Source organism: Actinomycetospora sp. 2LY8.5 (assembly GCF_057180585.1).
Genome location: NZ_JBXUHE010000005.1, coordinates 1 through 113,251, shown reverse-complemented (window position 1 = coordinate 113,251; position 113,251 = coordinate 1). Strand labels below are relative to the sequence as shown.

The 113,251-nt window shown below is 74.0% G+C and carries 115 protein-coding genes and 2 pseudogenes (1 of these 117 cut by a window edge); 38 read left to right on the top strand and 79 right to left on the bottom strand.

All coding sequences use genetic code 11. The features are described 5' to 3' along the window. Positions 1-240: the final stretch of a GNAT family N-acetyltransferase gene (locus AC2A1K_RS08970; protein ID WP_483895973.1), read on the top strand. Its footprint begins 315 nt before the window's first position; 240 of the gene's 555 nt are visible here — the last part of the coding sequence; the start codon falls outside the window, past its left edge; it ends in the stop codon at positions 238-240. 184 nt (positions 241-424) lie between these two features. Here the strand turns inward: AC2A1K_RS08970 and mscL are convergent, their stop codons facing one another. The 5 genes from mscL to AC2A1K_RS08945 form a co-directional block, all read right to left on the bottom strand. Beyond that, positions 425-868 carry a large conductance mechanosensitive channel protein MscL gene (gene mscL, locus AC2A1K_RS08965; RefSeq protein WP_483895972.1) on the bottom strand — a complete coding sequence of 148 codons (444 nt, stop codon included), beginning with the start codon at positions 866-868 and terminating at the stop codon, positions 425-427. A 378-nt stretch (positions 869-1,246) separates the two neighbouring features. Continuing rightward, positions 1,247-1,573, bottom strand: coding sequence for a hypothetical protein (locus AC2A1K_RS08960; RefSeq protein WP_483895971.1), 327 nt, complete (start codon positions 1,571-1,573; stop codon positions 1,247-1,249). A gap of 103 nt (positions 1,574-1,676) precedes the next feature. Next, positions 1,677-2,003: a hypothetical protein gene (locus AC2A1K_RS08955; RefSeq protein ID WP_483895970.1), complete on the bottom strand. Its 327-nt coding sequence runs from the start codon at positions 2,001-2,003 to the stop codon at positions 1,677-1,679. A 305-nt stretch (positions 2,004-2,308) separates the two neighbouring features. Continuing rightward, positions 2,309-2,635 carry a hypothetical protein gene (locus AC2A1K_RS08950; protein WP_483895969.1) on the bottom strand — a complete coding sequence of 109 codons (327 nt, stop codon included), beginning with the start codon at positions 2,633-2,635 and terminating at the stop codon, positions 2,309-2,311. Between the two features lie 120 nt (positions 2,636-2,755). Beyond that, positions 2,756-3,064, bottom strand: coding sequence for a hypothetical protein (locus tag AC2A1K_RS08945; RefSeq protein ID WP_483895968.1), 309 nt, complete (start codon positions 3,062-3,064; stop codon positions 2,756-2,758). A 424-nt stretch (positions 3,065-3,488) separates the two neighbouring features. Here AC2A1K_RS08945 and AC2A1K_RS08940 point away from each other — a divergent pair, with 424 nt between their 5' ends. Beyond that, positions 3,489-4,820 carry an MFS transporter gene (locus tag AC2A1K_RS08940; RefSeq protein WP_483895967.1) on the top strand — a complete coding sequence of 444 codons (1,332 nt, stop codon included), beginning with the start codon at positions 3,489-3,491 and terminating at the stop codon, positions 4,818-4,820. A gap of 4 nt (positions 4,821-4,824) precedes the next feature. Here the strand turns inward: AC2A1K_RS08940 and AC2A1K_RS08935 are convergent, their stop codons facing one another. From AC2A1K_RS08935 to AC2A1K_RS08925, 3 genes are all read right to left on the bottom strand, one after another. Further along, positions 4,825-5,478 carry a hypothetical protein gene (locus AC2A1K_RS08935; protein WP_483895966.1) on the bottom strand — a complete coding sequence of 218 codons (654 nt, stop codon included), beginning with the start codon at positions 5,476-5,478 and terminating at the stop codon, positions 4,825-4,827. Between the two features lie 49 nt (positions 5,479-5,527). After that, positions 5,528-6,097, bottom strand: coding sequence for a DinB family protein (locus AC2A1K_RS08930; protein ID WP_483895965.1), 570 nt, complete (start codon positions 6,095-6,097; stop codon positions 5,528-5,530). A gap of 314 nt (positions 6,098-6,411) precedes the next feature. Continuing rightward, the gene (locus AC2A1K_RS08925; protein WP_483895964.1) at positions 6,412-8,469 is read right to left on the bottom strand and encodes a glycosyltransferase; all 2,058 of its coding nucleotides are present in this window, start codon (positions 8,467-8,469) and stop codon (positions 6,412-6,414) included. A 99-nt stretch (positions 8,470-8,568) separates the two neighbouring features. Between AC2A1K_RS08925 and AC2A1K_RS08920 the strand changes: the two genes are divergently transcribed. Beyond that, the gene (locus AC2A1K_RS08920) at positions 8,569-9,195 is read left to right on the top strand and encodes a mycothiol-dependent nitroreductase Rv2466c family protein (protein ID WP_483895963.1); all 627 of its coding nucleotides are present in this window, start codon (positions 8,569-8,571) and stop codon (positions 9,193-9,195) included. A gap of 117 nt (positions 9,196-9,312) precedes the next feature. Here AC2A1K_RS08920 and glf read toward each other — a convergent pair whose 3' ends face one another. Further along, positions 9,313-10,524 carry a UDP-galactopyranose mutase gene (gene glf / locus AC2A1K_RS08915; RefSeq protein ID WP_483895962.1) on the bottom strand — a complete coding sequence of 404 codons (1,212 nt, stop codon included), beginning with the start codon at positions 10,522-10,524 and terminating at the stop codon, positions 9,313-9,315. A gap of 87 nt (positions 10,525-10,611) precedes the next feature. Between glf and AC2A1K_RS08910 the strand changes: the two genes are divergently transcribed. After that, positions 10,612-11,724: an acyltransferase family protein gene (locus tag AC2A1K_RS08910; RefSeq protein WP_483895961.1), complete on the top strand. Its 1,113-nt coding sequence runs from the start codon at positions 10,612-10,614 to the stop codon at positions 11,722-11,724. On the opposite strand, the gene AC2A1K_RS08905 is transcribed toward AC2A1K_RS08910, so the two are convergent. The 3 genes from AC2A1K_RS08905 to AC2A1K_RS08895 form a co-directional block, all read right to left on the bottom strand. Then, a complete protein-coding gene (locus tag AC2A1K_RS08905; RefSeq protein WP_483895960.1) occupies positions 11,642-11,905 on the bottom strand; it encodes an ATP-binding protein in 264 nt (87 codons plus the stop codon). The genes AC2A1K_RS08910 and AC2A1K_RS08905 overlap by 83 nt on opposite strands. Positions 11,906-11,923: 18 nt before the next feature. Continuing rightward, a complete protein-coding gene (locus AC2A1K_RS08900) occupies positions 11,924-12,496 on the bottom strand; it encodes a hypothetical protein (protein WP_483895959.1) in 573 nt (190 codons plus the stop codon). Positions 12,497-12,741: 245 nt separating this feature from the next. Further along, the gene (locus AC2A1K_RS08895; protein ID WP_483895958.1) at positions 12,742-13,392 is read right to left on the bottom strand and encodes a TetR/AcrR family transcriptional regulator; all 651 of its coding nucleotides are present in this window, start codon (positions 13,390-13,392) and stop codon (positions 12,742-12,744) included. A 76-nt stretch (positions 13,393-13,468) separates the two neighbouring features. On the opposite strand from AC2A1K_RS08895, the gene AC2A1K_RS08890 reads away from it, so the two are divergent. The 4 genes from AC2A1K_RS08890 to AC2A1K_RS08875 all read left to right on the top strand — a co-directional run bounded on the left by AC2A1K_RS08890 (position 13,469) and on the right by AC2A1K_RS08875 (position 16,266). Next, on the top strand, positions 13,469-13,906 hold the full coding sequence (locus AC2A1K_RS08890) for a pyridoxamine 5'-phosphate oxidase family protein (protein ID WP_483895957.1): 438 nt from the start codon (positions 13,469-13,471) through the stop codon (positions 13,904-13,906). Then, on the top strand, positions 13,903-14,694 hold the full coding sequence (locus tag AC2A1K_RS08885) for a DUF3159 domain-containing protein (protein ID WP_483895956.1): 792 nt from the start codon (positions 13,903-13,905) through the stop codon (positions 14,692-14,694). Before AC2A1K_RS08890 ends, AC2A1K_RS08885 begins: the two co-directional genes overlap by 4 nt. Then, a complete protein-coding gene (locus AC2A1K_RS08880) occupies positions 14,672-14,986 on the top strand; it encodes a YciI family protein (protein ID WP_483896162.1) in 315 nt (104 codons plus the stop codon). Before AC2A1K_RS08885 ends, AC2A1K_RS08880 begins: the two co-directional genes overlap by 23 nt. Positions 14,987-15,399: 413 nt before the next feature. Next, positions 15,400-16,266: an alpha/beta fold hydrolase gene (locus tag AC2A1K_RS08875; protein ID WP_483895955.1), complete on the top strand. Its 867-nt coding sequence runs from the start codon at positions 15,400-15,402 to the stop codon at positions 16,264-16,266. A 34-nt stretch (positions 16,267-16,300) separates the two neighbouring features. Here the strand turns inward: AC2A1K_RS08875 and AC2A1K_RS08870 are convergent, their stop codons facing one another. Together AC2A1K_RS08870 and AC2A1K_RS08865 are read right to left on the bottom strand one after the other, a co-directional pair. Further along, positions 16,301-16,687: a hypothetical protein gene (locus tag AC2A1K_RS08870; protein ID WP_483895954.1), complete on the bottom strand. Its 387-nt coding sequence runs from the start codon at positions 16,685-16,687 to the stop codon at positions 16,301-16,303. A gap of 54 nt (positions 16,688-16,741) precedes the next feature. After that, positions 16,742-16,954: a hypothetical protein gene (locus AC2A1K_RS08865; protein ID WP_483895953.1), complete on the bottom strand. Its 213-nt coding sequence runs from the start codon at positions 16,952-16,954 to the stop codon at positions 16,742-16,744. 372 nt (positions 16,955-17,326) lie between these two features. On the opposite strand from AC2A1K_RS08865, the gene AC2A1K_RS08860 reads away from it, so the two are divergent. Further along, the gene (locus AC2A1K_RS08860; RefSeq protein ID WP_483895952.1) at positions 17,327-18,142 is read left to right on the top strand and encodes a methyltransferase domain-containing protein; all 816 of its coding nucleotides are present in this window, start codon (positions 17,327-17,329) and stop codon (positions 18,140-18,142) included. A 237-nt stretch (positions 18,143-18,379) separates the two neighbouring features. Here the strand turns inward: AC2A1K_RS08860 and AC2A1K_RS08855 are convergent, their stop codons facing one another. The 7 genes from AC2A1K_RS08855 to AC2A1K_RS08825 form a co-directional block, all read right to left on the bottom strand. Beyond that, positions 18,380-18,604, bottom strand: coding sequence for a hypothetical protein (locus tag AC2A1K_RS08855; RefSeq protein ID WP_483895951.1), 225 nt, complete (start codon positions 18,602-18,604; stop codon positions 18,380-18,382). Between the two features lie 216 nt (positions 18,605-18,820). Continuing rightward, on the bottom strand, positions 18,821-19,105 hold the full coding sequence (locus tag AC2A1K_RS08850) for a hypothetical protein (protein ID WP_483895950.1): 285 nt from the start codon (positions 19,103-19,105) through the stop codon (positions 18,821-18,823). Then, on the bottom strand, positions 19,102-20,514 hold the full coding sequence (locus tag AC2A1K_RS08845; protein ID WP_483895949.1) for an APC family permease: 1,413 nt from the start codon (positions 20,512-20,514) through the stop codon (positions 19,102-19,104). The genes AC2A1K_RS08850 and AC2A1K_RS08845 overlap by 4 nt, the downstream gene beginning before the upstream one ends. Next, positions 20,511-21,014, bottom strand: coding sequence for a hypothetical protein (locus AC2A1K_RS08840; protein ID WP_483895948.1), 504 nt, complete (start codon positions 21,012-21,014; stop codon positions 20,511-20,513). Before AC2A1K_RS08840 ends, AC2A1K_RS08845 begins: the two co-directional genes overlap by 4 nt. Next, on the bottom strand, positions 21,011-24,457 hold the full coding sequence (gene lysS / locus AC2A1K_RS08835; protein WP_483895947.1) for a lysine--tRNA ligase: 3,447 nt from the start codon (positions 24,455-24,457) through the stop codon (positions 21,011-21,013). The genes AC2A1K_RS08840 and lysS overlap by 4 nt, the downstream gene beginning before the upstream one ends. Position 24,458: 1 nt before the next feature. Further along, positions 24,459-25,223, bottom strand: coding sequence for a hypothetical protein (locus tag AC2A1K_RS08830; protein ID WP_483895946.1), 765 nt, complete (start codon positions 25,221-25,223; stop codon positions 24,459-24,461). Continuing rightward, on the bottom strand, positions 25,220-26,107 hold the full coding sequence (locus AC2A1K_RS08825; RefSeq protein ID WP_483895945.1) for a DMT family transporter: 888 nt from the start codon (positions 26,105-26,107) through the stop codon (positions 25,220-25,222). Before AC2A1K_RS08825 ends, AC2A1K_RS08830 begins: the two co-directional genes overlap by 4 nt. Positions 26,108-26,294: 187 nt before the next feature. On the opposite strand from AC2A1K_RS08825, the gene AC2A1K_RS08820 reads away from it, so the two are divergent. The 4 genes from AC2A1K_RS08820 (at position 26,295) to AC2A1K_RS08805 (ending at position 32,540) form a co-directional block, all read left to right on the top strand. Beyond that, complete coding sequence (locus AC2A1K_RS08820; protein WP_483895944.1) at positions 26,295-26,948, top strand: hypothetical protein; 654 nt, start codon at positions 26,295-26,297, stop codon at positions 26,946-26,948. An 87-nt stretch (positions 26,949-27,035) separates the two neighbouring features. Beyond that, positions 27,036-27,926: a class I SAM-dependent methyltransferase gene (locus tag AC2A1K_RS08815; RefSeq protein WP_483895943.1), complete on the top strand. Its 891-nt coding sequence runs from the start codon at positions 27,036-27,038 to the stop codon at positions 27,924-27,926. Between the two features lie 178 nt (positions 27,927-28,104). After that, the gene (locus AC2A1K_RS08810; protein ID WP_483895942.1) at positions 28,105-29,991 is read left to right on the top strand and encodes a glycosyltransferase; all 1,887 of its coding nucleotides are present in this window, start codon (positions 28,105-28,107) and stop codon (positions 29,989-29,991) included. A 443-nt stretch (positions 29,992-30,434) separates the two neighbouring features. Beyond that, the gene (locus AC2A1K_RS08805) at positions 30,435-32,540 is read left to right on the top strand and encodes an acyltransferase family protein (RefSeq protein WP_483895941.1); all 2,106 of its coding nucleotides are present in this window, start codon (positions 30,435-30,437) and stop codon (positions 32,538-32,540) included. 21 nt (positions 32,541-32,561) lie between these two features. On the opposite strand, the gene AC2A1K_RS08800 is transcribed toward AC2A1K_RS08805, so the two are convergent. Beyond that, entirely contained in the window at positions 32,562-33,302 is a 741-nt protein-coding gene (locus tag AC2A1K_RS08800) for a class I SAM-dependent methyltransferase (protein WP_483895940.1), read from the bottom strand. A gap of 26 nt (positions 33,303-33,328) precedes the next feature. After that, a complete protein-coding gene (locus AC2A1K_RS08795; protein ID WP_483895939.1) occupies positions 33,329-34,567 on the bottom strand; it encodes a glycosyltransferase family 4 protein in 1,239 nt (412 codons plus the stop codon). 155 nt (positions 34,568-34,722) lie between these two features. Here AC2A1K_RS08795 and AC2A1K_RS08790 point away from each other — a divergent pair, with 155 nt between their 5' ends. Together AC2A1K_RS08790 and AC2A1K_RS08785 are read left to right on the top strand one after the other, a co-directional pair. Further along, positions 34,723-36,450: a hypothetical protein gene (locus tag AC2A1K_RS08790; RefSeq protein ID WP_483895938.1), complete on the top strand. Its 1,728-nt coding sequence runs from the start codon at positions 34,723-34,725 to the stop codon at positions 36,448-36,450. A gap of 71 nt (positions 36,451-36,521) precedes the next feature. Beyond that, positions 36,522-39,734: an arabinosyltransferase domain-containing protein gene (locus AC2A1K_RS08785; protein ID WP_483895937.1), complete on the top strand. Its 3,213-nt coding sequence runs from the start codon at positions 36,522-36,524 to the stop codon at positions 39,732-39,734. On the opposite strand, the gene AC2A1K_RS08780 is transcribed toward AC2A1K_RS08785, so the two are convergent. The 3 genes from AC2A1K_RS08780 to AC2A1K_RS08770 form a co-directional block, all read right to left on the bottom strand. Continuing rightward, a complete protein-coding gene (locus tag AC2A1K_RS08780) occupies positions 39,731-40,435 on the bottom strand; it encodes a class I SAM-dependent methyltransferase (protein ID WP_483895936.1) in 705 nt (234 codons plus the stop codon). The two genes, AC2A1K_RS08785 and AC2A1K_RS08780, sit on opposite strands and share 4 nt — an antisense overlap. Continuing rightward, entirely contained in the window at positions 40,432-41,718 is a 1,287-nt protein-coding gene (locus AC2A1K_RS08775; RefSeq protein WP_483895935.1) for a lipopolysaccharide biosynthesis protein, read from the bottom strand. Before AC2A1K_RS08775 ends, AC2A1K_RS08780 begins: the two co-directional genes overlap by 4 nt. 94 nt (positions 41,719-41,812) lie before the next feature. Beyond that, positions 41,813-43,768: an aconitate hydratase gene (locus AC2A1K_RS08770; RefSeq protein ID WP_483895934.1), complete on the bottom strand. Its 1,956-nt coding sequence runs from the start codon at positions 43,766-43,768 to the stop codon at positions 41,813-41,815. Between the two features lie 147 nt (positions 43,769-43,915). Between AC2A1K_RS08770 and AC2A1K_RS08765 the strand changes: the two genes are divergently transcribed. Continuing rightward, a complete protein-coding gene (locus AC2A1K_RS08765; protein WP_483895933.1) occupies positions 43,916-47,245 on the top strand; it encodes an arabinosyltransferase domain-containing protein in 3,330 nt (1,109 codons plus the stop codon). Positions 47,246-47,248: 3 nt separating this feature from the next. Here AC2A1K_RS08765 and AC2A1K_RS08760 read toward each other — a convergent pair whose 3' ends face one another. Next, positions 47,249-47,509, bottom strand: a complete 261-nt coding sequence (locus AC2A1K_RS08760) for a hypothetical protein (protein WP_483895932.1) — start codon at positions 47,507-47,509, stop codon at positions 47,249-47,251. Between the two features lie 74 nt (positions 47,510-47,583). Here AC2A1K_RS08760 and AC2A1K_RS08755 point away from each other — a divergent pair, with 74 nt between their 5' ends. From AC2A1K_RS08755 to AC2A1K_RS08745, 3 genes are all read left to right on the top strand, one after another. After that, a complete protein-coding gene (locus AC2A1K_RS08755; RefSeq protein ID WP_483895931.1) occupies positions 47,584-47,832 on the top strand; it encodes a hypothetical protein in 249 nt (82 codons plus the stop codon). 104 nt (positions 47,833-47,936) lie between these two features. Next, a complete protein-coding gene (locus AC2A1K_RS08750; protein WP_483895930.1) occupies positions 47,937-48,089 on the top strand; it encodes a hypothetical protein in 153 nt (50 codons plus the stop codon). Positions 48,090-48,179: 90 nt separating this feature from the next. Next, a complete protein-coding gene (locus AC2A1K_RS08745; protein ID WP_483895929.1) occupies positions 48,180-48,575 on the top strand; it encodes a DUF2267 domain-containing protein in 396 nt (131 codons plus the stop codon). Here AC2A1K_RS08745 and rfbA read toward each other — a convergent pair. Both rfbA and rfbB read right to left on the bottom strand, forming a co-directional pair. Next, positions 48,572-49,465: a glucose-1-phosphate thymidylyltransferase RfbA gene (gene rfbA, locus AC2A1K_RS08740; RefSeq protein ID WP_483895928.1), complete on the bottom strand. Its 894-nt coding sequence runs from the start codon at positions 49,463-49,465 to the stop codon at positions 48,572-48,574. The two genes, AC2A1K_RS08745 and rfbA, sit on opposite strands and share 4 nt — an antisense overlap. Beyond that, positions 49,462-50,478 carry a dTDP-glucose 4,6-dehydratase gene (gene rfbB / locus AC2A1K_RS08735; RefSeq protein WP_483895927.1) on the bottom strand — a complete coding sequence of 339 codons (1,017 nt, stop codon included), beginning with the start codon at positions 50,476-50,478 and terminating at the stop codon, positions 49,462-49,464. Before rfbB ends, rfbA begins: the two co-directional genes overlap by 4 nt. 60 nt (positions 50,479-50,538) lie before the next feature. Here rfbB and AC2A1K_RS08730 point away from each other — a divergent pair, with 60 nt between their 5' ends. After that, positions 50,539-51,144: a dTDP-4-dehydrorhamnose 3,5-epimerase family protein gene (locus tag AC2A1K_RS08730; protein WP_483895926.1), complete on the top strand. Its 606-nt coding sequence runs from the start codon at positions 50,539-50,541 to the stop codon at positions 51,142-51,144. Between the two features lies 1 nt (position 51,145). On the opposite strand, the gene AC2A1K_RS08725 is transcribed toward AC2A1K_RS08730, so the two are convergent. Next, positions 51,146-51,508, bottom strand: coding sequence for an Asp23/Gls24 family envelope stress response protein (locus AC2A1K_RS08725; protein ID WP_483896161.1), 363 nt, complete (start codon positions 51,506-51,508; stop codon positions 51,146-51,148). Here AC2A1K_RS08725 and AC2A1K_RS08720 point away from each other — a divergent pair. After that, positions 51,432-51,629 carry a hypothetical protein gene (locus AC2A1K_RS08720; RefSeq protein WP_483896173.1) on the top strand — a complete coding sequence of 66 codons (198 nt, stop codon included), beginning with the start codon at positions 51,432-51,434 and terminating at the stop codon, positions 51,627-51,629. The genes AC2A1K_RS08725 and AC2A1K_RS08720 overlap by 77 nt on opposite strands. A gap of 66 nt (positions 51,630-51,695) precedes the next feature. Here the strand turns inward: AC2A1K_RS08720 and AC2A1K_RS08715 are convergent, their stop codons facing one another. The 15 genes and pseudogenes from AC2A1K_RS08715 to AC2A1K_RS08645 all read right to left on the bottom strand — a co-directional run bounded on the left by AC2A1K_RS08715 (position 51,696) and on the right by AC2A1K_RS08645 (position 63,748). Continuing rightward, positions 51,696-51,995 (bottom strand): gas vesicle protein K, encoded by a 300-nt coding sequence (locus tag AC2A1K_RS08715; RefSeq protein ID WP_483895925.1) that lies wholly within the window; start codon positions 51,993-51,995, stop codon positions 51,696-51,698. Continuing rightward, positions 51,988-52,251, bottom strand: a complete 264-nt coding sequence (locus AC2A1K_RS08710; RefSeq protein ID WP_483896160.1) for a gas vesicle protein — start codon at positions 52,249-52,251, stop codon at positions 51,988-51,990. Before AC2A1K_RS08710 ends, AC2A1K_RS08715 begins: the two co-directional genes overlap by 8 nt. Positions 52,252-52,292: 41 nt before the next feature. Then, on the bottom strand, positions 52,293-53,054 hold the full coding sequence (locus tag AC2A1K_RS08705) for a GvpL/GvpF family gas vesicle protein (RefSeq protein ID WP_483895924.1): 762 nt from the start codon (positions 53,052-53,054) through the stop codon (positions 52,293-52,295). Positions 53,055-53,155: 101 nt separating this feature from the next. Further along, positions 53,156-53,569: pseudogene (locus tag AC2A1K_RS08700) on the bottom strand (gas vesicle protein); the annotation flags it as partial. A 67-nt stretch (positions 53,570-53,636) separates the two neighbouring features. Then, complete coding sequence (gene gvpO, locus AC2A1K_RS08695; protein ID WP_483895923.1) at positions 53,637-54,662, bottom strand: gas vesicle protein GvpO; 1,026 nt, start codon at positions 54,660-54,662, stop codon at positions 53,637-53,639. Beyond that, a complete protein-coding gene (locus tag AC2A1K_RS08690; RefSeq protein WP_483895922.1) occupies positions 54,659-54,892 on the bottom strand; it encodes a gas vesicle protein GvpG in 234 nt (77 codons plus the stop codon). The genes gvpO and AC2A1K_RS08690 overlap by 4 nt, the downstream gene beginning before the upstream one ends. A gap of 13 nt (positions 54,893-54,905) precedes the next feature. After that, on the bottom strand, positions 54,906-55,715 hold the full coding sequence (locus AC2A1K_RS08685) for a GvpL/GvpF family gas vesicle protein (protein WP_483895921.1): 810 nt from the start codon (positions 55,713-55,715) through the stop codon (positions 54,906-54,908). A gap of 11 nt (positions 55,716-55,726) precedes the next feature. Next, positions 55,727-56,077 (bottom strand): gas vesicle protein GvpJ, encoded by a 351-nt coding sequence (gvpJ, locus tag AC2A1K_RS08680; protein ID WP_243741651.1) that lies wholly within the window; start codon positions 56,075-56,077, stop codon positions 55,727-55,729. 146 nt (positions 56,078-56,223) lie between these two features. Further along, positions 56,224-57,522 (bottom strand): SRPBCC family protein, encoded by a 1,299-nt coding sequence (locus AC2A1K_RS08675; protein WP_483895920.1) that lies wholly within the window; start codon positions 57,520-57,522, stop codon positions 56,224-56,226. Then, entirely contained in the window at positions 57,515-58,465 is a 951-nt protein-coding gene (locus AC2A1K_RS08670) for a hypothetical protein (RefSeq protein ID WP_483895919.1), read from the bottom strand. Before AC2A1K_RS08670 ends, AC2A1K_RS08675 begins: the two co-directional genes overlap by 8 nt. A 434-nt stretch (positions 58,466-58,899) precedes the next feature. Further along, positions 58,900-59,607 carry a PadR family transcriptional regulator gene (locus tag AC2A1K_RS08665; protein WP_483895918.1) on the bottom strand — a complete coding sequence of 236 codons (708 nt, stop codon included), beginning with the start codon at positions 59,605-59,607 and terminating at the stop codon, positions 58,900-58,902. Beyond that, complete coding sequence (locus tag AC2A1K_RS08660; RefSeq protein WP_483896172.1) at positions 59,604-60,035, bottom strand: hypothetical protein; 432 nt, start codon at positions 60,033-60,035, stop codon at positions 59,604-59,606. The genes AC2A1K_RS08665 and AC2A1K_RS08660 overlap by 4 nt, the downstream gene beginning before the upstream one ends. A gap of 77 nt (positions 60,036-60,112) precedes the next feature. After that, positions 60,113-60,505 (bottom strand): annotated as a pseudogene (locus AC2A1K_RS08655) (ParA family protein); the annotation flags it as partial. Positions 60,506-60,783: 278 nt separating this feature from the next. Next, positions 60,784-62,067 (bottom strand): Na+/H+ antiporter NhaA, encoded by a 1,284-nt coding sequence (gene nhaA, locus AC2A1K_RS08650; protein ID WP_483896159.1) that lies wholly within the window; start codon positions 62,065-62,067, stop codon positions 60,784-60,786. A gap of 169 nt (positions 62,068-62,236) precedes the next feature. Next, positions 62,237-63,748: an alpha/beta hydrolase gene (locus AC2A1K_RS08645; protein WP_483895917.1), complete on the bottom strand. Its 1,512-nt coding sequence runs from the start codon at positions 63,746-63,748 to the stop codon at positions 62,237-62,239. A 179-nt stretch (positions 63,749-63,927) separates the two neighbouring features. On the opposite strand from AC2A1K_RS08645, the gene AC2A1K_RS08640 reads away from it, so the two are divergent. The 4 genes from AC2A1K_RS08640 to AC2A1K_RS08625 all read left to right on the top strand — a co-directional run bounded on the left by AC2A1K_RS08640 (position 63,928) and on the right by AC2A1K_RS08625 (position 67,642). Continuing rightward, positions 63,928-64,389 (top strand): ATP-binding protein, encoded by a 462-nt coding sequence (locus AC2A1K_RS08640; protein ID WP_483895916.1) that lies wholly within the window; start codon positions 63,928-63,930, stop codon positions 64,387-64,389. A gap of 20 nt (positions 64,390-64,409) precedes the next feature. Continuing rightward, complete coding sequence (locus tag AC2A1K_RS08635) at positions 64,410-64,700, top strand: PASTA domain-containing protein (RefSeq protein WP_133826614.1); 291 nt, start codon at positions 64,410-64,412, stop codon at positions 64,698-64,700. 194 nt (positions 64,701-64,894) lie between these two features. Then, positions 64,895-65,881, top strand: a complete 987-nt coding sequence (locus tag AC2A1K_RS08630; protein WP_483895915.1) for a TIGR03557 family F420-dependent LLM class oxidoreductase — start codon at positions 64,895-64,897, stop codon at positions 65,879-65,881. A gap of 114 nt (positions 65,882-65,995) precedes the next feature. Next, positions 65,996-67,642, top strand: a complete 1,647-nt coding sequence (locus AC2A1K_RS08625) for a peptide chain release factor 3 (RefSeq protein WP_483895914.1) — start codon at positions 65,996-65,998, stop codon at positions 67,640-67,642. A gap of 29 nt (positions 67,643-67,671) precedes the next feature. On the opposite strand, the gene AC2A1K_RS08620 is transcribed toward AC2A1K_RS08625, so the two are convergent. After that, on the bottom strand, positions 67,672-68,049 hold the full coding sequence (locus tag AC2A1K_RS08620) for a hypothetical protein (protein WP_483895913.1): 378 nt from the start codon (positions 68,047-68,049) through the stop codon (positions 67,672-67,674). A 96-nt stretch (positions 68,050-68,145) separates the two neighbouring features. After that, complete coding sequence (locus AC2A1K_RS08615; protein ID WP_483895912.1) at positions 68,146-68,583, bottom strand: hypothetical protein; 438 nt, start codon at positions 68,581-68,583, stop codon at positions 68,146-68,148. 315 nt (positions 68,584-68,898) lie between these two features. Between AC2A1K_RS08615 and AC2A1K_RS08610 the strand changes: the two genes are divergently transcribed. The 3 genes from AC2A1K_RS08610 to AC2A1K_RS08600 are packed head-to-tail and all read left to right on the top strand — an operon-like array spanning position 68,899 to position 71,662. Further along, the gene (locus AC2A1K_RS08610; protein ID WP_483895911.1) at positions 68,899-70,011 is read left to right on the top strand and encodes a protein kinase domain-containing protein; all 1,113 of its coding nucleotides are present in this window, start codon (positions 68,899-68,901) and stop codon (positions 70,009-70,011) included. Further along, positions 70,011-71,243 carry a PP2C family protein-serine/threonine phosphatase gene (locus tag AC2A1K_RS08605; protein ID WP_483896158.1) on the top strand — a complete coding sequence of 411 codons (1,233 nt, stop codon included), beginning with the start codon at positions 70,011-70,013 and terminating at the stop codon, positions 71,241-71,243. Before AC2A1K_RS08610 ends, AC2A1K_RS08605 begins: the two co-directional genes overlap by 1 nt. Continuing rightward, a complete protein-coding gene (locus tag AC2A1K_RS08600) occupies positions 71,240-71,662 on the top strand; it encodes an FHA domain-containing protein (RefSeq protein WP_483895910.1) in 423 nt (140 codons plus the stop codon). The genes AC2A1K_RS08605 and AC2A1K_RS08600 overlap by 4 nt, the downstream gene beginning before the upstream one ends. A 3-nt stretch (positions 71,663-71,665) precedes the next feature. Here AC2A1K_RS08600 and AC2A1K_RS08595 read toward each other — a convergent pair whose 3' ends face one another. From AC2A1K_RS08595 to AC2A1K_RS08555, 9 genes are all read right to left on the bottom strand, one after another. Next, positions 71,666-72,118 carry a GtrA family protein gene (locus tag AC2A1K_RS08595; protein WP_483895909.1) on the bottom strand — a complete coding sequence of 151 codons (453 nt, stop codon included), beginning with the start codon at positions 72,116-72,118 and terminating at the stop codon, positions 71,666-71,668. After that, on the bottom strand, positions 72,115-73,149 hold the full coding sequence (locus AC2A1K_RS08590) for a decaprenyl-phosphate phosphoribosyltransferase (RefSeq protein ID WP_483895908.1): 1,035 nt from the start codon (positions 73,147-73,149) through the stop codon (positions 72,115-72,117). Before AC2A1K_RS08590 ends, AC2A1K_RS08595 begins: the two co-directional genes overlap by 4 nt. Further along, positions 73,146-73,727: a phosphatase PAP2 family protein gene (locus AC2A1K_RS08585; protein ID WP_483895907.1), complete on the bottom strand. Its 582-nt coding sequence runs from the start codon at positions 73,725-73,727 to the stop codon at positions 73,146-73,148. Before AC2A1K_RS08585 ends, AC2A1K_RS08590 begins: the two co-directional genes overlap by 4 nt. 117 nt (positions 73,728-73,844) lie before the next feature. Next, positions 73,845-73,985 carry an HAD family hydrolase gene (locus tag AC2A1K_RS08580; protein ID WP_483895906.1) on the bottom strand — a complete coding sequence of 47 codons (141 nt, stop codon included), beginning with the start codon at positions 73,983-73,985 and terminating at the stop codon, positions 73,845-73,847. Between the two features lie 36 nt (positions 73,986-74,021). Continuing rightward, the gene (locus AC2A1K_RS08575) at positions 74,022-77,135 is read right to left on the bottom strand and encodes an arabinosyltransferase domain-containing protein (protein WP_483895905.1); all 3,114 of its coding nucleotides are present in this window, start codon (positions 77,133-77,135) and stop codon (positions 74,022-74,024) included. A gap of 116 nt (positions 77,136-77,251) precedes the next feature. Continuing rightward, the gene (locus AC2A1K_RS08570) at positions 77,252-77,662 is read right to left on the bottom strand and encodes a DUF350 domain-containing protein (RefSeq protein ID WP_337704879.1); all 411 of its coding nucleotides are present in this window, start codon (positions 77,660-77,662) and stop codon (positions 77,252-77,254) included. Positions 77,663-77,740: 78 nt separating this feature from the next. Continuing rightward, positions 77,741-80,851: an arabinosyltransferase domain-containing protein gene (locus AC2A1K_RS08565; RefSeq protein ID WP_483895904.1), complete on the bottom strand. Its 3,111-nt coding sequence runs from the start codon at positions 80,849-80,851 to the stop codon at positions 77,741-77,743. A 61-nt stretch (positions 80,852-80,912) separates the two neighbouring features. Then, entirely contained in the window at positions 80,913-82,073 is a 1,161-nt protein-coding gene (locus AC2A1K_RS08560) for a glutathionylspermidine synthase family protein (protein WP_483895903.1), read from the bottom strand. A 31-nt stretch (positions 82,074-82,104) separates the two neighbouring features. Beyond that, positions 82,105-83,007, bottom strand: a complete 903-nt coding sequence (locus tag AC2A1K_RS08555; protein ID WP_483895902.1) for a hypothetical protein — start codon at positions 83,005-83,007, stop codon at positions 82,105-82,107. A gap of 117 nt (positions 83,008-83,124) precedes the next feature. Here AC2A1K_RS08555 and AC2A1K_RS08550 point away from each other — a divergent pair, with 117 nt between their 5' ends. Next, entirely contained in the window at positions 83,125-84,378 is a 1,254-nt protein-coding gene (locus tag AC2A1K_RS08550; protein WP_483895901.1) for a septum formation family protein, read from the top strand. Positions 84,379-84,389: 11 nt separating this feature from the next. After that, a complete protein-coding gene (locus tag AC2A1K_RS08545) occupies positions 84,390-84,734 on the top strand; it encodes a metallopeptidase family protein (protein WP_483895900.1) in 345 nt (114 codons plus the stop codon). Between the two features lie 55 nt (positions 84,735-84,789). Here AC2A1K_RS08545 and AC2A1K_RS08540 read toward each other — a convergent pair whose 3' ends face one another. From AC2A1K_RS08540 to AC2A1K_RS08530, 3 genes are all read right to left on the bottom strand, one after another. Beyond that, entirely contained in the window at positions 84,790-85,446 is a 657-nt protein-coding gene (locus AC2A1K_RS08540) for a histidine phosphatase family protein (RefSeq protein ID WP_483895899.1), read from the bottom strand. After that, entirely contained in the window at positions 85,443-86,399 is a 957-nt protein-coding gene (pheA, locus tag AC2A1K_RS08535) for a prephenate dehydratase (RefSeq protein WP_483895898.1), read from the bottom strand. Before pheA ends, AC2A1K_RS08540 begins: the two co-directional genes overlap by 4 nt. 157 nt (positions 86,400-86,556) lie before the next feature. Beyond that, positions 86,557-87,459: a hypothetical protein gene (locus AC2A1K_RS08530; RefSeq protein WP_483895897.1), complete on the bottom strand. Its 903-nt coding sequence runs from the start codon at positions 87,457-87,459 to the stop codon at positions 86,557-86,559. A 147-nt stretch (positions 87,460-87,606) separates the two neighbouring features. Between AC2A1K_RS08530 and AC2A1K_RS08525 the strand changes: the two genes are divergently transcribed. After that, positions 87,607-88,455, top strand: a complete 849-nt coding sequence (locus tag AC2A1K_RS08525) for a DUF2470 domain-containing protein (RefSeq protein ID WP_483895896.1) — start codon at positions 87,607-87,609, stop codon at positions 88,453-88,455. Here the strand turns inward: AC2A1K_RS08525 and AC2A1K_RS08520 are convergent. The 4 genes from AC2A1K_RS08520 to AC2A1K_RS08505 form a co-directional block, all read right to left on the bottom strand. After that, positions 88,427-88,765 carry a DUF3817 domain-containing protein gene (locus AC2A1K_RS08520; RefSeq protein WP_483895895.1) on the bottom strand — a complete coding sequence of 113 codons (339 nt, stop codon included), beginning with the start codon at positions 88,763-88,765 and terminating at the stop codon, positions 88,427-88,429. The two genes, AC2A1K_RS08525 and AC2A1K_RS08520, sit on opposite strands and share 29 nt — an antisense overlap. After that, a complete protein-coding gene (locus tag AC2A1K_RS08515; protein WP_483895894.1) occupies positions 88,762-89,193 on the bottom strand; it encodes a hypothetical protein in 432 nt (143 codons plus the stop codon). The genes AC2A1K_RS08520 and AC2A1K_RS08515 overlap by 4 nt, the downstream gene beginning before the upstream one ends. Before the next feature lie 63 nt (positions 89,194-89,256). Beyond that, a complete protein-coding gene (locus AC2A1K_RS08510; RefSeq protein WP_483895893.1) occupies positions 89,257-89,640 on the bottom strand; it encodes a hypothetical protein in 384 nt (127 codons plus the stop codon). Further along, a complete protein-coding gene (locus tag AC2A1K_RS08505) occupies positions 89,580-89,993 on the bottom strand; it encodes a hypothetical protein (protein WP_483895892.1) in 414 nt (137 codons plus the stop codon). Before AC2A1K_RS08505 ends, AC2A1K_RS08510 begins: the two co-directional genes overlap by 61 nt. Before the next feature lie 121 nt (positions 89,994-90,114). On the opposite strand from AC2A1K_RS08505, the gene AC2A1K_RS08500 reads away from it, so the two are divergent. Next, positions 90,115-90,930 (top strand): CPBP family intramembrane glutamic endopeptidase, encoded by an 816-nt coding sequence (locus tag AC2A1K_RS08500; protein WP_483895891.1) that lies wholly within the window; start codon positions 90,115-90,117, stop codon positions 90,928-90,930. 56 nt (positions 90,931-90,986) lie between these two features. Here AC2A1K_RS08500 and AC2A1K_RS08495 read toward each other — a convergent pair whose 3' ends face one another. Next, complete coding sequence (locus AC2A1K_RS08495) at positions 90,987-91,898, bottom strand: SDR family NAD(P)-dependent oxidoreductase (RefSeq protein WP_483895890.1); 912 nt, start codon at positions 91,896-91,898, stop codon at positions 90,987-90,989. Between the two features lie 90 nt (positions 91,899-91,988). On the opposite strand from AC2A1K_RS08495, the gene AC2A1K_RS08490 reads away from it, so the two are divergent. From AC2A1K_RS08490 to AC2A1K_RS08470, 5 genes are all read left to right on the top strand, one after another. Next, positions 91,989-93,176: an arginine deiminase gene (locus tag AC2A1K_RS08490; protein WP_483896157.1), complete on the top strand. Its 1,188-nt coding sequence runs from the start codon at positions 91,989-91,991 to the stop codon at positions 93,174-93,176. Positions 93,177-93,269: 93 nt separating this feature from the next. Further along, the gene (locus AC2A1K_RS08485; protein WP_483895889.1) at positions 93,270-94,280 is read left to right on the top strand and encodes a Rieske (2Fe-2S) protein; all 1,011 of its coding nucleotides are present in this window, start codon (positions 93,270-93,272) and stop codon (positions 94,278-94,280) included. 294 nt (positions 94,281-94,574) lie between these two features. Further along, positions 94,575-95,318 (top strand): class I SAM-dependent methyltransferase, encoded by a 744-nt coding sequence (locus AC2A1K_RS08480; protein ID WP_483896156.1) that lies wholly within the window; start codon positions 94,575-94,577, stop codon positions 95,316-95,318. A gap of 364 nt (positions 95,319-95,682) precedes the next feature. Further along, entirely contained in the window at positions 95,683-97,053 is a 1,371-nt protein-coding gene (locus tag AC2A1K_RS08475; protein WP_483895888.1) for a ferric reductase-like transmembrane domain-containing protein, read from the top strand. A gap of 29 nt (positions 97,054-97,082) precedes the next feature. Further along, positions 97,083-97,637: a ferritin gene (locus AC2A1K_RS08470; RefSeq protein WP_483895887.1), complete on the top strand. Its 555-nt coding sequence runs from the start codon at positions 97,083-97,085 to the stop codon at positions 97,635-97,637. Here AC2A1K_RS08470 and AC2A1K_RS08465 read toward each other — a convergent pair. From AC2A1K_RS08465 to AC2A1K_RS08395, 15 genes are all read right to left on the bottom strand, one after another. Beyond that, on the bottom strand, positions 97,566-98,603 hold the full coding sequence (locus tag AC2A1K_RS08465) for a DUF4328 domain-containing protein (RefSeq protein WP_483895886.1): 1,038 nt from the start codon (positions 98,601-98,603) through the stop codon (positions 97,566-97,568). The two genes, AC2A1K_RS08470 and AC2A1K_RS08465, sit on opposite strands and share 72 nt — an antisense overlap. A 9-nt stretch (positions 98,604-98,612) precedes the next feature. Continuing rightward, a complete protein-coding gene (locus tag AC2A1K_RS08460) occupies positions 98,613-98,951 on the bottom strand; it encodes a rhodanese-like domain-containing protein (protein ID WP_483895885.1) in 339 nt (112 codons plus the stop codon). A gap of 101 nt (positions 98,952-99,052) precedes the next feature. After that, the gene (locus AC2A1K_RS08455; RefSeq protein ID WP_483895884.1) at positions 99,053-100,657 is read right to left on the bottom strand and encodes a solute symporter family protein; all 1,605 of its coding nucleotides are present in this window, start codon (positions 100,655-100,657) and stop codon (positions 99,053-99,055) included. Continuing rightward, a complete protein-coding gene (locus tag AC2A1K_RS08450) occupies positions 100,654-101,010 on the bottom strand; it encodes a DUF485 domain-containing protein (RefSeq protein WP_483895883.1) in 357 nt (118 codons plus the stop codon). Before AC2A1K_RS08450 ends, AC2A1K_RS08455 begins: the two co-directional genes overlap by 4 nt. 226 nt (positions 101,011-101,236) lie before the next feature. Next, positions 101,237-102,976, bottom strand: a complete 1,740-nt coding sequence (locus AC2A1K_RS08445; RefSeq protein ID WP_483895882.1) for a sodium/solute symporter — start codon at positions 102,974-102,976, stop codon at positions 101,237-101,239. A 7-nt stretch (positions 102,977-102,983) separates the two neighbouring features. Further along, positions 102,984-104,270: a hypothetical protein gene (locus AC2A1K_RS08440; protein ID WP_483895881.1), complete on the bottom strand. Its 1,287-nt coding sequence runs from the start codon at positions 104,268-104,270 to the stop codon at positions 102,984-102,986. Beyond that, positions 104,267-105,124 carry a LytR/AlgR family response regulator transcription factor gene (locus AC2A1K_RS08435; protein WP_483896155.1) on the bottom strand — a complete coding sequence of 286 codons (858 nt, stop codon included), beginning with the start codon at positions 105,122-105,124 and terminating at the stop codon, positions 104,267-104,269. The genes AC2A1K_RS08440 and AC2A1K_RS08435 overlap by 4 nt, the downstream gene beginning before the upstream one ends. Positions 105,125-105,332: 208 nt before the next feature. After that, the gene (locus AC2A1K_RS08430; RefSeq protein WP_483895880.1) at positions 105,333-105,686 is read right to left on the bottom strand and encodes a hypothetical protein; all 354 of its coding nucleotides are present in this window, start codon (positions 105,684-105,686) and stop codon (positions 105,333-105,335) included. After that, the gene (locus tag AC2A1K_RS08425; RefSeq protein ID WP_483895879.1) at positions 105,683-106,450 is read right to left on the bottom strand and encodes an ESX secretion-associated protein EspG; all 768 of its coding nucleotides are present in this window, start codon (positions 106,448-106,450) and stop codon (positions 105,683-105,685) included. The genes AC2A1K_RS08430 and AC2A1K_RS08425 overlap by 4 nt, the downstream gene beginning before the upstream one ends. After that, positions 106,447-108,036 carry a hypothetical protein gene (locus AC2A1K_RS08420; protein WP_483895878.1) on the bottom strand — a complete coding sequence of 530 codons (1,590 nt, stop codon included), beginning with the start codon at positions 108,034-108,036 and terminating at the stop codon, positions 106,447-106,449. Before AC2A1K_RS08420 ends, AC2A1K_RS08425 begins: the two co-directional genes overlap by 4 nt. Positions 108,037-108,122: 86 nt before the next feature. Further along, a complete protein-coding gene (locus AC2A1K_RS08415) occupies positions 108,123-109,007 on the bottom strand; it encodes a S49 family peptidase (protein ID WP_483895877.1) in 885 nt (294 codons plus the stop codon). Between the two features lie 80 nt (positions 109,008-109,087). After that, entirely contained in the window at positions 109,088-110,290 is a 1,203-nt protein-coding gene (locus tag AC2A1K_RS08410; protein WP_483895876.1) for a histidine kinase, read from the bottom strand. Between the two features lie 5 nt (positions 110,291-110,295). Then, positions 110,296-111,228, bottom strand: a complete 933-nt coding sequence (locus AC2A1K_RS08405) for an Fpg/Nei family DNA glycosylase (RefSeq protein ID WP_483895875.1) — start codon at positions 111,226-111,228, stop codon at positions 110,296-110,298. 18 nt (positions 111,229-111,246) lie between these two features. Then, complete coding sequence (locus AC2A1K_RS08400) at positions 111,247-111,702, bottom strand: hypothetical protein (RefSeq protein WP_483895874.1); 456 nt, start codon at positions 111,700-111,702, stop codon at positions 111,247-111,249. Positions 111,703-111,711: 9 nt separating this feature from the next. Beyond that, complete coding sequence (locus AC2A1K_RS08395; RefSeq protein ID WP_483896154.1) at positions 111,712-112,482, bottom strand: AMP-binding protein; 771 nt, start codon at positions 112,480-112,482, stop codon at positions 111,712-111,714. Between the two features lie 351 nt (positions 112,483-112,833). Here AC2A1K_RS08395 and AC2A1K_RS08390 point away from each other — a divergent pair. Next, positions 112,834-113,251, top strand: a 418-nt coding sequence (locus AC2A1K_RS08390) for an IS110 family transposase (RefSeq protein WP_483895873.1), incomplete at its 3' end; no start/stop codon positions are given.

The following is a 113,251-nucleotide window of genomic DNA, read 5'->3' as shown; positions in this document are numbered from 1 at the left end:
CGGGTCTGGGTCGACCCCGAGCACCGGCGCCTCGGCGTCGGACGGATGCTCGCCGTCGAGGCGGCGCGCTGGGCGCTCGCCCACGGCTACGACCCGATCTGCCTGCACACCAACGCCTCGGTGCCCGGGGCTCTCGCGTTCTGGACGAGCTTCCCCGGCGCGACACTGATCCACGACGCGCGCCCGGACCCCTGGTCGACGGTGCATTTCGAGATCGACCCGGCGGCCCTCGCCGCCTGAGCGGCTCCGGGGCGATCGCGGTGTTCCAGCCCCACGGTCGTTCCGACGGTGGACGTCGGCGTGATCGCCCGGCCGGCCTCTCCCGCGCGCCGGGCGCGCTCGCGGCGTGTCGCGTCAGCGAGCATGTGGCGATCCTGGCGTCACATGCCAGCGATGCCGCATCGCTCGTGCTCCGACGGGCGCGTCAGCGGTCCTGCTCGGGGATCCGGTCCGTGCCGGCGCCGCCGACACCGCCGGCGTCTCGCGTGCGGCCGGACTGCTCGCGCAGGAGGTCGCGGATCTCGGTGAGGAGCTCGACGTCCGTGGGGTCGGCCGGGCCCTCCTCCTCGCCGCGACGCCGGCGCTCCTCGACGTACTTCAGCGGCATGACCACGATGAAGTAGATGACCGCAGCGGTGAGGATGAACGTGATCAGCGCGTTGATGAAACTCGCATAGTCGAACACGACGTCGTTGACGACGAACGTACCGGCGAACTCGCCGCCGCCCGAGAACAGCTGGATGAGCGGCTTGAGGAATGCGTTGGTGAACGCCGTGACAACCGCGGTGAACGCCGCGCCGACGACGACGGCGACGGCGAGGTCGACGACGTTCCCGCGCAGCAGGAAGTCCTTGAATCCCTTGAGCACGTCCCGGTCCTTCGCTCGCGAACGGTTCTGCGCCGAGGATAAGGGGCGTGGCCGCGGATCCTCGGCGGTACCGGCGACCGAGGACTGTGCAGGGCCCGGTGCGAGGCCCTCCCCCGACGGACGACCTCGCACCGGGGTCCCTGCCCGACCCTCCCGCGCGGGGAGGGCTGCGCTCCGATCGAGATCGACCGGAGGTGGGCGGGGACGCCACGAGCGCCGGCGCAGACCCAGCGTCCTGGGGCCGTGCCCATGTGTCCCGGGCGACCGGACACCCCACCTCGGTCTCGGCGCAGCGCACCACCGAGGCCCGTGTGGGTGTGCCCGGAGAGGAGTGGCGGGCGCGCGCCGCTCCGGGGTCGACGCGCCCGGTCGGGGTGTCTAGTTGTCCGCCTCGACGCCGTTGGCGCAGCTCTTGTTGACCGAGCCTTCCTGGGTGCTGTGGTCCCCGGCGCCGCTGAGCAGCGGGATGTTGCCGGCCACGTCCTGCACCGGGACCTGGACCCCCAGCACGTTGACCGGCACATCGTTGCCGCAGACGTTCAGCGGCACGATCGTCGAGACGTCACTGACGTTGGCCAGGCCGGTCTGCTCGGTGCCGCCGTCGTGGTGGTCGTGGCCGTCTCCGGCGAAGGCCGCACCGGTGGTGCCGGCCAGACCGGCGCCGATCAGCACGGTCGCGGTCAGGGAGCGACGCAGAAGGTTCACAGTAGTTCTCCTCGGTTGAGAGATCGTCGAGATCAGGAGGCGGGACGCCCCGGCGACGGTGAGCACGTCGGTCGACTCACCTCGCGGGGCCGCGGGAGGGACGTCAGCCGTTGTCGGCGTCGACCGCGTTGCCACAGTCCTTGTTGACCGAGCCCTCCTGCGTGCTGCCGTCCTCGGCCGGGCTGAGCAGCGGGATGTTGCCGGCCACGTCCTGCACCGGGACCTGAACCCCCAGCACGTTGACCGGCACGTTGTTGCCGCAGACGTTCGCCGGGACGATGGTCTGGATGTCGTCGACGTTCACGAGCCCGGTCTGCGTGTCACCACGGTGGTCGTCGTGCTCGTGGGCCATCGCCACGCCGGGCACGAGGGCCGTCATGCCCGCGCCGAGCATCGCGGAGGCCAGCACGGTCTTCGCAAATCGTGCCATGTCGCTGCTCCGATCAGAGAGTTTCGACCACATGCCGTAGTCGATCTATTACAGAGGGTTAACTCTGACCCGGACTTCCGAGATACGGACGATCGCCGACAAACGCGCGAACGAGTGATGCCGCGAGGACCAGAGAAGGGGTGCAGGGAATCCTGCGTCGTCGGTGCGGAGCCGCAGCAGCGAGGGATGTGACGGCCGAGCGCCCCGCCTCGGTGCCGGGCGGCGCACTGCCGACGGCCGGAGACGGGGCGCTCGGAGATGGAGCAGGCGCATCGATTCGGGGTCGACGCGCCCGATCGGGGTGTCTAGTTGTCGGCCTCGACGGCGTTGCCGCAGTCCTTGTTGACCGAGCCCTCCTGCGTGCTGCCGTTCCCGGCGGCGCTGAGGATCGGGACGTCGGCGGCCACGTCCTGCACGGGGACCTGGACCCCCAGCACGTTGACCGGCACGTTGTTGCCGCAGGCGTTCAGCGGCACGATCGTCTGGATGTCGCTGACGTTGGCCAGGCCGGTCTGCTCGGTGCCGCCGTCGTGGTGGTCGTGGCCTTCCTGGGCGAAGGCCGCACCGGTGGTGCCGGCCAGACCGGCGCCGATCAGCACGGTCGCGGTCAGGGAGCGACGCAGAAGTTTCACAGCAGGTTCTCCTCGCTAGAGAGATCGTCGATCCCGATCGTCGGGATCGTGGGGAGCGGACAACTCCGGCAGCGGGTGAACAGGTCGATCGACTCGCCTCGCCGGGCCGCGAGAGGGACGTCAGTCGTTGTCGGCGTCGACCGCGTTGCCGCAGTTCTTGGAGACGGCGCCGACCTGCTCGCTACCGTGCTCGGCCGGGCTCAGCACGGGGATGTTGCCGGCCACGTCCTGCACCGGGACCTGGACCCCCAGCACGTTGACCGGCACGTTGTTGTTGCACACGTCGACGGGAACGATCGTCTGAACGTCGTCGGCGTTCGCGAGGCCGGTCTGGGTGTCGCCCTCCTCCGCGAAGGCGGAACCGGTCATGCTGACGAGGCCGGCACCGATCAGCGTGCTCGCCAGCACGGACTTGCGCAGAATTCCCACGGTGTTTCCTTTCGCATGGTCCTCCCCGTCCGGCGACGAGGAGCCTTCACCGGCGACACCGCGATGTCGCATGACGGACCGTAGCGATCGATCACGCACAGTCCGAACCTCTGCGGATCGGCCGTGTCCCCGGGATCGGTCACTCCGACGTGGAGCGCGGGCACGGCCTTCCACGGGTTCTCGCGACGGCTGCGCGAGGATCTTCGGACTGACCGTGAAGAGGCCCCCGGCTCGTCCACGGCCGGGTGGCCCATCGAGGCCACCCGGAGTGACCACCGGGCAAGGGTGCGTCTCATCGGGGGAACGTTGAACGGTGCTTCCGCAGCGGTCGGTGGCACCCGGAGCCGAGCCGTCCCACGCGCGGACCGCCCACCCGCCCGTCCGGAGGCGCGCGCGGAAGCGTCGGTGTCGCTACCGTTCGCGCGTGTCGTCCTCGACTGCGCCGTCCGCGCCGACGGCCCGCATCGGGCGCCCGCTCGCGGCCTGGGCCGCATGGGACTGGGGCTCAGCCGCCTTCAACCACATCGTCACGACGTTCGTCTTCACCGTCTACCTCACCGGCTCGGTCGCGGCCGACGAGGCCTCCGGGTCGTCGGCCCTGGCCACGGCGATCAGCGTGTCCGGGGTGCTCGTCGCCCTGGTCGCACCCGTGTACGGACAGCGCAGCGACGCCGCCGGCGCCGAGACCGGCCGGCAGCGGCGACTGGGCCGGCTCACCGCGGTGATCATCGCGTGCACGGCGCTCATGGCGCTGACCGCGCCCGCGCCGTCGTACCTGTGGTGGGGCCTGCTGCTGCTCGGGGTCGGCACCTTCGCCTACGAGCTCGCGCAGGTCGAGTACAACGCGATGATCTACCGCCTCGCGCCGCCGGGACGGACCGGGCGCGTGTCGGGCATCGGGTGGGCGGCCGGCTACGTCGGGGGCATCGTCCTGTTGCTGATCTGCTTCGTCCTCTTCCTCGCGGACTCACCGGTGATCCCGTTCGAGGGCGAGGGCACGGCGGTGCGCGTCGTCGTCCTCGTCGCGGCGGTGTGGTTCGCGCTGTCGACCATCCCGGTGCTGCGGATGCGCTTCCCGTTCCCCCCGCCGCCCGGCGACACGGAGGCCGCGGTCGGGTGGGCCGCGTCGTACAAGCTGCTGTTCCGCCGGCTCGCGCGCCTCTACCGCGACGACCGGCACCTGCTCGGCTTCCTCGTCTCGAGCGCGATCTACCGCGACGGGCTGACCGCCGTGTTCACGTTCGGTGGCGTGCTCGCCGCCGGGACGTTCGGGCTGAGCGCGGGCGACGTGATCATCTTCGCGATCGTCGCCAACGTCGTCTCCGCGCTCGGGGCCGTCGTCGGAGGCCGGCTCGACGACCGGGTCGGCCCGAAGATCGTCATCCTCGTGTGCCTCGGGGCGCTCGTCGTCACCGCCGGGGTGATGCTGTTCGCCTCCGGGCCCACGGCGTTCTGGATCGGCGGCACGTTCCTGTCGCTGTTCGTCGGCCCCGCGCAGGCCTGCTCGCGCAGCTACCTCGCGCGGATCGTGCCACCGGGGCGCGAGGGAGAGCTGTTCGGCCTCTACGCCACGACCGGCCGCGCGGTCAGCTTCCTGGCGCCGGCGATGTTCGCTCTGTTCATCGCCGTGTTCGGTGCCCAGCGCTGGGGGATCCTCGGGATCGGGCTCGTGCTCCTGCTCGGGTTCGCGACGCTGATCCCGGTCCGGGCCGTGGCCGGCGGCGCGGCCGCCGGGCAGGCGGCGGTCCGCACCTGACCGCTCAGGAGAACCGCGCGCCCAGCCAGCGGACGATCCGCGACCCGAACTCCGCGACGAGCACCCAGAACACCGCCGCGAGGCCGTAGTTGACGACGACCGCGACGGTCGGGTCGGCGGCGAGGAACAGGTCGCGGAACGCCAGCACCGTCGCGTCCGCGACGCCGCCGACCACCTGCGCGACGGCGTTCAGCGGGTTCACCCCGACGATCGTCAGCAGGACGTAGGCCACCAGCACCACGGCGATGACGTAGGCGACGACGCGGATCACCGAGGCCACGACCTTGGCGATCTTCCACACGAGCTCGCCGACGTCCAGCGGTGCGCGCTGCTCGCGACCTCGCGGCGCGGAGGTGTCCGGCGTGCGGTGCTGCGTCGTCGGCGCCTCGCTGGGTGCCGGGTCGTCCGAGGGTCGCCCGCGGGCCTGCGTCGCGGTGGTGGTCGCGGTGGTCGCCTCCGACGCGCCGCTCGAGGTGTCCTCCGACGAGGTCGTGCCCGCATCGGCACTCGAGGAGGACGAGGCGCCCGACTGCTCGGCGTTCCCACTCGACTCCGTCGGCGCGTTCTCGGTCTCGCCGCTGTTCGGGGACGTCGCGTCCGCCGGCTCGCCGCTGTCGGTCCCGCTCTCGGTGCGCCGCGCGCCCGCCTGCTCCGTCACGCCCGGCATCTTGGCACCGGCGTCGTGACGGAGCAGATCGGGTACCGGGTCACATCGACGTGGCGCCGTCGATGTGCTCGCGCAGCATGTCGGCGTGGCCGGCGTGCTGGCTGGTCTCGGCGATGATGTGCAGGAGCACCCGGCGCACCGACCAGCTCGTGCCCGGCTCGTGCCAGGGCGCCTTCGGCAGGTCGTGCCGCACGTTGAGGTCCGGGAGCGATGCGAGCGTCTGCTCGGTGCGGGCCGCGGTCTCGTGGTACGCCGCGATGACGCCCGCGAGCGTCTCGTCGGGCAGCAGCTTGAACTCGTTCTCCCGCTCGACCAGCCAGTCGGGCTTCTCGTCGAGGCTCGCGATCCAGCCCTCGAAGTCGTCCAGCGACACGCCCTCGGGGAGCTCGAAGCCCTCCTCGCCGTTGTCGCCCTCGACCGCGAAGCGCATCCAGCCCTCCTCGACCTTGGTGACGTGCTTGATCAGCCCGCCGAGAGTCAGCTGCGACGCCGTGGGCCGGGACGCGGCCTGCTCGTCGGTGAGGTCGCGGGTGGGGAAGACGAGCCAGTGCCGGGCCTGGGCCAGCTCGCCGAGGAGGTCGGCGCGTTCGTCGGCATCGGTAGCGGTCATCGGGGCCTCCTGCGCGGCGATCGTGGTCATCGGGGTCCTGCCTTCCTCGTCGTCCCTGATGACCTGAACGCTAGAGAGGGAGGCGGACAGCTTCGGTCCTACTTCCCCACTCACCTGCGAAGATCGAGCCGGCGAATCTCCTGCCGTTCACCGCCGGCGCGTGGCCCCCGGCGGCAGCTGCCCGTCGTTGCGTGCCGCCTGTCGCCGCCACGCTGAAACCACACGCCCCGCTCGCCGGCGTGTCGCGCCGGCGAGGATGTGGCGATCCTGGCCTCACATGCCAGCGATGCCGCATCGCTCGTACCGGGGCCCGCTCAGCGGAAGCGGTCGAAGACCTGCTCGCGCCAAGCCTGGCGGCTGACCAGCTCGCCCATGTCGTCCTGGTACCGGCGGCGCAGGGTCGGCCAGGCCTTGGCGATCTCGGCGTGCAGGCGCATCGACTCGCGCAGCATCGCCCAGAACATCTCACGGTCACGCTTGCGGAAGGTCACGCCCGAGCCGTCCGAGGTCGTCACGGCCGCCCCGTCGAGCATGGAGAGCAGGAACCACTGGCTGTGCTCGGCGGGCACGTCGCGCTGCGGGCGCTCCTGGGCGGTCGGGTCGACGGGACGCAGCTGGTGCACGAGGCCCCGGGCCAGCGCCGCGACCTGCGCGACCCTGCCGACCGGCGGCTTGGGCCAGAGCTGGGCCTCGCGCGCGCCGAGGGTCGGGCGCGGGAGGGCGCCGGCGTCCTGGTGGACGGTGCCGTCCGGGAACTCGGCGCGCGTGGCGCGCACGGCACCGAGGGCGGTCGGCAGGGCCCCGAAGAGCGCCTTGGGGCCGGAGAGGAAGTCGCGCATCGCCATGTGGTGCAGCGCGATCGTCGAGTACTCGAGCAGGAAGAGGTGGCGCAGGGTGCGCTTGAGTGAATCGGCGAGCATCGCCCGCGGCTTGTCCGGGCCGTGCAGCGCGCCGACGACCAGGCGGTTGCGGACGTGGAAGTACGCCTGCCAGTCGGAGGTGTCGTCCTTCTCGACGAACGACATGTGCCAGATCGCGACGCCGGGCACGGTCGCGGTCGGGATGCCGTGGCTGCCGGCGCGCAGGCCGTACTCGCAATCGTCCCACTTGATGAACAGCGGCAGCGGCAGCCCGATCCGCTCGGCCACCGAGCGCGGGATCAGGCACATCCACCAGGCGTTGTAGTCGACGTCGGTGCGCCGGTGCATCCACAGCGTCTCGCGCAGCGAGTCGACCGCGAAGTCGTGGTCGTCCTCGGTATGCGGGGCGAGCTGCCAGAAGAACGTCCCGCGGTCGATGACCTCGCCCATCACGTGCAGGTGCGAGCGCGCCTGCAGCGAGAGCATCTGGCCGCCGACCAGCATGTCCTCGCGCGCGAACCGCGAGAACGCGAGCGCGCGCAGGACCGAGTCCGGCTCGAGGACGACGTCGTCGTCCATGAACAGGATCTGTTCGCAGTCGGTGGTCTCCAGCGCCTCGTACATGATCCGCGCGTAGCCGCCGGAGCCGCCGAGGTTGGGCTGGTCGATGATCCGCAGCCGATCGCCGAGCGCCGCAGCCGCCTCGTCGAAGCCGGGCTGGTCGCGCACCTTCGAGCTGCCCTGGTCGGGGATGATCACCGCGGTCAGGGTCTCGCTGACCAGCGGGTCGTCGCCCAGGGCCTTCAGGGTGGCCACGCAGTCGGACGGGCGGTTGAACGTCGGCATCCCGACGGCGATCGCGGCCCGGCCCGGCGCCTCGCGGTCGGCGAACCAGCCGCCGGAGACGAGCTCGAGGGCGTCCCCCGCGCTGGTGAGGTCGAACCACACCCAGCCGCCGTCGGTGAAGGGCGTCAGCGAGACCGGGACGACGACGTCGGCGTCGGCGTCGGCGTCGGGATCGGCATCGGCATCGGTGGAGCTGTCGACGAGCTCGCCCGCGACGTGCACCGGCACGCCCTTCGCCGTCGACCGGTAGACGTCGACGCGGCCCTGTCCGCGCACCCGCAGGCGCAGCGTGACCGCGTCGAGCACCGACCAGCGCCGCCACCAGGCCGCCGGGAAGGCGTTGAAGTAGGCGGCGAACGAGACCTCGCTGCGCTCGGGCAGGCGCACACCGGTGCGGGACACCACCTCGGCCACCGGGCCGCCGGAGCGTCGCACGTGCATGACGTACTCGTCGGCGGTGTCGTCGTAGGTCCCCGGGCGGTGGGCGGTCGGGGACGTGGTCTGCACCGACGTCGCGGTGCCCTCGTCGAGGTACAGCGAGCGCACCGAGGTCGGGTCAGCGGGTCGGGGCAGGATGATGCGCTGGAGCAGCGCGGCGCCCGCACCACCCGCAGCGCCCGCGGGTCGTGCCGTCATCTCCACCGTCCCGCCGACCGTGCTCGTCACACCGACGACGGTAACGGCGCGGCGGTCGCCGGCCCGGGAGCCCCCCGGCGGGTCGCCCCGTGGACCGCCGGAGACGAGATGCGACCTACGGTGCGCGGCGTGGCCGAGCCCCATCACGTGGCGGTGTACGTCGACCCCGTCTGCCCCTTCGCGTGGCTCGCGCTGCGCTGGCTGCGGGAGGTGGCTCGGCAGCGCCCGCTCGGCCTCGAGGTGCGGCGCATGAGCCTGGCGGTCCTGGGCGGCGAGGACCCGGTGGCTCCCGAGCGCGGCGAGGACAGCGCGTGGCGCCCCGTGCGGGTCGGGGCGCGACTCGTCGCGGTGCGCGGTGACGACGCCTGGGCAGGGTTCGTCGAGGCGTTCGGCACCCGCTTCCACGACCGGGGCCTGCGCGGGCGCGACCGGGTGCTGCGGGAGGTGTGCGACGAGCTCGCGGGCACCGACGTCGACGCCGCGGCCCTCTACGCCTCCGCCGACGCCACCGACCTCGACGACGACGTCCGCGCCCGCCACGACGAGGGCATGGCGCCGGTCGGCCTCGACGTCGGCACGCCCACCCTGCACGTCACGACCTCTCGTGGCCCGGTCGCGTTCTTCGGACCGATCCTCGAGCGCGTCCCGCGCGGGCGGGAGGCGCTCGACGCCTTCGACGGCGCCGTGCTGCTGGCCGGCCTCCCCGGGTTCACCGAGCTCAAACGCACCCGCAGCGGAGAGATCGACTTCAGCTAGGGCGTGGGCGTCGAGCAGACCAGACCGGTCGGGCAGTCGGCCGGGTCGTCCTCCGAGGGCCGCGACGTCGGCGCCGTCGTGTGGTGGGTCGGCGAGGGTGGGGAACGGGTGATCGGATCAGGCCTCGGCGAGGTCCGCGCCGTCGAACGACGCACCCACGGTGAACCACGGGGCGATGCGGTTGTCGAACAGGGTCAGGGCCGACCCGATCGCCATGTGCATGTCCAGGTACTTGTACGTCCCGAGACGTCCGCCGAAGAGCACGCGCCGGTTGGTCGCCTCCTTGCGGGCGAGCTCGCGGTAGCGCTCGAGCTTGGCGCGGTCCTCGGGGGTGTTGATCGGGTAGTACGGCTCGTCGCCGGGCTGGGCGAAACGCGAGTACTCGCGGACGATGATCGTCTTGTCCTTGGGGTACGACGTCCGCTCGGGGTGGAAGTGCCGGAACTCGTGGATGCGCGTATACGGCACGTCCCGGTCGGCGTAGTTCATGACCGGCGTGCCCTGGAAGTCGCCGGTGGAGGTGAGGACCTCGGGCTCGAAGTCGAGCGTGCGCCAGCCGAGCTCGCCCTCGCTGTAGTCGAAGTAGCGGTCGAGCGGGCCGGTGTAGACCGTCGGCACGTCCGCGCCGCCGCCCTCCCACCCGAGGCGGTCCCGCAGGTCGAACCAGTCGGTGTCGAGGAGGACCTCGATGTTCGGGTGGTCGGCCATCCGCTCGAGCCACGCGGTGTAGCCGTCGACCGGCAGGCCCTCGTAGGTGTCGGAGAAGTACCGGTTGTCGAAGGTGTAGCGCACCGGCAGGCGCGACACGATCGACGCCGGGAGGTTCTTCGGGTCGGTCTGCCACTGCTTGGCGGTGTAGCCCTCGAAGAACGCCTCGTAGAGCGGCCGGCCGACCAGCGCGACGCCCTTCTCCTCGAAGTTCTGCGCGTCCGCGACGTCGATCTCGGCGGCGTGCTCCGCCACCCAGGCGCGCGCCTCGTCGGGCGACATCGCGCGGCCCGCGTACTCGCAGATCGTCGCGAGGTTGACCGGCATCGGGTAGACGCGGCCCTCGTAGATCGTGAAGACGCGGTGCTGATAGCCGGTGAAGTCGGTGAAGCGGTTGACGTAGTCCCACACCCGCTTGTTCGACGTGTGGAACAGGTGCGCTCCGTAGCGGTGCACCTCGATCCCGGTCTCGGGATCGGGCTCGGAGTAGGCGTTGCCGCCGAGGTGGGAGCGGCGCTCGACCACCAGGACGCGCTTGTCGAGCTCGGTCGCGGCCCGCTCGGCCACGGTCAGACCGAAGAAGCCCGAGCCGACGACGACGAGGTCCGGTTCCGCCACCATGCGCGGAAACGGTAGCCGGGACGGTGGGTGACGGCGGGTCCGGGTCCGGCCGGGGCGTCGTGACCTCGTTGTTATCTTCGGTGGCCGATGCGCCGGTTCAGCTGGGACCTCATCCGCGTCGGCTGCGTCCTGATGGTCGTGCTGTACCACTCGACGCAGGTGGTGCCGGACAACTATCCCGACCTCGTCGACCGGCGGTTCGTCTTCCCGCACCAGATCGGCGCGAGCCTGCTGCTGGTGGTCTCCGCCTACTTCGTGTGCGCCTCCCTGCGCCGGCACGGCGTGACACGCTGGTGGGTCGGCCGGCTCGCGCGGCTGCTGCCCGGCTTCGTCGTGGCCACGCTCCTCGCGTACGTGGCCGCCGACTTCCTGACGCCCGGCGGGCCCGAGCCCACGCTGCGCGATCTCGCGGCGAACCTGCTCATGCTGTGGAACTGGGACCGCACCTGGGGCTACCTGGACGGTTCCTACTGGACGATCCCGCTGCAGCTGCTCGCGTTCTCGGTCGCGGCGCTGCTCTGGCGCCGGCGGTGGGGCGCCGGGCACCGCCTGCGCGTCGTGCTCTGGGCGGCCGTCCTGATCCCGATGGCACAGCTGCCGCTCAAGGCGATGGCGCCGCCGGCCTACGGCGTGCTCGTCGACGGCCTCGGCTTCCACCGGATGCACCTGTTCGTCGCCGGCGTCGCGATCTTTCTCTGCGCCCGGTGGCGGATGGGCGTCCCGCACGCCGCGGCGCTGCTGGGGACGTGCACGGCGGCGCAGCTCGTGCACGGCGGCATCGACGCGTCGGGCGCGCTGATCGGTGACCGCATCGCGGTGGCCGGTGTGGGCGTCGGGATGGCGGCGATGCTGCTCGCGGCCACGGGCCCCGACTGGAAGTGGCTCGTGCCGTCCGCCGTCCGGCCCGCCGTGACCTGGCTGGCCGGGATCTCCTACGGCGTCTTCCTCACCCACCAGACCCTCGGCATGGTCCTCATGCGGCGCCTGCAGGCGCTCGGCGTCGGGCCCACGCTCCAGACGGTCGCGATGCTGCTCCAGGCCGTCCTCGTCGGCTGGCTGCTGACCCGGCTCGTCGAGCGGCCCGCGCACCGGCGGCTCACGGCCGCGTTCGACCGCCTCACGGTCCGGCCCGTCGTCCTGCCGGCACCGGCGCCCGTGGCCCCTCCCGTGCCCGTGGCGGCGGCCGAGCGGAGCGGCTGAACCACCGAGCATCCGGGCGGGCGTGCCCGAGGGCGGTGGCTCGGAACGTCTTGCCGACACCGGCCGGGCCCATGATCAGTGCGTTGTGGGCGTCGCTGAGGAAGCGCAGCGAGCACAGCTCCGACCAGAGCGCGCGGTCGAAGGTGACGGTGGTGGTGTCGTCCCAGGCCTCGAGCATCATCGAGGGGTCCAGCCCGGCCTAGGCCGCGCGCAGGTGCGCGGCTTGGCGGTCGCGGCAGGTGACTTCGTCGGCGAGCAGCATCTCCAGGAAGTCGTGGTGGGCCAGCTGGCTGGTGCGGGCCAGCGCGAGGCGTTCGGGCAGGGTGTCGAGCAGCCGGTCGAGCTTGAGCCGACGCATCAGTTCCTTGAGCTCGCCCGAGGGCTCGATCCGCCCCGGACCTGCGGGCCCGGCGGTCGCGGCGCCGGCGGGGCGGGTGGTCGGGGTGGTGGTCTTGCGGGCCCGTTTGCCGGTGTTGCTGCTGGTCCCGGTCATGACGGCCGCCGGGTGCTGAACTCGTCGGGGTCGCGGGCGAACCGGCCCGTCGCCGGCACGACCGCCAAGCTGGCGCCCGGTGTCGTCGGTGGCGGCGTCTGCGGGCAATGCGGGCTGGGTGCGGGTCATCGTCTCGACGCCTGCCAGTCCGCAGGTGAGCATGCGTTCGATGAGCCCGACGTTGATCACCTCGACCTCGAGGGCGTGGGCGCAGGCGGTGTCGGTCTCGGCGGCGCCGTGGCGGCGGGCGAGCCCGAGCAGGCGATAGACCTGGCGCATCTTGGTCCAGGGCAGCGGGTGCTCGAGGGCGCCGTCGGCCGAACCCGAGCTCGGTAACCGCGTAGCGGTGCAGGGTGCGATACGAGACGACGACCCCGCGGCGCTCGAGCAGGACGTGGCCTTGGTCAGCCTCAGGCCCTGGTCGAGCCCGGGCCGCGACAGACCTCACTCGGCGGGCTGCCGGGAAGGGGAAAGACCACGGCGGCCAAGCCGTCGTGAGATCGGAGCAGAACGCGCTGAGCGCGTCACCCTCGCGGTGCTCGGTGTCGGGCAGCGGCTGCGGCGACCGAGCGACGGGCCCGAGGGGGATCGTCTCCGTAACCCAGGCACAGTCGCTCGGCCATGTCCTCGAGCACAGCCCGGATCTGGTCCGGGGCGATGGTGTCGGCGAGCGCCAGTGTCGCCATGCCGTGTTGCATGGTCCACAGCTGGGCAGCCCACACTGTCACGAGGTCGGGTTCGCCGTGGAAGCGGCCGGCGTCGAGGCAGCGACGGACGTGGCGGGTCAGCAGGGTGAAGACGGGCGCGCCGGGGTCGAGGTCGGTGTCGTGCTCCTTCGGTGGCGGTTGGTCGACGGTCATCGCGCGGTAGAGGTGAGGCTCGGCGAGCGCGAAGTCGAGGTAGGCCATCGTGGCGACGAAGAGGTCGGCCACTGGATCCTCGGTCTCGGGTAGAGCCTCCAGCCGGTCCTCGAGACGGGCGAAACCGTCGGCCCGGACGGCGCGGTGCACATCGAGCAGGCTGCCGAACCGGGTGTAGACCGCCATCGTCGAGGTTCCCGCCTCTGCGGCGAGACGACGCGTCGTCAGCGCAGAGGGGCCTTCGGCGGCCAACAGCCGGGCGGCGGCCCCGAGCATCGCGGACCGCGCGTCGGGATCCGTCGGTCGTGGACTCATCGGCGCCCTCCCCTCGACATCCCTATAACGGCAATATATAACAGCATCATACAACGCCGACACCGGAGCGAGGGATATGGGACGGACGGCGCAGGGACGCTTCTTCGCGCTGCGCACATTCGGTCCGGACGGCTCGGGCCGGGTGACGCCGGTCTGGCTGGCGGCCGGTGGGGGCGGCCGGCACTACCTGCTCACCCCGGAGCGGTCGCACAAGGTGCGGCGACTGCGACGCGACCCTCGGGTCGAGGTCGCGCCGTCAGACTTTCACGGCGAGGCCATCGGGCAGTGGTGCCGAGGACGGGCCGAGATCGTCGACCGGGGCATCGACCGAAGCGTCGACCGGGACGCCGGCCGGGCCGAGCGGTCACGAGGCCTGTCGTTGCTCGGCGCCTGCTACGGGCTGTCCTTCTGGTGGTTCCGGCTGGTGCTGGCGCTCGGGAGGCCGCGCCGGGCGGGGGGACGCCCTGTCGTGGTGCGCCTCGATCTCGACGACGATCTGGAGGACGGTCCGTGACGCGTGGCCGCCTCGAGGAGCTCGTCGCCTCGGCGGTGCCCTCCGCAGTGTTCGCCGCCGTCACTTCGTGGTGGGGCCTGCTTGTCGGCGTCTTGACAGGCTGCACCGTCGCGGTGCTGCTGACGGTCGTCGCGGCGCTCCGGGGCCGGTCGGTGGCGCGAGTGGCCTCGGGGCTCGTCGGGATCGGTGTGGCGGCCACGATCGCGCGGCTCACCGGGTCGAACGCCGGGATCTTCCTGCCCGACATCTGGTGGAGCCTCGCAGCCTCTGCGGCCCTGCTCGGCTCGGTGGCCGTCGGTTTCCCCCTGGTCGGGGTGGCGTGGAGCCTCGCCCGCCGGGAGCCGATGGCCTGGCGCGGCGACGAGCCGTCCCGGCGGGCCCTGGCGGTGGCGACTCTAGCCTGCGCCGCCGTGTTCGGGGCACGGTTCGCGGTGCAGCGCTGGCTCTACACGGCCGACGAGATCGTGTGGCTGGCTGCGGCGAAGGTCGCGATGGGGCTGCCTCTGACGCTGGCCTCCCTCGGTGTGCTGGCCTGGGCGATCCGCCGAGCCGAACACCGCCGAGCCGAACACCGCCGACACGATCAGCAGATGGGCGGGCGGAACGTCCCGAGGACGATCGATTCACCACGGGTCCTGGGTGGCGCGACCGTCATGGCAGCGACCACGACAGACCCCGTACAACCGGATGAAGGTGGACATTCCCATGCCGCAGTACTTCCTGACCATCCCGCACGAATCGACCGACGAGCCGACGATGGAGTCGATGCAGGAATTCGACCCCGATGAACTGCAGGCCATGATGGCAGCCGTCGACAAGTTCAACACCGATCTGAACGAGGCCGGGGCCTTCGTCACCGCGGGCGGGCTGCAGCCCCCCTCGACCGCCGTCACCGTCGATGCGACCGGCGCCGAACCCAAGCGCATCCCTGGGCCGTTCGTCGAGGCGGCCGCGTACGTCGGTGGTTTCTGGATCATCAACTCCTCTGACGAGGAGACGGCGCTGACCTGGGCCGAGCAGGTCTCCGCCGCTCTCGGGTCGCGGATCGAAGTTCGCGCACTCCAGGAGAACCCCGAATGACACCGATGGGGCCCGATCTCCCTAGCTCCGATGCGGGCCTGGTGCTCGCGGAGTCGTACACCTGGCGAGGTGACCACCAGGTTCGGTGGTCGCGGTACGGCTCAGGTCCGTCGGTGGTGTGCTGTCACGGCACTCCGTGGTCGTCGGCGCCCAGCGCCCGCTGGCACCCCGCCGGGAGCCGGCACGGATGGACCCGCCGCGGGTACGGCGGCAACGGGTTCAGGAGCCCGATGGGGCCGAGACCCGCTGCTCGCGCACCGGACCATGCGGACGCGCGCTCGTGACCCGATGATCATCAACGACCACCATCGCAAGTCGGCGACAGCACGCGACGTGACGACCGGGCGCTGCTGGGTGGCCCCGCGCCCTGCAGCCGTGCTCCTGTCCAGGACGACAGAAGGGATGGTGCCCTCGTGAGCACCTTCGCCACCCCCGAGCTGGAGGCCGCGTTCTTGCGGGCCTACGACGCCGTGATGGCGCACTGGCCCGTGCCCTTCGAGACCACCGACCTCGCCGGCCGGTACGGCACGACCCGGGTGACCACGGCCGGGCCCGATGCGGCCCCCTCGCTGGTGCTGCTCCACGGGTACGGCGGCACGTCGGCGTGCTGGTACCCGGCCGTGGGGCCGATGGCCGAGCAGTATCGCGTCCGGGCGGTGGACGTCATCGGCGAGCCGGGCCGCAGCCGCCACGACGGGGCGCCTCTGGACAGCATGGACGATCTCGTGTCCTGGCTGGCCGAGACTCTGGACCTCCTCGAACTGCCTGCTACGGATCTGTGCGGACAATCTCTGGGCGGTCACCTCGCGCTGCGGTTCGCTCTCGCCCATCCCGAGCGGGTGCGGCGGCTGGTCCTGCTCGACCCGCCCCTCACCTTCGCCGGGTTCCGACCCGCGTTCGAGACGTTCGGTCGCAACCGCGACCCGCACCCGAGCTTCGACGACGCCCGCGCGATGTACGCCGGAGGTCCCCCCGGCACCGGACCGGCACACCTGGAGGCCTACTTCGACCTGCTCGCCCACGGAGCCGCGCACTTCCCGTCGTCGCCGATCGTGAATCCCTCTCTCCCGGACCCGCTACCGCACCTACCGGTCCCGACCCTGGTCGTCCTGGCCGGCGAGAGCGAAGTGCACGACCCGGACATCGCTGCGCAGGCCGCTCGGCGCGCCGGTGCGCACGTGATGATCCAGCCCGGTGTGGGACACAGCCTCCTGGCCGACATCGCCCCGGTCCGCGATGCCCTCCTCGATCATCTCCAGAGAGATGACGCACCAACCTGAGGGGCGCCGGCGGACGTCCTGAGGACGAGCGCGGTCAGGGCGAGATGGAGCACGAGCTTGACCGCCACCCACGTCGAGGCGGCGTCGTCCAACGCTGGAAACAGGTCCTCGGCACCCTCGACGAGCGACGCCCCCGGCGGGACCCCGTCGGGCTGATCAACCCCGGCAGCAGCGCCACCACCAACGCCAGGACGCCGCTGATCATCATCGCGGTCAGGACCGTGGCGACGGTCACCGTCCCAGGTCCGCCTGCCGAGGACGCCACGTCATCCCCGCTCAGCAGCACCCCCGCAACCAGCACGAACACGATCACCGGCACCAGAACTCGCTGGCCACGCAGCAGATCGACCAACAGACAGACCATCGTCGAGGCCAGCCGGCGCTCGCTCACCGCGACGCTTCCGTCCTCGGGCCAGCGCACCGAGCGCACTGAGCACCCCACGGCCAGCGCCGCGGCCAAACCACCCGTCCGCCGTCACCGGCTCCGACCAGACACGAGCTTCTCGTCCCTGGCACCCCACGCCGCGGACCGGGGGCAGACCGCCACCAGCTCCTGCGCCGTCGCCGGGCAGCGCACGACGACCGCGACCGTTCCGCGCACGTCACCTGCAGCGACGACGTCGACGGGCCCGGTGACGGCTTCGCCGTCGTCGACCGGCACGAGACGGCCACGGTCGAGGCGTTGCACCACCGCGGAGCCCAACGCACGCCCACGGCCGCGGTGATCGGCAAGCAGCATTCCGGCCTCACGCGAAGCCACCTCCAACCCGACAACGCACCGGCCGCCGCGTCGTCGAGCGCGGCCGAGGGCTCGTCGAGCACCGACAGCCGCGACGACGCCGGGAACTGAGCCGACAGGAACCCGACCACGCTCGACCGGCCGCGCACCAGCCCCCTCGACGGAGCCGAGCACGGCGCCGCGATCCGCGATGCTCCGCGGACGTTCACCGCTGCGCACCGGGACCCGTTGGCCGGGTCTCGCCGGACCACGAGCCCCGGATTCCGGACCGGATGGCGGGCGAGCACACCACGGGTTCCGTGTGCCATCCATGGTCACTGCGTGACGTCGAGCGCGAACACCGAACTGCACGGCTCGTTCTCCACCCCGTCGACGGCGCCGATCGAGGACCGTGTGGAATTCCTGCGCGCCGTGGACCGGCTTCCGGGGCTCGTGCCGGTCCGCGCGGCACTGCGACGTGGTGGATCGCCTCCAGCGGAAGGCACACTGGTCGACGTCGGCTGTGGCCTCGGATTGGAAACCGCCCGCCTCGCCATCGATCACCCCGCCGCCACGGTGATCGGGGTAGATCACGATCCCGCCATGGTGGCCGCCGCTCGTGAGAACGCTCCGGAGCGGCCGAACCTGCGGTGGCGGGACGGTGACGTCGCTACCAATGTCCTGCCTCCGAGTTCGGTGGACGTCGCGCGTACAGAGCGGGTCCTCATGTACGTCGCGTCGCTGGAAGAGGCGGTCACCTCGCTGCGGTCCATCCTGAAGGTGGGGGGCCGATACGTGGGGTTCGAGCTGGATTACGGCGCCACCATCCTGCCGACGGCCGGCCTGGAACCCGCGGACATCAGGCACCTGAGCGCCCGCATGCAGGACGCGCTCCCACAGCCGTGGGCGGGACGGCGGCTACCCGAAGTCCTCGCCGCACGCGGCATGACCGTGACCAATGTCGAACCGTTCTCTTTCGTCGTCGACGCGCCGGTCTGGTCCCGCATCGTCGGCGACACCCTTCGCTGCTCCCATGGGAACTACCCCCCGCTGGGCCCCACCGGCTCCGCGCTCGAGAGCTGGCTCGCGGCGATCGATGCTCACGCTCCGTTCCGCGCCGTGTTCACCGGCCTATGCGTTGCCGCAAGGAAGGCGTGAACGCGGTGCGCCGATAACCGTGGTCGCCCTGGCCAGGCCCAGAGAACGCCGAATGCGGTACATCTACCCCGTCAAGGAGTCCGCGGCGTCGATGACGACCGGAGGCTTGCCGCTCGTCGGCCTTCTCGCCGGCGGACGGCACCGCACTGCGCTCCAGGAGCACCATAGCGGTCCGAGCGGTCTGCACTTCCGACTTCGGCCTCGAGCTGCTGGGGAACCGCAAGCCCGACCACACCTTCAGGAGCTGAGCTCTCCTGTCCGACACGAGAGCCGCTCCAGCAGGCCCGCTTCAGCCAGCTCGGTCGCTAGGGGGCAGCTCGGGACCGCGGGGCCCGCGCCGAGGCGCCCGGCGATCCAGGGCAGGGAGTCGGGGAACGCCTGGGAGAACAGCGCGAACGTGTGCCCGCCGCCGGGGACGACGACCTCGCACGTCGCGATCCCCGCCCGCCGCGCCGCGGGCACGACCGCGGCGAGGGCCGCGGACGGCTCGGGGTCGGCTCGGGGTCGGCGTCGCCCACCTCGAACCAGCCGCCGGGCCGGTCGTACCGGCGCCCGGCGAGCAGCGCCGAGGGCTCGTGGGCGAGGAAGGCCTCCTGCGAACCGCCGAAGAGCTGGGCGACCGTGGAGGCGGTGTCGGCGTTCGTGTCGCCGGCGCGGGGGCCCGCGAGCCCGGCGTCGTCACCGAACGTCGCGAAGAGATCCGGGTGGCGCAGGGCGAGCATGAGCGAGCAGGACCCGCCCGATCGTGGCGTCGACGTCGGGCATGACGAGGATCGGCGCGGTGCCGCCGTGCCCGGCGGCGAACTCGTCGGCGCTCGCCCCGGCCCGGCCGCCGTCCAGCCAGTCCTGCGGTGTGCCCGGCGTGCCGTGCAGGCCGACGACCACGAACAGCGCGATGACCGCGCCGGCGCCGAGGAACGCGTCGGTCGTGATGTCGATCTCGCCGAGGGAGCCGACGGTCACGCCGGCACCGGGGCCTCGTCGTCACGGCGCCGGTGGGCCATCGCCGCGAACACGAACGGCGGGGCGGAGAGCACCACCACCGCGACGGCGAGCAGGCTGACGTACGTGAGCGTGCTGCCCGTGGCGAGCTGGCCCGGCGGCACGAACCCGAGCACGAAGGCGACGAGGCACCCGAGCAGGCCGATCCCGCCGACGAGATAGACGCCCGGCAGCCCGCCGGGGATCTTGTACGGCCGTGGCGCGTCCGGCCGGAGGTGCCGCAGGCGCACCACGGCCGCGAACATCAGCGTGTACATGATGATCACGATCTGGGCGGTGACCGCGGAGAGCATCCAGTACGAGGTGCTGACGCTGGGCACGAGCAGGAACAGCAGCGTGAAGACCGTGCCCGCCGCACCCTGGATGAGCAGCAGCGCGACCGGCACGCCGTGGGCGTTGAGCCGCCCGAGCCGCGGCGGCACCGAGCCCTGCGCGGCCACCGCCGCGACGCCGTTGGCGGGCCCGAGGATCCACGGCGCGAGGTGGGCGATGCCGCCGAAGGCGACGACCAGCGCCAGCGGGGCGACGACCCAGCCGAGGCCGAGGCGGTCGAGCACGCGGGAGAACAGCTCCATCGTCCCGGAGACCAGGCTGATCTCGCTCGCGGGCACGACCATCGCGAGGAAGAGCGAGCCCAGCACCGAGAACACGACGACCACCCCGACGCACAGGGCGATCGCGCGGGGCACGGTGCGCCCCGGGTCGCGGGTGTCGCGGGCGTGGAAGCCCGCCATCTCCATGCCGGTGAACAGCAGGATGATCCCGCCCAGGAAGGCCAGGTTGTTCAGCTCCACGTCGGGCACGAGCGCGCCGGCCGAGAACGGGATCTCGGTCGGGTTGCCCTGCGCCAGGTACGCGGCGGCGAGCACGACGACGCCGATCGCCGGCACGATCGAGCCGGCCACCGTGCCCACCGAGCCGATCCAGGACGACGCGCCGACCCCGCGCAGGCTCACGATCGTCGTCGCCCAGAAGAAGGCGAGCATGACCACGACGAGGAAGACCTTGTCCGTCGCGAGCGAGGGGTCGAGCGCGTACGCGAGGCTCGCCGCCATGAACGACAGCACGGTGGGGAACCAGGCGACGTTCTCGGCGTAGTCGCACCAGACCGCGAGGAAGCCGGCGCGCTCGCCGAAGGCCTCCTTGACCCAGGCGTACACCCCGCCGTCGCGCGGCCACCCGGTGCCGAGCTCGGCGGCGACCATGGCGATGGGCACGAGGAACACGACGATCGAGAGCGCGAACAGCGCCAGCATCGACCAGCCGTTCTCGGCCATGACGGGCAGGTTGCGGACGCTGACGATCGCCGCGATGTTGATCATTGCGAGGGCCAGCACGCCCAGGCCGACCGCACGGGGCTTGACGTTCACGCGGCGCCTTTCGCGAGCAGCATCGCGTCGATCCGGTCGGCGACGACGTCGTCCGCGCCGCCCTGGACGACCACGATCAGGTCGCCGTACGTGCGCACGGTCGACGAGGCCCGCGGGCGCCCGACCCCGGAGAGGCTGCGCGCCGCCGCGTCGCGGTCGGCGTCGTCGGCGAAGGCGTCGGCCTGCACGGTCGCGGTCTCGCCGTCGCGGCACCGCACCGCGACGACCAGCGTGCGGGCGGCGACGGCGTCGGTGGCCCGCGGGTCGGGCAGGTCGGTGCGCGAGCAGACGACCAGCCCCGCGGAGGTGATGTCGCCCTGCAGCGCGTCGAGCGCCCCCGTGCCCCGCGGGCCCTGCGGAGGCTTCTTCCCGCTCGCCTCCGCGAGGACCACGACCGTCACCACGACCGCCAGCGTCATCGCGACGAGCACCACGACGAGGACGACGTCGCCGAACCCGTTGCCCCGCGTCCGCCGGGGGTGGCGCTCGATGACGCTCATGCCGCGGTCGCGGTGGGTGCCTCACCGGACGGGGACGGCGCGCCACCCACGGCGGCCGGCACGAACATCGGCCCGAGCCCCGGCACGGCCAGGAACCCCTCGGCGCCCGCGTAGAGCAGGCCGACGCGCGGTAGGTCGGCGGGGCTGCGGTAGGCGAGCACCCGGGGCAGCCACTGCGGCCCGAACTTCTCGTTGAAGTCGTGCAGCGACCGGACCTGGAAGAACGGGTTCAGCACGCCCACCGCGCGGCGCGCGAGCTTCTGCGTGGCCGTGAACGGCACGTCCTCGGCGAACAGGCGCCCCCACATCGCGAAGTTCATCGACAGCCGCGTGACACCCCGCTCCGCCAGCGCCAGGGCGCTCTTCGCGATGAGGAACTCGGTCATGCCGTTGGGCGCGCCGGGGTCGTGGCGCATGAGGTCGAGCGTGTAGCCGAACGTCGTGTTGGTGGCCGGTCCGCCGTAGGCCGGCACGAGCCGCAGGAAGCCGCCCGGCACGCCGTCGGCGTCGAGCGCGACGCAGAGCAGGAAGTCGCTGTTCGCCGCCGAGCCGGTGATGTCCTGCGACAGCGACATCGTGAACCCGCGCTCCGGGTTCTTCCCGCGCCACTTCTCCGAGATCGCGTTGAGCGCGGCCACCAGCTTCGGCGACGCCGCCGACTCGGCGATCAGCTGGAACCGGTGGGTGCGCTCGACCCGGCGCACCGCGGCGCGCACGCTCTTGCGCTCGCGGCCCTCCAGTGTGAACGACGGGCAGTCGATGATCGCCTCGTCGCCCAGGTAGAACGACCGGAACCCGCGCGAAGCGAGCAGGCCGCCCTCGCGGGTGTCCTCCTCGCGCGCGGCGAGGAACGCCGGGGTCCAGGCGCGCTGGGCGCACATCGCGAGGAACTCGTCGACGACGCCGGGCAGCGAGGCCTCCTCGCCGATCGGGTCGCCCGCCGCGAGCGCGTAGCCGCCGAGATAGGTGTACGCGACCATCGCCCGGCCGTCGGAGCCGAAGAAGAAGCTCTTGTCGTCGCGCAGGGCGAATGCCGCGAGGGTGTCCCAGCCGTAGGTGTGCACCAGCGTCTCGGCGCGGGTCCAGTCGTCGCGGGTGTGCGGGTCGCGCGCCGTGAGCGGCCGGAACAGCAGCACCAGGAACACGACGAGCCCGACGACGCCGAGCGCGAGCAGCGCGGCCGGGAAGGTCTCGGCGAACACCCGGCGGTCGAAGGTGTAGGGCCCGTCGAGCCCGACCAGCCCGGCGACGATCGTCTCGAGGCCACCGGTGAACGTCAGCTCGGGCGTCATCCGCCCGCTCTGCAGGCCCAGCGACACGAACCCGAACGCCAGCACGCAGGCGAGGTAGATCGGCACGAACCGCACCAGCCGCAGCAACGACGGCGGGTCGGCGGGTGCCCGGAACTGCCCGCGGGCGACGACGAGCAGCACCAGCAGCGCGACGCTGATCGCCAGCCCCACCTGGTGCGGGCCCTTGAGCAGGTGGGCGAGCACCGCGAGTGCCGAGAGCACGACCGCGACTCGCCAGGCCGTGCGCTTGCGCTTGGCGAGCTGGTCGGCGAGCAGGACCAGCAGCAGCCCGATCGCGGCCGAGAGCACGTGCCCGGTGACCGCGAACCACGGCGGGACGAGGTCGAGGTTGACCCGGTCGCCGAGGCGCTCGTGGACGATCGGCACGTGCACCAGCAGGTGCAGCAGGCCGGCGAGCGCGGTGAGCCCGGCGATCAGCGTGACCACCCACGGCCGCTTCGGAGGGCCCTGGTCGGGTGCCGCCGAGGCCACCGCGGCCGGGGTCGACGGGGTCGGGGGCGCGAGCGCCGCGGCCGGCATCGGCGTCGGCGGGAGCACCGGGCGGTGGGCGCCGCCGGGGCCGCCCCCGGGCGGCGGGGCGAACTCGGGGCGCAGGGTCGGGAAGAGGATGACCTCGCGGATCGAGTCGACGCTGGCCAGCAGCATCACGAGCCGATCGATGCCGATGCCGAGCCCGCCGGTGGGCGGCAGGCCGTACTCGAGAGCGCGGACGTAGTCGAGGTCGATGTCGCCGGCCTCGGGGTCGCCGTTCCGCTTGGCCTGCGCCTCCTCCTCGAACGCCGCCATCTGCTCGACGGGATCGTTCTGCTCGGAGTAGGCGTTGCACAGCTCGAAGCCGGCGACGATCAGCTCGAAGCGCTCGCTGTACGCCGGGTCCTCGCGGTGGGCACGCGCCAGCGGCGACACCTCGCGCGGGTAGTCGAGGCAGAAGACGGGGCCGACCACGTCGTGCTGGACGCGCTCGTCGTAGACCTCCTTCATCAGGCGGCCCGCGCCCCAGCCCTGCTCCCACGCGATGCCGAGGCCGTCGAGGATCCGGCGGGCCTCGGGCAGCGGCATCTCGGGGTGCATCACCGCACCGGTCTTCTCGGTGATCATGTCGGCGAAGCGCCGGCGCGGCCACGGCGGGCGGAGGTCGATCTCCTGGCCCTGATAGCGCACCGTGAGGTCGCCGGAGAGGGCGGCGTGCGCGGCCGCGACGACCATGCCCTCGGTCAGATCCATCATGTCGTGGTAGTCGGCGAAGGCCTGATAGGCCTCGAGCATCGTGAACTCGGGGTTGTGCCGGGTGTCGACACCCTCGTTGCGGAACACCCGCCCGAGCTCGAAGACACGCTCCATCCCGCCGACGATGAGCCGCTTGAGGTGCAGCTCGAGCGCGATGCGCAGGTACATGTCGAGGTCGAGCGCGTTGTGGTGCGTGACGAACGGCCGCGCCGACGCCCCGCCCTGGATGCTCTGCAGCACCGGGCCCTCGACCTCGGTGAAGCCCTGCTTGGCGAGGTGGTTCCGGATGGCGCGCACCGCGGCGTGACGGATGCGGAAGATCTCACGGGTGCGCTCGTTGACCTGCAGGTCGGCGTAGCGCTGGCGGTAGCGCGTCTCGACGTCGGCGAGGCCGCCGTGTGGACCGTGCCCGCCGGCCGGCGGGCGCCGCGCCTTCGCCAGCAGGGCGCACTCCTCGACGCGGATCGAGAGCTCGCCGCGTTTCGTCGTCATCACCCGGCCCCGCACGCCGACCCAGTCGCCGCGGTCGAGGTCGTCGATCGCGACGTGGGCGTCGTGCCCGACCACCGCGGTGTCGACGAAGAGCTGGATGGCGCCGCTGCGGTCGCGCAGCGTGCCGAAGCTCAGCCCGCCCTGGCGCCGCAGGCCGGTGAGACGCCCGGCGACCCACACCTCCTCGTCGGTGACGGTGTCCGGCGCGAGGTCGGGGTGGGCGGCGCGGATGTCGGCGAGAGCCGTGTTCCTCCCCCTGCCCACCGGCCAGCGGTAGGGCTCGGTCTCCCCCGCCGCGCGTCGGACGGCGAGCTTGGCCGCGCGGATGTCCTGCTGGCCGAGGTGCACGCCGTGGTCGTCGGGCAGATCCGGGGTCTCGGCGTCCGTGTGGGCGTCCGTGTGGGCGTCCATGTCAGCGTGCTCCCTCCTGCTCCCTCGTCTCGACCGCCGGCGGCGACACGTCCGGTCCGTCCGGGTTCGGCCGCCCCGCGACCGCGTCCACCACGGCGTCCCACCGCCGCCGCTCGCGCTCGGGGAAGCGCCTGCGGCTGCGCGCGGCCTTCGTCGATCCCTCGGGGTAGCGCCAGCGCGCCCAGGGCGAGGTCGGGCGGGCCAGCCGCACGGCGCCGACCAACGCGACGACGGGCACGAGCAGCCCGAGCAGGCCGAGCAGCGGGCGGCCCTTGAACAGGGCGATCACGGCGATCAGGCCGTTGACGACGGTGGTCGCGACGAAGGCCACGACGCCGTCGTTCGTGGTCGAGTCGAACGGGTTGGCACCGACGACGAGAAGAGCCATGAGCGCGCCGACGATCAGGACGGCGTCGACCGAGACGCGGCCCTCGCGCGCCCAGTAGACGTCCGAGAGGTGCAGCCAGAGCGCGAACTCGTCGAGGGTCAGCGCGGCGCCCGCCCCGAACGCCGCCGCGAGCACGTAGAGCCACGGAGGGTCGGGCTGATAGGTGAACTCGCCGACCCCGGCCAGCAGCATGAGGAAGATGCCCCACACCAGGTGGTGCAGGTGGACCCCACCCACCGCCTGGTCGCGGAACGGGCCCTTCCCGGCGCGGATGAGGCGCACGATCACGCGCGTGGCGAGGAAGACGACGACGAACGACCCGAGCATCCACGCCGCGGCGGCGCGGGCCTCGATGTCGAGCGACAGCTGGAAGGTCACGGCGTCGCCACCTCGCGATCCGCGGGGTCCGGTGTCGGCGCGGCCGCGGCCGACGAGCGGGAGAGGGCCGCGGTCGCCGCGACCATGAGCACCACGAGCACGCCGATGAGGACCCACTCGAGGCCGTCGGCGCGGACCTGCTCGCCGAGCACGACGACGCCGAGCACCGCGGCGATCACCGGCTCGCCGACGGTGACCGCGGGCAGCGACGCCGCGAGCGGGCCGGCGCCGAAGGCCGCCTGCTGCAGCAGCGTGCCGCCGAGGACGACGACGACCAGCGCCCAGGTCTCCCAGGAGGTGAGCAGCTCGACCACCCCGTCGCCGAGCGCGTCGACGACCGACTTGGTCAGCGCCGCGACCAGGCCGTAGGCGAGCCCGGTGGCCACGGCGAGCAGCGCCGCGCGACGCGGTCCGCGCCGGCGGCCGGCGAGCAGCACGCACCCGGCGAGGGCGACCGCCAGCACCACGAGCGAGGGGAGCCAGGTGTCGAACGGCGCGCGGTCGGCGCCCGCGGTCGGCTCCCCGACGACGACGAACAGGGCCAGCGCCGCGACGAGCACGAGGGCCCACCGCACCTCGCTGCGCCCGATGCGCCGACCGGTCAGGCGCGCCTCGAGCGGGAGCGCGAACAGCACGGTGGTGACGAGCAGCGGCTGGACCAGCAGCAACGCTCCGACGCCGAGCGCCGCGGCCTGGACGACGAACCCCCCGGTGTCGCCGACCGTGCCGGCCCACCAGCGCGGGGAGCGCACCAGGCGCAGGATCAGCCGCCCGCCGCGGGCCTCGTCGTCGGGGACGTCCGCCGCGGCGCCGCGCTGGGCCACGGAGGCGATCGCGAAGAGCAGGGCGGCCAGGATCGCGAGCGCGCCCGCAAGGAGCGTCACCTCACCCTCCATTCGGCCGCCGTCACTGAGACAGTGCAGCACCGTTCGGGCACGCAAAGCGACAGGATCTTCGCGGCGTCACCCTATCGGTGGATCAGACGACCATCGTGCTGTCGTCGGCGTGACATGACGTGGCCCGGTCATCGGCCGACCGGCCGATGGTGTCGTGTTTGCGAGGATGTGTCCGATGCGCGTTCTGCCGGCGGTCGCCGCCACCACCCTGCCGGCCCTCGCCCTGGCGGTGCTCGGCAGCTCCCACCCGGCAGTGCTGACCCCGGAGTCGGCGCCCTGGTGGCGCGACCTGCACGTCATCGGGCTGGTGCTCTTCCCGCTGCTCGCGCTCGGCCCGTGGGCGGTGGTGCACGCCGCGCGGCCGGCCGGCCCGCTCGGCCGAGTGCTCGAGGGCCTCGCCGTCGTGCTCGGCCTCGTCTACGCGGCCTTCTACGGCGCGCTCGACGCCCTCGCCGGCATCGGCGGCGGCCACGAGACGATGCGCGTCGGCCCGGGCCCCTGGGTCGCGGCGCTGTTCGAGATCGCCGACGCGCTCGGCATCCGCGGCGCGTACGCCTACCTCGCCGCGACGGTGCTCGCCGCCGTGCTCGCCCTCGTCGCGGCGCCCGGGGTGTGGCGCCTGCTGGCCGGGGTGGGCGCGCTGTTCGCGGTCGTCGGCGCCTGGTCGTTCCTGACCAGTCACATCTACTGGCCCTTCGGCGTCGCCACGATGGTCATGCTCGGGATCGGGCACACCGCGATGGCCGTCGCGGCGATCCGGCGCGGGCCCCCGACCGCTCGCGGTGCGCCGGACGGCGTGGCGACCCAGGGCTCCGCTACGCGGCAGTAGCTGGATCGGGTGACCCCTCGTCGGCCCCTGCCGACCGGTCCTCGATCCTCCCTCGACGCGATCCGGCGGGTCCGATTCCATGGCGGGGTGTTCTCCCGTCTCGCCCGCCTGCGCCACGACCTGAACGTCCGACTGGTCGGTGCCGTCGAACGCGGCGTCACGACCGTCGTCGAGCACCGGGTCTTGCCGCGACTGGAGGCGCTCGAGGCGCGGGTGCGCGACCAGCGCGCCGAGCTCGACGCCGCGCGCAGCGAGATCGGGGCGCTGCGCCACGACCTGGTGCAGCGGGAGATCCGCGACCGCCGCGACATGCTCGCCGCCGGGGAGCGCGAGGCCGTCGACAGCAGCGCGCGCTTCGTCCGCGAGGCGATGCCCGGCGCGCGCACCCTGCCGAACCCGCTCGCGACCCTCGCGCACGCCCTCGAGCTCGCGCCCCGCCGCGGCGGACTCGCCCTGGAGTTCGGTGTCTACTCGGGCACCACCCTGCGGGCGATCGCCGCGGCGCGCGGCGACGGCCGGGTGTTCGGCTTCGACTCGTTCCAGGGCCTGCCCGAGGACTGGCGGGCCGGGTTCGCCGCCGGGACGTTCGACGACGTCGAGCCGCCGGACGTCCCCGGTGCCGAGCTCGTCGTCGGCTGGTTCGCCGACACGCTGCCGGCGTTCCTCGCCGAGCACCCGGATCCGGTCGACCTCCTGCACCTCGACGCCGACCTCTACTCGTCGACGGCCACCGTGCTCGAGCACGTCGGTCCCCGCCTGCGCCCGGGCTCCGTCGTCGTGTTCGACGAGTACCTCAACCATGCGGGATGGGAGGACGGCGAGCACCGCGCCTGGACGGAGTACGTGGCCGCGACCGGCGTCGACTTCCGGTACGAGGCCTTCACCCACGACCACGAGCAGGTCGTCGTCGTCATCACCTCGACGCCGTCGCCGGTGACGCCCGCGCAGCGGTCGGCGTCGCCGGGCATCGCCCACTGACCGGCGCCCACTGACCGGCGCCCACTGACCGGCGCCCACTGACCGGCGCCCACTGACCGGCGCCCACTGACCGGCGGGTCGTCGCGGCGCACCGGGAGGAGCGCGGGAGGCGTCTCCTACGCTGAGACGTGGCCGACGGGTGACCGCCCGACCACGCACCGCCGGGGAGCACGCACCGATGACCGACGTCGAGACCGCCCGCACCGCCGAGGGCACGACGCGTTCCGGACGCGCCGTGGTCGCCCGCGGGCTGTACGCCGGGCCGACCGCGGACACCCCGGACGACATGTACGTGGAGATCGTGCGCGGTCGCGCCGAGCGTCGCCGGGACCGGATGCGCGTCGGCGAGTTCAGCCACGTCAGCACCAACACCTACTTCGGGCGGTTCCCCGCGAGCTACTGGCAGCGCTGGGCCACCGCCACCGAGGTGCGGTTCGAGGGCCGGTTCAGCGGCCGTGGCCGGGTCATGCTGCGGGCCTCCGACACGAACGGCGTGCCGCGCACCCTCGCGGTCCACGACACCGAGGCCGAGGACCTCGCGCTGTCGGCGACGCTCGACCGGTTCCTCGACGGCGGCGGGCTCTGGATCGAGATCACGACCGACGACGCCGAGGTCGAGCTCTCCGACGCCCGGTGGACGGTGGCGGCCCCGGTCACGAGCCGGCACGCCTCGATGGTGATCTGCACGCACAACCGCCCCGTCGACTGCCTCAGCACGCTGCGCACGGTCGTCGACGACCAGGACGCCCTCGCGGTCCTCGACCGCGTCCTCGTCGTCGACCAGGGGTCCGACCGGGTCGAGGACCAGCCCGGGTACGCCGATGTCGCGGAGGCGCTGGGCGACCGGCTCCGCTACATCACCCAGAGCAACCTCGGCGGCGCCGGCGGCTTCACCCGCGGCCTCTACGAGCTCGTCGAGCGGGGCACGGACCCGCAGACCGACGTGCTGCTCATGGACGACGACGTGCGGTGCGAGCCCGAGGTCGTCGTGCGCCTGACCGCGTTCGCCCGGCACACGGCGGTCCCGACCATCGTCGGGGCGCAGATGCTCAACCTCCTGCACCCGACCCAGGTCATCGCCGGCGCGGAGTGCGCGGACTTCGTCGACCTCGCGTGCGGGCGTCGACCCGAGGGCGCGGTGGGCGAGTCGGACGTCACCGGCTACTTCCCGGACGGCACCAAGAACGTCCAGGACCGCCGCGTGGACGCCGACTACAACGGCTGGTGGGCCTGCCTGATCCCCGCCGAGGTCACCCGCGCCATCGGCTACCCCCTGCCCTTCTTCTTCCAGTGGGACGACGTCGAGTACGGCTACCGGGCCCGCGCCCACGGCTACCCGACCGTGACGCTGCCGGGCGCCGGCCTCTGGCACGCGGACTTCATGTGGAAGGACTGGGACGACTGGCGGCGGTACTTCAACCACCGCAACGGGATGATCACCGCGGCCCTGCACTCGGACTTCCCCGTCCGCCGGGTCGGCAAGACCGTCGCCGACCTGCTCACCGCCTACCTCCTGGCGATGAACTACGGGCTCGCGGCGACCCTGATCAAGGCGGTGGACGACTTCCTCGCCGGTCCCGACGTCCTCACCGACGGCGGGGTGAGCGCCGCGTTCAGCATCCAGGAGGAGCGGCGGCGCTACACCGAGACCACGCTCCACGGCGTGCACGAGGTACCGGACCTCGCGAGCGTCGAGATGCCGATCGCGCGCGCCGGCTTCGAGCCGTCCCGTCCGGGCCTCGTGAAGCTCAAGCGCGCCGTCCAGCAGGCGACCGGACGCGTGCCCCGGCACGGTGGTCTCATCGGCGCAGGCGAGGCCCACTGGTGGCACGTCTCCCTCTTCGACCGCGTGGCCGTCGTGGACGCCGGGGAGAACGGCGTGCGGCTGCGCCGTCGCGACCGCGACCACCTCAGGACGCTGACGGGCGAGAGCGCCCGGGTGCTGTGGCGGTTCCTCCGCGAGGGCTCGGCCGCGGCCGAGCGCTGGCGCGCGGCGCGCCCCGCCCTGACCACCCCGGAGAGCTGGGGACGGCTCTTCGGTACCGACGAGAGGGACGGTCGCTGACATCACCCTCGCGGTGATCCGGCCACGACGCGGCATCCTTCCGGCGTGACCGTGCTGGGGCGACGGCGATCGGCGGAGGAACGACCCGCCCCGGGGACGGCCCCGGGGGGATTACCACCCGCCGGCACCGATCCCGGCGCGGTGGCACCTGGAGATGGCCCGGCGGACCCCGTCCCGGCGACTGACCGATCATCAGAGCGCCCGGGTTGCACCAGGTGCCCGCCTCGTCCGGAGGGCTGATGCCCCGGAGAAGGTGGTCTCGGCCTCGTCCGGCGTAGATCGGGTACCGACCGGGTAGAAGATCGACCACGACCCTCGGTGCTGTCCCTGCGCCGCGGGCGGATTCGTCCGCCCTGTCCGTCGGAGCGGATCGTGTCCGAGTCGTTGCTCCGAGTGGACCCCGGTGTGCGGCGCATCGAACGGGAAGGGCACAGTCCGAGGCGATGACTTCCACGGCTCACGGGTCGGCGCGGGCAGGAGGCGACGTCCCGGCGGACGGCCTCGTGGCCGGCGGACGACCCGGTGCCGCGGGCTCGGGGACCGCCCGCCAACCCAGTGACGGCTCGCGGTTCCGCCCCGAGATCGAGGGCCTGCGGGCCGTGGCGTCGCTCCTCGTGGTCGTCTACCACGTCTGGATCGGCCGGGTCTCCGGCGGCGTCGACGTGTTCTTCGCCCTCACGGGGTTCCTCGCGGCGGGGCAGCTCGTGCGCGCCGCCGAGCGGGGCGGGGTCGACCTCGTCCGCCAGTGGGGCCGGACCCTGCGCCGCCTGGTCCCGCCGGCCGCCGTGGTGCTGGTCGGCACGGTCGTCGCGAGCCTGCTCCTGCTCCCCGAGTCGCGGTGGCCGCAGACGGTCCGCGAGGTCGTCACGTCGGCCTTCTTCGTCGAGAACTGGCAGCTGGCCGCCGACTCGGTCGACTACTACGCCGCCCACAACACCGCGAGCGTGGTCCAGCACTTCTGGTCACTGTCGATCCAGGGCCAGTTCGCGATCCTCTTCCCCCCGATGGTCATCCTCGCCACCCTGGCCGCACGACGGGCCGGGGTCGCCGGGCGTCCCGCCGTCGTCGCGCTCCTCGTCGCCGCCACCGCGATCTCCCTCGTGTGGTCGGTCGTCAGCACGGCGACCGACCAGACCTACGCCTACTTCGACTCGCTCACCCGCGTCTGGGAGTTCACGCTCGGCGGGCTCCTCGCCCTCGGGATCCACCGGATGCGCCTGCCCTCCTGGGCCGGGCTCGTCCTCGGCTGGGGCGGCCTCGTCGGTCTGGCGGCGTGCGGGATGGTGCTCGACGTCGAGGGCGGCTTCCCCGGCTACCTCGCCCTGTGGCCGGTGCTGTGCGCCGCGGCCGTGATCGTCGCGGGCGACACGTCGCACCGCCTCGGCAGCGCGCGGTTCCTCTCGTCGCGCCCGATGCAGTACCTGGGCAGCATCAGCTTCCCGCTGTACCTCTGGCACTGGCCGGTCCTGACCCTCGCCCTCGTCACCTTCCACACCGAGGAGCCCGGCCTCCGCCTCGGGGTGGCGGTCATCGGGACCTCGCTGCTCCTGGCCGCCGCGACCCGCCACCTCGTCGAGGACCCGCTGCTGCGCCGCGGACGCCGCCGGCCCGGGCCGCTGCGCGACTACCGCGTCGCCGTGCTGGCCCTCGCCCCGGTGCTGGTCCTCGCGCTCGCGTGGCATGCCGTGACCAGCGCTCGCGCCGAGCCGTCCGGCGTCGTCGGCGACCTGAACCACCCGGGCGGGATGGCCCTGCAGCCGGGGTTCGTCGACCGGGGCGCGCGGGACGCCGAGCCCATCCCCCCGGCGGTCTCCGCCTACGAGGACTGGGTGAAGTACGAGGAGCCCGAGAACGGCTGCCACAACCTCCCCGAGCAGCAGGCGCTCCAGCTCTGCACCTACGTGCCGGCACCGGACCCGGCGGCGCGGACCATCATCGTCGTCGGCGACTCCCACATGGCCCAGTTCCTGCCGGCGGTCGGGCCGATCGCCCACGAGCGGGGCTGGCGGGTGCAGACGCTGATCCGGCCCGGCTGCCCACTCTCGACCACGTCCGAGTCGAACATCGGCGAGGTCGACTGCATCACGTGGAACCAGCAGACCCTCGACGCGCTCAGCGAGCTGCGTCCCGCGCTCGTCGTCGCGCAGGCGACGCACAACGTCCGCGCGGGACGCACCGAGGCCACCCCGCCCGGGATGATCGAGGCCTGGAACCGTCTGGCCGACGGGGGCCTGCCCGTGCTGGGCGTACGCGACAACCCCCGCTTCGACCACGCGCCCCCGAGCTGCGTGGACTCCTACGGGCGTGCGGCGCAGGAGTGCGACGTGCCGCGCTCGGACCTCTACCCGAGGATGTCCGCCCTGCCGGCCGGGACGCCCTCGACGGTGTCGTTCCTCGACCTCAGCGACTCGATCTGCCTGCCCACGACGTGCCCGCCCGAGATCGGCCGCGTCATGGTCTACCTCGACGACAACCACCTGACGGGGACGTTCACGGCCTCGCTGGCGCCGGTCGTCGGCGACCGGATCGCGACGTTGATCGACCGGTGAGCCGGCGTCCGACCCGAGCGGCTAGGGGGCCGTGGCGCCGCGCGTGACGTAGAGCCGAGAGTCCCACCGGGTGCCCGCGCTGGTGTCCGGGTCGGCGGCGAGGACCTCGCCGCCGCAGGAGCGCACCAGCGCCCGCACGTCGGCCTCGGAGGTCCCGTGCATCTCCATCCCGCGGCGCAGGCGGTGCAGCACCGGGCGCGGCAGGACGCGCAGCGCGATCCCCGCGGCGTTCCACCGGGGGGCCGTGGGCAGCTGGAACACGACGAGCCCGCCGGGCTTGGCGATCCGGTAGAACGCGCGGACGTAGCGGTGGGCGAGCTCGCTCGGCATGTGCTGGAGGACCCGGCAGGTGTAGACGAGGTCCGCCGATCCGGGCTCGACGACGGCGAGGTCGGGGCCGGTCGCGAGCCGGAAGTCGCACGCCGGCGCCTTGACGATCTCGCGCGCCTTCTCGAGCATGGTCGGCGAGATGTCGAGACCGATCACCTCGTCGAAGCCCGCTGTGGCCAGACCGTGCGAGAGGCGGCCCGCGCCGCAGCCGAAGTCGACGGCGCGGCCGCGGGCCGGGTCGGCGTCCAGCTCGCCGAGGCGGGAGAGCAACGTCGCGATCTCGGTCGCGCCGGTGGCGAGGAAGTCGGCCGGCGCCCAGCCACCACCCTCCTTGTCCTTGTCGGTGAGGACCGCCCAGAGCGGGTCCTCGCGGCCCAGTCGGGTCCAGGTCCGCGAGACCTCGTCGATCCCGGCGTCGGGTTCGGTGCTCAAGGACTCCTCCGGAGGGTCGGCGGGGCTCAGCGCCCGGTGGCCTTGGTGAAGACGGCGTCGTAGGCGTCGAGCACGGCGTCGACGCTGTAGAGCGACGACACGGCGGCGGCGCCGGCCGCCGTGTCGTGCGGCTCGTCGCGCAGGCGCGCGAGCGCGGCGGTGAGCCCGGCGACGTCCCGAGGCGCGACGACCGCGCCGAAGCCGGTGTTCTCGACGACGGTGCGCACGCCGGGCAGGTCGCTCACCAGCGCGGGCACGCCGGCCATCATCGCGACCACCTGCACGATGCCGAACGCCTCGAAGGCGTTCACCGAGGGCAGCGCGAAGACGTCGAGCGAGGCGTAGAAGTCGTCGAGGTCGTCCTCGGGGATGAAGCCGAGCATCTCGACGCGGGGATCGTCGCCGATGTGCCGGCGGACCCGCTGGACGACACTGCCGCCCGCGACGTCGACGTAGTCGCCGCCGATGAGCAGGCGCGCGTCCGGGTCGTCCAGCGCGAGGAACGCGTCGACCAGGTGCTCGAGCCCCTTCTCCTCGACGATGCGCCCGAGGAACCCGACGTGCAGCCCGTCGGTCCTCCGGTAGGTCGGCCGACCCGTGCCCCGGGGCGGGCACGGCGGCGGGATCGCCACCATGCCGCCGTGGATCGACGGCCACATGCGGCTGTGCTTGGCGTAGTCCTCGCTGGACACGACCGCGGCCGCCGACCGCCGCAGCGCGACCCGGCTCGAGAAGTCGATGGCGCGGTGCTGGGCGGCGTTGACGAGACGGAGCGCGCGGGGACCGTCGCCGGTGGGCAGCGAGACGTCGCAGTGGTAGGTCGACACCACCGGCGCGGGCGACAGCCGCGCCAGGAGACCGCCCTCCACGAGCGGGAGGTGCAGGTTCACCACGGTCGACCGCGCCATCTCGCGCAGGGCGAGGCGGGTCAGGTTGAGGCCGATGGTCCCCTTGCCCACCTTCGCGAGCACCGGGGCGCGGATCACCTGGACGCCGTTGAGGACCTCGTGGGTCGGCAGCGAGGGGTCGTGCTTCGACGCCACCACGCAGACCCGCTTGCCTCGGGCGGCGAAGCCTTCGGCGAGGTCGCGGGCGACGTTGGTGAGACCCGAGACGTACGGGCTGTAGTAGGTCAGGACGATGCAGAGGTCGTGATGGCGTCCGTCGTCCATCGCCCCCTCCGTCCCGGCCCCCGACGCGCCGTCCTCGGCCCCGAGGCCGGGCTCGGCGGGCTCACCGGCGTCGTCACGGTCCGGAATCGGCATCGACGTCACTGTAGAGGGGTCACCGGGCGACTCCCGCCACGGGCGTCCCGTGTCGCGGACCCGGGCCCGTGCCCGGCGGTGATCGCCGGAGCGACGGCACGCCCGAGAGCGCCCTGCCGTCGGAGGACCCTGCCGATACGGCACGCTTGGGCGGCGTGACCCTGACCGAGCCCGTCACCGCCCCTGCGGTCGACGTCGGTGCCCGTCCGGCGCATGCCCGGCGCGGGGGCTGGGTCCTCGCGGCCGCGATCTACGCGGTGGCGTCGCTGGCGTTCCACCACCGGGCGCTGCCGGACCTGACGCACCGTGCGACGGGGTGGGTCTCCGCCGACAGCGGCCTGTTCACGTGGTGGCTCCGATGGGTGCCCTGGGCGCTGGGACACGGGCAGAACCCCTTGTTCACCACGTGGATGGGCGCGCCGTCGGGCGTCAACGCCCTGTGGAACACGAGCGTCCCGGTCCTCGGTGTGCTGCTCGCCCCGGTGACGCTCACGGCCGGGCCGACCGCGGCGTTCAACGTCGGGATGCTCCTCGGTCCGGTCGCGTCCGCCCTCGCGTGCTACCTCGCGCTGCGCCCATGGGCGCGGAGCTGGTTCGCCCGCACCCTCGGCGGGGGCCTCTACGGGTTCGGGCCGTTCGTCGTCGCCCACGCCGCGGTCGGCCACCTGAACCTCGTCTGGGCCGTGCTGCCGCCGGTCCTGCTGTGGGCCGTGCGCGCGGTGCTCGTGGAGCAACGACGGCCGTGGCGCGACGGGGCGCTGGTGGGCCTGGCGATCTCCCTGCAGCTCGGGATCTACACCCAGACCGTCGCCCTCGGCGCGGTGGTCGTCCTGGTCACTGCGGTGGCGCTGGCGCTGCGGTGGCCCCGGCTCGTCGCGCAGCGGCTGCCCGCCCTCGGCCGGTCGCTGCTCGCCGCGTGCGGGGTCGTCGCCGTGACGTGCGCCTACCCGCTCTGGCTCCTGCTCGCCGGACCGTCCCGCCCCCAGGGGCAGATCCGCCGCCCCGAGACCACCGGCGCGGACCTCGCCGGGCTCGTCGCCCCGCCCCCGCTGCTCAAGCTGCCGCTCGGGTGGGAGGGCCTCGGCAGCCGGCTCTACGCCACGCTGCCCTCGGAGGCCTCGGCCTACCTCGGGATCGCCCTGCTGCTCGTCTGCGTCACGACCACCGTGCTGGTCCGTGAGACCGCGGTCCGCCTCACCGCCGCGGTGGGGGGCGTCGCTCTCGTCGTCTCCCTCGGCCCCCATCTGCGCGTCGCCGGGATCGACACCCCGGTCCCCCTGCCCGGAGCGGTGCTGCACTCGGTGCCGCTGGTCGGGCAGGCCGAGCCGGTGCGCTACGGGGTGTTCGTGGCCCTCGCGGTGGCGGTGCTGGTCGCCGTGGCGTGCGACCGTGCGCTGCGCACGCCGCCCCGAGTGCGGATCCCCCTCCTCGTCGCCGTCGTCGTCGCCGCGGCGACCTGGCTCCCGTCGGACTCGCAGCAGGTCACGGACGCGACCTCGCCGGCGTTCTTCGCCGAGGGAGCACCCGGGCTGTCCACCGCCGACGTGGTGGCGACGGTGCCGCGCACCTCGGGTCATTGGATCGGCGGAGCGCGCCCGATGCTGTGGCAGGCCGACGCCGACTTCGCCTACCGGCAGGCCGGCGGCTACTTCATCGGGTCCGCGCCGGGCCGGCCGCTCATCCTCGAGGCACCCGCGACGGCGTTCGACCGGCTCGGGGGCGACCCCGCCGCCGCCCGTCGCGACCTCGACCGGCTGGGCGTCACCGTCGTGCTCGTGGTGCCCCAGCCCGACGTCGACGTCCCCACGGCGGTGCGCTGGACACGCGCCGTCACGGGTGTCCGCGGGGAGGTCCGGGACGGTGTGTGGGTGTTCCGCCGCTGACCCACCGGAGCGTCCGCTCACGCACCGTGGTTGCTAGCGTGCCTCATCCCCTCCACCACCCCGGAGTACCGGTGACCACGACCTCGCAGCCCGCGGGCGGCGTGATCCGACGTGGCACGGCCTGGAGACCGTCGTGGCCCACGGTGGCCACCGTCGCCGGCGTGATCGCGCTCCTGTGCGCGGTCCTGCTCCCGTTGCTGCCGGTCAGCGTCTCGCAGCCCGAGGTGAGCTGGCCGCTCGATCCCGCCGACCCGCGGCCGACGACGCTGCAGCTGACCACCCAGCGCCCGCTCGCGCTCGACGTCCGCGCCGACTGCCGCGCGGCGCGCGCGGCCGGCGGCGACGGCCGCGGTCCGGCGCTCGGCGCTCCCGGCGACGGGCTGCTGCTCGCCACGCTGCCGCCGCTGTCCTCGGCCGCCGGAGTCGGCCTGCAGGCCACGGTGCGCGGCGACCGCCTCACGGTCGTCTCGCGGGGAATCCCCCTCGCGGACGTCGCCCTGCCCGCGGGGGCCTGCACGATCGGCATCGCGGGCGACCTCACCGGCACGGCGGTGACCCTCGACGGCCGGGTCGTGGGCCGGGCAGGGCCGGCGTCCCTGCCCGACGTCGACGCGCTGGTGTCCTCGGTGCCGCCGTCCCCGGGAGGCGCCGGCATCGGTGTCCGCGTGACGGTCGACGACCAGTTCTCGACGTCACCGACCCCGGTCAAGACCGCCGTCACGGTGCTCCTGCTGCTGGCCGTCGCGGTGGTCCTGGTCGCGCTGTGGGCGCACGACCGCGCGGCGCGAGCCGCCCGGTGGGACGTCGAGGACCGCGACCGGCGATGGCCGCGTCTGCGCGTCGCCGACGTCGTCGTGCCCGCGCTGCTCGTGCTGTGGACGTTCATCGGGCCCATGACCGACGACGACGGCTACTACGCCGCCATGGCCGCGAACGTCCCGTACACCGGCTACGTCGCGAACTACTACCAGCTCTACAACCAGGGCTTCACCCCGTTCACGTGGATGTACTACGCGCTCTCCTGGTGGCAGGGCGTCGCGGGCGTGAGCTCCGTGGCCCAGCGGATCCCCGCCCTGTTGCTGGGGCTGCTCAGCTGGGTCCTCCTGCGCGCGTACGTCGCCCGGGCCCTCCCCGCCGGGCCGGGACGCATCCGGGCCGTCGCCCTGCACACCGTCCTGGGCCTCGCCTTCGCCGCGTGGTGGCTGGCCTACGACGTCGGCGTGCGCGCCGAGGCCGTGGTCGCCACCAGCGTGATCGCGAGCCTGCTGTGCCTGCGGGTGGCCCTGGAGCGCGACCGGTGGTTCCTGGTCGGGCTCGCCGTCGCGGTCGCGACCTTCGGCGCCACGGCGGCTCCGACGGGGTTCGTGGCGCTCGCCCCGCTGCTGGCCTCGATCCCCGCGGTGTGGCGCCGACTCGGCGAGTTCGGCGTGCCCCGGAGGGTCGCGACGTTCGTCGCCCTGGCCTCGCCCGGGGCGCTCGTCGGTGTGCTGGCGTTCGCCGACGGATCCCTGCGGGACTTCACCCGCGCCCAGCAGATCTTCCTGGGGATGCAGGGCCAGGAGACCTGGTACTCCGAGATCGTCCGGTGGACCTTCCTCTTCGAGGACGGCAGCGCCATGGGCACCTACGCCAAGCGCTACCCGGTCCTGCTCGGACTGCTCGCGCTGGTCTGCCTACTCGCCCTCGTCGCCGCCGCCCGTGGGCGGGACCTCCGCCTCCCGCCCCGGCTCACCGCGGCCACCTGGACGCTGCTGCTCTCGTTCGCCCTGCTCTGGCTCACCCCGAGCAAGTGGACCCACCACTTCGGCACGCTCGCGACCGTGGGCCCGGCGGTCCTCGCGCTCGCCGCGGTCGGCATCCCGGTCCTGCTCCGCGAGCTGTGGCCGCCCGGAGACGACGGCGGTGACCGCGCGGTGCCCCGCCCCCGCACGGCGGTGACCGTCGGCGTCGGGCTCGCCGTGGTCGTCCTCGCCGCCCTCGCCGGCCACGGGAAGAACGCCTGGCCGTACTCCTGGATGCTCAGCCTCCCGGACGCCTACGAGGTACCCCGGGTCGCCTTCTTCTCCTTCGACCAGCCCGTGTGGTGGCTCGTGGGCGGGCTGGTGCTGGCCGGGCTGACGGCGGTGGCGGTGCGCCGGTGGGCCCCGTCGTGGCGACCCCAGGTCCCGGTCATCGCGGTCTCGCTCACGACCGCCGTGGTCCTGCTCGTCGCCACGACCTACCTCGTCGGCGGCTTCGTGCTGGCCACCGCCCGCACCATCGACGGCTACTCCCCGTGGGCCGACTCGCTGCGCGACCCGTTCGCCCGGAACTGCGGGGCGGCCCCCTGGATCGAGGTCCTCGACCCGGCGACCGCGACCGCCCTAGCGCCCCGCCCGGACCTGCCCGCCCCACCGCCCGGCGGCACCGGCGGCACCGGCGGCACAGCGGCCTTCGTGCCGGGCGGATGGTTCCCGTCCCACCCGCCGCCGCCCACCGGCTCCGAGGCGTGGGGCAGCTTCGTCGCGCCCCCCGCCGGTCCCGGTGCCGCGTACGGGTCGGACGGCACCGTGGGCGGGTTCTCCACCCCCTGGTACGCGATCCCGGCGGACCGCCCGGGCGCGGCGATGACGACGTCGGTGTCCGGGCGCACCGGGGACGGCAACAGCTTCCGGGTCGAGTACGCCGGCGTGGTCGACGGCCGGGTCGTGCCGGTCGGCGGGCAGGAGCTCGGCCTCGACGACGAGGGCGGTGCCGTCGACTCGACGACGTGGCGCTCGGTCCTGCTCGAGGGAGCGGACGGGCCACCGCCGGGCGCGACGGTCATGCGCCTGGTCGCCACCGACACCTCGGTGGACCGCGGCGGCTGGCTCGCGCTGACGGCCCCCAGCGTGCAGCGCTGGACGTCGCTGCCGGACTACCGCGACCCTGGCGAGGCGACCGCGGTGAGCTGGCAGTACGCGTTCCTGTTCCCGTGCGAGCGCAAGCCCGTCCAGGCCCTGGGCATCAACGAGCCGTCCACCCTCGCCCTCGTGTGGGGGCAGGAGCCGCTCGCGTTCCGCACCGCCGACATCTGGCAGACCGGGCGCGGCGGACTCTTCGTCCAGAGCCTGCGGGACTCGGAGGTCACGTCCCTGGTCACCCGGTTGAAGGTGGCGCCCGACGCGACGGCGGGCCAGGTCTACCGGCTCGCGCCGCTCGTGCCCCTCATCCCGGCCTACGCGGTCGACCCGCGCCGGGTCGTCGTGTCGGGCTGGTCGCCCGCCCCGAACACCACGATGTCGGTACCGGTGGAGCAGCCCTAGTTCCCGTCGGCCCGCCGGAGGACGAAGACCGACGACTCGCCGGTGCCCGGCCGCAGCACCAGCCGACCGGACAGGAACTGCACGAACGCGGGCACGGCGTACCGCGCGGCGTCGAGCAGCTTCGGGAGCCGGCCGTACGGCACGTCCCACAGGCCGTCGGTGCCCTCGCGCTCGACGTGGAAACCGTGGTCGACCAGGAACTCCCGCCACTGCGCGTGCGGCTTCAGGTTGATGTGCGTCTCGTCGGCGAAGCCCATCCAGGCGTCCCCCGCGAGGCGGCGCCCGCGACCCGCGGGGTCGGGCATCACGACGACGGCGTGACCGCCGGGCCGCAGGACGCGCCGCCAGGTCGTCAGCGTCTGCGTCGCCACCGCGTCGTCGAGGTGCTCCAGGACGTGGATCGCGGTGAGCGCACCGAAGCCGCCGTCCGGGAGGTCGGCGGGGTCGGTCGCGATCGTCGCTCCGGGCGCGTTGCGGCGGGCGGTGCGCGCCGAGTACTCGGAGATCTCGAGGCCCGAGGCGGACCCGAGGGCCGAGAGCCGTCGCACCAGGTGACCGGTGCCGCACCCGAAGTCGAGGTACGGACCGCCCGCGGTGTAGCGACCGACCAGCTGGGTGTACCACCGCAATGCGGGCCGGTCGTCGGCCTGCCCGTTGGCCAGGTAGTACTGCTCGTCGTACTCGGTGCCCTCGCCGGTCACGCGTCGTTCCCCTCGTTCGGACGGCGGCGCGAGACCGCCAGGATCAATCCACTGACCAGCGCACCGACCGCGCTACCGACGGCGAACGCGACCTCGCCGGACAGCACGACACCGGGCACGAGCCAGAACGTCACGCCGGCGGTCACGAGCCCGGCGGTCCAGCTCAGCGCGACGTCCCGGTGCCGGGCCCGGGCCACGTGGACCTGGGTGACGACGACCAGGCCGATGTGGGCGAGGACGCCGCACAGGATGATCGCGAGGTCCAGGCCGCCGATCGTGTACTCGGCACCGAAGACGAGCGAGACCAGCGGCGGGCCGATCAGCAGCGCGAGCGGCACGCCGACCGCGGCCACGGCACCGAGCGCGGCGACGCCCTTGAGGAGCAGGACCAGCACCTCGCGCCGCCGGTCCGCGGCGATGAGGCGGGTGAGCGTCGGGACCACCGCCGACTGCAGCGGAACCACCATCGACAGCGGCGCCTTCGCCAGCGTGAAGGCGGCGACGAAGACGCCCGCGGCGGCCTCGTCGGCGTCGGAGGCCTGGGCGACGACCAGCACGGGCAGCCCGTTGAGCAGCAGCTGGGCGCACACCGAGCCGACCAGCAGCGGCATCGCGTCCCGGGTGAGGCCGAGGACCGAGACGGGCGGCGCGTCGGCCGGCGCGGGCTTGCCCCAGGCGACCGCGCGTCGCCAGGCGGCCGGCAGCTGCGGAAGGTGGGCGAGCGCGATCGCGACGACCAGCGCCCAGCAGAACGCGGCGGCGTCGGCGCCGCCCACGAAGAACACGACGACGGCGAGACCGAGCCGGAGCACGGCGTCGAGCACCATGACGGCGGCGTGCCGGACGAGGCGGTCGGTGCCGATCAGCGTGCCGCGGACCAGGAACTGGCCGCCGGACACCAGGCAGAGCGCGACGAGGGCCAGCAACGCCGAGAGGTTGCCGTCCAGCGAGCGGGAGACGATCGGCAGGGCGAGGGCGAGCACGGCCAGCGCGATGCCGGCGAGCACCGCCGACGCGGCGGTCGCCGCCCGCAGGAGGGCGCGCCGGTCACCGGGGGACGGGAGACGTCGCGCGAGCTCCTGTTCGAGCGGGAGGAAGGCGCCGAAACCGAGAACGAGGGCGATCGCCCAGAACGAGCCGAACGTGGCGTACTCGGCGGGCGGCAGGGCCCGCGCCACGACGGCCAGGTAGACGTTGACGATCAGGCCCGAGACCAGGACACCGAGGCCGGCGGCGCCGACCAGCCTCCTGGCCCCGACCTGACCGGGAGCCCGGTCGCCCACGGCGAGCGACTCCTCACTCGGTGCTGCGATGGGGATCAGGATATCCGGGCGGTGGCCGGTCCTCGCGACACCCCACCGCCCCCGGGCGCCCGCCTCAGTCCTTCCCCTCCGCCCCCTCCGCCAGCTGCCGGATCAGCCCGCCGTCGAGGACCATCCGCACCTGCCGCTCGGAGAGCCGGTGGCGGAACGTGTACTCGGTGCCGTCGACCTGCCCGACCACCACGTCGCCGCCGGTCAGCTGGTCGTGGAGGTTCGAGAAGGACAGCGTCGAGCCCTGCTTCGCCGCATCGCGGTCGGACTCCCCGGTGAACTCGAGGGCGAGGATCCCGAAGTTCGCCAGGTTCTGCCAGTGGATGCGGGCGAACGACGCGGCCACGACGACGCGCAGACCGAGGTAGCGCGGACAGATCGCCGCGTGCTCGCGCGACGAACCCTGGCCGTAGTTCTCGCCGCCGACGATCGCGTGTCCGGACTCCTGGATCTCCTCGGCGTTCGCCGGGTAGTCCGGGTCGACCCGCGTGAAGGCGAAGCGGGCGAGCGCCGGGATGTTCGAGCGGTAGGGCAGGGCCTCGGCGCCGGCGGGCGAGATGTCGTCGGTGGAGATGTCGTCGCCCACCGCGAGCAGGACCGGGACCTCGAGCTCGTCGGGGAACGGGTCGAGCTCGGGCAGCCCGGAGATGTTCGGGCCCTTCACCAGTTCCTCGCGCTGCGCCTCGTCCGGCGGCGGCTCCTCGATCATCCCCGGGATCACCGTCGGCTCGGGCAGGTCGAGGTCGCCCCAGGTCAGGCCCAGCTCGTCGGCCAGCGCCCGCGGATCGGTGATCTCGCCGCGCAGCGCGCTCGCCGCTGCCGTCTCCGGCGAGCACAGCCAGACCCGGTCGTCCTTACCGGCCCCGGAGCGCCCCGGGAAGTTGCGCGGCATCGTGCGCAGCGAGTTGGTGCCCGGGGCAGGGGCCTGGCCCATCCCGATGCAGCCCAGGCAGCCGGACTGGTGGATGCGGGCGCCGGCGGCGATGAGCGACGTCGTGCCGCCCCACCGCGTGAGGTCGGCCAGGATCGGTCGCGAGGTCGGGTTGACGTCGAAGCTCACGCCCGGGTGGGTCTGCCGGCCGTCGACCATCCGCGCGGCGATCGCGAAGTCGCGCAGCCCCGGGTTGGCCGACGACCCGATGACCACCTGGCCGACCGGGGTGCCGGCGACCTCGCGGACCGGGACCACGCTGTCGGGCGAGGACGGCCGGGCGATCAGCGGCTCGAGCTCGGAGAGCTCGATGTGCTCGGTGACGTCGTACTCCGCGCCTTCCTCGGCGAGCAGCTCCGCGTAGTCGTCCTCGCGGCCCTCGGCGGCGAGGAAGCGGCGGACCTCCTCGTCGGCGGGGAAGACGGTCGTCGTCGCCCCGAGCTCGGCGCCCATGTTGGCGATCACGTGACGGTCCATCGCGCTCAGCCCGGCGAGCCCCGACCCGTAGTACTCGACGATCCGGTTGGTGCCGCCCGTGGTGCCGTGGCGGCGCAGCATCTCGAGCACGACGTCCTTGGCCGAGCACCAGGGCGGCAGCTCCCCGGTGAGCTCGACGCCCCAGATCTCGGGCATCCGGATGCTCAGGGGCTGCCCCGCGATCGCCATGGCGACCTCGAGCCCGCCGACGCCGATCGCGAGCATGCCCAGCGACCCGCAGGCCGGGGTGTGCGAGTCCGAGCCGATCATCGTCTTGCCCGGCGCGCCGAACCGCTGCATGTGCGTCGGATGGGAGACGCCGTTGCCCGGCCGCGAGTACCAGAGCCCGAAGCGGCGCGCGGCGGAGCGCAGGTAGGCGTGGTCCTCGGCGTTCTTCTCGTCGGCCTGCAGGAGGTTGTGGTCGACGTACTGCACCGACACCTCGGTCTGCACCCGGTCGAGCCCGAGCGCCTCGAGCTCCTGCATGACGAGCGTGCCCGTGGCGTCCTGGGTGAGCGTCTGGTCGATCCGCAGGGCGATCTCCTCGCCCGGGGTCGTCTCCCCGTCGACCAGGTGCGAGGCGATGAGCTGGTGCGCGACGCCGTGCGGCATGGAACCTCCCGTGCAGCGGTGCTGATCGGGTTACCCGAAACGATCCATGACGCTGCACCGCGAGGGGAACCGGGAACCGCCCGAAACGTCCTGCGGGCGGGACGACTAGCGTGATCTCCCCTCGCGGCGACAAGGAGAACGGACGGTTTGAGCACCGACGCCCGGCCCGAGGACCGAGCGGCTGCAGGAGAAGCACCCCGGCGTCGCGTGCTGCCCTGGCGGTCCGCGGCGGCACTGACCGCGGTCGTCGCCGGCCTGATCGCCCTCGTCGGCGCGCTGCTGCTGCCGTTCGCCCCCGTCGCCGTGAGCACCCCCGAGGTCTCCTGGCCGCCCGACCCGCGCGACCCGACGCCGACGATGCTGATGCTGACGGCGTACGAGCCGGCGGCCCTCGAGGCGAGGTTCAGCTGCGCCACCGCCCGTGCCGCCGCCGACACCCCGGACGGCGTCGTGCTCTCCACCATGGGCCCGGACTCGCCGGACGCCGAGGCGGAGGCGCTGACCGTCGTCGCGCGGGGCGACGGGGTGGCCGTCCGCAGCGGCGGGGCCGACCTCTTCGACGGGCCGCTGCCACCCGGTGACTGTGGATTCCTCGTCACCGGCGACGGCACCACCGTGCGCGTCGCGATCGACGGCACCGTGGTGGCCACGGCGGGACCCCGCCCGGACGTGGTCGACCCGGACGAGCTCCCCGACTCCGAGCCCGAGCACGAGCCGATCAGCCCGATGCCCGAGGTGGACGCGCTGCGGACCTCGGCGCCCGCCTCCCCGGGAGCGGGCCCCGACGACCTGTCGGTGCGGCTCGTGCTCGACGACGCCTTCGACCACACGCCGACCCCGCTCAAGTCCGCGCTGATCGTGGTGATCATCGCCGCGCTGGCGGTCGGGGCCGGCGCCATGGGCGTCCTCGGGGTGCTCGCCGCACGTGCCGACACCCGGAGCCCCCCGGGGCCACCCGGCGCGCACCTGCTCGCCCGCCTCCGGCACCGGCTGGCGCGACGGCCAGGGGCGGCGCCCTGGGGCCTGCGGCCACGCCTGGTCGATCTCGTGGTCCCGGCCGTCCTCGTCGTCTGGCTCTTCCTCGCGCCGATCACCGACGACGACGGCTACTACAGCGCGATGGCGGCCAACGTGCCCTTCTCCGGGTACGTGCCGAACTACTTCCAGCTCTTCAACCAGGGCTACACGCCGTTCTCGTGGCCCTATTACGCCCTGTCCTGGTGGGAGGGCGTCGTCGGCTTCGGGCCGGTGATGCTGCGGATCCCCGCGCTCGTCCTCGGCATCGGGACCTGGTTCCTGGCGCGGGCGTTCGTGGCATCCACGCCCCTGTTCGGCACCCGCGCCCTGTCCGCCTGGTGGGCGCCGGCGCTGGCGCGGTTGACGCTCGCCGCCGCCTTCCTGGCGTGGTGGCTGCCCTACGACATGGGCGTGCGTCCCGAACCGGTCGTCGGGTTCTTCACCGTCGCGACGCTCGTCACCGTCGCCGAGGGCCTCGAGCGGCGCCGGCTCGCGCTGCTCGGCCTCGCGGTCGGGCTCGCCATGGCCGGGCTGATGGCGGCCCCCACCGGCTTCATCGCGCTCGCGCCGCTGATCGTCGCGGCGCCCGCGATGTGGCGGCACATCCAGGAACGCTCGTCGTCCGCGTGGGCGGCCGCCGGCCGGTGGGTCGTGGTGCTCGCGCCGATCGCGGTGGGAAGCCTGCTGGGATTCGCCGACGGCGCTTACCGCGACTTCGTCCGATCCCAGGACATCTACGCGCCGATCCAGCGCGCGCAGACCTGGTACGAGGAGGTCCTGCGCTACGACGCGCTCCTCGACACGATGACCCACCACGGGTCCTACGCCCGGCGCGCCGTCATCCTCGTCTGCTTCCTGGCGCTCGTGTGGTTCCTCGTCCTGTTCGTGGCGGCCCGGGCACGGGACCTCGTGGTGCCGGCCCGCCTGCCGCTCGCGGCGTGGTCGACGATGCTGGCCTTCGTCCTGCTGCTGCCCACCCCCAGCAAGCCGACCCACCACTTCGGTGCCTTCGCCGGGCTCGGCGCGGTGCTGATCGCCCTGGTGGTGATCGAGGCACCACGCCTGCTCGCGGCCCTGGACCGGGACCGTCGCGTCCCCCAGGCCGCCCTCGTCGCCTCGGCGGTCGCGGCGGTGCTCCTCTTCGCCCTCGCCGGGCACGGCCGCGCGATGTGGCCGCACGGCTGGGGCATGGGGCGGCCGTCCGAGGGCGACGTCCCGTCGGTGCACACCCTCGACTTCGACCAGCCCCTGTGGTGGGCGCTCGCGCTGGCCGCCGTCACGGTCGTCGTCTGGCTGCTCGCCCGGTGGCGGGCTCCCCACCTGCGGCGTCTGGCCCTCGGCATCGCGGTGCCGGCGATGGCCGGCGTCCTGCTCGCCACGTTCGCGCTGTGGACGGTCGGCGACTTCGTGCGGGCGACCGAGCGCACCGCCGACGGCTGGTCCCCGCAGATCGACGCACTGCGCGACCCCGAAGGCACGCGCTGCGGCCTCGCCCAGCAGATCGACGTCCTCGACGCCCGCGGCTCCCGGGCCCTCCTGCCGGCGGAGCTGCCCGGCGGGCCACCCGCCCCGCCGATCCCGGCCGTGGACGATCCCGGAGCCCCGGCCCCCGAGCAGCGCAGCGAGCCCTTCGTCCCCGGCGCGTTCTTCCCGCGTAGCCCGCTGCCCGCGGACGTGCCGCCCGGGACGCCGGCGTGGGGCAGCTTCCTGGTGCCCGGGTCGGGCGCGAACGCCGACTCCCGCCAGGGCGTCTTCGCCACCGACTGGTTCCGGCTCCCGGACCCCGCCCGGGGTGGGGTCGTCGTGTCCGTGTCCGGTCGCACGGGCGACGACGTGTCGCTGCGGGCCGAGTACGGGCGGACGGGCCCGGGCGGCGTCGTGCCGATGGGGAGCGCGCCGGTCTCGACGGAGAACGAGTCCACCGCGTGGCGCCCGGTGGCGCTGACCGAGGAGCCCGACCCCACCAGCACGGAGCCCTCCCCGAACACGCCGCCGCCCCCGGGTGCGGAGCTGATCCGTCTCGTCGCCGACGACAGCAGCGCCTCGACGGGCGGCTGGCTGGCGTTCACCGCGCCCCTGGAGCGCCCGTGGGTGCCGCTGCAGCAGTACCTGCCCGCGGGCGCGGCCGTCGGGCTGCCGTGGCAGATCGGCTTCCTCTTCCCCTGCCAGCGCCAGCCCCGTCAGCAGGCCGGGGTCACCGAGCCGGCCGTCGCGGCCGTCGGCTACGGCAAGACCGTCGACGAGGCGCTCTCCGACTGGGCCTACGACCCCTCCCGCGGGGGACTCCTGGGCCACGCGGGACGGGAGGCCCCGGGCGGCGAGCCCACCGCGCTCACCACCCGCATCCGGGACGTGGGCGACGAGATCGACGACGTCCACGTCTTCGACCTGCGCCCGCCCTACCCGACGGACGGCTACGACCTGACCCGCGAGCGACGGATCGTCTCCGGGACGCCCTGATCGTCAGCCCGGCTTCGCTGCCGCCTGCGTCACGTAGGCCTCGACGACCCGGCGGGCCTCGTAGATCGTCCGCGCGCTGCCCCACGCGCTCGGGTCGAGCCGGTTGTGGATCCACCCGCCCGGCAACTGCCGGGTACCGAGGCTCAGGTGGCCGACCTCGCGCTGCCAGAGGATCTCCGACTGGAACCCGCGCGGGTCGTCCCAGTGCCACGAATAGCCGTAGTCCTCCGTCTGTTCGAAGACCTCGACCCCGTCGATCTCCATGGTTCTAGGATCGGTAGCCGCCGTTCTCCCCACGCGCGGCACTCGGAGCAATTCCCGTGGCGCCCGGAGGAACTGTGACCGTCTACGTCTCGCTCCCGCAGATCCCGCTGACGCTGAAGTTCGAGGAGGAGCTCGGCGCCGTGGTGGGCCGCTTCCACCAGCTCGTCCGCGACGGGGAGGTCCACCGCTACGTGCTCGACGAGACCCAGGCGGTGCTCGTCAACTACGGGGTCATCGCGTCCGTAACGTTCTCGGAGGGGCCACGCACCCTCGAGGTCTCGGAGCTCAACCGAGGGCTCGCCGCTCGCCTCGACGACGACTGAACCTCGGCCCGGCGCCGCACGAAAGTCGCCCGACGAGGGGAAGTTCGGGGCCGTACCGTCGCCGGAGCGTGACGGACACGACCGTGGCGATTACCGTATGAAGCATGCAACGTGTGTTAGGGCTCCTCGCTCTGGCTCTCGTGCTGTTCTGGATCATCGACTCGCCCACGACAGCCGCGGCCACCGTGACCAGCATCCTGGCCATCCTGGCCGGCTTCGCGGAGTCTCTCGTCGAGTTCGTCCGCGCGCTCTTCTGACCCCGCGCCCGCAGCCACGTGTGCGCCGCGCGCCGCGTCGGGCACCCGCACTCGTTCCGACCCACGGGTCACGAGTGCGAGAGGAGAACGATGCAGCAGCAGGAGTTCGTCAGTGCGGTCAAGGAGAGCCTCGACCTGCCGGACAACCAGAGCGCCGAGCGCGCCGTGCGCGCCACGCTGACCGTCCTCGGGCAGCGTCTGGAGGGCGGCGAGGCCAAGGACCTGGCCTCCCAGCTGCCCGGCGGCCTGGCCGACGCGCTGCCCGACCAGGGCGCCGGCGAGCGGTTCGACGTCGACACCTTCTACCAGCGCATCGCCGACCAGGAGGGCGACGGCGTCACGGTCGCGCAGGCCCGCCAGCACGCCCGGGCGATCGCCAAGGGGCTGGAGACCGCCCTCACCGACGGCGAGTGGCGGAACTTCACCAGCCAGCTCCCGAAGGACTTCCAGGACTTCCTCGGCACGGAGCCCGTCGAGAAGCACTAGGGCGCGACGGCTCCGGCACGGCGGGCGACGTCCATGACGTAGTCGCCGTAGCCGGAGCTGGCCTGCCGCTCCCCGAGCACGAACGCCTGCTCGGCGGTGATCCACCCCTTGGCCAGGGCGATCTCCTCGAGGCAGGCGAACCGCACGCCCTGGCGGTGCTCGAGCACCTGGACGTACTGGGACGCCTCGATCAGCGACTCGTGGGTGCCGGTGTCGAGCCAGGCGAATCCGCGCCCGAGATCGATGAGGCGGGCGTCGCCGCGGTCGACGTAGGCCCGGTTGACGTCGGTGATCTCCAGCTCGCCGCGCGCCGACGGGGTCAGGGTGGCCGCGATGTCGAGCACGTCGTTGTCGTAGAAGTAGAGCCCGGTGATGGCCCGGTTGCTCCGGGGCCGCGCGGGCTTCTCCTCGATCGAGAGCAGCCGACCGGTCTGGTCGGCCTCGCCGACGCCGTAGCGGCCGGGGTCGCGCACCGGGTAGCCGAACAGCACGCAGCCCTTCTCCGCCTCGAGCCGGGTGAGCTGCTGCTGCAGGATCGACGCGAATCCCTGCCCGTGGAAGATGTTGTCGCCGAGCACGAGCGCGGCGGTGTCGTCGCCGACGTGGTCGGCGCCGATGAGGAACGCCTCGGCGAGCCCGTTGGGGGCGGTCTGCTCGGCGTAGGAGAACGACAGCCCGAGCTCGCTGCCGTCGCCGAGCAGCCGCCCGAACGCCGGCAGGTCGACCGGCGTGGAGATGATCAGGATCTCGCGGATGCCGGCCAGCATCAGCACCGAGATCGGGTAGTAGATCATCGGCTTGTCGTAGACCGGCAGCAGCTGCTTGGACACCGCGCGGGTCACCGGGTGCAACCGGGTGCCGCTGCCGCCGGCGAGCACGATGCCCTTCACGACGGCCCGCCCCAGTCTCCTTCGACCACCGGGCTGCGCCCGATCAGCGGGCGCCACCACGCCTCGTTGGCCCGGTACCAGTCCACGGTCGCCGCGATCCCGTCGGTCCACTCGACCCGCGGGGCCCACCCCAGCTCGGAACGCAGCCGGGAGCTGTCGAGCAGGTAGCGCCGGTCGTGCGAGGGCCGGTCCGGCACGATCGTCTTGTGCTCCGGTCCCAGGCCCAGCGCGCCGAGGACGCCGTCGGCGATGCCCTCGATGTCGACCTCGTGCCCCGAGCCGACGTTGTAGGTCTGCCCGACCCGCCCGTGGTGCAGTACCGCGTCGATCGCGCGGGCGTGGTCGTCGACGTGCAGCCACTCGCGGCGGTTCTTCGTCGAGGCGTACAGCGGCAGCGCCTCGCCCGCGAGCGCGCGGGTGGTGAACAGCGGGATCACCTTCTCCGGGAACTGGAAGGGCCCGTAGTTGTTGGCGCAGGTGGTGATGGTCACGGGCACGTCGTAGGTCAGCCCGTAGGCCCGCACCACGTGGTCGCCGCCGGCCTTGGCCGCGTTGTACGGGGTCCGCGGCCGGTACGGCGAGTCCTCGGTGAACGCGGCACCAGGACCGTCCACGTCCAGGGGCAGGTCGCCGTAGACCTCACAGGTCGAGATGTGGTGCAACCGCGACACCCCCACCCGCCGGACCGCCTCGAGCAGCCCCTGGGTGCCCATCACGTTGGTCGCGAAGAAGTCGCCGGGACGCAGGATCGCCAAGCTGTTGTGCGACTCCGCGGCGAAGTTCACCACCACGTCCACCGAGCACGCCCGCAACAGGTGCTCGACCAGCTCGGTGTTACCGATCGAGCCGTGCACGAACTCCACACCGGACAGGCCCTCGACGTTGCCCCGCACCCCCGCGTAGGTCAGCGCGTCCAGCGCCACCACCCGGTCACCGGGATGCTCGCGCCGCCAGTACCGCACGAAGTTCGACCCGACGAACCCCGCGGCACCGGTCACCAGAACCGTACTCATCGTCTCCCTCGGCCGGGCGTGACGACGATCCTCCCACGCACGTCCTTAGGCTCCCCGGTCGTGGAGACCGAGGAGATGGCCGTCCCCGGGGCGTGGAGGTTCACGCCGCCGGTGTTCCCGGACGCCCGCGGCCTGTTCGCGGCGCCGTTCCAGGGCCGGCACCTCCGCGCCGCCGTCGGGCACGACCTCCCGGTGGCGCAGGCGAACACCAGCGTGTCCCGCCGCGGAGTGCTGCGAGGCATCCACTTCGCCGACGTCCCGCCGGGGCAGGCGAAGTACGTCCACTGCGTCGCCGGCGCGGTGCTCGACGTCGTCGTCGACGTCCGGGTGGGGTCCCCCACCTACGGGCGCTGGGACGCGGTGCGGCTCGACCCCGTGACGATGACCGGCGTCTACCTCGCCGAGGGCCTCGGGCACGCCTTCCTCGCGCTCGAGGACGGCTCCGTCACCAGCTACCTCTGCTCGACGCCGTACGACCCCACCGCCGAGCACGGCGTCGACCCCCTCGATCCCGCTCTCGGCCTGCCCTGGGAGCAGTACGTCGCGCGCGAGGACCTCGTCCTGTCGGACAAGGACCGGGCCGCGCCCACCCTCGACCGGGCCCGGGGGGCCGGGGTGCTGCCGAGCGCCGAGGCGTGCCGTGCGTGGGTGGCGGGCCTGCGGTAGCTCAGGGCGTGGCGGCCGTCGGGGCCGTCGGGGCCGTGGAGTCCGCGTCGGCGTCCACGTCGGCCCCAGGCAGGTGGACGTCGGTGATCACGATGTTGAGCTCGACGACGGTGACGCCGGTGATCTCCTCGACGGCCTTCGGCACGTGACGGCGCAGCGCGCGGACCAGCTCGCGGGCGCCGACGCCGTACTCGATCTCGACATCCAGGCCGACGTGGGCCTGCTGGTCGGCGAGCTCGACACGCACGCCGGCGGTGTTCTCGGTGTTGCCGGTCAGCGTCTGGCGCATGGCACCGACGGCACGCGACGTGCTCCCCCCGAGCGCCACGACGCCGGGTATCTCGCGCGCGGAGAACGCCGTCACCTTCTGGATCACCGACGGCAGCACCTCGGTGGTGCCCTCGACGGTCGTCGGGTCGCCCGCCGCGCCGGGGACGGACGTGGCGGTCGGGGTCGGGCTGGACGGGGTGCTGCTCGGACGCTGAGCGCTGGTCATGCGGTCCGAGTACCCCGCCGCGCCGGGGTGGAGTCCGCCCGTTCGGCGGCTGTGCTCATCTGTTCCGCGGCAGCAGCGGCCCGAGCGGGCCGAGATCGAGGTTGAGGTCGTCGGCGGTGAGCCCGAACTGCTCGGTGAGCTCGTCCATCGCCTCCGCGAGGTGCATCAGCGACGTGCCGAGGTCCTCCTCCTCCTGTTCGGTGAGATCGCCCTGTTCCACTCGCCGGATCGCCTGCCGCTCCATGAGCTGGCGGAGCAGCTCGACGATCGTCAGCACGAGCTTCATGAGGTCGCGGCGGACCGCGTCCTTGTCGATCTCGATGCGGTTGGCCCGGGTGTGCTCCTCCTCAGCCATGTCCCGACTCCGGTACGCGAGCTGTCACGGCCTCCGACGCGTCAGCTCCACCGCGCTGCGTGCCGTCTCCGTCTGCTCTCGCCGCCAGAGTCCCCGGCCGCTCCACCGGCGCGATCGACGTGATCAAGGCCCGGAGCGAGATGCGCACGAGGTCGACGCCGGCCAGCGAGATCGTCAGGTCGCCCGCCAGCACGACACCGCCGGCCAGGAGGCGGTCGAGCAGGTCGACGAGCGCGACCTCCTCGTCCCCGAACAGCGTCGTCGCCCGGGGTTCGAGCTCGCCCGAGCCCGGCCCCGTCACGAGGCGCCCTGCGCCGCCTGCGCAAAGGAGTACGGCACCCACGGACCGGTGAGCTCGACCCGGACCCGCGGGTGGTCGTGCAGCGACGCGACGAGGTCGCGGAGCTCGTCTGCCCGCTCGACCGGCAGGAGGTAGGCGTGGTTGAGCACCATGGGGTCCGACTGCCCGGACAGCTGCGCGTCCTGGAGCCGGTGGCTGCGGGTCGCGGCCGCGAGCTCGGTGACGGCGGCGTCCACCTGCATCGCGGCCTCGCGGGCGTCGTCGAGCGAGGTCTCGCTCTGGCGCAGCGCCCTGCGCCGCGCCCGCAGGTACTCGGCGCCGCTCGTCGGCTCGGCCGGCTCCGCGGCCTTCGCGCCGCCCTTCCGCGCGTAGATCTTGATGCCCCACTCGGCGCGACCGGCCAGCTGGTCGAGCACCGCCCCGAAGGCCGCGCCGTTCTCGGCCAGCACGGCGCGGACGCGCTCGTCGTCGAAGTAGACGGTCGCGAGGGCGAGGGGGGCGACGAGGTGGTCGTGCCCGAGGGTGTCGACCACGTGGTGGTGGGCCCGCGCGGTCGCCGCCAGCCACTCGAGGTCTTCCAGGCGTTCCTCGAGCGCGAGCTCCTGGAACTCGGCACGGTCGACGTCGCTCACCACCGCCGCGACGCCGTTCGCCGCCAGCACGCGGACGGACCCGCCGCCGACGCCGGCGAGGCCGGCGACGTCCGCGGGGTGGACGCCGCGGGCGAGCGCGTAGACGTAGGTCAGCGTGTCGCTCATCGGTCGGACCTCCGGCGCCGCGGGACGGACCCCTGACCGCTCGAACGCTTGCGGGGCGCCGGCGCCGGCTCGGGGTCGGGCTCCTCGCCCACGGGTTCCTCGTCTTCCTCGTCGTCGACGATCTCGGCGTCCTCGACGTCGTCCCGGTCTTCGAGAGCGTCGTCGAGAACCTCGTCGTCGGCGCCCTCGAGCGCAGGGGTCTGACCGTTGCGGCCCTCGAGGGCCTCGAGCCGCTCACGCAGGCGCCGGTTCTCCTCCTCGAGCTCCGCGTGGCCCGAGGAGAGGGTGGGGTCGCGCTCCCACCAGTCGATGCCCATCTCCTTGGCGCGGTCGACCGACGCCACGACCAGCCTCAGCTTGATCGTCAGCAGCTCGATGTCGAGCAGGTTGATCTGGACGTCGCCGGCGATGACGATGCCCTTGTCGAGGACCCGTTCGAGGATGTCGGCGAGGTTCGTGCCGTCCCCGCCGCCGCCCTGCCGCGCGGGGCTCGCCTGGTTCGGGGTGGACGGCATCTGCCCGGTCCAACGCACCGGGTCGTTCATGGGTTGCTTCCTCTCGTGTCCCCCGCCCGGCCGGCTGTCAGTCGTCGTCGCCGCGTCCCCGGGTGTAGCGCTTGACTCGGTGGTAGCTGATGAGCTCGCCGTCGGCGTCCATCTCGGCCTCGTAGGAGGCGAGGAGATCGGCGGTCTCGGGGATCTTCCGCGCTTCCACCACCTCCAGACCCACGACGTACCCGTCGTCGGTCTTGCGTACCGAGGTGATGGCCTCGCTCTCCTTGCCGCTCATCTCCTGCACCTGCTCGGCGGCCCATCGGGCGATCGTGCGAGCGGGGATCTTCTTCGGCTGTTCGGGATCGGGATCGGGCTCCGGTGCGGGCTCGGGGGCCTCGGCCGGTTCCTCGTGTGGGCGGCGACGCCGCTGCGGTTCCTGCTCGGCGGCGGGCTCCTCGTCCGGCGACCGCCGACGACGGCGGGGCCGCTCCTGGTCGCCGTCCTCGGCGGCCGGCTTGCGGCGGCGCCGGGCGCGTTCTGGTGCCGACGACTCCGGGGCGTCCTCGGCCGACGCGCGACGGCGCCGCCGGAGCTGCTCCTCGTCGGTGGAGTCGGCCGGACGACGCCGGGGCCGCGGCCGCTCGTCGGTCGACTCCGCCGCCTCGGCCGACCGGCGTCGGCCCTGGGGCCGCTCCTGGTCCGGGGACGACTCCGCCGGGCGACGGCGGCGTGGCCGCTCCTCGGCAGCGCCGTCCTGCGCGGGCCGGCGACGACGGCGTGGTTTCTCCTCGTGGGACGACCCCCTGTCGGACGACCCCTCGTCGCCCGTCGCCCGGGGTCGGCGCGGCGTCTCCTCCGCCGCCCCGTCGTCGGCCGAGCGGCGGCGGCGCCTGTCCTGCTCGCCGTCGCCGTCGCCGTCCGGACGCCGTCGGCGGCGTGGGCGCTCGTCGTCGCAGCCCTCGGGAGCGGTGCCGTTGCCATCGGCGCGGCGGCGCCGCGGCTTCTCCCCCGACGGTGCGGCGCCGGTGTCGCCGCCCCGGGATCGTCGGCGACGAGGCCGCTCCTGGTCGGTGAGCGCGGTGTCCTCGGTCGTCTCGTCGGCAGAGCGCGTCACGCCCCACCCCCGCCCACGAGTCGCTGCAGGAGGACCTCCTGCTGCTCGTCACGGTCGGCCTCGCTGATCTCGCCGCGCTCGAAGGCCGCGTCCAGCTCGTCGATCTGGGCGCGGACGACCGCCGGGTCGTTCATCTGGTGGTCGACCTGGTCGGCGATCTTCTCGCCCACCCACGCGACCCCGCGGACCGGTGCCAGGGGCAGGAGCAGCAGCTCGGTGAAGAAACCCATGTCCAACCCGCCCTCAGGCCTGCGCCTCGTCGGGGGCGTCGAACTCGGGCAGGAAGTCGAACGCCGCGGTGGGGCCGACGAGACGCAGCTCGATCCGTCCCGACCACGCGTCGCCCAGCTCGTCGACCGCCCGCTCGAAGTCGCTGCGGTGGTCGGTCCGGATGAGGAACGCGAGGTGCACCGCACCGTTCTCGCCTCCCGCCTCCTTGACCTCCGTCGCGACCGCGAACTTCGAGAGCGCGTCGACGCTGGCCTGCGCGTCGTCCGCCCGCAGCTGGTCCAGGGCCTGCGAGATCGCCTCGCCGAGCTTGATGCGGTCGTAGTAGCTCGCGTCCTCGTCGACGCCGGCGATCTTCTCCCGCAGGGTCTGGATGTGCGGGTCGGCCTCGATGATGCGCGTCAGCACCACGTCCTGGTCGTAGTCGCCGCGCAACCGGAACTCGAGGTGCCCCTCGAGCTGCTCGAGCGCCCGGACGAAGTAGTCCTGGTGCGGGGCCAGCAGCTCCTCGGCGACGGCGTCGTCGTCGGTGACGACGGCCCCGAAGCGCATCGGGAGAATCGGGTTCTCCTGCGCGATCGCGTTGAGCACGGACTCGTGGGCCATCAGATCCTTGCGCGTCCCCAGGGCGCGGTCGGCCGCAACGTCACTGACGACCGCGGCGAGCCGGCCCTCGGTGACGAGACCCAGCTGGTTGCCGTCCTCGCCGTAGGGGATCGGGTCGAGCCCGTCGGGAATCCGCACCCCGGCGGGCACGATGCCGTAGACATAGGACGCCCGGGCGCTGCTCGGCGAACCCTGGGAGGAGTCCTCGGTGGTGGTCACGCCGGCCTCCTTCACGCCTGCTCACGACGGCTCTGGCGCTCACCGCGCACTTCGTCCCACTTCTCCTTGCCGGCGTCGAGCACGCCCTTGGTCTTGCCCTTCGCGCCACCCTGCGTGGCGCCCTCGGTCATGCCGCCGACGACCTCGCCCAGGTCCTTGCCGCCCTTGGCGTGCAGGTCCAGGCGGTTGGTCGCCTCCGCGAACCGCAGATAGGTGTCGACGCTGGCCACCACGATGCGGGCGTCGATGGTGAGGATCTCGATCCCCACCAGGGACACCTTCACGAACGCGTCGATGACCAGTCCCTTGTCCAGGATCAGGTCCAGGACCTCGGCGAGGCCGCCCTGCGGGTCCTTCTGCACGCCTCCGCCTTGCCGTTGGCTGACGGTCACCGTGCCCCCTCTCGATGACGACGGGGTCCGGCGCCGGCGGGATGCCGGCGCCGGGACGGGTCGTGTGACGGTCGGCCCGGCTGCGGTCTCAACCGGGAGTGCTGGTTCGGGCCGGATCAGGCCGGGGTGCGCTGACGGCGCGAGCGGCGTCGGGGACGTTCGTCCTCGTCGGGCTCGTCCGCCTCGGCGGCCTCGTCGGGCTCGTCGACCTCGTCCTCGTCGGCGGCGTCCTCGGGCTCGTCCTCGAGCTCGTCGTCCACCTCGTCGAGGTCGTCCTCGACCTCGTCGTCGAGGTCCTCGTCGAGCTCCCCGTCGGCGTCCTCGTACTCGTCCTCGAGGTCGGCGTCCTCGGCGTCCTCGGCGACGAACTCGTCGTCCTCGTCGTCCTCGTCGTCCTCGAGCTCGTCCTCGGGCAGGTCGTCCTCGGGCAGGTCGTCCTCGGGCAGGTCGTCCTCGGAGGAGTCCTCGTACTCGCCGTCCTCCTCGGACGCGCGCTGCTCCTCCTCGAGGGCTTCCTCGTGGGTCTTGACGACCTCGCTGTCACGGATCTCGCCGCGCCAGCCCTCGAGCTCCTCGCGGTTGATCAGGGTGTCCATCATGACGTGGCGGCAGAAGTGCTTGAACTCCAACCGCGCGCGACGCCCGACGGCCCGCCAGATGTTCCCCGTCTTCTCGAAGAAGCCCTTGGGGTAGTACTCCATGATCAGGACGACGCGCGTGAGGTTCGGCGCGAGTTCGCTGAACGTCACGATGCCGTCCGCGGAACCCTTCGCCCCCGACGAGACCCAGATGATGTGGCTGTCGGGCACCTGCTCGCGGATCGTGGTCTGCCACGACCGCCGCGACCAGAACACCTTCGCGGTCCAGGTGACTTTCTCGTCCGACTCCTGGTTGACCGTCTCGACCTTCTTCATGAAGCTCGGGAAGTCGGCCATCTGGGTCCACTGGTCGTAGACGACGCGCAGCGGCACCCCGACGTCCTGGACCTCGTAGATGTTCATGAACTTGAACTTGCCGCGCCCGGTGTCGGAGCTGCCGCCCCCACCGCCGCTGCCGCTCTCGTCGCTGTCGCCGTCGTCGTCGCCCATGCCGAGCGCTCCCGTGACCTTGTCCTTGACGGCGGAGAGCCCGCCCTTGAGTGCGCCCCCCACGCCGCTGCCTCCCTGCAGCATCGACGAACCGGCGCCGAATGCCGACTGCAGGCCGACGCTCGGGTTATCGGCGACGTCGGTGAGCTTGTTCGTCAGGCCCTCGACCTGGTCGAGCGCCGAGGAGACCGCCTTGTCGGTGGCCGCCTTCAGCAACGTCATCGCGGCCTGCTTGAGCCGGTCGGTCGGCAGCATGTCGGTCAGCGACCCGGCGTCGGTGTCGGGTCGGTGGCCGTTCGACGCGACGTCCGTGGCGGCCTCAGTCATCGCGCTTCGCCGCCGTACGCCGGGTGCCGGTGCCGGCCGTCGCACGATTGCGCGAGCCGCCGCCCTCGGAGGAGGACGAGGACGAACGGGACTTGCCGCTCGACCCGGTGCGGCGCGTCGAGCCGTTGCCCGACCGCGAGGAACCGGAGGTCGAGGAGGAGCCCTCGTCCGAGGACGTCGAGCGCCGGCGGCGCTCCTGGCCCGAGGAGCCGCTCCCCGAGCTGCTCGAGGAGCCCGAGGACTTCGTCGAGCGGCGGCGCCCGCCCGAGCCCCCGGTGCCGGACGAGCTCGAGGTGCGCGCCGCGGCCGGCTGGCGCTCGGCCTTCTGGGTGTCGTCGACCTCGTCGACCTCGCCGACCTCGCCGGTGTCCTCGGGGTCCTCGGGGTCCTCGGCGTCGCCCGCGGTCTCCTCCGCGACGTCGACACCCTCGTCGCCCGAGGCGTCGCCCGCCTTCGAGCGGCGGCCGCGCCCGGACAGCCCGCGTGCCGTGTCACCGACGGCACCGCCCGCGGTGGAGGCCACGCCACCCACCGTGTCGCCGACCGCGCCACCGGCCTGCCCGACGGCGTCGCCGGCCGCACCGGCCGTCTGGCCCACGGCCTGACCCGCGGCACCCGCGGCCTCGGTCGCGGGCTTGCCGAGGTTCTCGACCCGGTTGACGAGGTTGTCGGTCAGCGCCTCCATGCGGGAGCTCGCGACCGCGAGAGCCGCGTCCTTGCCCGCCTCGAGCAGCCGGCCGCGCACGGCGCTGTCGAGCTTCTGGAGCTCGGGCGAGGCCTGCACGAGCTTCGACACTTGCCCGAGGATCGCGGCCGGATCCGTCGAGATCTTCTTACCGGCGAGTGCGCCACCGAGCATGATGGCGAGCTTCATTTTCTTCGTACGGCCCAACAGATAGCCGCCGATGACCGCGAGGGCCAATTTCAGGCCGGTTCCGGGCACCGTGCACCTCCGAACGGATTTTGGTCTCACCTGCCGCGGTGGACCACAGCCCGCCGCCATCATGGCGGACATTACCCCGCGCCGTTCTCGAATACGCTAGACCGCGAAGATCAAATTCATCATGGTCCGTTCGCCTCAATTACCGTCACGCAGGCACGAAGCGAGGGCACGCATTCGGTGGTCGTTCGAATGCGCAAAACCTGACACCCGAATGCCGATGCATGGTTCGGCGCAGTGCCACACATTCATGGACCGAATGCGGGCACGGTCGTACACCCTGCGATCGCTCCGCGACGCAGCGGCGCGACCGGCGAGCGGCAACGGTACGTCGATCATGTCGGTCCCTCGGAGCCCGCGATGCGGCCGTTCCACGGCACGCGGGTAGTCGCAACGGCACGACCGCCGCAGGCCGGATGCCGAGTGTGAAAGGGAGGTCAGTTCCCGTCGGCAGCGCGCACGACGGAGTCCACGGCGCGACGCATCGCGTGCCAGGCGCGAACCCGTGCGCGCGTGATCCGCGTGCCCAACGGGGTGAGCCGAAAACGCCGATCGTTGTCCGCGTCGCGGGCGACGAGTCCGTGACGCGAGAGATGATGAAGAGTGCGCTGCACGGTCGTCGGCGGCGGGACGAGACCGCCGCCGCTGTCCTCGCGCAGGCGCGCCGCGAGCTCGCGCCCGTCCGCGGGGCCGCGGCTCAGGGCGACGAGGACGAGGAGCTCGACGTGGTCCCGGGACACGAGCCGCACCGAGCCCCAGCGCCGGTTGGCGACGCCCGCGACGGGCGGCGCCGACCTCGCCGCGACGGTGTCGCGACGGCGCCTCCGTGGGGAAGGCCCGGCGTCCGCCGGAGGCGTCGGGGCCCCGTCGGGTGCGGCGTCGTCGGTGACGTCCGGGGCGGGCTCGTCGGAGGCAGCCTCCTGCGCGACCGTCTCCTCGGGGACGGTGGCCTCGTCGAGCTCCTCGTCCGCCGCGGCCACCTCGGTGTCGTCCGGGACCTCCGCGATGTGCTCGGTGCTGCGCCGCGGGCGCGGGGGCAGGATGCCGCGCAGGCTCGACGTCGCGGGACGTCCGAACGCGCTGCTCAGGTCGGAGCGGTCGGCGTCGTCGGACCGGTCGGCGGCGAAGTTCGGCTCGGCGGTCACGGGGTGGCCTCCTGCTCGGGACGGACGTCCTGGCTCGTGGACTCCTCGGTGGCGCGCAGGAGCGTCAGCAGCTCCACGCCGAGGTCGCGGTAGTCACCGGCGACGCTCGCGGCGGTCGGTGACAGGCGCCGGGTGCTGCTCCCGCCGTCGCGCAGGGCCGCCCACCAGGCGGGCTGCGCGGCCACCTCCTGCTCGAGCTCGTGCGCGAGCCGACCCAGGCGGCGGGCGTCCTGGGCGGTGCGCTCGGCGTGGCGGATCGAGGTGGTGAACAGCGGCGAGTGCCCACCGAACGCCTCCTCGACGGCCTCGCGGACCTCGGCGTGCACGACGCGGGACCGCGAACCGGTCGCGAACAGCACGGCGCCGAGCAGCCCGAGGTCGGGGTTGAGCTCGCGGGCCAGGGCGAAGCGCTCACCGACCAGGCGCATCCCCACGAGCCCCCCGCCGTCGGACTCGTCGGCATGAGCACCCAGCGGGCCGCGGCGAGCGCGAGGTCGGTGAGGATCGTCGTCTCGGGCGGGCAGTCGACGAACACGAGGTCGTAGTCCCCGGCGACGGGCGCGAGGACCTCGGCGAGCGCCAGGAACGCCTCGCGGCCCTGCTCCTGCACGCGGGACACCATGAGCGGCACGAGGTCCACCAGCCGCGCCCCGCCCGCGACGACGTCGAGCCCGGACCGGACGCCCTCGACCGGCCGTAGCGGCGTCCCCGCCACCACCGACACCAGCAGGCCGGCGCCGCGGTCGTCGGCGGGACCGTCGCGGAAGCCGAGGTCGTCGGCGAGGTTGGCCTGGCGGTTGAGGTCGACGAGCAGGCACCGGTACCCGGCCGCGGCGAACTGGCCCGCGAGGTTCGCGACGAGCGACGTCTTCCCGACCCCGCCCTTGTCGTTGACCATCGCGACGGTCCGCGCGAGCGCCTCGCGGTCGATGCCGGGCAGGGGCTTCTCGGGCGGCGGGGGCGGCACGGGGTCGACCGGGCCGACCACGCGCGTCCCCCGAGGTCGGCCGGGCGCACTGCGGGCGGCGCGGTCCGCCGGTCCGGTCATGCGGCGAGGGTGCGTCCCGACTCCCGCCCCGGCAAGGCCGACACCCGCGACGCCACCCGCTTGGCTCTGCACGGCCGCCGCAGCCCGACGCCATCGGCCCAGCGCGTTGCGACGGCCGGCGCGCGGGCTCACCGACCGTGCTCGCGGCCCTCCTCCTCGTAGACATCGGGCACGTCGTCGTGGTCGTCGTCGACGCGCTCCCGCTCGTGGATCCGCCGGTGCACGCGGTTGCGGTAGCGCAGCACGATCGTCGCGAGGAGCGCGGCGAGCAGGGACGCGGTCAGGACGCCGATCTTCACGTGGTCGTCGGCCGCGGAGCCCGAACCGAAGGCCAGCTCCCCGATGAGCAGGGAGACCGTGAAGCCGATGCCCGCCAGGAGCGCGAGGCCGAGGACGTCGGTCCAGGCCAGGTCCTCCGCGAGCCGGGCCCGGGTGACGCGCTGGACCAGCCACGTCGCGCCCACGATGCCGACGGCCTTGCCGGCCACGAGGCCGGCGACGATCCCGAGGGTGATCGGGTCGCCGAACGCGGCGCCGAGCCCCCCGCCGACGACCGTGACGCCGGAGGCGAAGAACGCGAAGACCGGCACCGCGATCCCGGCCGACAGGGGCCGCCAGCGGTGCTCGAAGTGTTCGGCGAGCCCCGGGCCGGGGCCCTCCCTGCGCCGGATCACCGGCACGGCGAACCCGAGCAGCACGCCGGCGACGGTGGCGTGCACGCCCGACCCGTGGACGAGGGCCCAGGTGAGCACGGCGAGCGGGAGGAGCAGCCACCACGAGCGGACGCGTCGCTGGACGAGGACGGTGAACGCCGCGAGCGGCAGCAGCGCGAGCAGCAGCGGGACGATCTCGAGCCGGTCGGTGTAGAAGATCGCGATGATCGTGATGGCGAGCAGGTCGTCGACCACGGCCAACGTGAGCAGGAAGGTGCGCAGGGCGTCGGGCAGGTGGGAGCCGATGAGGGCGAGCACCGAGACCGCGAAGGCGATGTCGGTGGCGGTCGGGATGGCCCAGCCCGGCGCGCCCGGTCCGCCCGCGTTGATCGCGGTGTAGATCAGTGCCGGCGCGATCATGCCGCCTACCGCGGCCGCGACGGGCAGGAGCGCGCGCGACGGGCTGCGCAGGTCACCCGCCACGAACTCGCGCTTGAGCTCCAGGCCCGCGACGAAGAAGAAGATCGCCAGGAGACCGTCGGCCGCCCACGTCGCGAGGCTCAGGTCGAGGTGCCACGACGCCGGACCGACCCGGAGCTCCGCGAGCGCGGTGTAGGAGTCGCGCCACGGCGAGTTGGCCCAGAGCAGCGCCACGACGGCACCGACGAGGAGCAGGATCCCGCCGACCGTCTCGCGCCGCAGGATGTCGCCGACCCGGCTGGTCTCGGACCAGGAGCCGCGGGCGAAGAGGCGGGGCATCGGGCGGGTCACGAACGATCCTCCGGTGGGCGGGCGGCAGCGACTGCCGACCAGCCTTCCCGGCGCACCGCCGCTGACCCTACGTCACCACACGCACAGGCCCCTCATCGAGCGCGTGGCGATACGGACATTCAACGTCAGCGACGCCACGTCGCTGACACGGGCGTTGTTAACAGGTCGTGTTCGGGGGCGGGAGGGCCGTACCCACGAGGTAGCGGTTCACGGCGTCGTCGACGCACGCGACGCCGTTGGTGTAGACGGTGTGGCCGTCGCCTCGGTAGGTCAGCAGCGCCGAGCCCGGGAGGCGCCCGGCCAGGGCCACGCTGTTCTGGTACGGCGTGGCCGGGTCGTTCGTCGTGCCCAGGATGAGCATCGGCGGGCCTGTGTAGTTCTCCAGCGGCGTGAGCGGCTGCTGCGGCGCGGGCCAGTCGGCGCAGGTCAGACCGCTGACGAGCACGTTGCCCGAGAAGTGCGGGGCGCGCAGCTCGGTCGCCCGGGCCGCCGCGAACACCTGGTCGTCCTCGGTGGGCCACGCGTTGTCCAGACAGGTCACCGCGTTGTAGGTGTCGGAGTTGCTGCCCCGGAAGTAGGCGGTCGCGAGCGCGCGCATCGGGGTGCCGTCGCCGCGGTCGGCGGCCGCGAGGGCCTGGGCGAGCTGCGGCCAGCTCGACGTGCTGTAGAGCGGGTAGACCACGCCGATCTCGAGCAGGCCCGCCGAGAGCGGGCTCGTGCCGGCCACCGGCAGCGGGGCCGCGGTGACGCGGGCGCGCACGCGGTCGAGGGTGCCGATCGGGTCGGCGCGCACCGGGCACGTCGGGTCGGTCCGGCACGCCGCGTCGAACTGGCGCAGCGAGTTCTCGAAGCTCTCGGCCTGCGAGGAGTCCAGGCCCGGCTTGCTCACGTCGACCACGCCGTCGAGCACGATCGCGCGCAGGCGGGTCGGGAAGAGCTGGGCGTAGGTCTGCCCGATCGAGGTGCCGTAGGAGAAGCCCAGGTAGTTGATGCGGTCCTCGCCGAGCGCCTCGCGGATGCGGTCCATGTCGCGGGCGACGTTGCGGGTGCCGAGGTGGGGCAGCAGGTCGCGGTAGCGCTCGCCGCACGCCGCGTCGTACCGGTCGACCGCGGCGTTGGTGGCGGCCTCGTCGGCCGGATCACCCGGGTCCGGGTCACCGAGGTACGGGGTGTCGGGCCCGAGCGGGCACTGCAGACCGGTGCTGTCGCCGACGCCGCGCGGGTCGAAGCCGATGACGTCGAAGCGGTCGGTGACCTCCGGGGGCAGCACGCCGGCCTGGACGATCTCGATGCCCGACCCGCCGGGGCCGCCGGGGTTGACGAGCAGCACGCCGAGCTTGGCGGCCTGGTCGGTGGCCGGGCGCTTGGCGATGGCGATCGGCATCGTCGGCCCGGTCGGGTTGGAGTAGTCGACCGGCACCGCCACCGACGCGCACTGCAGCCCGCCGCTGCACGGAGCGAACCGCGCCACACCGCTCGGATCCGGAGGCGGCGGTGCGGTGGCCGACGGCGTCGTCGACGACATCGGGATCGGTGGCACCGCCGGCTCGGGGCCGCCCGTGCACCCGGCGACCGCCAGCGCCGCGGCGGCCACGACGACCAGCCCCCGCGCCCGCCGCCGGTGGTGGCCGGACGCGGGCGTGCCGGACCGGGCGTGCGGTCGCGCCATGTGCCACTCCTGCCGTCCCCCGACGCCCGGTTGCGCCGGGCGGCCCATCATGCCCGTCCGCCCGTCCGAGCTGCGCGCGGCTCCCGCCGGCGACCGGTGTCGACGACTTCACAGCGTATTCACGGCGGATCCCCCACTCGCGATGGTTCGAGCGGGTCCGTGCCGTCGACCCCACCACCATGCACGGCACGGCGGGTACCGAGACGCGCTGCGTGGTGCACGAGGTCGCCCACGAGGTCGTCCGCGCCCGGGATCTGCGAACCCTGCGGACCGATCTCGTCGACTGGGTGCGTGCCACGGCGGGGGCCTCCTGCGCTGATTCCGGGGAGGCCTCGCTGACCGCGCGCCTGGAGGACGTGGCGACCGCGTTCTACGAGGCGCTGACCAACGTCGTCGACCACGCCTATCCCGAGGGCACGGGACCCCTCGATGTGACGGCCCGGCTCGCCGTCGCGGGTCCGCCCGGGCGGCCGTGGCTCGAGATCGCGGTCTCCGACCGCGGAGGCTGGCAGCCGCCGCCCGCCGACCCCGGACACCGGGGGCGGGGTCTGCTGCTGCTCTCCGCGCTCACCGACGGCCACGACCTGCAACGGGAGCCGGAGGGGACGCGGGTGCGGCTCTGGTGGCACCGGCCACCGTGAGCTGGCTACCGTCCCTGCTCATGAGGACACCCGAGCTGGTGCTCGTGCCCGCGCTCGTGGGCCTGCCGGCGGCGCAGGCCCACGAGGTCGCGATGGCCGCCCGGGTGGTGGCCGTCGACCCGGACCCGGACACGCCGCCCACGGTCGAGGGGACGGTGACGGCCCAGCAGCCCGAGCCGGGCACCCGGGTGCCGGCCGGGGAGGCCGTGACGATCTGGGTGGAGCCCGACTCGGGCGGCGGCGGAGGCGGCGGGGGCAACATGCCCCGCATCGAGCCCGACAAGCCGCTCGACGGCGCCGGCGCGAACTAGGCGATAGGGAGGCCGCACCGCGGCGAGCCTCGACCGGTGAAGGCCCGCGGAGCGGCGGGTCGGGGGTCCACCGCCCCGCGGGGCCACCCTGTGTGTCGTCCGCCGGGAGGGCGACGTTACGCCGTCGCCCGCGTGGATTCCGGGAGCGATCGGGAACCCCGGCGGGTCGTCCCCCGACCCGGAGGTGTCCGTCCGTGAAGATCGGTTACAAGCTGATCGCCGAGGCCTACTCGCCCACCGAGATGGTGCGCCAGTGCGTGCGCGCCGAGCAGGCCGGCTTCGACTTCGTCGAGATCTCCGACCACTACCACCCGTGGGTCTCCGAGCAGCAGCACTCGGGGTTCGCGTGGTCGATGCTCGCCGCGATGGCGGCGAGCACGGAACGGATCGAGCTCGCCACCGGCGTGACCTGCCCGTTCATCCGATACCACCCGGCGATCATCGCCCAGGCCGCCGCGACCACCCAGCTGCTCGCCGACGGTCGCTTCACCCTGGGCGTCGGGTCCGGGGAGCGGCTCAACGAGCACGTGGTCGGACAGGGCTGGCCCGCGGTGCACGTGCGGCACCAGATGTTGCGCGAGTCGCTGGAGATCATCCGACTGCTCTGGCGTCAAGGGGAGCACGGCGACAGGGGGTACCGGAGCTACGAGGGCAAGCACCTCACGCTCGAGGACGCGCGGGTCTTCGACCTCCCCGACGAGCTGCCGCGGATCGTCGTCGCCACCGGCGGCGCGCGGGCCTCCCGGCTCGCCGCCGAGCTCGGTGACGGGATCTTCACCACCGAGCCACGCACCGACCTCGTCGAGGCGTTCACCGCGGCCGGCGGGCAGGGCCCGCGCTACTGCGAGGTGCCGATGGCGTTCGCGCCGACCGAGGAGGAGGGTGCCGAGTCCGCCCGCCGCCTGTTCCGCTTCGGCGTCACCGGCTGGAAGGTGCAGTCCGAGCTGCCGAACCCGGTGAACTTCGACGCCGCGACCGCCTACGTCACCACCGAGGACATGCGGCAGGCGTTCGGGTGCGGGCCCGACGTGAAGACCCAGCTCGCGGCCGCGCGGCCGTTCGTCGACGCGGGCTACGACCACCTCGCGCTGATCAACGCGGGCCCGGACGTCGACGGGTTCTTCGAGCACTTCACGAGCGAGCTCGCCCAGCCACTGCGGGCGCTGACGCCGGCGGCCTGACCACCGCCGTACCCTCGCCTGCGGGCCGTCGAGGTGGCGGGAGACGCAGCGTGGCGGGAGACGCAGCGTGGCGGAGCTCGACCCGCGAGGCGGGCGTGTGAGGGAGGAACAGCGATGACCGCGGTGTCGGCCCCGTCGGAGGCCGTGTCGTCAGGGGCCGTGTCCTCAGAGGCCGGGGACCCCGGGATCCAGGCGCGGCGGCGCCGCACGTTCGCGGTGATCAGCCACCCGGACGCCGGAAAGTCCACCCTCACCGAGGCGCTGGCCCTGCACGCCGAGGTCATCTCGGCGGCGGGCGCGGTGCACGGCAAGGGCGGACGCAAGGGCGTCACGTCCGACTGGATGGACATGGAGCGCGAGCGGGGCATCTCGGTGACCTCCGCGGTGCTCCAGTTCGCCTACCGCGACCAGGTCATCAACCTGCTCGACACCCCCGGCCACGGCGACTTCTCCGAGGACACCTACCGGGTGCTCGCCGCCGTCGACGCCGCGGTCATGCTGCTCGACGCCGCCAAGGGCCTCGAGCCCCAGACCCTCAAGCTCTTCGACGTCTGCCGCGACCGCGGCGTGCCGGTGCTGACGTTCGTCAACAAGTGGGACCGCCCGGGCCGCGAGCCGCTCGAGCTGGTCGACGAGGTCGAGCAGACGATCGGCCTGCGCCCGATGCCGATCACGTGGCCGGTGGGCATCGCCGGCGACCTGCGCGGCCTCGTCGAGCGCGCCGACGGCACGATGCACCGCTTCACCCGCGCCGCCCACGGTGCCTCACGCGCGACCTCGGAGGTCCTCGACGCCGAGCGGGCGGCCGCCGAGGAGGGCGCGGACTGGGAGCGGGCGACCGAGGAGCTCGCGCTGCTCGACGAGATCGGCGCCGGCTTCGACGACGAGGCGTTCCAGGCCGGCACGGCGACGCCGGTCATGTTCGGCTCGGCACTGTCGAACGTCGGGGTGGCCCGGCTGCTCGACGCGCTCGTCGAGCTGGCCCCGCCGCCCGGGCCCCGCCCTGACCGGAAGGGGGAACCGCGCCCGGTCGAGGCGCCGTTCTCGGGGCTGGTGTTCAAGGTGCAGGCCTCGATGGACAAGTCACACCGCGACCGTGTCGCGTTCGTGCGGATCTGCTCGGGGCGCTTCGAGCGCGGCATGGTGCTCACCCACGACGCCACCGGGCGCCCGTTCGCCACCAAGTACGCGCAGGCGATGTTCGGACGCGACCGCTCGACGATCGAGGAGGCCTTCCCGGGCGACATCGTCGGGCTCGTCAACGCGACCGCGCTGCGGCCCGGCGACACCCTGTGGGCCGACGAGCAGGTCACGTTCCCGACCATCCCGAGCTTCGCCCCCGAGCACTTCGCGGTCTGCCGGGTGGCCGACATGTCGAAGACCAAGCAGTTCCGCAAGGGCATCGAGCAGCTCGACTCCGAGGGCGTCATCCAGGTGCTGTCGTCGGACCTGCGCGGCGACCAGGCGCCGGTGCTGGCGGCGGTCGGCCCGCTGCAGTTCGAGGTCGTGTCGGCCCGACTGGCGGACGAGTTCGGCGCCCCGGTCAAGCTCGACCGGCTCGAGTACACGCTCGCCCGCCGCACCGACGAGGCCGGCGCCGCGGGCCTCAAGGGCGCCGTCGGCATCGAGGTCCTCACTCGGCGCCTCGACGGGGAGCGGCTGGCTCTCTTCCCGCACAAGTGGCGCCTGCAGGCCGTGGCCCAGAACAACCCGGACATGCTCCTCGCGCCGCTCGTCGCCGAGGGTGCCTCCGGCATGTGAGCCCGCTGCTCACATGCGCGCGGCGCGCCTCAGGCCGGGAGCCGCCGCGGGGGCAGTGCCTCGTTGATCGTCCGGCTCGTCTCCTCCGGGTCGGCGACCTCGATGACGACCCGGTGGTACGGGTCGCCGCGCAGGTAGATCGCGAGCAGGCGCTCCGCCCGCCGCACCATCCAGAGCTGGCGACGCTCCCCGACGCCGTACGAGCCGGCGCGCAGCACCCGCGGCACGCTGACCCCGGGCAGGTGGACCCGGGGACTCGCCGTCACCGCGTCACGGCGGGTCATGGGGCGGGCCAGCAGCACGCGGCTCAGTGGCAGGTACACCCCACGACGGCAGGCCCACACGCGGTCGGCCCCGGTGAAGCGCACGACGAGACCGTCCGCCGTGATGCGGACCTGGACCGCCATGTCTCACCTGCCTCGTGCGCGGAGCGAGCTCGGTCGCCGGACCCGCACGTCGCCGCAGGACGACGACGCGACCTGGTCCGGCGAACGGCCGGGGGGTCAGGACAGCCGGTCGTTCTTCGCCGCGGCTTCCTCGTAGGCGCGCTCGGTCGCGCGCTGGGCGTCGGCGAACCCCTTCTCCACGGCCTGGGTGCCGTCGGTGTGCGCGTCGCGCACCGCCTGCTCGGCGTCGCGCGCGGCCTGGGCCAGGGCGCGCTCCGCATCCGCCGCCGCGTCGGAGATGGACGAGGCATCGGACGCGCCGGACGCGCCGGACGGACTCGACGGGGTGGGCGCCGTCGTGTCCGAGGATCCGGATCCGGATCCGGATCCGCTCGGCGTGGCGGCGGGCGTCGAGGCCCCCGAGGCGGGCATGCTGGCCCGGTCGGTGAGGTCGTCGGCCTCGGGTCGGCGGTGCTGGGCGGACCGGTCCCCGGTCAGCTCGTCGGATCCCACAGGAGACCCGACGGGACGGTCGGCGTCGTCGGTTGCGCTCACGGCACGACCTCCGGACTTTCTCGCGCGGACGGCCGCGCGCCGGGCCTGCTGTAGGCGCGGCACCCAACCCCCCGATCGGCTTCGGTGCCGCGACAGCATGGCAGGCCACGGCCCGATCGGCCCGGGCACCCTCCCCGGGAGCGCTCCCGGAAACCCCGATCGACGTGCGTGTGAGCTGAGCGGGTGTCGCTCGCCACCCGGACGGGGGAGCGTCTTCCGGCCCCTGATGATCCACGGCCGATGGCGGAGAGCGGTCGCTCGCACGGCGATGACACGATGGTTCACCAGACACCGGCAGAAACGGCGGAGAACGACATGGACGGACCCGGCGCGGGGACCAGCGGTCCCCCGGTCCCCGAGCAGGCGCGGTTCTGCGCGCGCTGCGACGGGCCCGTCGGGCGGGGCCGTTCGGGCCGCCCGGGTCCCGAGCGCGGCACCTGCCCGTGGTGCGGTGCCGCGTACGACGTCCGGCCGGACCTCGCGGCGGGCACCGAGCTCGCCGGGCGCGCCGACCGCTACCGGGTGCGCGCCCCGCTGGTGCGCGGCGCGCGGGGGTGGTCGTACACCGCCACGCGCGGGCGGGACGGCGCGCTGGTCGTCCTCGGCAGGCTCGAGGGTCCCGAGGGGCCCGCCGCCGGCGCGCTGGCGGTCGACGAGACCGAGGTCCTGCTCGCCCTCGACGTGCCCGGTCTCGTGCACGCCCGCGACGTCGTCCGGGCCGACGGGCGGGACGGCGACGTGCGTCTGCTCGTGCTCGATCACGTGCCCGGCGAGGCGCTGTCCGCGTCCCGGCCCGTCCCACCCGCCGAGGCGCTCGACGCCGTGCTCGGGGCCGTGCCGCCGGTCGCGGCGCTGCACCGGCACGGCCTGCTGCACGCCGACGTGAACCCCAGCAACCTGCTGCGCGGGCCCGCCGGTCTCCATCACGGGATCACCGTGCTCGACCTGGGCAGCGTGCGGCGCGTCGAGGACCGCGAGAGCGACGTGTGGACCACGACCGGCTTCGTCGCGCCCGAGATCCACCCCGGCGGTCCCGGCCCGTCGGTCGCCTCGGAGGTCTTCGCGCTCGGGCGCACGCTCGCGGTGCTGCTCGTCGACTTCGACCATCTGCGCAACCACGCCCTGCGCCTGCCGGACCCGGCCGGGGTGCCGGTGCTGCGCGACGACCCGGACCTCGTGGCGCTGCTCGCCCGCGCCACCGACGCCGACCCCGCCCGCCGGCACCGCAGCGTCGAGGCGTTCGCCGCGGAGGCGCAGCGTGTTCGGGACCGCTACCCCGACGACACCGCCCGACCGGGCGACTCCGGCGTGGAGGTCGGCGTCGCCGCCCGGGCGCACCCGGAGGATGGACCCACCCGACGTGGCGAGGGCCGTCCGGCCGACCCCGCCGGCGACCACCGCGACGCCCGAGGAGCACCGATCCCGTGATGGAGATGGCCGGGACCGGCGGCGGGCCGCTGGTCGAGCGCACCGATCTGCGCGTCGAGCTCGCCGACGGCACCCCGCCGCCGTGCCCGCAGTGCGGCGACGAGGGGCCCGCGGCGACCGGCGGCACGTGCCCGAGCTGCGGCGCGACGCGCCCGGTGCTGCGCGACCACGTCGAGCTGACCCTGGGCGACGCCGCCGCGATCACCGACCGCGGGCTGCGCCGCCGCCGCAACGAGGACGCCGTCGAGCTCGGGCGGCGGGTCGAGGGCACCGGCGACGACCGCGTCGAGACCTGGGTGGCCGTCGTCTGCGACGGCGTGGCCTCCGCGCGCCGGGGCGATGAGGCCTCCCTGGCCGCCGTCGGCGCCGCCGTGGGGGCCGCGCTGGAGACCGCGGCCGCGCCCGCCACGCCACCGACCGGCTTCCCGGCGATCTCGGCCCGCGACACGGGGCCGGTGGGCACGGAGACCCGCGAGCCGGCGGACACCGAGGCGAGCACCGGCGAGGCCCCGGCGAGCAGCGGTCGCGCCGGCACCGGGGTCTCCGGCGAGCTCGACGCGCTGGCCACCGCGGCCTCCGCGGCGGCCGCCACCGCCGCCGCCGACCTCGGGCTCGGCGGCGGCGACAGCCCTGCCTGCACCTACGTCGCGGCGGTCGTGCGCGGCGGCGAGGCCGTGGTCTCGTGGATCGGTGACAGCCGGGCCTACTGGCTCGCCGGCGACGGCTCGTCGCGCCTGCTGTCCACCGACGACTCGTGGGCCGAGGAGATCGCCAATGCCGGGATCCTGTCGCGCGAGGAGGCCGCGCGCGACCGTCGCGCGCACGTCCTGACGCGCTGGCTGGGCCGCGACGCCCCCAGCGGCCCGGCGCACGCCCGCCGCGTGCGGCTGGGGGTTCCCGGCCTGCTGCTGCTGTGCAGCGACGGGCTGTGGAACCACTTGCCCGACCCCGAGATCCTCGCCCGGCTCGCGCGGCCGGGGCTCTCCGGCACCGCGACGGCGGAGAACGTCGAGGAGACCGGCGTGCCCGACCACCCGGCGCTCGCCGCCGCGGCCGCCCTGCTCGCCGCCGCGCTCGACGACGGCGGCCACGACAACGCGACGCTCGCCCTGATCCCGATCGTGCCGCCCGCGGACGTCGCCGGGCGCGCGTCGGTGACCGTCGACGCACGCGGCCCCGACGAGCGCACCGGGCCCATCCCGCTCGACGGGGAGGGGGTGGTCGACCGGTGAGCGACGATTCCCCGCCCGGCGCGTGGGTCGTGACGGTGTGGGCCGATCGCGAGTACCACGACCTCGTCCTCGCCCGGGGCAGCGCCGACGGCACCACCACCCCCGGCGAGTTCCCCGCCGACCTCCCGCCGCGAGAGGTCACGCTGACCGCGGAGGAGACACGCGTCGGTCGCGGTGGACCGGACGTCCTCGAGATCGACCTGGGCGGCCCCCCGCGCGATCCCGGCGTCTCCAAGCTGCACGCCGTGCTCCTGGCGCTGCCCCGCGACCGGTGGGTGGTCATCGACGCGGGCTCGACCAACGGCACGACGCTGAACTACGCCGAGGCGCCCCTGACCCCGGACACGCCGGTGGCGCTGCGCTCCGGCGATCGGATCCACGTCGGCGCGTGGACCACGCTCACGGTCGAGCGCCGCTGAGGGTCAGCGTCCCCCGAGCGGGATCGGACCGGTCGGCGCGTCCCACGACACCACGGGCGACGCCGGGCCGATCGGCGCGCGGGTGAGCACGAGCCGGGCGGCGAGGAAGCTCACCGGCACCGCCAGCGCCGCGGCGAGCAGCGGCGCGAGGCGCTCGTCGACCCCGAGGTGGACCAGGCCGACGACGCCGACCGTCGTCGCCAGCACGTTGACGATCTGCGAGGCGGGGTAGAGCAGGAACCGGGTCCACGTCGGGCGCACCCGGAACGTGAACCGGCAGTTCAGGAAGAACGACACGACCATCGCCGCGCCCAGCCCGACGGCGTGCGCGGCGAGGTAGCCGGCGGACGGGTGCGCCAGCAGGTAGGTGCCGTAGTAGGTGGCCGCGTTGGCCAGCCCGACCAGGCCGTAGCGCACGAGCCCCCCGAGGAGCTCGCGCGCCGGCCGGGCCGTCACTGGTGGGCCACCGCCGTGTAGACCGCGAGGCCGATGAGCACGACCCAGATCAGGCCGAGGACCTGCAGCACGCGGTCGCCGAGCACGATCTCCTCGGGCTCGCCGCCGTTGCCGCCGTCGACGTCGACCGCGTAGCGCAGCACCGCCACCACGAACGGGACGATGGAGACGATCGCCCAGGTCGACGGCGCCGAGGGCAGCCGGCCGGGCATCGCGGTGACGCCGATGCCGAACGCCCACAGCCCGTAAGCCATGATCACGACGGTGGCCGAGAGCGACCACACGAAGCGCAGGTAGGACGCCGAGTAGCGCTCCAGCGACTTGCGGATCTTCGCGCCGGTGCGCTCGGAGAGCCGCATCTCGGCGTAGCGCTTGCCCGAGGCCATGAACAGCGAGCCGAACGCCATCGTCAGCAGGAACCAGGGCGAGAGGTACAGCCCGGCCGCGGCACCACCGGCGATCGCCCGCATGAGGAAGCCCGACGAGACGATGCAGATGTCGATGACGGGCTCGTGCTTGAGCCACAGGCAGTACGCCAGCTGCACCACGACGTAGATCGCGGTGACCAGGGCGAGATCCGGGTCGGCGACGAAGCTGACCGCGATCGCCGCCGCGAACAGCACGATCCCGGTGACCACCGCGAGCGTCGGCGGCACGATGCCGGCGGCGATCGGGCGGTAGCGCTTCTTCGGGTGCGCCCGGTCCGCCTCGACGTCCTTGGTGTCGTTGATCAGGTAGACACCGGACGCGGCCAGCGAGAAGGCGACGAACGCGAGCGCGACGTCCGGCAGCACCGTGAGGTCGAGCAGCCGGCCCGCCGCGAACGGCGCGGCCAGCACGAGGACGTTCTTCACCCACTGGCGCGGGCGCATGGCCTGGAGCAGGCCCAGCGGCACCGCGACCGGGCGCGGCCGGTCCTTCGTCACCGGCGCGGGCTCCGGGATGTCGGTGCCGTCGACGGTGCCGACGTCCTCGGCGCTCTGCGTGCCCTCCTGCTCGCGGGCGGAGCTGGGCGGCGTGACGGGTGTCATGCGGTCCTCCAGCGGCCGATCGAGCCCCGGCGCACGAAGTGGCGCGCGCCGAGGGCGCACGCCGCACCGAGCGCCGTGCCGGCCAGCACGTCGGTCGGGTAGTGGACGCCCAGCACCAGGCGCGAGAGCGCCATGCCGGGCACGAGGACGGTCGCGCCGCCGGCCGAGGCACCGCCGAGCAGCCCGGCGTAGAGCAGGGCGGCCGCGGTGGTGGACGAGGCGTGCGAGGAGGGGAAGCTCAGACGGCTGGGGGTCCCGACGTGGACGGCCACGCGCGGGTCGTGGGGCCGGCGGCGGCGCACGACGCGCTTGACGGCGATCGAGGCGCCGTGGGCGACGACGACACCGCCGACCGCGGTGGCCCACTGGCGCCGGCGCGGGACGTCCAGCGCCGCGCCGAGGGCGCCGAGGGCGACCCACCCGGCGGCGTGCTCGCCGAAGAAGGACATCGCCCGGGCCGCCGCGACCACCGGCGGGGTGCCGACGCGGTGCTGGACGGTCCGCAGGACCGCGACCTCGCCCCGGGCCGGGCCGACGGCCCCACCGGCACCGCCGGGTCCCTCGGCACGATCGAGCACGTGGTCGTCCCTCCTGCCGGCGAGGATGTCCTGATCGGGCTCCGGCGCGAGATGGTACGCGGGCCTTGACAACGACCCCCGCGGTGGTCCATCGCGCCACGCGGGGCGGCGGTTCGTTCACGGGTTCGCCAGAACCGTCTCTCCAGGACGGACGCGACGCCCGTCCTCGAGGTTGCTCGCGGTGACCTCGTCCGCGACGTGGAGCACATCCGGGTGACCGATGGCGACGGCGATGCCGTGACCCGCCCACCGCAGCATGGCCACCTCGCCGGCGCCGAGCAACGTCCCGTCGACCTAACCCACCGCTCCCTGGTACTCCACGCCCACGTACTCCTCGCGCGCGAGCGTCGGCCCGCGCTCCCACCCGGACTTCGAGCGCTCGGTCGTCGTCAGGCCGTAGCGTCCGGTGGGGAGGTCGCGCACGACGAGGTCCACGCGGCCCCAGGGTTTCGCGGCCTCGCGGCCGGGGGCGACCGCCGTCGCGAGGCGGATGTAGGTGGCGCCGACGGTGTCGAAGCGCCAGACGCCACCGCGGTACCGGTTGTCCTGCAGCCCGTAGTACGCCGAGGTCAGGTCCTCGTCGGCGTGGATGCGCACCGTCGAGGGCGGCGCGATGCCGTCGTGCGAGGCGACCTGGTCCACGCAGGGCCACAGCACGGTCGACATCTGGTCGACGAGCACCGGCTGCCCCTCGAGCAGCGGCGCGATCGGCTCCTGCTTCGCCAGGAACGGCTGGGCGACGGCCAGGCGGTCGGTGCCGCGCGCCCCCGTGGTGTCGACGACGACGCGCACGAACGTCGGGTCGCCGGGTGCGTCGCGCAGCGAGACGGGCCGCTGCTGCCAGGTCCGGTCGTCGGCCTGCGGGAGGTAGTCGATCGGGGTCCGCCCGAGGACGCGCGGGTTCGCGGCCGGGCCGTCGCCGAACTCGACCGACACCTGCTCGTCGGGCGGGCCGGACTCGAGCATCGGCACGACCACGTCGGTCGCCCCCGAATCGGGCGGCACCGGGTACCAGCCGGTGACGACGGTGCCGCGTCCGCTGGAGTCGTCGGTCTCGTCGTGCCACACGCGGCCCAGCCCGGGCACCGGCAGCGGTGTCGGGGCCACGGTGTCGTCGACGAAGTCCCCGGTCGTGACCGCCGGGGTGACCGGCGGGCCGAGTGCCGTGGGGGTCGGCCGCAGGACGCTGACGTTGTCCTCGAGCCCGCAGCCCTGGCGCACGATGTCCTTGGCGTTGCCGAGCGCGACCGTCCAGCCCGGGTACTGGCGCACCGGGGCCAGCACCATGACCGCGATCAGGCCGACGACGACGCTGCCGCACGCGACCGCGAGCAGCGCGCGGTCGGGCTCGGGACGGGGCAGGTCGCGGTCCGGCCAGCGCCGCAGCGACCAGGTCGCCCACGCCGCCGCGAGCAGCGCGACCCCGACCCAGACGAGTGGGTTGCGCAGGAACACCGGCCCCAGGTGCGGCGCGTGCAGGTTCAGGCTCAACGGCGTCGGATAGGGGTCGGCGTGGTCGCCGAAGAACTGGCCGCGGTCGGTGTAGGGGCGCCACAGGTTCCAGCCGGCGTAGCTCACCGACGTCGCGATGACCAGCACCGCGACCCCGCCGACGGTGGCCAGCGCCCGGTCGTGGCGCGGCATCGGGCCGCGCAGCAGCGCGAGGGCGATGAGCACGGTGCCCGACGCCGCGATCACCGGGAAGTGCAGCACCCACTTGGTCGGGCTGGCGGCGACGAGCACGAAGGCGAGCGCGGTGGTCGCCGCGGCATGGAGGAGCACCCGGCGCAGGGCGTCGTCCTCCGGCCCGCTGCGCCCGCTGCCCGCCGCCACCAGCAGCGTCACCGCGAGCGTGATGAGGATCGGCGCGCGCTGGGCCCACGGTGTCCGGCCCGGCCCGAGCAGGGTCTGGTAGTGGACGAGCTCGTCGTACCAGGGGACGGTGTCGTAGTAGTACGCGTGCACGGCCGAGGCCTCGATGACGTCGCCCAGCGAGGCGTCGGCGAACGCGAACGGGACGGCGAGCGAGGACGCGGCCCCGAGCACGACCAGCAGCGCGAACTGCTGGCGTCGCGGCGCGGCCATCATGTGCGGCCAGGCGCGCGGGATCTCCACCAGCAGCGGCGCGACCGCCACCAGGCCCGTCGGCGAGCAGGCCAGCGCGAGCGCCGCCGCCATCACCGCGCCGACGTAGAGGATCGGGGTGCCGCGGTCGCGGGCGACCTCGACCAGCAGGAGCACCACCACCGAGAGCAGCACGATCAGCGGCTCGGGGCGCAGGGTCAGGCCGAACGGCAGCCACCACAACAGGTGCGCGACCAGCAGCGCCCACGGCACCCAGCCCCGGCGGACCGCGGTGCGCCGCGAGATCAGGATGAAGAAGGCGCGCAGCAGCGCCCACGTCAGCAGCCCGAACAGCAACGGCAGGCAGCGCTGCCAGACCAGCCCGAAGCCCCCGATCGCGCCCCAGGCCTGCATCGCGTACTGCGAGACCACGAAGGGGTTCTCGGTGACGTTGAACATGTAGACGGCGTTGCCGACGTACCCGGCCTCGCCGGCGTCCCGCGCCATCAGCGGGTACCAACTGTCGTCGAAGTTCATCGGGGCGACGAGCACCCAGCCCGCCGAGATCGCCACCACCAGGCCGTCGGCCCAGGACAGGTGACGCCGCAGGCGCGCGGGCCACGTCCGCGGGGCGACGAGCCCCCGGACCTTCCGCCACCGGCCCCGCCGGTAGACGAGCACGAGCAGCACCGCGAGCGCGACGAGGTGGGCGACGAGCAGGGTCGTCTTCAGCGGGCCCGGGGTGGACGCGTAGCGGTCGTCGGTGCGCACGGTGACCCCGAGGCCCGCGGACGCGGGCGTGCCGTCGGTGCTCGTCGAGAGCTGGGCCATGATCGGCGGCAGGACCGCGGCGCAGTCGCCGCACGCGAGCGGCAGCGGCACGCCGTCCTGCATGACCCGCAGGCCCGCCTCGTCGACGGTGATCGCGAGCGTGCAGTCCCCGGGCGGGATCGGGCCCGCGGCCACCGTGCGCCCCGAGACGGTCAGGCTCGCGACGCCACCCCCGGACGCGAGCACCAGCCCGCCGCCGCGCGGGTCGCCCGGCAGGGTGCGCAGGACGTCGCCACCTGCCCGCAGCGCCGTGCACGGCACCTCGGCCGAGAACCCGAGCGGGCGGGGCGGGTTGAGCGCGAGCTGCGTCGACACCGGCGCGCCGGCGGCGGCCGCCGGGTCCGGCCACGTGACCGTGGTGTCCTGCGCGGTCACCGGGGCGAGCGGGACGGCGATCCCGAGCAGGATCGTGAGCATCGCCCACACCAGGACGGCGCGGGCACCCAGGCGCGGCGCCCGGCCGGGCTCGTCGTCGTGGGGCGAGGCCTGGTCGGCACGCACCAGCGTCGTCACCGAGCGCCCCGCGGGGAGCACGGGGTCGCGAGCGGGGTGAACCGGGGAGTACGCACCGGAGTGGAGAATAAGTTGTGAAGAGCCCGTCAGGGGTCTCGGGGTGGGCGGTGTGTCCGCTAGATGACCGCCACCGCGACGACGAGACCGAGGGCGACGTGCATGGCCGCGATCATCGCCGAGTCCCAGGTGAACCGGTCGTCGTGCAGGCACCCGTCGACGTCCAGGCGCGCGACGCGCTCGAGACCGCGCACCGCGAGGACCTGGGCGATGATCCCGACCAGACCGTAGATCGACGTGTTGAGGATGCCGGCGACGAAACCGCCACCGGAGACGTAGATGGCGGTCACGATGATCAGTGCCATCGACACCAGCCCGGCGGCGGAGACCACCACGGCGTTCGGCCGGCCCTCACGGACCAGGCCGCGGAGATCACCAGGGGTCGTGAGGTCGATCGCGAAGTAGCCGATGTACATCAGCACCGCGCCGATCACCGCGTACACCACGATGAGGCCGATGTTCACACCCATCGTGGGCCAGAAATCGGGAGCGAGCACCGGGGAGACCCTCCATCACAGACGATCGGGGCGCCAGACTAGGGCACCGATCTATCCGACGGCGCCCTGGTACTCCACGCCGGCGTAGTCCTCCCTCGCGAGGGTCGGACCGCGCTCCCAGCCGGCCCGGGAGCGCTCGCTCGTGATCACTCCGTAGCGGCCGGACGGGAGGTCGCGGACCACCGCCTCGACCCGGCCCCAGGGCTTCGCGGGCACGCCGCCGGGGCGCACCGCGGTCGCGAGCGTGACGTAGGTGGACTCCAGGTCGTCGAGCCGCCAGACGCCGCCGCGCGCGTTCCAGTCCTGGGCGTTGATCGTCGCGCCGGTCAGGTCCTCGTCGACCGAGAGCCGGAAGGCCGGGGCGGGGGCGATGCCGTCGTGCACGGCGACCTGGTCGACGCACGGCCACAGGCTCGACGAGCTCTGGTCGGCCAGAGCCGGCGCACCGTCGATGACGCCCTGGATCGGCTCCGGGCGCGCCAGGCGCGGCTCGGCCACCGCGAGCCGGTCCTCGCCCACGGACCCGCCGCGCTCGACGACGACCCGCACCGCGTCCACGCCGGGCGGCGCGTCCACGAGCGAGACGGGTCGCTCCTGCCACGCCCGACCGTCGGTGTTGGGCAGGTAGTCGATCGACGTGCGCCCCACCACCGAGCCGCCGCGGCCGAACTCGACCGAGACGGCCTCGTCGGGGTCGTTCGCGGCCAGCAGGGGCACGAGCACGTCGGATCCGCCGGTGCCCGTCGGCACGGGGTACCAGCCGGTCACGAGCCCGGCCCGCCCCGTGGAGCCGGCGACGTCGTCGTGCCAGACGCGCCCGAGCCCGGGGACCGGTCGCGGCGGCGGGACGCGGGTGTCGTCGACCATGTCGCCCGACGGCACGGCGGGTCCGGTCGGTGCGCCGAGCGGGACCGGGGTCGGGCGGAGCACGGTCACGTTGCTCTCCAGCCCGCACTCGGCGCGCGCGATGTCCTTGGCGTTGCCGAGCGCGACCGTCCATCCCGGGTACTGCCGCAGCGGCGCCAGCACCATCACGCCGACCATGCCGACCACGACCGCGACGCAGGCCGCCGCCAGGACGGCCCGCTCGGGCTCGGGGCGGAGCAGGTCACGGTCGGGCCACCGGCGTCGCGCCCACTGCCCCCAGGCCGCGGCGAGCAGCGCGACCGCGATCCAGACGAGCGGGTTGCGCAGGAACACCGATCCGAGGTGGGGCGCGAGGAGGTTCTCGCTCAGCGCCGTGGGGTCGGGGTCGGCGTGGTCGCCGAAGGGCTGGCCGCGGTCGCTGTAGGGGCGCCACACGTTCCACCCGGCGAAGCTGACGGCCGCGGCGACGACGAGCACGGCCACGCCCCCGGTCGTCGCCAGGGCCCGCTCGTGGCGCGGCATCGGCCCGCGCAGCAGTGCGACCGCGAGGAGCACGGTGCCCGACGCGGCGACCGCCGGGAAGTGCAGGACCCACTTGGTCGGGCTGCCGGCCACGAGCGCGAACGCGACGGCGGTGGTCGCCGCGGAGTGCAGCAGCACCCGGCGCAGCGCGTCGTCGTCGGGCCCGCGGTGCGCGCTGCCCGCCGCGACCAGCGCGGCCGTCGCGAGCGTGATGAGGACCGGCGCCCGCTGCCCCCACGGTGTCTCGCCGGGTCGCAGGAGGGTCTGGTAGTGGACCAGCTCGTCGTACCAGGGGACGGTGTCGTAGTACCAGGCGTGCACCGCCGAGGCCTCGAGGACGTCCCCGAGCGAGGCGTCCGCGAAGGCGACGGGGATCGCGACGCTCGCCGCCGCGCCCGCGACCAGGACGGCCCCGAGCTGCTGTGCGCGGGGCGCCGCGAGGATCCGCGGCCCCGCCCGGGGGATCTCCACCAGCAGCGGCGCGGCCGCCACGAGACCCGTCGGCGAGCAGGCCAGCGCGAGCGCCGCCGCCATCACCGCGCCGACCCAGAGGATCGGGACCTCCCGCTCGCGCGCCAGCTCGACGAGCAGCAGCACCACCACCGAGAGCAGCACGATCAGCGGTTCCGGGCGCAGCGTCAGCCCGAACGGCAGCCACCACACGAGGTGGGCCAGCAGCAGTGCCCACGGGACCCGCGCGGGCCGGACGTCGGTACGGCGCGCGAGCAGGACGAAGAACGCCCGCAGCATCGCCCACGTCGCGAGCCCGAACAGCAGCGGCAGGCAGCGCTGCCAGACCAGGCCGTAGCCCCCGATCGCCCCCCAGAGCTGGGCCGCGTACTGCGAGACCACGAACGGGTTCTCGGTGACGTTGAACATGTAGACGGCGTTGCCCACGTACCCGGCCTCGCCGGCGTCCCGCGCCATCAGCGGGTACCAGCTGTCGTCGAAGTCCAGCGGCCCGACCACGAGCCAGCCGACCGAGACCGCCACGACCAGCGCGTCCGCCCACGAGGCGTGGCGTCGCAGCCGGTCGAACCACCCGCGGGCGCCGATGCGCCCGTGCCCGCCGCGCCACGTTCCGCGCCGGTGCACCAGCACGAGCAGGACCGCGAGGGCGATCAGGTGCCCCGCCAGCAGCACGGTCTTCAGCGGGCTCGGGGTCGACGCGTAGCGGTCGTCGGTCTGCAGCGTCACCCCGAGACCGGCCGTGGCCGGCGTGCCGTCGGTGCTCGTCGAGAGCCTGCTGACCTGCGGGGGCAGGACGTCGCGACACGCCCCGCAGGTCAGCGGCAGCGCGCGGCCGTCGAGCTGGGCGCGCAGGCCCTGCCCGTCGACCGCCAGGTCCAGCCGGCAGTCGGCGGGTGGTACCGAGCCGGTGAGCACCGACCGGCCGGACACGTCGACCTGCATCGCGGCGCCGGTCGAGGAGACCGTCAGGCCGGCGCTGCCCGCGTCCGCGGGCAGGGTGCGCAGGACGTCGCCCCCGGCCCGCAGGGCGCTGCACGGCACGGTCGCCGCGAACGTCAGCGGGCGCGGCGGGCTCAGGGTGAGCGTGGTGGATAGGGGCGCACCCGCGGCCGCGTTCGGATCGGGCCAGGTCACGGTCGTGTCCTGCGCGATCACCGGGGCGAGCGGGACCGCGATCCCGAGCAGGATCGTCAGCAGCGCCCAGACGAACAGCGAGCGGCCGCCGGGACGCCGGTCCGGGATGCTCGTGTCCCCCGGGATCGGGGCCTCGGACGGTGCCGGGGTCGCGGGCGGAGCGGACAACGTGCCGGGAGCCTAGGTCGTCCGGGCGGCCCCGCCGAGAACCCCCCGGGACGGGGGTCGCTCAGTCCGGGATGCGGTGGGGCACGAACGCCGCGCCGTTGTCGGTGATGAGCCCGGTGGTCTCGCGGATGCCGAGACCCGCGGAGGTGTCGCCGACGATCCAGGCGCCGAGCGCGGGGCGGTAGCCGTCGAACTCGGGCAGGGGGTCGAAGAGCTGGTAGACGTAGCCCTCCTCGCCGTAGACCCCGCCGGTCTCGGTCTCGTAGCCGGGGGCGACGACCGCGATGTTCGCGCCCTCACGGCCGAGCAGGGGCTTGCGCACGTACTCGGTGAGCATCCCGGGGTCGCCCAGCGAGGCCGGGAGCAGATTCGGGTGCCCCGGGTACATCTCCCACAGCACCGCGAGCAGCGCCTTGTTCGACAGCAGCGTCTTCCACAGCGGCTCGATCCACGTGGTCTCGGGCAGGCTGCGGGTGACGTGCTTGCCGAAGTCGTCGCCGAGCACCCACTCCCAGGGGTAGAGCTTGTCGACGACGGCGATCGGCGACTCCTCGAGGTCGACGAACCGGTCGAGCGCGGAGTCCCAGCCGAGCTGTTCGATCGCGAGCCCGACGGTGTCGAGCCCGGCCTCGGCGGCGCACTCCTGCAGGTAGGCCGTCGTGACGTGGTCCTCGCCGGTCGGGTCGGCCTGCGACCAGCAGAAGTGGACCTCGCTACGGGGCAGCTTCGCGGCGATCTCACCCCAGCGCTCCACCAGCTTCTCGTGCAGCGAGTTCCACTGGTCGTCGTCGGGGTGGACGTCCTTGAGCCAGTACCACTGGCAGATCGAGGCCTCGAGCAGCGTCGTCGGGGTGTCGGCGTTGTACTCCATGAGCTTCGCCGGGCCCGATCCGTCGTAGCGCAGGTCGAAGCGGCCGTAGAGGTGCGGGTCGCCCCGGCGCCACGAGGCCGCGACCTGCTCCCAGCACCACTCCGGCAGCGCGAAGTCGCGGAACCGCTCGGTGGTGACGACGTGGTCCACCGCCTCCAGGCACATCGAGTGCAGGAGCTCGACGTCGGCCTCGAGCGAGAGCACCTCGGCCATGTCGAGGACGTAGTGCACCGACTCGTCCCAGTACGGCCGGGCGCCGTTCAGCCCGGCCGCGGGCGTGCCGAACACCAGCCCCTGCTCCTCGATCGTCTGCTGCCAGCCGGGACGGGGCTTTCCGGTCGCGCGCTCCACGCCCGTGATCCTGCCGTATCCCGGTCTTCGCCTAGCTGCCCGACGAGCTGCCGCCCGACGAGCCGCTGCTCGAGCTGCCCGACCCGCTGCTCGTGCCGCTGCTCGAGCTGCCGCCGACGCCGAGACCGCCGCGGCTGACCGTGCCGCTGCTGCTGGTGCTGCCGAGGCTGCTGCCCGACGTACCGCTGCGCACCGAGGTGCCGCTGGCCGGCGGCCGCGTCGACCCGCCCTGCGCGACCGTGCCGACGGGCGAGCTGGAGCCGTAGTTGTAGTGGTACTGGTTGCCGAAGCCGCCGATGAAGATCGGCACGAAGGCCCCGCTGCTGTCGTAGTAGCCGCCCTGCTGCGTCCCGCCGCAGTTCTCGTCGGGCACGACGACGCCCTGGGGGTCGACGCACTGGGCGGTGACCTCCTCGTCGGGCGAGCTCGCCGCGTAGACGACGGCCACGAGCGCGACGACGCCGACCGCCACCCCGCCGCCGATCAGCACGCGCTTGCGGATCTTGCGCTTGCGCTGCTCGGCGGCCTCGGCGGCGTCGCGCTGGGCGCGCTCACGGCGCTGGGCCTCGCGGCGGGCGCGCTGCTCGGCCACCGTGGGCTCGCGGGGCTTGGTGGTCGCCGGGTCCTGGTAGCGCACGCGACCGCGGCGCTGCTCGTCCTCACCCGCCCCCGAGCCCGCGTCCGCACCCACCGCCGCCGGCTCGCCGCCGCCCGAGCCCGCGGTGGCCGCGGGGACGCCCGACGGGGGCGTCGCGGTGTCGTCGCCCTCGGAGGTGCCGTCCGTCTCGTCGGAGCCGCGGTGTCGCCCGCCGGACACGGCGGACGTGTCGACCTTCTCGGTGGGCCGCTGGGCCTGTTCGGAGGAGGCGTTCAGGTCGACGTTCTCGGTCCGTCGCTCCGACGGCTGGTCCCGCTCGTCGTCTCGGCCTGTCATGGTCCCCTCCGCCCAACCGTTCCCCGGCGCCGTCCGGCGCGCACCGGTCACCACCGATCCTGCCCGACCCGGGGTCTTCCGGCCCGGGGAATCCCGGAGCGGCATGATGACAGGGCGATGCTGCTCCGGGAACGCCAGTCCGGGCCGTCCGGTGACGGCGGCCCCGACGGCGACGACAGATTCGACAACGGGGTCGACGGCGACGCCCGCGGTGTGGACCGCTGGCTCGACCGCGTCCTCGGTTCCGACGACGCCGCCGACCCCCGCCGCCGTGCCGCCCGCCGCGGCGTCGTCGGCGTGCTGGCGGGCGCGGTGATCATGCTGGTCGCCGCGACCGCACTCGCGGCCACCGGGTCCGGCCCCGAGGTCCTGGGGCTCTCGGGCTCCCCGTCCGGGCCGGCCGGGGCGTCCTCGTCGAGCGAGGACGACGGTCCGCCGCCGCTGACGACCCAGCCGGGCGCCTGCCTGACGTGGAGCCGGGACGACGCCGGCGACGTGCGCGAGGTCGACTGCGCCCAGCCCCATCTGTTCGAGAGCGTCGGCGCGGTCGACGCCGCGCAGCCGCCCGGCGCGCCGTTCCCGGCCGACCCGGCCTGGCAGCAGCTCGTCACCGACCAGTGCACGCCGCAGGCCCGCACCTATCTGCAGGGCAGGCTGGACCCGGCCGGGCGCTACAAGGCCGGCGCGCTGAAGCCGACCCAGGCCGCCTGGGACGCCGGCGACCGCACCGTGCGCTGCGGGCTGCAGGCGCCGGGACGCACCGGGGCGCTCTTCTCGTCGACCGGGCGCGTCACCGACGCCGACCAGGCCGTCGTGTACGACCAGGGCACCTGCCTCGGGCTCGCGGGCAAGGAGGTCTCCGACCCCACCGCGTGCGGCGAGACCCATGCCGCCGAAGTGGCGGGCACCGTCGACCTCGGCACCCAGTTCCGCCAGGGCTTCCCGTCGGTCGACGAGCAGGACAACTACCTGCAGCCGACCTGCCAGCGGATCGCCGAGCAGTACGTCGGCTCGGCGCAGAAGCTCACCGACTCGAAGCTCACCGTGTACTGGACCAACCTCGCCGAGGAGTCCTGGACCGCCGGCACCCGGCGGGTGAGCTGCAACCTCGGCTCGCTGCTCGCCGACAGCTCCGGGTTCGCCCCGCTGACCGGGAAGGCCGCCGAGGGCGTGACCATCGGCGGCGAGGCGCCGCCGTCCACGGCGCCGAGCCTGCGCCCCGGTGCACCGGCGGCGACCCCGGACACCTCGACCACCGCCCCGGCGCCCGACGGCGGCGCCTCCGGTGGCACGGCGAGCCAGCCGGGTGGCGGCCAACAGCCCGGTGTCCAGGTGCCGTCGCTCCCGGTCCCGGGTCTCGGCGGCGGCTAGCGTTCGTCCCCGTGGACGTCGGGCCCGCGCGTTTCGAGGAGCTCGTCGCCGACGCGCTGGACGAGCTCCCGGAGCCGCTGACGCGGGCGATGGACAACGTCGTCGTCCTCGTCGAGGACCGCCACCGCGAGGAGCCCGACCTGCTCGGGATCTACGAGGGCGTGGCGCTGACCGAGCGCTACAGCGACTACGGCGGCGTCCTGCCCGACCGGATCACGCTCTACCGCCTGGCGCTCGCGGACGTCTGCGCCGACGAGGACGAGCTACGCGAGGAGGTCGCCGTCACCGTCGTGCACGAGATCGCGCACCACTTCGGCATCGACGAGGAGACCCTGCACCGGCTGGGCTGGGGCTGAGCTTCACGTGAGCACTTTCCGGGCCGATAGGCCCGGAAAGTGCTCACAAGGGTGGTCAGCCGGTGGGGTCGTTGGTGGCGGGCAGGCCACCGGGGACGGCGCTGCGCCAGGCCACGAGCTCCCACCCGCTGCCGCGCGGGCGCAGGACGACGCGCCCGCAGTTGCCGACGTGCTCCTCGTCGCGCGGCGGCACACCGACGCGCTCGACGAGCTCCTGGGCCGCGAGGCGCAGGGCGGCGCCGTGGCTGACGAGCACGACCGTGCCGCCGTCGGAGTGGCGGTCGCGCAGGTCGGCGACGACGGGCTCGTAGCGGTCGAGCAGGTCGCGCCCGCTCTCACCCCCGGGGTGTCGGGCGTCCAGGTCGCCGTCGAGCCACCGGTCGACGACCCGCCGGAACGCCGCGACGGCGGGCTCGTCGTTGCGGCCCTCGAGGTCGCCGACCTGCACCTCGTGCACCCCGCGGACCTCGATCGGCACCAGGCCCAGGTGCTCGGCGACCAGCTCCGCGGTCTCCGCCGCCCGCAGCGCCGGCGAGTGGTATAGCGCGGCCACGCTGCCCTCGGTGCCCTCGGCGAGCTCCCGGCCCAGCGCGTGGGCCTGGGCGCGGCCGAGGTCGGTGAGCGGGGGGCCGGGCAGCACGGTGTCGAGGACGTGCTCGACGTTCGAGGGCGTCTGGCCGTGGCGCGCGAGCACGAGGCGCAGATCGCTCATGCGCCGCTCCCGTCGCGCAGGGCGGCGAGCCAGGAGGTCGCCTCGGTGTAGTCCTTGACGGTCTGGCCCGGCCCGGGGTCCGCGCCCACCTCCTGCTCGCCCGCGACGGTCGCGCGCGGGTACGAGCCGAGGAACCGCACGTCGGTGCAGCGCCGGCGCAGCGCGGCCAGGGCCTCGCCCATCGCGGGCTCGGCGACGTGGCCCGTGCCGTCGAGGAAGAACCAGTAGTCGCCGCGCCGGTCCTTGAGCGGCCGCGACTCGATGCGCGTGAGATCCACCCCCCGCACCGCGATCTCGGTGAGCACCGCGAGCAGCGCACCCGGCTGGTTCACCGTGGTCGCGGCGATCGAGGTGCGGTCGGCGCCCGTCGGTGCGGGCAGCCCGGGCGGCCCCGGTGGGCGGACCAGCACGAACCGCGTCACCGCGTCGCCGGTGTCGTGCACCCCGGACGCGAGCTCGACCAGGCCGTGGTGCGCCGCGGCCACCGGCGCGCACACCGCGGCGTCGACCTCGCCCGCGGCGACCTGCGCGGCGGCCGCCGCCGTCGAGGAGGTCAGGCGCACCTCCGCGGCGGGCAGGTGCTCGGCGATCCACCGGCGGGTCTGGGCCTCGCCGTGCGGGTGGGAGGCGACGCTCGCGACGTCGTCGACCGTCGTGCCGGGACGCACGAGCACCGAGAAGCGCACCGGCAGCAGGATCTCCCGCACGATCACCAGCGGCGGCGTCTCCACGAGCCCGTCCATGGTGGCCGGCACCCCGCCCTCGACGGAGTTCTCCACGGGCACGCAGGCCGCCTCGGCGTCCCCGGCGCGCACGGCGTCGAGCGCCGCGGTGGTGCTCGCGAACGGCTGCAGCACCGGCTCCGGGTCGCCCAGGGCGTCGCCCAGCACGGCGGGCGCCAGGGTGCGCAGGGCCTGTTCGCAGAAGGTGCCGTGCGGCCCGAGGAACGCCACTCGATGGGTCGAGCTCCGCTGCGCTGCGTCTCCCGGCCGACGGGTCGAGCTCCGCTGCGCTGCGTCTCCCGGCCGACGGGTCGAGCTCCGCTGCGCTGCGTCTCCCGGCCGCTGTCCTGTCACGTCATCCGAGCGTACGGGGCGGCGCGGGATCCCTTCAGAGCAGGCCGAGGCGGGCGAGCTCCGGGCCCGGCACGGCGACCGCCGTCGACCCGAACGACGAGAACAGCGAGCGCACCCTCACCGCGGCCTCGGGGCCGACGTCGCCGAGCTCGGCGGCCAGCGCGTCACCGTCGTCGACGAGCAGGGCCTCGCCGATGCGCTCCTCGACCGGGCTGTCGGTCCCCGGGGCGAGCGCGCGGACGGTGGCCACGAGCAGGTTCAGCCATCCGTGGTGGGTGAACCCGGTGTCGGGGTCGGTGTGCCGGACCGCCGACTGCAGGCCGATGCTCGCGGTGAACGAGCGGCCCGCCCCGACGGCCAGCGCGAGGAACCCCGCGACGTCGTGGACGCCCGGGAACGCGCCGGCGCGCCCACCGCCGCAGCGCAGCTTGGGCCGGCAGCCGTGGTCGACCACCCGGCGGACCCCGTCCAGCCAGTCCTCGGAGCCGTCGGCGTCGGGGCGGCGCGGCTCGACGACCGCGACCACCTCGTCCGGCACGAACTCGGTGACGCGCTCGAGCCAGACGGAGTCGACGTCGTGCGGCGCCGGCATCTCGACGGTGCGCGGGTCGAGCAGGGCGGCGCGCGAGGAGGTCAGCGACAGGGCCTTGGGCACGCCGCCGAGCCCGGTGTCGACGGCCAGGGCGATCGGCACGGGCGCCGAGGGACGGCGCTTGACCAGCACACTGACGAGCTCGGAGAGGCGCGACACGGGGACGACCAACGAGCCGAGCAGACCGCCGGCGTCGTCGGCGCGGGCCGCGAGATGCTCCTCGACGACCGTCGCCATGTCCGGCCGCGCGCCCTCGGCGACGAGCGCGGCGTCGTCGACGATCGCTCGGAGCAGGGCGGGCACACCGTCGACCGGTGCCCCGCCGGCCTCGGGGACGGTGGACACGACCCGCACGGTAGCGGGGCGCCCGCCCGGCACCGGCCACCGGTCCGGGGATCCACTCCCTCTCACGGACCCGGCCCGGCGGGGACTCGCGTTCGACGCGGAAGTTTGATTAGGCTCCCCTTAGTTCGTCCGCACCGAGGGAGTCCGATGGCCAGGAGCCGACCGCCCGCGCCGCCCGTCCCGCCGCCCGCCGAACGCGCACGGACACTCGCGGGCCGCGCCCGGCACGCCGCGGTGATCGGGGAGGCGGTCGGCGGGTGGGTGGGATCGGGCCACGAGGACGGCGAGCTGCGCGCCACCCCGACGCTGCACCACGTGCCCTCGACCGGTGCCGCGACGTTGCAGTTCTCCGAGGACCACCCGTTGGTCCTGCGGGTGCGCGAGCGCGGGGAGTCGCTGCTGCCGGTCATGCTCGAGCTGGCCGACGTCGCGCCGGTCACGGTGCGCCGCCCGGTGCGCGGGCTGCTGTGGGTCAGCGGGCGCCTGCGTGTGCTCCCGATGCGGGTGGCCCGCCGCGCCGCGCTGCGGATCGCCGCCGAGCTCCCCGACGAGCGCCTCCTCGACATCGGCCACGGCGAGACGCTGCTGCGCCTCGAGCCGGCGATGGTCGTGCTCTCCGACGCCGAGGGCACCGAGGCGCTCGCACCGACCGCCATGGCCGCCGCGCCTCCCGACCCCGTCGCGGCGACCGGCGACCCGTGGCTCGCCCACCTCGCCGCCGCGCACGCCGGCACGCTCTCCGCGCTCGTCCCGCGGCTCCCGCCGCACCTGCGCCGCCGCGGTCACCGGATCTCGCCGCTCGGCGTCGACCGGTTCGGTCTACGGCTGCGCGTCGAGACCGACAGCCCCGAGCCGGGCGACCACGACGTGCGGCTGCCGTTCGCCGCACCGCTCTCGTGCCCCGGTCAGCTCGGCCAGGCCGTCCGCGACCTCATCGGCTGCGACGACGCCGCGCCTGGCCTGTGGCCTACCTCGCATCCCGCAGCGGGCGCGTGATCTTCCGTTCGGCCACGAACGACACGAACGGGATCGTGCCCGCCAGCGCCACGAGCACCGCGCGCCCGACCGGCCAGCGGTCGCGGTAGGCGAGGTCCGCGGTGAGCAACAGGTAGCCCATGTAGAGGAAGCCGTGGATCGGGCCGACGATCGCCACGACGGTGTCGACGCCCCAGATGTACTTCAGCGGCATCCCGATCAGCACGAGCACGAGCAGGCCGACGCCGACCACCCACGCCCCGACGCGGTAGCGCTTGAGCGCCGCCACGACCTCCGGTGTGGGCGGGGCCTCGGGGGAGCTGGTGGTCACGGCCGATCGGTCTCCTCGCTCGGGGTCGTCCTGTCGGCTGCGGCCAGCTCGGCGTACATGGTGTTCCAGCGGGCGCGCTCGGACCCCGGCGGTGCGTCCGCGACCCTCGTGGCGACACCGGTCGGCCGCGGACCGAACGGCGAGTCCGCCGGGGCGGCGCGCACGGGCTCGGGCGCCTCCCGCACCCGCCGCGCGGCCTGCGCCTCGTCGAGCGCCTTCGCCTCGGCCCGCAGCATGCGCCACCACAGGGCGGCGAAGAACAGCCCGAACAGCGGCCACTGGAACGCGTAGCCCGCGTTCAGCAGCGATCCGCCGGGCGACTCGGCGCGGATCACCTGCCAGTACGCCATCCCGCCGCACACGACGACGGCCGCGAGCGCGAACAGCGTCCACCCGATCCAGCGGGGGGTGACGAGCAGGCGCAGCACGCCCCGAGGTTACCGGCGCGGCGCGCAGCACAGCACAGCTGCCGCATCGAGAGGGTCCTCTCGTCAGGCCGTCAACCGGTAGTCGGGCAGCTCGATGCCCTCCGCCGCCGGGCTGGAGAGCTTCGCGACCAGCCCGCCGAACACCGACGACAGCGAGCCGGCCAGGACGTAGGCCCCGACGAGCGCCAAGGTGGTGCCGGTGCCGAACGGGCCGGTCGCCCAGGCCGCGTCGCCGAGCAGCACGGTGCGCCCGGTGCTCCACCGCGAGAGACGGATCTGGGCGACGGCGTCGACGTACAGCGGCGCCCCACCTTCGACCGGGTCGAGCGCCGCCAGCACCCGCGGGGCCTGCCAACCGATGTCGGCGTAGGTGCGGCGCAGGACGGTCACCTGGGCGTCGCGGTCGAGCTCGCCGAGCCCGCGGACGTCGCTGAGGAAGGCGAGCATCGCCCGCATGGTGCCGCGGTTGTGTCGGGGCGCAGGCCGGTGCTCCGCGAGCCCGGGGCGCTGTGCCACCGCCACCACCGGTCGTCGCCCTCGGTGCGCGGGACCGTCAGGTAGGCGACCTGGACGCCGAGCTCGGTGACCTCGGCGTCGGGCAGCACCAGGTCACGGGGGCGCGAGCGCGTGCCCTCGGCGACGACGAGGTCGGCGTCGATCTCCTCGCCCCCGGCGAGCCGGGCCGTGACGTGGTCGCCGTGGTCGGTCAGCTCGCGGATCTGCTCACCGAACTGGTAGTCGGTGCGCTCGCGGGTGCGCTCGTGGATCAGGCGCGACAGCTCGCCGCGCCGGATCTCCATCTCCGCGGTGCCGCCCGCCGTGTCGCCCTCCCCGCACTCGACGACGGTGGTGCGCCAGGAGGGCGTGGCGGCTCATGACCATGACGTACCCGCCCCGGACAGACCCCCTACCGTGGCCCGCGTGACGGTCGGGGACGTGTGGCGCGACTGGGTCCGCCCGCCCCGCCGGGACGTCGTCCCGCTCGGCGCGCGCGACGGGCGCCTGCTGCGCACCGAGCTCGTCGTCGTCTTCGCCGTCACCCTCGGTCTCTCGGGCGTGCGCAGCCTGATCTCGCTGCTGGACGCACTCGCCTCGCCGGTGCCGCTCGACCAGCGCACGACCGCCATCGACGAGACCCTCGCCCGCAACCCCTGGGCCGACCTCGCCGCCCAGCTCGCCGGGTCGTTCGTCCTCGTCGCGTGGGGGTGTCTCGGGCTCTACCTGCTGGTGCGGTCCGGGTCGGGCCCGCGCGCGGTCGGGCTCGACGGCCGCCGGCCCGGGCGCGACGCGCTCGGCGCGGTCGGTCTCACGGCCCTGATCGGCATCCCGGGGCTCGGTCTCTACCTCGCCACCCGCGCGCTGGGCCTGAACACGACCGTCATCCCGTCGCTGCTCTCGGAGTACTGGTGGACGGTGCCGGTGCTGATCGTCTCGGCGTGCGCCAACGCCTGGGCCGAGGAGGTGCTCGTCGTCGGCTACCTGCTGCACGCGCTGCGCCGGCTCGGCGTCTCGGAGAACAGGGCGCTGGCGATCTCGGCGGTGCTGCGCGGCTCGTACCACCTCTACCAGGGCTTCGGCGGCGGGCTCGGCAACCTGCTCATGGGCCTCGTGTTCGGGCGGGTGTGGCAGCGCACCGGCAGGCTCTGGCCCCTCGTGGGCGCCCACGCCCTCCTCGACGTGGTCGCCTTCGTCGGCTCGGCGCTCCTGCGCGGTGTGCTGCCCTTCCTGCCCGCCTGAGGTGTCAGCGGCGTGGCGTCGCAGACGTTGAGTGTCCGTAACGCCACGCGCTCGATTCAGCTGATCAGCTTGTGCCGCGAGCGCGCCATCATGTTCTCCGGCGCCGGGTCCATGCCCGCAGCGTCGAACAGCTCCGCCATCCGCTCGGGGATCGCCTCGGGGTCCCAGCGGTGCCCGTCCCCGCGGATCTCGGCGACCGAGGTGAACGGCTGGTAGAGCTCCACCGAGTCGCCCTGGACGCCGAAGACCTTGCCGCTGATGTGCGAGCTGTGGTCCGAGGCGAGGTAGGTGACGAACGGGGCGACGTTGTCGGGGTCGAAGAAGTCGAACTCGCCGCGCTCCAGGCTCGCGCGTCGGTCCTCGCGGACCTCCGGCGGCAGCAGCGACTCGGTCATCCGGGTCAGGGCCGAGGGCGCGATGGCGTTCGAGGTGACGTTGTAGCGGGCCATCTCCATCGCCGTGATCGTCGAGAACGCCGCGATGCCCGCCTTGGCCGCGCCGTAGTTCGACTGGCCGAAGTTGCCGAGGATCCCCGAGGTCGACGCGGTGTGGACGAGGTGCCCGGGCCGCGAGCTCTCCCGCCAGTAGCGGCACGCCGCGCGCGTCGGGGCGAAGTGCCCGCGCAGGTGCACGCGGATGACGTCGTCCCACTCGGCGTCCGACATCTTCACCAGCGTGCGGTCGCGCAGGATGCCGGCGTTGTTGACCACGGCGTCGAGCGCGCCGAAGTTCTCCACCGCCGCCGTCACCAGCGAGTCCGCGACGTCGGCGTCGGCGACGTCACCGGCGACCGAGACCGCGCGCCCGCCGGCGGCGACGATCTCCTTCGAGACCTCCTCGCCCGCCTCGCCGTCGAACTCCGCGACGACCACGGCTCCGCCCTGCCGCGCGCACTCCAGCGCTTCACCGCGACCGATGCCGCGACCGGCACCGGTGACCACGACCACCTTGTCCTCGAGGAGTCCCATGGCGCGCACAGTAGAGCGGTCGCCCTAGGGTCGCCGACCGTGGACGTGCCGCTGTCAGGGTCGAGCTCCGCTCCGCTCCGTCTCCCCCAGGTGGACACCGAGGTCGGCGCCCTGCGCACCGTCGTCCTGCACCGCCCGGGCCCCGAGCTCGAGCGCCTCACCCCGCGCAACGCCGACCGGCTGCTGTTCGACGGCATCCCGTGGGTGGAACGCGCCCAGTTCGAGCACGACGCCTTCGCCGATCTGCTCCGCGCGGAGGGCGTGCGCGTGCTGCTGCTCGGGGACGTGCTCCGTGAGTCCCTGGGCGCGGCGCCTGCCGCGCGCGACACCGGCATCGCCGACGCCGTCGACGAGCGCGTCCTCGGGCGCGAGCTGGCCGGGGCGGTGCGCGCCGAGCTGGCCGAGCTCGACGACGACGCGCTCGCCGACGCACTGGTGGGCGGGCGGACGTTCGCGGAGCTGGCGGTGACCGGCCACTCGCTGGTGCGCGCCATGGCCGGCCCGCACGACTTCGCCGTCGACCCGCTGCCGAACCTCATGTTCACGCGCGACTCATCGGTCCGCGTGGGCCCGCGGGTGGTGGCGTCGTCGATGGGAATGCCGGCGCGGCGACGGGAGGCGGCACTCGTCGCGCTGGCCCAGCGCCACCATCCCGAGCTGGGCGCGGTGGCCCCGACGGCGCCGCGCGACCCGTCGGCGGTCGAGGGCGGCGACGTGCTGCTGCTGGCGCCGGGGGTGCTCGCGGTCGGGGTCGGCGAGCGCACCAGCCCCGCAGGCGCCGAGTCGTTCGCGCGGGCGATGTTCGCCGACGGCCTGGCGCACACCGTGCTCGCCGTCCCCATCACCCAGCGCCGCGCGACGATGCATCTCGACACGGTGGCGACCATGGTCGACGTCGACACCATGGTCATCTACCCCGGCGTGCTCGACCGCCTCGAGGCGTGGACCGTGCGCCCCGACGGCCCTTCCGGGCTGGAGATCACGGGGCCCGAGCCGTTCCGCCCGGCCGCGGCGCGGGCGATGGGCATCGACATGCTGCGGGCCGTCGACACCGGGCTGGAGTCGGTGGCCGCCGAGCGCGAGCAGTGGGACGACGGCAACAACACGCTGGCGCTCGCGCCCGGGCGGGTCGTCGCCTATGAGCGGAACACGACGACGAACGCCCGTCTGGAAGCCGCCGGGATCGAGGTCCTCACGATCGCGGGGTTCGAGCTCGGGTCGGGTCGCGGTGGCCCACGGTGCCTGTCGTGCCCGTGGGAGCGTGGTCCGCTCGGGTGACAGGGGCACGTTCGGCGCAGCTCGGCGTGCATCCGGCCACAGCGTGCTGTCCTGTCACTGCGCTGACACAGCGTCCGGCCTAACGTCCGATTCGTGCTGAGGAAGGCGGGACGGCGCCGGCCGGTCTCCCCGCTCCGACGGCTCTCGGGCCAGGAGTGGGCGGCGATGGAGCCGACATGGCGCGAGGCGAGGGTCGGCGTCATCGACGCGGCGCTGTCGCGCGCGACCGCGCGGCCCTCGGGCAACTGGTTCGTCGTCGGCGCGAGCCGCGACATCCGCCCCGGCACCCCGTTCGGCACGTCGGTGGCGGGCGTGGAGCTGGTGCTGTGGCGGTCGCCTTCCGGGGAGCTGCACGCGGGGCCCGGCGCGTGCCCGCACCTCGGCGCGGACATGTCGAGCGCCGTGCAGCAGGGCTGCGAGCTGATCTGCCGCTGGCACGGCCTCGCGCTCGGCCCGTCGGGACGCGCCGGGTGGCGGACGCTCCCCGCGCACGACGACGGCGCGCTGGCGTGGGTCCGCGTCGACGCGGTCGGCGGCGAGGAGCCCACCGAGGCGCCGGTGCTGCCGGTGCGCCCCCCGATGCCGGAGAGTCTCGTCGCGGTGGCCTCGATGGTCGGCACGTGCGAACCCGCCGACGTGATCGCGAACCGGCTCGACCCCTGGCACGGGGCGTGGTTCCACCCGCACTCGTTCGCCGACCTGCGCGTGGAGAACGCGCCGGGTCGCGATGCCTCCGAGGGCGACGACCACTTCGACCTGCGCGTGGCGTTCCGGATCTCGAAGAACTGGGGCGTCCCGGTGCGTGCCCGGTTCACGTGCCCGGAGCCGCGCACGATCGTCATGCACATCACCGAGGGCGAGGGCGCCGGCAGTGTCGTCGAGACCCACGCGACCCCGCTGGCCCCGCACCCCGACGCGCGCCCCCGCACCGCCGTCGTCGAGGCGACGATCGCCCACTCCCCGCGCCCCGGGTTCGCCCACGCCCGCCGCGTGCAGGGCCTCGTGCGCCCGGCGATGGAGTGGGCGGCGAAACGCCTGTGGACCGACGACATCGAGTACGCCGAACGCACCTACGCCGTCCGCGCCGCCCGCCGCCGCGGCTGAGCCGCTCGCGAGACCCGGTGCGAGCGATGCGGCATGGCTGGCGTGTGACGCCAGGATCGCCACGTCCTCGCCGGCGCGACACGCCGACTCGCCATGTTGCAGCGATCCCATGAAGCACGCCGAGAGGGGCCGTGCTCACCGTGAACGTCAGGAAACCCCCAGCTCGCGCCCGTGGCGGCGCCGACCGGAAGGATGCGCGTGACCACGCGATCGACCAGGACCCGTCTGCGCACCCCCGCGGCGCTCGCGATCGCGGCGGCCACCGTGGCCCTCGCGCGGCCGGCTTGGCGGGCCCTGCGCGGCCGGGGGGGCGCCTTCGACCGTGAGTCCGCCGCCGCCGGGGTGTCGGCGCAGTTCGACCAGGACGCCGCGTCCTACGACCGCCTCGTCGGCGCCAACCCCGGCTACCACGAGCACCTGCGGCTGTCCGCCCGTCGCCTCGGCCTGCCCGACCGCGGCGCCGGCGCGGTGCTGCTCGACGTCGGCTGCGGTACGGGCCTGTCGACGGCGGCGCTGGTCGAGACCTACCCCGAGGCGCGGATCGTCGCCGTGGACGCCTCGGCCGAGATGCTCGCCGAGGCGCGCGGGAAGGCCTGGCCCGACTCCGTGCGCTTCGTCCACTCGCGGGCGGAGAACCTGACCGCCGCGCTCGCGGAGGAAGGCCTCGACGGCCCGTTCGACGGCCTCCTCGCCGCGTACCTGGTCCGCAACCTCCCCGACCGCGACGCCGGCGTCGCCGTGCTCGTCGACCACCTCGCGCCCGGCGCCCCCATCGCCGTCCACGAGTACTCGGTGGCCGACTCCGTCTACGCCCGGACGGTGTGGAGCGCCGTGTGCTGGGCCGTGATCATCCCGCTGGGCTGGCGCGTCACCGGCGACGTGTCGCTGTACCGCTACCTCTGGCGCAGCGTGCTCGCCTTCGACGGGCTCACGCGCCTCGAGCAGCGGCTGCGCGACGCGGGTCTGCGCGAGGTGCACACGCGCCCCGTCGACGGCTGGCAGCGCGGCATCGTGCACACGGTCCTCGGCCGCCGCTGACCGAGCGGGCGGATTCCTGACGTTCGACGTCAGTGTCTCCGCCGGCGCGGCAGCTCCGCTGCGCTGCGTGCCGCCCGTGGCCGCCACGCTGAGACACCCCGTGCCTCGGCGGCCCCTCGGCGTGTCGCGCGAGCGAGGATGTGGCGATCCTGGCGTCAGATGCCAGCAATGCCGCATCGCTCGCACCGGGGAGCGACGGCCCGCCGGAACCTGAGAGCGCGGCGAGGCGGACGGAGCACAGGTTCGCCCGATCGGGGGTACCCGCGGTGCCTGGGCGCGCGGCGGGCGCCCGTCGTCGCGCCGTGACCGGACGGGTTCTCAGACGCGCCGGGACGCTGATCCACACTGCCTACCGTTCCGCGCCGTGCCGGCAAAGCTGACTCGTGCGCTCTGGATCGCGGCGCTCGCCGCTCTCGTGGTGGTCCCGGTGGTCCTCATGGCCTCGCGGGCGGACGGGGCGTCGATCACGGGCATGCTCTCGGTCGGGCTCGGCCTGCTCGCCCTGAGCCTGCTGATCGTGGTCGTCGTCGTGCCGTCGCGCGTGCGCTCGCTGACCCGGGTGTTCGGGGTCGAGAAGGTCCTCGGCCTGCACCGCTGGCTCGGCACCCTCGCCATCGTGCTGGTCGTCCTGCACATGGCCGTCGCCGTCGCCAACCACCCGCAGCTGCTCAACCCGTTCCAGGCCACGTCGGCGGCGAAGGCCGGCTGGACCTCGGTCGCGGCGCTGCTCCTGGTCGGGCTGGTCGCGGTCCGGGGCCGTCGCCCCGGCGCCCGCTACGAGATCTGGGCGCGCCTGCACGTCCTGCTGGCCGCCGCCGCGCTCGTCCTCGCCGGCCTGCACGTGTTCTGGCTGGGCAATCTCGTCACCGACCCGGTCATGCGCGTCGCGCTCTCCGCGCTGGCCCTGGCCCTGCTCGGCGTGCTCGCGCACCGCTGGGTGTGGCGCCCGCTGTTCTCCCGCCAGGGCGCCTACGTCGTCTACGGCGTACGGCGCGAGAGCCCGACGGTCAGCACGCTCGTGCTCGCCCCCGTGCACCTGCGCCGCGGTGGCCTGCGCTTCGCCCCCGGGCAGTTCGTGTGGCTGCGGCTCAAGCGCGCCGTCGTCGGCACCGAGGAGCACCCCTTCACCATCGCCTCGAGCGCCCGCGTGACCGGGCGCCTCGAGCTCACGGTCCGCGACCAGGGCGACTTCTCCGGCCTGCTCTCGACGCTGCGCACGGGCAGCAAGGTGTGGCTGGACGGCCCGCACGGCTCGTTCACCGACGAGGCCGCCCCGGACTCCGCGGGGCTCGTGCTCCTGGCCGGGGGCGTCGGCATCACCCCGATGATGAGCATGCTGCGCACGCTCGCCGACCGCGGCGACCGCCGCACCCACCGCCTCGTCCACGCCGAGCGGGGCACCGAGCCGCTGTTCGCCGACGAGCTCACCGCCCTGGCCCGGCGCCTCGACCTGCGCGTCCTGCGCACCGAGGGCCGCCGCATCGACGCCGACCTGCTCACCGAGGTGCTGCCCGAGGAGCCCGCCGCACGGCGGATGCTCGACTACTTCGTGTGCGGATCCCCGTCGGTCCTCGCCGGCTCGCTCGCCGCGCTCGAGCATCTCGGCGTGCCCGACGCGCGCATCCACACCGAGCAGTTCGGCTGGTCGGGCGCCATCCCGCTGCCCGATTCGGACGCTGCGGTGCCTTCTCAGCGCCATGGCAGTCGTCACGGACGGCGATCGGCCCGGGCCTGAGGGCGGCGCGCTCGCCTACACTCGGCGCCATGTCCGCGCCGACGTCGAAGTTCCACGAGCTGCTGCGGGCACAGATCCGCAACGAGTTCACCGCCTCGCAGCAGTACACGGCCACCGCCGTCTACTGCGACGACCAGGACCTCCCCCAGCTCGCCGCGCACTTCTACGCACAGGCGCTCGAGGAGCGCAACCACGCCATGGGCATGGTGCAGTTCCTCCTCGACAACGACCTGCCCGTGACGATCCCGGGCGTCGACGACGTGCGCGTCGAGTTCTCGGACCTCGAGGAGGTCGTGGAGCTCGTGCTGAACCAGGAGCGCATGGTCACCGAGCAGATCGCGACGCTCGCCCGCACCGCGCGCGACGAGGGCGACTACCTCGGCGAGCAGTTCATGCAGTGGTACCTCAAGGAGCAGGTCGAGGAGGTCGCCTCCATGACCACCCTGCTGCGCATCGTCCGCCGGGCCGGCGACAACCTCTTCCACGTCGAGGACTTCGTCGCCCGCGAGATGTCACCCGACCTCGGTACCGACCCCACGGCTCCCCCCGCCGCCGGCGGCAACGCGGTCCTCAGCGGCGCCTGACCCCTCAGGGGACACAGCACTCACCCCCACCACCCCGACCACGGCCTCACGCCCCGCGGGCCGCAGCTCGGGCGCGAGCAGCTCGGTGAGGTGGGTGACGACGCGGATCGTCGCCCACGCCGCGACCGCCGCGGCGGCGTCGGCGATCGCGTGGAGCAGCACGGAGTCGGCGAGCGCCTGGGTGCTCTCGCCGAGACCGCGCAGCACGGCTGCGACGCCGAGCACGACGCTCGCGACCCACGCCACCCACCAGCGCAGCACCGGGGTCGACGGCCGGGGACGCGCGTCGGTCGGCAGCGCCGACGCGGTGTGCTCGAGCTCGGTGAGCGCCGCGCCGGGCACCGTGAGGTTCGGGCCGGGCAGGACGCTGCCGAGGACGACCGCCCACATCCGGCGCGCCGGGCGCGTCCCGGAGCACGCCGCGGCGATCTCCCGGCCGAGGTGCAGCCACCGCAGGAACAGCACGCCGGTCGCGAGCGCGGCCACGGGCGCCAGCAGGCCCACGAGCGTCACGAGCGCGTCCGAGACGGCCAGCGGTCCCGACGACAGCGCCGAGCTCCGGCTCGCCACGAGCAGCCCGTAGCGCCACGCCTCGGCGAGCGCACCGAGACCGGCGAGCGCGAGCGTCGCCGTCGCGACCCGCACCAGCACGTCCGCGGCCCGGCGCAGCACCTCGTCGGGCTCGCGGGGCGGCGGGGCCGGCAGCGCACCCTCGGGGCCCGGCTCCGGGGCGGGCATCCAGGCGCGCAGGCTCCAGCGCGGCGGCGCGGCGTAGCGCGGGGGGCCGGCGTAGGGCCGGCGCGGCCGCCGTGGCTCGCGCGGGCGCAGGGCGTCGGGCGGCAGGGCCACCCACCGCACGCCCGCGAGGACCCGTCCGCAGTGCACGCAGTAGCGGGTGGCCCCGGCACGGGGCGCACCCGGCGAGTCCGGGGGCGGCTGGGGCCGCCCGCACCGCGGACAGATCACGGCCGCACCTCAGATCACCGCGGCGGGACCGCCACCCTCGGCGGTCAGGGGCCGTCCCTCGGCCTCCCAGGCCAGCATGCCGCCGGTGACGTTGACGGCCTCGTAGCCGCGCTGGGCGAGGAACGCCGTCACCTGCGCCGACCGGCCGCCGACCTTGCACACGACGGCCAGCGGCCCCGCCGGGATCTCGTCGAGCCGCGCGGTGATCTGCGACATCGGCAGGTGCACGGCGTCGGGCGCGTGCCCGGCCGCCCACTCGTCGTCCTCGCGCACGTCGAGCAGCGTGGACCCCGGCGGGATGTCGCCGGGTCCGACCGAAGGGAGTCCGGGGTGGCTCACGCCGTCCATCCCATCACGTCGCCGGTGTGGCAGCAGTGGAGCCCGCCTCCCACGGCGGGAAGGCGGGCCCCACGCTCAGCGCGGAGCGCGCATCTCCTCGGCGCCACCGACTAGTGATCGACCGCGGTGCGGGAGGCGCCCGCGCCGGTCATCGAGCGGACCTCCATCTCGGCGAACTTCGCCTCGTTGACCGGCTCGCGCGCACCGACGTAGGTGCCGATGACGCCGAGCAGGAACGACAGCGGGATCGACACGATGCCCGGGTTCTGCAGCGGGAAGACGGCGAAGTCGACGCCCTCGCCGAAGATCGCCGTCTCGCTCCCCGACACGACCGGCGAGAAGACGATCAGAAGGATGCAGATCGACAGGCCGCCGTAGATGCTGAACAGCGCCCCGGTGGTGTTGAACTTCTTCCAGAACAGCGAGTAGAGCAGCGTCGGCAGGTTCGCCGAGGCGGCCACCGCGAACGCCAGGGCGACGAGGAACGCGACGTTCTGGCCGTTGGCGAGGATGCCGCCGACGATCGCGACGACGCCGACCACCAGGGCCGTCCGGCGCGCGACCTTGACCTCCATGCCCGGCTCCGGCTTCCCGTCCTTGATCACGCTCGCATAGATGTCGTGCGCGAACGAGGCGGCAGATGTGATCGTCAGGCCGGCCACGACGGCGAGGATCGTCGCGAAGGCGATCGCGGCGATGATGCCGAGCAGCAGCGTGCCGCCGATCTGGAACGCGAGCAGCGGGGCCGCGTCGTTCTGGTTGGCCGCGGTCAGCGTGCCCCGCGGGAGCAGCGCCGCGGCACCGTACCCGATCACCAGCGTGAACAGGTAGAAGATGCCGATGATCCAGATGGCCCACTGCACCGAGCGGCGCGCCTCCTTGGCGGTGGGCACGGTGTAGAAGCGCATGAGGATGTGCGGCAGGCCGGCCGTGCCCAGCACGAGCGCGATCGCCAGCGAGAGGAAGTTCAGCTTCGACGTGACCGTGCTCCCGTACTGGTTGCCGGCGTCCAGCAGCGGTTTACCGGTGTTCTCCACCGCCGCGCCGAGCAGGCCCGACAGGTTGAACCCGTAGAGGCCCAGGACCCAGACGGTGATCACCGCGGCGCCGACGACCAGCAGCCCCGCCTTGATGATCTGCACCCACGTCGTGCCGCGCATGCCGCCGTAGAGCACGTAGATGACCATCAGGATGCCGACCACGGCGATGACCAGCGACTGGCCGTCGAACGGCGTGCCCGGGACGTTCTTGACCCCGAGCAGCAGCGAGATGAGGCCGCCGGCGCCGGCCATCTGGGCCAACAGGTAGAAGAACGACACGAGCAGCGTCGACACCGCGGCGGCGGCGCGGATCGGGCGCTGGCGCATCCGGAAGCTCAGGACGTCGCCCATGGTGAAGCGGCCGACGTTGCGCAGGAGCTCGGCGACGAGCAGCAGGGCCGTCAGCCAGGCCACGAGGAAGCCGATCGAGTAGAGGAAGCCGTCGTAGCCGTAGAACGCGATGGCCCCCGCGATGCCCAGGAACGACGCCGCCGAGAGGTAGTCGCCGGAGATCGCGATGCCGTTCTGCGGCCCGGTGAACGAGCTGCCGGCGGCGTAGTAGTCCGACGCGGTGTTCGAGGCGCGGCTGACCCGGTAGACGATCGCCAGGGTCACCACCACGAACAGGGCGAAGATCCCGATGTTGAGGGCCGGGCTGCCGATCTGCGTGTTCACAGGTTCTCCTCCACGCGCTGGCGCAGCGCCTCGGCGTCGTCGTCGAGGTTCCGGTTGGCGAAGCGGACGTAGACCGTCGCGATCACGAACGTGGACACGAACTGCAGCAGCCCGAGCAGCAGCCCGACGGTGAAGTTCGTGCTACCGAGGCGGGTGTCGACGACGCCGTGGGCGAAGTCGGACAGGAGCACGTAGACCAGGAACCAGGCCAGGAAGACCGCGCTCATCGTGAAGATGAAGCCGCGCCAGCGCTTGCGCAGCGACGCGAACTCCGGCGATCGCTGCACCTCCTGATAGGCGGACGGGGTGGCCGTGTCGGCCGACCCACCTGGCGTGTCGTCGGTGGCACTCACGAGATCTCCGCGTTGTCCGTGGTCGTCACGATCGGGCCGAACCCTAAACCGCCGTACGTCACACTTATTAGCCCATTCAAGTGAATACTCACAGCGACATTACATGTCGGGACACCTCGCGAACCCATCCCGCTCCTCCCGTTCGTCCGAATCGTTCCGGAACGTGACGGCGTGTGGCATTCGCTCACACAGCGTCGCAGGGAGGCTACGGGAGGCGACGACGGAGTCAGGCGGACGGGCGCGCGCCACGCCGCGCGTCGCCGAGTCCGAGGCGCTCGGGGGCGTGCAGACGCAGCAGCGTGCGTCCGACGTTCGCCGGCACGCGGTGCGGGGTCGAGCGGCTGACCAGGACCATCACGAGGAACGTCAGCGGCACGGTCACGATCGCCGGGCGGGCGAGGAGCACGCCGAACGCCCCCTCGGGTGCGACCCCGGCGAGCGTCGACCCGACCGCCGCGACGGCCAGCCCGCCCCCGACGAGCATCCCGATCACGGCCCCGCGGTCGGTGAGTCCCTTCCACCAGATGCCGAGCACGAGCAGCGGGCAGAAGGTCGAGGCGGCGAGGGCGAACGCGAGCGAGACCGTCAGGGAGAAGTCGAGCCGTGTGGCGCCGAGCGCGGCCACGATCGGCACCGCACCGGCCACGTGGGACGCGATACGGAAATCACCCAGCCGGCGGGGCAGGAGGTCCGTGGAGAGCACGCCCGCGACGGAGAGCAACAATCCGGACGAGGTGGACAGGAAGGCCGCGAAGGCCCCGGCCGCGACGAGGGCCGCGAGACCGATACCGATCCACCCCGGCAACGCCGCCGTGGGCAGCAGGAGCACCGCCGCGTCGGTCTGTCCGGTCACGAGGAGCTGCGGCACGTACAGCCGCGAGAGCGCGCCGAGGACCACCGGGAGCAGATAGAAGCCGCCCAGCATCACGAGGACGACCACGGTGGTCCGCCGCGCCGCCCGGCCGTCGGGGTTCGTGTAGAAGCGCACGAGCACGTGCGGCAGACCCATGGTCCCCAGCAGCAGCGCCAGGATCAGCGAGTACGTCGCGAGCAGCGAGTGACCGTCCTCGCCGAGCCCGGTCAGCGGCGCCGACCAGGACCCGCCGTCGGGGTCGGCGTCGGTCACCACCGGCACCGGGACCCCCGGCGGGAAACGCAGCGTGGTCCCCGCGTCGACGGTGTGCAGCCCCGGCGCCCAGGACACCGACCCGTTGAGCGTCGCGCCGTCCACTTCGCCCCGCACACCGACCTCCACCGGCGCGGAGACCTGCAGCGTCACCGGCGTGCTCACCTCGACGGTGGTGGCGTCGGTGAACGCGGGGGGAGGGGGGGCGTCGTCGCGCGCCGGGCCGAGCACGAACACGCCGATGAGCACGAGGGCGGGCACGGCGAGCGCGGTGAGCTTGAGCCAGTACTGGAACGCCTGGACGAAGGTCATCGAGCGCATGCCGCCGAACGTCACGCTCGCGGTGACGACGACCCCGACGGCGACGACGCCGACCCAGGTCGGCGCCGTGGTCAGCACGGTGAGGGCCAGCCCGGCCGCCTGCAGCTGCGGCAGCAGGTAGAGCCAACCGATGAGCACGACGAACCACGTGGTCACCGTGCGCAGCAGCGACGAGTCGAGCCGGACCTCGGCGAAGTCGGGCACGGTGTACGCCCCGGAGCGGCGCAGCGGCGCGGCCACGAAGAACAGCAGCGCGAGATACCCGGCCGTGAATCCGACGGGATACCACAGCCCGTCGACGCCGTCCTTGAGGACGATGCCGGCCACGCCGAGGAACGATGCCGCGGACAGGTACTGCCCGGAGATGGCGGCGGCGTTGGCCCGGGTGCCGACGGTGCGCGACGCCGCGAGGAAGTCGTCGGTGGTGCGCGCGACGCGGACGCCGAGGGACCCGATGACGATGGTGACGACGCCGACGACCACGACGGCGACGAGCGCGACGACGCCCGCGGTGTCCACGGAGGCCTCAGTCCTCGACGTTGTCGGCGAAGTCGAGCTCGTTGTGCTCGGCGGTGCGCACGTAGAGCCAGGCCAGGAGCAGCATGAACGGGTAGGGCGCGAGCCCGAGCACCAGCCAGGGCAGCGTGACGCCCGCGACCTCGAACGACCCGAGTCGCGGGAGCACGAGGAAGAGCACCGGCAGCGCGCCGAGCACGAACACCGCGACCAGCCCGAGCCGCAGCCCGAGCGCGAGCTGCGCGCGCAGGAGGTTGCGCAGGAGCAGCTCACCGGTCTCGGTCTGCTGCTCGATCTCCGCGACCGTGCGCACGGCGCGCGTCGGCACGCGGCGCTCGGCCAGCACGACCCGGACACGGTCGGAGCCGCCGTCGTCCGCGGGGACGGGGGGCACGACCAGGCCCGGGCTCGTGTGGAGGAGCGTCCCCCCGGTGCTCGCGGCCGTCGCCGCCCCGCCCGTCGACGAGGCGACCGCCGGGGCGCCGATCGGGGTGTCGGCGGTGATCGCGGCCGCGGCGGACCCGTCGGGCGGGCTGTCCGCGGGCGCGGCGGCGGTCTCGTCCGACGCCGAGTCACCCCGAGTGGTCAGCGGCATCGGCCCGAGGCCGCCCGGCCCGGTGACCGGGGTCGCCGCGAACTGCTCGGTCTCCGCGTCGGGCGCCGCGTGCCGCGGCCGGTAGCCCGAGGGCGGGGTGTGGACCGCGCCCGGCCGTTCCGGGCGGGCGTGGCGACCGTGGCGCCGGGCCACGCCGGGCGGGGGCTGCCCCGGGGACGGGAACGTCGGCGGCACGGGGCGACGGGGCTGCTCACCGGTGGGCGCCGGCGACGGGGTGGGCGTCGGGCCCGTGCCGAGGCCCGACGCCCGGCCGGGGGCGGCGTTCATGGGGCTCGGCGGGGTCGGCACGCCGACGGTGGACCGCGGCGACCGGGACGGCCGCGACCGCCGGACGGTGCCGGTGTCGGGTCCCTGGCCGGGCCAGCCCTCGGAGACCCCGTCTCCGGGCGGAGCCGGAGACGTTCCGGGGGCCTGGGAGACCTGGAAGGACTCGGGGGCCTCCGGCCCCTCCGAGGGGTCCTCGGAGTGCCGTGGGCCGCTCCCGGTGTCGCCGTCCACGTCGTCGGCCCCGGAATCGTCCGACGCGGAATCGTCCGACGCGGAATCGTCGGGCGCCGGGTCGGGGACGGGGCGCAGCCCCTCCCCCGTCGGGCGCCGCGGCGTGTCGTCGACGGCTCGGACCGTCCCGGCGTCCCGCGGCGCGGGCCCCGGGGCCCGCGCCGGACCGCCGGGGGAGGTCATCGTCGGCCCCAGGCCTGCTTCGTCGAGCGGACGAGACGGTCCTTGAGCTCGCGGGTGTGGCGGCGGCTCACGGGCAGCTCGGCGACGTCGCCGCCGGTGCCCAGCCGCACGACGTACCCGGAGCCGGCCAGCCGCAGCTCGGTGATGAGCGGCAACGCGACGAGGTACGAGCGGTGGATGCGCACGAACCCGGCGTCCGACCAGCGCTCCTCGAGCACCGACAGCGGTATCCGCACGAGGTGGCTGCCCTCGGTGGTGTGCAGGCGCGCGTAGTCACCCTGCGCCTCCACCCAGCGCACCGTCGAGCGCTGCACCAGCTTGGTGGTGCCGGCGAGCTCGACGGGGATCACCTCGTCGTCGCTCTCCTCGTCGGTGGCGGGCTCCACCGGCACGGTGGCGCCACGCTGGGACAGGATCCGCGACAGCGACGCGTAGAGGCGCTCGGGGCGCAGGGGCTTGAGCAGGTAGTCGACCGCGCCCACGTCGAACGCCTCCACCGCGCGGTCGTCGTGCGCGGTGACGAACACGACCGACGGCGGGATGACGTAGCGGGACAGCACGTTCGCGAGCTCCAGCCCGTCGAGACCCGGCATGCGGATGTCGAGGAAGAGCACGTCCACGTCGGACTGCTTGGCGGGGGCCGGCAGCCCCGCCGGCGGGGTTCCGCCCGAGAAGCCGCCGAGATCGACCCGGTCGCCGCCGGTGAGGATCCGCAGCGCCGAGATCGAGTCGGAGGCCCGCAGCACGGTGCCCACCCGTTGGTCCTGCTCCAGCAGGTAGGCGAGCTCCATGAGCGCCGGTTCTTCGTCATCGACGGCGAGGACCACCAGGCCGTCGTTCTCACTCGTGTTCACTGCCACGCCATCCTGCCCAGCCGAGGTTCCCGCGTCCACGATAGGACCCGATCGGCTCGCCACCCTGCCGTGGTCCGGCGCGTCGGCACGGCGAGCCGCGGCTCACCTCGGGTGTCGCGGGGGTGTCGCGGGAAGGACCACCCGTTCGGGGGGTCGGCGTTGGGCCGGTCGATCGACATCTCGGGCCCTCGACACCGTCCTCCGGCCGTCAGGTGGGGCCCGGATCGGTGCGGAACGTGGCCGCGGCGTCGGCGTCGGCCTGTTCCCACGCGGTGGCGCTCTCGCGCACGGCGCGACGCAGCTCGGCGAGCTCCGCGGCGAGGATGCGGGCGGCCGGGACCGTGTCGGACGTCACCAGATCCCGGTACCAGGCGGCGATCGCGGCGTTGTCCTCCCCCGTGCCCACCGCGAGCGACTCGGCCGCCAGCCCGTCGAGCGCCGCCTGTGCCTCGGTGACCCCCTGCTCGAGGGCGTCGACCTTGCCGGCGAAGGCGCGCGTCTCGTCCGGGCGCATGGAGGCCTCGCCGGCCGGACCGGCCCCCTCGCCACCACGCCCGCTCATGCGGTGCTCCTTCCCGACGGACGCGGCACGGCTGCGTCGGTCAGCACGGTACGGATGTCGGTCAGCAGTTGTCCGCCGGTTGCCGGAACCAGCAGCGACGGGCGCGGTGACGGGGGTGTCGGGGCCGGCGGGGGCGAGCGCAGCACGTGGCGCCCGCGGGGCCCGTCCAGCCAGCACAGCGGCGCGGCGAGACGTCGGGGCACCCCGTCGCGCCGGTCGGCCACGCCGACCTGGGAGACGGCGGTGACGGACGCGAGCAGGTCCTCCGCGACGTCGCGGGCACGCGCGGTCCGCTGGGTCGTCGGGAGATCGACCGGCAGGGTGCCCGCCGGGACCGGCACGGGCGGCCCGCTGCCGGGCGGCACGGGCGGGACCAGGCCGAAGACGGCCTCCGCGAGCCCGTCGGGGGCACACGGCACGATCCGCACCGCCGCCTGCGCGTGCTCGGGCGACTCGAGCAGCGCCGCGGTGCGCCCGTCGGTGAGCGCGACCGCGGCGACGGGCGCCGTCGCGTCCCGGCGGACGAGGTCGACCGCGAGCGCCCAGCCGGCCACGGCCTGCCCGGCGTCGAGCAGCATCCGGGCCGACGCGGGCTCGAGCAGGCCGCGGGACCGCAGCGCCTGCTCGGTGGCGCTGCGGTGGCGCCGCGTCTCCGCGTCGGTCTCCGCGGACCAGTGCACCGGGCGCAGCGGGTAGGGCCACCCGGCCCCGCACTGCTCGAGCACCCACAGCAGCTCGTGACGGTCGAGCACGACACCGGTCACCGGCTGTCCTGCTCCCCGATGACGGGCGGGGTGACGAGGCGCCGCTCGTCGGGGTCGTCAGCGGGGTCGCGCCACGGGTCGGCGTCCACGAGGTACTCGGGGTGGCGCACGCCGCCCGACGCCTCCAGCGGTGAGGAGGCGGCCGCCCCCGCCGTCGGCGGGATCATCGGGACGTCCGGGCCTGCCGAGCCCGTGCCGGCGTGGGTCGCGGGCGGGGCGGCGCCGCCGGCGCTGCCGGGCGTGTCGGGGATGGGGTGGCCGCCCACGCCGACCGTCGGGCCCGCGAGGGACGGGCCGGTCGCTCCGGGGCCCGCCACCGCGCCGCCGCTGCTGTCCGTGCTTCCCGTGCCGCCGGCACCGCCCGGGCGGTCCGCCGCGGACGGTCCGGGCGACGGGCGCGCCGCGGCGCGGTCGGCGGGCGTGCTGCGGTCCAGGGGCTCGCGCTCCTCGCGGCGACGCTCGGACGGGGTCGCTCGGCCCGCGCCGCCGGCACCGGCACCACGACCGGCACCGGCGCCACCACCGGCGAGGCGGTCCGCGGCCGTCGGCGCGACCGGGCGCGCGGGGCTCCGCGGCACGGCCGGGGCGCCCGGAGCGCCGCCGCCGCGCGGGGTGCCCGGCCCGCCGGGAACGACGGGTCCACCCGGACCGGCCGCGCCGGGCCCGACGCCCGGCGCCGGCCTCCCCGGCGTTCCGGAGCCGGGCGCACCGCCATCACCCGGCGCAGGCCCGCCGGGACCGCCGAGCAGCCGCGAGACGAACCTCCCCACCGTGCCGGGCCGCGCCTCGGGGGCAGCGCCCGGACCACGTCCGAACGGACCCCCGCCCGGGAGCCCCGGAGCACCGGGGGGCGTCACGGACCCGGCGGGCGCCGCCGCCCGCGCGAGGACACCGCCACGACCCGCCGGGGGACCACCAGCGCCGGCACCGCCGGCACCGCCGGCACCGCCCCCCGGGACACCGCCAGGTCCCGCCGTCGCGCCCCGGGCCGTGCCGCCGACCTCCGGTGCGGTGCCCACCGACGCGCGCCCGGCGAGCCCGTCGACGGCGGACGGGGCGCCGCGCGCCGCCAGTCCGGTCTGCTCGAGGTAGGCGCGGTAGGCGCCCTGGGCCGCGCGCTCCTCGGCCTGCGCCGCCTGGAAGGTCCCGAAGCCGTCGGCCGGGCCGCCGGCGGCCAGCGCGCCCGCGAGACCGGGCGTCGCGGGCGACGTCCCCAGCACCGGCAGCGCCGGCGCCCGCGGAGGCCCGACGAGCGACTGCACGCGCGCCAGGGCGTCACGGACCCCCTGGAGGCTCCCGGCCTGCCCCGTGACGGCGTCCCCGAGCCGGCTCATGCGGGCCACGAGCGTGCGCACGTGCGAGGCGGCGGCCTCGGCGTCGCGGCCGCGCCAGGAGGCGCCCAGCCGGCCGTGCGCGCGCTCGAGGCGCTGCGCGGCGGCCCGGAGCTCGTCGCCGCGCGCGGCGTGGCGCAGGCGCGCCGAGTCGAGCGCGGCGGGGTCGGCGCCGTCGTGGATCCAGCGGTGGATGAGCTCGTGGCTCAGGACCGAGGTGTCGCGTCCGCCCCACGGGACGCCGGGGACCGGCACGGCCCACCACCTCCCGTTCCCGCGTCGCCGAGAGCGCTCCGACCTGCCGAGGGTAGGTCCGAGCGGGCGACGGTGGGGAGGATCCCTCAGAGACCGAACCGGCTCCACAGCGCGCGATGCTCGATCCAGTCGAGGGCCGAGCCGACCGGGTCCGCGACCGCAGCGGGTGCGGTGAACGGGGCCGCCACTCCGCCGAGGCCCAGGCGCGCGAGCAGCGGGCGCCGCGGCTCCACCGTCGTGAGCTCGGCGTCGGGGAAGCGCCGACCGAGCACCTCGCGGGCCGTGCCGAGGTCGTCGATCAGGCCGCGCTCCTTCGCCTTGCGGCCGGTCCAGACCTCGCCGGTGAACAGGTCGTCGGACTCGGCCAGCGCACTCCCGCGCCGCGCGCGGACCCACTCGATGAACATCTCGTGCAGCTCGCCCTGCATCCCGAGCAGCCACTCGACGTCCTCGGACTTCTCGGGCTGGAACGGGTCGAGGCGGGCCTTGTTCTGACCGGCGGTGTGCAGCCGCCGCTCGATGCCGTAGCGCTCGATGAGCCCGGTGAGGCCGAACCCGCCGGAGACGACGCCGATCGAGCCGACCAGCGACGTCGGGTGCGCGTAGATCTCGTCGGCGGCGCAGGCCAGCCAGTACCCGCCCGAGGCCGCGACGTCCTCGCAGAACGCCAGCACCGGGATCTCGTGCTCCTCGGCGAGCCCGCGGATGCGGTCGGCGACCAGCGCGGACTGGGTGGGGGACCCGCCCGGCGAATTGATCATCAGGGCCACGGCGTCGACGCGGTCGGCCGTGAAGGCACGGCGCAGGGCGTCCTCGACCGCGGTGATGTTGATGACCGCGCGCGGCACCGGACCGTGGGTCGCCGCGATCACGCCCTGCAGGCGGACCACGCTCACCGTGCGCCGGCCTGTCGCAGCCGCGAGGGGACCGGGCAGGACCGAGGACAGGGCCGGGCCGAAGCGCAGGTTCATGCCCTCCACGCTAGCCGCCGCCCGGGTGAGGTCGTGATCAACCGCGTGCGCGGCGTGCTCACATGCGTCGGAGGCGCACCTCAGACGCGAACGCCCGCCCGGAACTTGGGCACACGCAGGATGATCTTCGTGCCGGCGCCCCGCTCGGTCTCCACGACGAGCCCGTAGTCGGGACCGAACGCCGAGCGCATGCGGTCGTCGACGTTGCCGAGCCCCACGTGCGCACCGGAGAGGTGTGCGTCGCGGTTCTCCTCCTTGAGCGCCTGCGGGTCCATGCCGACGCCGTCGTCCTCGACAATGATCGTGCACTCGGCGCCCGAGTCCTCCGCGGTCAGCGACACCGTCCCGCCGCCGGGCTTGCCCGACAGTCCGTGGCGCACCGCGTTCTCGACCAGCGGCTGCAGCGCCAGGAACGGCAGCACCACCGAGAGCACCTCGGGCGCGACCTGCACCTTCACGTTGAGTCGGTTGCCGAACCGGGCGTGCTCGAGGGCGAGATAGCGGTCGATGTTCTTGAGCTCGTCGGCGAGCGTCGTGTACTCGCCGGCCTGCCGGAACGAGTAGCGCGTGAAGTCGGCGAACTCCATCAGCAGCTCGCGGGCCCGCTCGGGGTCGGTGCGGATGAACGAGGCGACGGTGTTCAGCGCGTTGTAGATGAAGTGCGGCGAGATCTGTGCGCGCAGCGCCCGGACCTCGGCGCGGTTGAGCCGGGCGCGGGACTCGTCGAGGTCGGCGAGCTCGAGCTGACTGGAGACGTACCGGGCGACCTCGGCGGACGCGCGCAGCAGCACCGGGCCGGGGGTGTCGGCGCTGACCGCGGCCAGCGTGCCCGCGACGTTGCCGTCGACCTCGAGCGGCACGACGACGATGCCGCGCACCGGGCAGTCCTGCGAGCCGCACTCGATGTCCTTGCGACTGGCCACCTGCTGGCGGCCGGTGCGCATGACCTTCTCGGCGTACTGGCGCACGTCCAGGCTGTGGTGCTCGGCCTCGCCGTCCCAGGCCAGCGGGACGCAGTCCGAGCCCGTCATCGACAGCGCCTCGGTGTCGAGCAGCGTGCGCAGGTACGGCACCGCGAACTGCGCCGAGCCCTCCGAGAGCCCCTCGCGCAGCGCCGGCGCCGCCAGCGAGACCGTGTGCAGCGTGGAGAAGGTGGCCCGCTCCAGCGGGGAGGCGAACTGGTTGCGCCGCTTCACCCGCCGGTACACCAGGACCGCCACGACCAGCGCCACCAGCACGCCGATGGCGGCGAGGAGGCTCGGGTCGGTCAACCAGCTGGGCACGACAGCTATTTGACCAGACGGGACAGCCGGCGGTCCGCCAGCGCGCGGCCCTGTGTCTGACACGTGGGGCAGTACTGGAAGGACCGTTCGGCGTACGAGACCTCCCGGACGGTGTCGCCGCACACCGGGCACGGAAGGCCGGTACGGGCGTGCACGCGCATCCCGGAGCGCTTCCCGCCCTTGAGCCGGGCCGCGTCCTGGCCCACCGCGCGCTCCACGGCGTCGGCGAGCACGCCGACCATCGCGGCGTGCAGCCGGTCGACCGCCTCGGCGTCGAGCTTGCCCGCCGCGGCGAACGGCGACAGCTTCGCGACGTGCAGGATCTCGTCGGAGTAGGCGTTGCCGATACCGGCGATGACCTGCTGGTCGGCGAGCAGCGTCTTCAGCCGCATCGACCCGACGGGTCCAGCTCCGCTGCGCTTCGCGTCCCCCCTGCCGGCGAGCAGCTCGCCGAACTCCGCCCGCGAGACGGCCAGCGCGTCCGGGCCGAGCTTGGCGACGCCGGGGACCTGCTGCGGGTCCTCGACGAGATACACCGCCAGCCGCTTCTGCGTCCCCGCCTCGGTGAGGTCGAACCCGGGGCCGCCGACGGTCTCGAGGTGCACGCGGAACTCGAGCGGACCCTTGCCGGGCTTGGGCGGGGTCGCCGACGCCTGGTCGTGCCAGCGCAGCCAGCCGGCCCGCGACAGGTGCACGACCAGGTGCAGTGTCGACGGTCCGGCTCCGGCCGGCTCCGCGTCCGTCCGTCCGAGCTCCAGGTCGAGGAACTTCCCGTGCCGCGACGCCCCCGTGACCAGGCGCCCGACGAGCGCCGACACCGGAGGGTCGAAGGTCTTGAGCACGGTCATGCTCGCGACGTCGACGCGCGCGACGGGCCGGGCCAGCGCGTGGGTGCGCAGGTGCTCGGCGAGGGCCTCGACCTCGGGCAGCTCGGGCATGTCAGCTCGTCGGCCACATCAGCTGACGGGCTGCAAGGGGCTGTCGGCGTAGGCGGGCGTCGCGCGGGTCTCGAGGCTGCGCACGGTCTGCATCATCTCCTCGCGGGCGGCGGCGGTGCCCCGCACCCAGCCCACCCAGCGTTCGGGCGCCGACCCGTCGGAGCCGCCCGGGGTCTCCGCGACGAGCGTGCGCGGGCGCCGCAGCACCCAGCGGCCGGGGAAGAACCCGACGATGAGCAGCAGGATCAGCCAGACCCAGATCGGGACGACGACGCCCTGGCTGCCCGTGGCCCACCAGGCCAGCAGCGCCACCCAGAGCAAGCCCATGATCGAGACGATGCCGATCGCCGCGAGCCGGCCGCCCTGCATGTCGTGCTCGAAATCCTCCCCGGTGGCGGGGTCGGTCCACTCGAGCTTCTGGCGCACCATCCACTGCCGTCCGTCGGCGGCACGCACGATGCGGATCCGGGCCATGCGGACACTCTAGCCCTGCTCACGACGCCAGACCGGCTCCCCGAGCGCGCCGCCGAGCTGGTCCCGGAGCTGGTCCCGGAGCTCGCGCTTGAGCACCTTGCCCGCCGCCGAGACCGGGAGCGCGCCGACGAGGTGCACCGCACGCAGCCGCTTGTAGGGCGCCACCCGCTCGTCGAGGGCGGTCGCGAGCGTCGCCCCGAGCTCGACGGTGGGCTCGTGGCCGGGCGCGGGGACGACGACGGCCACCGGCTCCTCGCCGACCGCGGCGTCCGGCCGTCCGACGACCGCCGCCGACGCGACCTCGGGCCGCGCGACCAGCAGCTCCTCGAGCCCCCGGGCACGTTGTAGCCCTTGTGGAGCGATCGCGGTGTCGGGCGCGGGGACACCGACGGTGCCGCTGCGCCGGTGCACCGAGCGGGCCGTCGCGCCCATCGTCAGCCCCCTGGTCGCCTCGGTCATCCCGTAGCCCTCGACGACGACCGCCTCGGGCATCCGCTCGGCGATGCGCCGCGCGAGCGCGACCGGCATGGGCGCCGCGCCGGAGGTGACCGTCCGGACCGACGTGAGATCGCGCCCCGCGGCCTCGGGGTGGGCGAGCACGGCGGGCAGCTGCGGGCTCAGCGGGGTGAACGTGGCCCCCGCCAGCAGGATCCCGTAGTAGGCGACCGGGTACGGCTGCACGTTGGGCAGGTGCACGCCGACGACGTCGCCCGGCGCGACACCGCGGACGTGCCGGTGGTGGGCGAGCCCGCAGGCGGCGCGCCACGTTCGGGAACCCAGGTCCGCCAGTCGGTCGTGGCCGGACGGTAGTTCTCACCGGCGGGTTCTCACCGGTGGTTCTCACCGGCGGAGAGGACGCCGGTGGAACGACCACTCAGCCGACCGCTCACTGCTTGACCCTTGGTGGCGCGGCGGGCTGAGTAGCTTGCCGTGACACCCCGGTGCCGTCGGTGCATCGCCATGCTGACGCAGCTCGTCGAGAGCCTGGCTGAGAGTTCGCGAGCCCGACGGCCCGGGGCGTGCCGACTGGCGACAGGGCCTGCGCGCCACGAGCGCCGATCAGTGAGCGACCGGCTGCACGTCCCGGACCGCGGGTGCTTCCCCCACTGGTGCAAGCAGCGGAGGCAGCAAGTGAACGGTACGGAGAATGGGCAGGGCGCGGCAGGCTCGGCGGTGGCCGGGCTGGACTGGGCGTGGGACCAGCACGCGGTCTGCGTGCTCGGGGTCGATGGGACGGTGCTCGAGCGCTTCGAGGTCGCCCACGACGCGGCCGGGCTACGCGAGGCGGTGCGCCGGCTGAGCCGGCGCCGCGTGCGCGGGGTCGGCATCGAGCGCGGCGACGGGCCGGTGGTCGACGCGCTGCTCGCGGCCGGGCTGGCGGTGTTCGTGATCAGCTCGCGGCAGGTGCGGGCGCTACGGCTGCGCTACGGCACCGCCGGCAACAAGGACGACCGCTTCGACGCGTTCGTGCTCGCCGACGTGCTGCGCACCGACGCCCACCGGCTGCAGCCGCTGGTGCCCGACACCGCCGCGACCCGAGCACTGCGAG

Coding starts and splice junctions, on each gene's coding strand:
- AC2A1K_RS08415 (WP_483895877.1), bottom strand. CDS start 109,007: ATGAACCTGCGCTTCGGCCCGGCCCTGTCCTCGGTCCTGCCCGGTCCC.
- AC2A1K_RS08795 (WP_483895939.1), bottom strand. CDS start 34,567: ATGCCGATTCCGGACCGTGACGACGCCGGTGAGCCCGCCGAGCCCGGC.
- AC2A1K_RS08910 (WP_483895961.1), top strand. CDS start 10,612: ATGCGCCGGTTCAGCTGGGACCTCATCCGCGTCGGCTGCGTCCTGATG.
- glf (WP_483895962.1), bottom strand. CDS start 10,524: ATGGTGGCGGAACCGGACCTCGTCGTCGTCGGCTCGGGCTTCTTCGGT.
- AC2A1K_RS08745 (WP_483895929.1), top strand. CDS start 48,180: ATGCAGCAGCAGGAGTTCGTCAGTGCGGTCAAGGAGAGCCTCGACCTG.
- AC2A1K_RS08895 (WP_483895958.1), bottom strand. CDS start 13,392: ATGAGTCCACGACCGACGGATCCCGACGCGCGGTCCGCGATGCTCGGG.
- AC2A1K_RS08540 (WP_483895899.1), bottom strand. CDS start 85,446: ATGAGCGATCTGCGCCTCGTGCTCGCGCGCCACGGCCAGACGCCCTCG.
- AC2A1K_RS08510 (WP_483895893.1), bottom strand. CDS start 89,640: ATGCTCGCCTTCCTCAGCGACGTCCGCGGGCTCGGCGAGCTCGACCGC.
- lysS (WP_483895947.1), bottom strand. CDS start 24,457: ATGGACGCCCACACGGACGCCCACACGGACGCCGAGACCCCGGATCTG.
- AC2A1K_RS08610 (WP_483895911.1), top strand. CDS start 68,899: ATGGACGGACCCGGCGCGGGGACCAGCGGTCCCCCGGTCCCCGAGCAG.
- nhaA (WP_483896159.1), bottom strand. CDS start 62,067: ATGCCCCGCCTCTTCGCCCGCGGCTCCTGGTCCGAGACCAGCCGGGTC.
- AC2A1K_RS08590 (WP_483895908.1), bottom strand. CDS start 73,149: ATGACACCCGTCACGCCGCCCAGCTCCGCCCGCGAGCAGGAGGGCACG.
- AC2A1K_RS08620 (WP_483895913.1), bottom strand. CDS start 68,049: ATGGCGGTCCAGGTCCGCATCACGGCGGACGGTCTCGTCGTGCGCTTC.
- AC2A1K_RS08405 (WP_483895875.1), bottom strand. CDS start 111,228: ATGCCCGAGCTGCCCGAGGTCGAGGCCCTCGCCGAGCACCTGCGCACC.
- AC2A1K_RS08820 (WP_483895944.1), top strand. CDS start 26,295: ATGCGCGTTCTGCCGGCGGTCGCCGCCACCACCCTGCCGGCCCTCGCC.
- AC2A1K_RS08880 (WP_483896162.1), top strand. CDS start 14,672: ATGCAGGAATTCGACCCCGATGAACTGCAGGCCATGATGGCAGCCGTC.
- AC2A1K_RS08930 (WP_483895965.1), bottom strand. CDS start 6,097: ATGACCGCTACCGATGCCGACGAACGCGCCGACCTCCTCGGCGAGCTG.
- AC2A1K_RS08460 (WP_483895885.1), bottom strand. CDS start 98,951: ATGGACGGCGTGAGCCACCCCGGACTCCCTTCGGTCGGACCCGGCGAC.
- AC2A1K_RS08640 (WP_483895916.1), top strand. CDS start 63,928: ATGCACGGCACGGCGGGTACCGAGACGCGCTGCGTGGTGCACGAGGTC.
- AC2A1K_RS08840 (WP_483895948.1), bottom strand. CDS start 21,014: ATGAGCGTCATCGAGCGCCACCCCCGGCGGACGCGGGGCAACGGGTTC.
- AC2A1K_RS08760 (WP_483895932.1), bottom strand. CDS start 47,509: ATGGAGATCGACGGGGTCGAGGTCTTCGAACAGACGGAGGACTACGGC.
- AC2A1K_RS08645 (WP_483895917.1), bottom strand. CDS start 63,748: ATGGCGCGACCGCACGCCCGGTCCGGCACGCCCGCGTCCGGCCACCAC.
- AC2A1K_RS08720 (WP_483896173.1), top strand. CDS start 51,432: ATGGCACCGACGGCACGCGACGTGCTCCCCCCGAGCGCCACGACGCCG.
- AC2A1K_RS08625 (WP_483895914.1), top strand. CDS start 65,996: ATGACCGCGGTGTCGGCCCCGTCGGAGGCCGTGTCGTCAGGGGCCGTG.
- AC2A1K_RS08770 (WP_483895934.1), bottom strand. CDS start 43,768: ATGCCGCACGGCGTCGCGCACCAGCTCATCGCCTCGCACCTGGTCGAC.
- AC2A1K_RS08890 (WP_483895957.1), top strand. CDS start 13,469: ATGGGACGGACGGCGCAGGGACGCTTCTTCGCGCTGCGCACATTCGGT.
- AC2A1K_RS08555 (WP_483895902.1), bottom strand. CDS start 83,007: ATGACAGGCCGAGACGACGAGCGGGACCAGCCGTCGGAGCGACGGACC.
- AC2A1K_RS08580 (WP_483895906.1), bottom strand. CDS start 73,985: ATGCTGCGGTGGGCGGGTCACGGCATCGCCGTCGCCATCGGTCACCCG.
- rfbB (WP_483895927.1), bottom strand. CDS start 50,478: ATGAGTACGGTTCTGGTGACCGGTGCCGCGGGGTTCGTCGGGTCGAAC.
- AC2A1K_RS08810 (WP_483895942.1), top strand. CDS start 28,105: ATGACCGACGTCGAGACCGCCCGCACCGCCGAGGGCACGACGCGTTCC.
- AC2A1K_RS08400 (WP_483895874.1), bottom strand. CDS start 111,702: ATGGCCCGGATCCGCATCGTGCGTGCCGCCGACGGACGGCAGTGGATG.
- AC2A1K_RS08505 (WP_483895892.1), bottom strand. CDS start 89,993: ATGGAGATCCGGCGCGGCGAGCTGTCGCGCCTGATCCACGAGCGCACC.
- AC2A1K_RS08690 (WP_483895922.1), bottom strand. CDS start 54,892: ATGGGTTTCTTCACCGAGCTGCTGCTCCTGCCCCTGGCACCGGTCCGC.
- AC2A1K_RS08570 (WP_337704879.1), bottom strand. CDS start 77,662: ATGGGTGTGAACATCGGCCTCATCGTGGTGTACGCGGTGATCGGCGCG.
- AC2A1K_RS08660 (WP_483896172.1), bottom strand. CDS start 60,035: ATGCGCCTGGTCGGTGAGCGCTTCGCCCTGGCCCGCGAGCTCAACCCC.
- AC2A1K_RS08805 (WP_483895941.1), top strand. CDS start 30,435: ATGACTTCCACGGCTCACGGGTCGGCGCGGGCAGGAGGCGACGTCCCG.
- AC2A1K_RS08525 (WP_483895896.1), top strand. CDS start 87,607: ATGGCCAGGAGCCGACCGCCCGCGCCGCCCGTCCCGCCGCCCGCCGAA.
- AC2A1K_RS08605 (WP_483896158.1), top strand. CDS start 70,011: ATGGAGATGGCCGGGACCGGCGGCGGGCCGCTGGTCGAGCGCACCGAT.
- AC2A1K_RS08470 (WP_483895887.1), top strand. CDS start 97,083: ATGTCCGCGCCGACGTCGAAGTTCCACGAGCTGCTGCGGGCACAGATC.
- AC2A1K_RS08675 (WP_483895920.1), bottom strand. CDS start 57,522: ATGACTGAGGCCGCCACGGACGTCGCGTCGAACGGCCACCGACCCGAC.
- AC2A1K_RS08635 (WP_133826614.1), top strand. CDS start 64,410: ATGAGGACACCCGAGCTGGTGCTCGTGCCCGCGCTCGTGGGCCTGCCG.
- AC2A1K_RS08715 (WP_483895925.1), bottom strand. CDS start 51,995: ATGGCTGAGGAGGAGCACACCCGGGCCAACCGCATCGAGATCGACAAG.
- AC2A1K_RS08750 (WP_483895930.1), top strand. CDS start 47,937: ATGCAACGTGTGTTAGGGCTCCTCGCTCTGGCTCTCGTGCTGTTCTGG.
- AC2A1K_RS08905 (WP_483895960.1), bottom strand. CDS start 11,905: ATGATGCTCGAGGCCTGGGACGACACCACCACCGTCACCTTCGACCGC.
- AC2A1K_RS08955 (WP_483895970.1), bottom strand. CDS start 2,003: ATGGCACGATTTGCGAAGACCGTGCTGGCCTCCGCGATGCTCGGCGCG.
- AC2A1K_RS08495 (WP_483895890.1), bottom strand. CDS start 91,898: ATGGGACTCCTCGAGGACAAGGTGGTCGTGGTCACCGGTGCCGGTCGC.
- AC2A1K_RS08705 (WP_483895924.1), bottom strand. CDS start 53,054: ATGAGCGACACGCTGACCTACGTCTACGCGCTCGCCCGCGGCGTCCAC.
- AC2A1K_RS08550 (WP_483895901.1), top strand. CDS start 83,125: ATGCTGCTCCGGGAACGCCAGTCCGGGCCGTCCGGTGACGGCGGCCCC.
- AC2A1K_RS08430 (WP_483895880.1), bottom strand. CDS start 105,686: ATGAGCGGGCGTGGTGGCGAGGGGGCCGGTCCGGCCGGCGAGGCCTCC.
- AC2A1K_RS08440 (WP_483895881.1), bottom strand. CDS start 104,270: ATGACCTCCCCCGGCGGTCCGGCGCGGGCCCCGGGGCCCGCGCCGCGG.
- AC2A1K_RS08900 (WP_483895959.1), bottom strand. CDS start 12,496: ATGCGCCAGGTCTATCGCCTGCTCGGGCTCGCCCGCCGCCACGGCGCC.